General features: G+C 63.1%; 115 protein-coding genes and 1 pseudogene (2 of these 116 cut by a window edge). 43 read left to right on the top strand and 73 right to left on the bottom strand.

Features of this window, described 5'->3' with window-relative positions; genetic code table 11:
- From QQL28_RS09355 to QQL28_RS09385, 7 genes are all read right to left on the bottom strand, one after another.
- A protein-coding gene (locus QQL28_RS09355) for a lipase family protein (RefSeq protein ID WP_284263973.1) crosses the window boundary here: on the bottom strand, nt 1–290 show its start. Its footprint begins 616 nt before the window's first position; the window shows 290 of its 906 coding nt (coding positions 1–290); it begins with the start codon at nt 288–290; the stop codon falls past the left edge of the window.
- Between the two features lie 139 nt (nt 291–429).
- On the bottom strand, nt 430–1620 hold the full coding sequence (uxuA, locus tag QQL28_RS09360) for a mannonate dehydratase (RefSeq protein ID WP_284263976.1): 1191 nt from the start codon (nt 1618–1620) through the stop codon (nt 430–432).
- A gap of 15 nt (nt 1621–1635) precedes the next feature.
- Nucleotides 1636–2685 (bottom strand): L-idonate 5-dehydrogenase, encoded by a 1050-nt coding sequence (locus QQL28_RS09365; protein WP_284263978.1) that lies wholly within the window; start codon nt 2683–2685, stop codon nt 1636–1638.
- Nucleotides 2682–4088: a TRAP transporter large permease gene (locus QQL28_RS09370; RefSeq protein WP_284263979.1), complete on the bottom strand. Its 1407-nt coding sequence runs from the start codon at nt 4086–4088 to the stop codon at nt 2682–2684. Before QQL28_RS09370 ends, QQL28_RS09365 begins: the two co-directional genes overlap by 4 nt.
- A 4-nt stretch (nt 4089–4092) precedes the next feature.
- Nucleotides 4093–4671 (bottom strand): TRAP transporter small permease, encoded by a 579-nt coding sequence (locus QQL28_RS09375; protein ID WP_284263982.1) that lies wholly within the window; start codon nt 4669–4671, stop codon nt 4093–4095.
- Between the two features lie 160 nt (nt 4672–4831).
- A complete protein-coding gene (locus tag QQL28_RS09380) occupies nt 4832–5791 on the bottom strand; it encodes a sialic acid TRAP transporter substrate-binding protein SiaP (protein ID WP_284264353.1) in 960 nt (319 codons plus the stop codon).
- 84 nt (nt 5792–5875) lie between these two features.
- A complete protein-coding gene (locus QQL28_RS09385) occupies nt 5876–6688 on the bottom strand; it encodes a FadR/GntR family transcriptional regulator (protein WP_284263984.1) in 813 nt (270 codons plus the stop codon).
- A 143-nt stretch (nt 6689–6831) separates the two neighbouring features.
- Between QQL28_RS09385 and QQL28_RS09390 the strand changes: the two genes are divergently transcribed.
- Nucleotides 6832–8292, top strand: coding sequence for a mannitol dehydrogenase family protein (locus QQL28_RS09390; protein WP_284263986.1), 1461 nt, complete (start codon nt 6832–6834; stop codon nt 8290–8292).
- 17 nt (nt 8293–8309) lie between these two features.
- Here QQL28_RS09390 and QQL28_RS09395 read toward each other — a convergent pair whose 3' ends face one another.
- Nucleotides 8310–8513 (bottom strand): hypothetical protein, encoded by a 204-nt coding sequence (locus QQL28_RS09395; RefSeq protein ID WP_284263988.1) that lies wholly within the window; start codon nt 8511–8513, stop codon nt 8310–8312.
- 145 nt (nt 8514–8658) lie between these two features.
- Between QQL28_RS09395 and QQL28_RS09400 the strand changes: the two genes are divergently transcribed.
- Entirely contained in the window at nt 8659–9072 is a 414-nt protein-coding gene (locus QQL28_RS09400) for a nuclear transport factor 2 family protein (protein WP_284263990.1), read from the top strand.
- A 13-nt stretch (nt 9073–9085) separates the two neighbouring features.
- Here QQL28_RS09400 and QQL28_RS09405 read toward each other — a convergent pair whose 3' ends face one another.
- From QQL28_RS09405 to QQL28_RS09415, 3 genes are all read right to left on the bottom strand, one after another.
- A complete protein-coding gene (locus QQL28_RS09405) occupies nt 9086–9868 on the bottom strand; it encodes a MetQ/NlpA family ABC transporter substrate-binding protein (protein ID WP_284263992.1) in 783 nt (260 codons plus the stop codon).
- Nucleotides 9869–10169: 301 nt separating this feature from the next.
- Nucleotides 10170–11234, bottom strand: a complete 1065-nt coding sequence (locus QQL28_RS09410) for a ketopantoate reductase family protein (protein WP_284264355.1) — start codon at nt 11232–11234, stop codon at nt 10170–10172.
- 114 nt (nt 11235–11348) lie between these two features.
- The gene (locus tag QQL28_RS09415; protein ID WP_284263994.1) at nt 11349–11975 is read right to left on the bottom strand and encodes a TetR/AcrR family transcriptional regulator; all 627 of its coding nucleotides are present in this window, start codon (nt 11973–11975) and stop codon (nt 11349–11351) included.
- A 93-nt stretch (nt 11976–12068) separates the two neighbouring features.
- Here QQL28_RS09415 and QQL28_RS09420 point away from each other — a divergent pair, with 93 nt between their 5' ends.
- The 7 genes from QQL28_RS09420 (at nt 12069) to QQL28_RS09450 (ending at nt 17793) form a co-directional block, all read left to right on the top strand.
- Nucleotides 12069–13163 carry an enolase C-terminal domain-like protein gene (locus QQL28_RS09420; protein ID WP_284263997.1) on the top strand — a complete coding sequence of 365 codons (1095 nt, stop codon included), beginning with the start codon at nt 12069–12071 and terminating at the stop codon, nt 13161–13163.
- A gap of 364 nt (nt 13164–13527) precedes the next feature.
- Entirely contained in the window at nt 13528–14643 is a 1116-nt protein-coding gene (locus QQL28_RS09425) for a DUF2336 domain-containing protein (protein WP_284263999.1), read from the top strand.
- 137 nt (nt 14644–14780) lie between these two features.
- Nucleotides 14781–15140, top strand: coding sequence for an ArsR/SmtB family transcription factor (locus tag QQL28_RS09430; protein WP_284264001.1), 360 nt, complete (start codon nt 14781–14783; stop codon nt 15138–15140).
- Nucleotides 15137–15607, top strand: coding sequence for an ArsI/CadI family heavy metal resistance metalloenzyme (locus tag QQL28_RS09435; protein WP_284264003.1), 471 nt, complete (start codon nt 15137–15139; stop codon nt 15605–15607). Before QQL28_RS09430 ends, QQL28_RS09435 begins: the two co-directional genes overlap by 4 nt.
- Nucleotides 15608–15622: 15 nt before the next feature.
- Nucleotides 15623–16324: an aquaporin gene (locus QQL28_RS09440; protein ID WP_284264005.1), complete on the top strand. Its 702-nt coding sequence runs from the start codon at nt 15623–15625 to the stop codon at nt 16322–16324.
- Nucleotides 16321–16722, top strand: coding sequence for an arsenate reductase (glutaredoxin) (arsC, locus tag QQL28_RS09445; RefSeq protein ID WP_284264007.1), 402 nt, complete (start codon nt 16321–16323; stop codon nt 16720–16722). The genes QQL28_RS09440 and arsC overlap by 4 nt, the downstream gene beginning before the upstream one ends.
- 492 nt (nt 16723–17214) lie before the next feature.
- Nucleotides 17215–17793 (top strand): MarR family winged helix-turn-helix transcriptional regulator, encoded by a 579-nt coding sequence (locus tag QQL28_RS09450; protein WP_284264009.1) that lies wholly within the window; start codon nt 17215–17217, stop codon nt 17791–17793.
- A 6-nt stretch (nt 17794–17799) separates the two neighbouring features.
- On the opposite strand, the gene QQL28_RS09455 is transcribed toward QQL28_RS09450, so the two are convergent.
- The gene (locus tag QQL28_RS09455) at nt 17800–18759 is read right to left on the bottom strand and encodes a hypothetical protein (RefSeq protein ID WP_284264011.1); all 960 of its coding nucleotides are present in this window, start codon (nt 18757–18759) and stop codon (nt 17800–17802) included.
- 828 nt (nt 18760–19587) lie between these two features.
- Between QQL28_RS09455 and QQL28_RS09460 the strand changes: the two genes are divergently transcribed.
- Entirely contained in the window at nt 19588–20355 is a 768-nt protein-coding gene (locus QQL28_RS09460; RefSeq protein WP_284264014.1) for a response regulator transcription factor, read from the top strand.
- A gap of 116 nt (nt 20356–20471) precedes the next feature.
- Here the strand turns inward: QQL28_RS09460 and QQL28_RS09465 are convergent, their stop codons facing one another.
- From QQL28_RS09465 to motA, 37 genes are all read right to left on the bottom strand, one after another.
- Complete coding sequence (locus QQL28_RS09465) at nt 20472–20927, bottom strand: hypothetical protein (protein ID WP_284264016.1); 456 nt, start codon at nt 20925–20927, stop codon at nt 20472–20474.
- Nucleotides 20924–21418: a flagellar biosynthesis protein FlgN gene (locus QQL28_RS09470; RefSeq protein ID WP_284264018.1), complete on the bottom strand. Its 495-nt coding sequence runs from the start codon at nt 21416–21418 to the stop codon at nt 20924–20926. Before QQL28_RS09470 ends, QQL28_RS09465 begins: the two co-directional genes overlap by 4 nt.
- Nucleotides 21419–21456: 38 nt before the next feature.
- The gene (locus QQL28_RS09475) at nt 21457–21942 is read right to left on the bottom strand and encodes a rod-binding protein (protein ID WP_284264020.1); all 486 of its coding nucleotides are present in this window, start codon (nt 21940–21942) and stop codon (nt 21457–21459) included.
- A gap of 13 nt (nt 21943–21955) precedes the next feature.
- Nucleotides 21956–22360: a hypothetical protein gene (locus tag QQL28_RS09480; protein WP_284264022.1), complete on the bottom strand. Its 405-nt coding sequence runs from the start codon at nt 22358–22360 to the stop codon at nt 21956–21958.
- Between the two features lie 3 nt (nt 22361–22363).
- Nucleotides 22364–23116 (bottom strand): flagellar biosynthesis protein FliR, encoded by a 753-nt coding sequence (gene fliR / locus QQL28_RS09485; RefSeq protein WP_284264024.1) that lies wholly within the window; start codon nt 23114–23116, stop codon nt 22364–22366.
- Nucleotides 23113–25194: a flagellar biosynthesis protein FlhA gene (gene flhA / locus QQL28_RS09490; protein ID WP_284264026.1), complete on the bottom strand. Its 2082-nt coding sequence runs from the start codon at nt 25192–25194 to the stop codon at nt 23113–23115. The genes fliR and flhA overlap by 4 nt, the downstream gene beginning before the upstream one ends.
- 77 nt (nt 25195–25271) lie before the next feature.
- Nucleotides 25272–25538, bottom strand: coding sequence for a flagellar biosynthesis protein FliQ (gene fliQ, locus QQL28_RS09495; RefSeq protein ID WP_284264028.1), 267 nt, complete (start codon nt 25536–25538; stop codon nt 25272–25274).
- 3 nt (nt 25539–25541) lie between these two features.
- Entirely contained in the window at nt 25542–25955 is a 414-nt protein-coding gene (flgD, locus tag QQL28_RS09500; RefSeq protein WP_284264030.1) for a flagellar hook assembly protein FlgD, read from the bottom strand.
- A 14-nt stretch (nt 25956–25969) separates the two neighbouring features.
- Nucleotides 25970–26380 carry a flagellar biosynthesis repressor FlbT gene (gene flbT, locus QQL28_RS09505; RefSeq protein WP_284264032.1) on the bottom strand — a complete coding sequence of 137 codons (411 nt, stop codon included), beginning with the start codon at nt 26378–26380 and terminating at the stop codon, nt 25970–25972.
- Nucleotides 26380–26724 (bottom strand): flagellar biosynthesis regulator FlaF, encoded by a 345-nt coding sequence (flaF, locus tag QQL28_RS09510; protein ID WP_284264034.1) that lies wholly within the window; start codon nt 26722–26724, stop codon nt 26380–26382. Before flaF ends, flbT begins: the two co-directional genes overlap by 1 nt.
- Nucleotides 26725–26778: 54 nt before the next feature.
- Nucleotides 26779–27837 (bottom strand): flagellar hook-associated family protein, encoded by a 1059-nt coding sequence (locus QQL28_RS09515; protein ID WP_284264037.1) that lies wholly within the window; start codon nt 27835–27837, stop codon nt 26779–26781.
- Complete coding sequence (flgK, locus tag QQL28_RS09520; protein ID WP_284264039.1) at nt 27834–29312, bottom strand: flagellar hook-associated protein FlgK; 1479 nt, start codon at nt 29310–29312, stop codon at nt 27834–27836. The genes QQL28_RS09515 and flgK overlap by 4 nt, the downstream gene beginning before the upstream one ends.
- A 43-nt stretch (nt 29313–29355) precedes the next feature.
- Nucleotides 29356–30582: a flagellar hook protein FlgE gene (locus QQL28_RS09525; protein ID WP_284264041.1), complete on the bottom strand. Its 1227-nt coding sequence runs from the start codon at nt 30580–30582 to the stop codon at nt 29356–29358.
- An 82-nt stretch (nt 30583–30664) separates the two neighbouring features.
- Nucleotides 30665–31246, bottom strand: coding sequence for a lytic transglycosylase domain-containing protein (locus QQL28_RS09530; protein ID WP_284264043.1), 582 nt, complete (start codon nt 31244–31246; stop codon nt 30665–30667).
- Nucleotides 31197–32486 (bottom strand): flagellar hook-length control protein FliK, encoded by a 1290-nt coding sequence (locus QQL28_RS09535; RefSeq protein ID WP_284264045.1) that lies wholly within the window; start codon nt 32484–32486, stop codon nt 31197–31199. Before QQL28_RS09535 ends, QQL28_RS09530 begins: the two co-directional genes overlap by 50 nt.
- Nucleotides 32483–33670, bottom strand: coding sequence for a chemotaxis protein (locus QQL28_RS09540; protein ID WP_284264047.1), 1188 nt, complete (start codon nt 33668–33670; stop codon nt 32483–32485). The genes QQL28_RS09535 and QQL28_RS09540 overlap by 4 nt, the downstream gene beginning before the upstream one ends.
- Entirely contained in the window at nt 33667–34956 is a 1290-nt protein-coding gene (locus QQL28_RS09545) for a MotB family protein (protein WP_284264049.1), read from the bottom strand. The genes QQL28_RS09540 and QQL28_RS09545 overlap by 4 nt, the downstream gene beginning before the upstream one ends.
- Before the next feature lie 6 nt (nt 34957–34962).
- On the bottom strand, nt 34963–35631 hold the full coding sequence (locus tag QQL28_RS09550; RefSeq protein ID WP_284264052.1) for a hypothetical protein: 669 nt from the start codon (nt 35629–35631) through the stop codon (nt 34963–34965).
- On the bottom strand, nt 35628–37253 hold the full coding sequence (gene fliF, locus QQL28_RS09555; protein ID WP_284264053.1) for a flagellar basal-body MS-ring/collar protein FliF: 1626 nt from the start codon (nt 37251–37253) through the stop codon (nt 35628–35630). The genes QQL28_RS09550 and fliF overlap by 4 nt, the downstream gene beginning before the upstream one ends.
- Before the next feature lie 253 nt (nt 37254–37506).
- Nucleotides 37507–38424 (bottom strand): flagellin N-terminal helical domain-containing protein, encoded by a 918-nt coding sequence (locus QQL28_RS09560; RefSeq protein WP_284264054.1) that lies wholly within the window; start codon nt 38422–38424, stop codon nt 37507–37509.
- A gap of 512 nt (nt 38425–38936) precedes the next feature.
- On the bottom strand, nt 38937–39845 hold the full coding sequence (locus tag QQL28_RS09565; protein WP_284264055.1) for a flagellin N-terminal helical domain-containing protein: 909 nt from the start codon (nt 39843–39845) through the stop codon (nt 38937–38939).
- Between the two features lie 245 nt (nt 39846–40090).
- Nucleotides 40091–40831 (bottom strand): flagellar type III secretion system pore protein FliP, encoded by a 741-nt coding sequence (fliP, locus tag QQL28_RS09570; protein ID WP_284264056.1) that lies wholly within the window; start codon nt 40829–40831, stop codon nt 40091–40093.
- On the bottom strand, nt 40828–41271 hold the full coding sequence (locus QQL28_RS09575) for a flagellar basal body-associated FliL family protein (RefSeq protein WP_284264057.1): 444 nt from the start codon (nt 41269–41271) through the stop codon (nt 40828–40830). Before QQL28_RS09575 ends, fliP begins: the two co-directional genes overlap by 4 nt.
- Nucleotides 41272–41313: 42 nt before the next feature.
- Nucleotides 41314–42009: a flagellar basal body L-ring protein FlgH gene (gene flgH / locus QQL28_RS09580; RefSeq protein ID WP_284264058.1), complete on the bottom strand. Its 696-nt coding sequence runs from the start codon at nt 42007–42009 to the stop codon at nt 41314–41316.
- Complete coding sequence (locus QQL28_RS09585) at nt 42010–42756, bottom strand: MotE family protein (RefSeq protein ID WP_284264059.1); 747 nt, start codon at nt 42754–42756, stop codon at nt 42010–42012.
- A 67-nt stretch (nt 42757–42823) separates the two neighbouring features.
- Nucleotides 42824–43954, bottom strand: a complete 1131-nt coding sequence (gene flgI / locus QQL28_RS09590) for a flagellar basal body P-ring protein FlgI (RefSeq protein WP_284264357.1) — start codon at nt 43952–43954, stop codon at nt 42824–42826.
- The gene (gene flgA, locus QQL28_RS09595) at nt 43954–44424 is read right to left on the bottom strand and encodes a flagellar basal body P-ring formation chaperone FlgA (protein WP_284264060.1); all 471 of its coding nucleotides are present in this window, start codon (nt 44422–44424) and stop codon (nt 43954–43956) included. The genes flgI and flgA overlap by 1 nt, the downstream gene beginning before the upstream one ends.
- Before the next feature lie 13 nt (nt 44425–44437).
- A complete protein-coding gene (gene flgG, locus QQL28_RS09600) occupies nt 44438–45226 on the bottom strand; it encodes a flagellar basal-body rod protein FlgG (RefSeq protein ID WP_284264061.1) in 789 nt (262 codons plus the stop codon).
- A gap of 17 nt (nt 45227–45243) precedes the next feature.
- On the bottom strand, nt 45244–45570 hold the full coding sequence (gene fliE / locus QQL28_RS09605) for a flagellar hook-basal body complex protein FliE (protein WP_284264062.1): 327 nt from the start codon (nt 45568–45570) through the stop codon (nt 45244–45246).
- A gap of 2 nt (nt 45571–45572) precedes the next feature.
- Nucleotides 45573–45989 carry a flagellar basal body rod protein FlgC gene (gene flgC / locus QQL28_RS09610; protein ID WP_284264063.1) on the bottom strand — a complete coding sequence of 139 codons (417 nt, stop codon included), beginning with the start codon at nt 45987–45989 and terminating at the stop codon, nt 45573–45575.
- Between the two features lie 11 nt (nt 45990–46000).
- The gene (gene flgB / locus QQL28_RS09615; RefSeq protein WP_284264359.1) at nt 46001–46381 is read right to left on the bottom strand and encodes a flagellar basal body rod protein FlgB; all 381 of its coding nucleotides are present in this window, start codon (nt 46379–46381) and stop codon (nt 46001–46003) included.
- Between the two features lie 75 nt (nt 46382–46456).
- Entirely contained in the window at nt 46457–47542 is a 1086-nt protein-coding gene (flhB, locus tag QQL28_RS09620) for a flagellar biosynthesis protein FlhB (protein WP_284264064.1), read from the bottom strand.
- 12 nt (nt 47543–47554) lie between these two features.
- On the bottom strand, nt 47555–48598 hold the full coding sequence (locus tag QQL28_RS09625) for a flagellar motor switch protein FliG (protein WP_284264065.1): 1044 nt from the start codon (nt 48596–48598) through the stop codon (nt 47555–47557).
- A gap of 2 nt (nt 48599–48600) precedes the next feature.
- Complete coding sequence (fliN, locus tag QQL28_RS09630) at nt 48601–48996, bottom strand: flagellar motor switch protein FliN (RefSeq protein ID WP_254098080.1); 396 nt, start codon at nt 48994–48996, stop codon at nt 48601–48603.
- Between the two features lie 84 nt (nt 48997–49080).
- Nucleotides 49081–49383: a hypothetical protein gene (locus tag QQL28_RS09635; RefSeq protein WP_284264066.1), complete on the bottom strand. Its 303-nt coding sequence runs from the start codon at nt 49381–49383 to the stop codon at nt 49081–49083.
- Nucleotides 49364–50305 (bottom strand): flagellar motor switch protein FliM, encoded by a 942-nt coding sequence (locus QQL28_RS09640; RefSeq protein ID WP_284264067.1) that lies wholly within the window; start codon nt 50303–50305, stop codon nt 49364–49366. The genes QQL28_RS09635 and QQL28_RS09640 overlap by 20 nt, the downstream gene beginning before the upstream one ends.
- Nucleotides 50302–51198, bottom strand: coding sequence for a flagellar motor stator protein MotA (gene motA / locus QQL28_RS09645; protein WP_284264068.1), 897 nt, complete (start codon nt 51196–51198; stop codon nt 50302–50304). The genes QQL28_RS09640 and motA overlap by 4 nt, the downstream gene beginning before the upstream one ends.
- A gap of 141 nt (nt 51199–51339) precedes the next feature.
- On the opposite strand from motA, the gene QQL28_RS09650 reads away from it, so the two are divergent.
- From QQL28_RS09650 to QQL28_RS09685, 8 genes are all read left to right on the top strand, one after another.
- Nucleotides 51340–52140 carry a DUF1217 domain-containing protein gene (locus QQL28_RS09650; RefSeq protein WP_284264069.1) on the top strand — a complete coding sequence of 267 codons (801 nt, stop codon included), beginning with the start codon at nt 51340–51342 and terminating at the stop codon, nt 52138–52140.
- A gap of 3 nt (nt 52141–52143) precedes the next feature.
- Nucleotides 52144–52872: a flagellar basal-body rod protein FlgF gene (flgF, locus tag QQL28_RS09655; RefSeq protein ID WP_284264070.1), complete on the top strand. Its 729-nt coding sequence runs from the start codon at nt 52144–52146 to the stop codon at nt 52870–52872.
- A 21-nt stretch (nt 52873–52893) separates the two neighbouring features.
- Nucleotides 52894–54219: a flagellar protein export ATPase FliI gene (fliI, locus tag QQL28_RS09660; RefSeq protein WP_284264071.1), complete on the top strand. Its 1326-nt coding sequence runs from the start codon at nt 52894–52896 to the stop codon at nt 54217–54219.
- A gap of 670 nt (nt 54220–54889) precedes the next feature.
- A complete protein-coding gene (locus tag QQL28_RS09665) occupies nt 54890–55516 on the top strand; it encodes a MarR family winged helix-turn-helix transcriptional regulator (protein ID WP_284264073.1) in 627 nt (208 codons plus the stop codon).
- A gap of 174 nt (nt 55517–55690) precedes the next feature.
- On the top strand, nt 55691–56800 hold the full coding sequence (locus tag QQL28_RS09670; RefSeq protein WP_284264075.1) for an ABC transporter ATP-binding protein: 1110 nt from the start codon (nt 55691–55693) through the stop codon (nt 56798–56800).
- Nucleotides 56801–56880: 80 nt separating this feature from the next.
- Nucleotides 56881–57930, top strand: coding sequence for an ABC transporter substrate-binding protein (locus QQL28_RS09675; protein WP_284264078.1), 1050 nt, complete (start codon nt 56881–56883; stop codon nt 57928–57930).
- 21 nt (nt 57931–57951) lie between these two features.
- Nucleotides 57952–59214, top strand: coding sequence for an ABC transporter permease (locus QQL28_RS09680; protein ID WP_284264080.1), 1263 nt, complete (start codon nt 57952–57954; stop codon nt 59212–59214).
- Nucleotides 59211–60041, top strand: coding sequence for an ABC transporter permease (locus QQL28_RS09685; RefSeq protein ID WP_284264082.1), 831 nt, complete (start codon nt 59211–59213; stop codon nt 60039–60041). The genes QQL28_RS09680 and QQL28_RS09685 overlap by 4 nt, the downstream gene beginning before the upstream one ends.
- A 30-nt stretch (nt 60042–60071) precedes the next feature.
- Here QQL28_RS09685 and QQL28_RS09690 read toward each other — a convergent pair whose 3' ends face one another.
- Nucleotides 60072–61271: an adenylate/guanylate cyclase domain-containing protein gene (locus QQL28_RS09690; protein WP_284264083.1), complete on the bottom strand. Its 1200-nt coding sequence runs from the start codon at nt 61269–61271 to the stop codon at nt 60072–60074.
- A 255-nt stretch (nt 61272–61526) separates the two neighbouring features.
- Between QQL28_RS09690 and QQL28_RS09695 the strand changes: the two genes are divergently transcribed.
- The 9 genes from QQL28_RS09695 to QQL28_RS09735 are packed head-to-tail and all read left to right on the top strand — an operon-like array spanning nt 61527 to nt 70350.
- Nucleotides 61527–62522, top strand: a complete 996-nt coding sequence (locus QQL28_RS09695; protein ID WP_284264085.1) for an ABC transporter ATP-binding protein — start codon at nt 61527–61529, stop codon at nt 62520–62522.
- Complete coding sequence (locus QQL28_RS09700; protein WP_284264087.1) at nt 62515–63210, top strand: SDR family NAD(P)-dependent oxidoreductase; 696 nt, start codon at nt 62515–62517, stop codon at nt 63208–63210. The genes QQL28_RS09695 and QQL28_RS09700 overlap by 8 nt, the downstream gene beginning before the upstream one ends.
- Nucleotides 63207–63491, top strand: coding sequence for a (2Fe-2S)-binding protein (locus QQL28_RS09705; protein ID WP_284264089.1), 285 nt, complete (start codon nt 63207–63209; stop codon nt 63489–63491). Before QQL28_RS09700 ends, QQL28_RS09705 begins: the two co-directional genes overlap by 4 nt.
- Entirely contained in the window at nt 63488–64858 is a 1371-nt protein-coding gene (locus QQL28_RS09710; RefSeq protein ID WP_284264091.1) for an FAD/NAD(P)-dependent oxidoreductase, read from the top strand. Before QQL28_RS09705 ends, QQL28_RS09710 begins: the two co-directional genes overlap by 4 nt.
- Nucleotides 64855–66015 (top strand): NAD(P)/FAD-dependent oxidoreductase, encoded by a 1161-nt coding sequence (locus QQL28_RS09715; protein ID WP_284264093.1) that lies wholly within the window; start codon nt 64855–64857, stop codon nt 66013–66015. Before QQL28_RS09710 ends, QQL28_RS09715 begins: the two co-directional genes overlap by 4 nt.
- A complete protein-coding gene (locus QQL28_RS09720) occupies nt 65993–67543 on the top strand; it encodes an ABC transporter substrate-binding protein (RefSeq protein WP_284264095.1) in 1551 nt (516 codons plus the stop codon). Before QQL28_RS09715 ends, QQL28_RS09720 begins: the two co-directional genes overlap by 23 nt.
- Before the next feature lie 31 nt (nt 67544–67574).
- Nucleotides 67575–68513: an ABC transporter permease gene (locus tag QQL28_RS09725; protein WP_284264097.1), complete on the top strand. Its 939-nt coding sequence runs from the start codon at nt 67575–67577 to the stop codon at nt 68511–68513.
- The gene (locus QQL28_RS09730) at nt 68510–69379 is read left to right on the top strand and encodes an ABC transporter permease (protein WP_284264099.1); all 870 of its coding nucleotides are present in this window, start codon (nt 68510–68512) and stop codon (nt 69377–69379) included. Before QQL28_RS09725 ends, QQL28_RS09730 begins: the two co-directional genes overlap by 4 nt.
- Entirely contained in the window at nt 69376–70350 is a 975-nt protein-coding gene (locus QQL28_RS09735; RefSeq protein WP_284264101.1) for an ABC transporter ATP-binding protein, read from the top strand. Before QQL28_RS09730 ends, QQL28_RS09735 begins: the two co-directional genes overlap by 4 nt.
- Before the next feature lie 67 nt (nt 70351–70417).
- Here the strand turns inward: QQL28_RS09735 and QQL28_RS09740 are convergent, their stop codons facing one another.
- The 5 genes from QQL28_RS09740 to QQL28_RS09760 all read right to left on the bottom strand — a co-directional run bounded on the left by QQL28_RS09740 (nt 70418) and on the right by QQL28_RS09760 (nt 78085).
- Entirely contained in the window at nt 70418–73522 is a 3105-nt protein-coding gene (locus QQL28_RS09740; RefSeq protein WP_284264103.1) for a DEAD/DEAH box helicase, read from the bottom strand.
- Between the two features lie 300 nt (nt 73523–73822).
- Entirely contained in the window at nt 73823–74326 is a 504-nt protein-coding gene (locus QQL28_RS09745) for a hypothetical protein (RefSeq protein WP_284264105.1), read from the bottom strand.
- 110 nt (nt 74327–74436) lie between these two features.
- On the bottom strand, nt 74437–75969 hold the full coding sequence (locus tag QQL28_RS09750; RefSeq protein ID WP_284264107.1) for an AMP-binding protein: 1533 nt from the start codon (nt 75967–75969) through the stop codon (nt 74437–74439).
- A 55-nt stretch (nt 75970–76024) separates the two neighbouring features.
- Nucleotides 76025–77146 carry a DUF5938 domain-containing protein gene (locus QQL28_RS09755; protein ID WP_284264109.1) on the bottom strand — a complete coding sequence of 374 codons (1122 nt, stop codon included), beginning with the start codon at nt 77144–77146 and terminating at the stop codon, nt 76025–76027.
- Between the two features lie 135 nt (nt 77147–77281).
- Complete coding sequence (locus QQL28_RS09760) at nt 77282–78085, bottom strand: SDR family NAD(P)-dependent oxidoreductase (protein WP_284264111.1); 804 nt, start codon at nt 78083–78085, stop codon at nt 77282–77284.
- A gap of 320 nt (nt 78086–78405) precedes the next feature.
- Between QQL28_RS09760 and QQL28_RS09765 the strand changes: the two genes are divergently transcribed.
- A complete protein-coding gene (locus QQL28_RS09765) occupies nt 78406–79044 on the top strand; it encodes a TetR/AcrR family transcriptional regulator (RefSeq protein WP_284264113.1) in 639 nt (212 codons plus the stop codon).
- Nucleotides 79045–79074: 30 nt separating this feature from the next.
- Here QQL28_RS09765 and QQL28_RS09770 read toward each other — a convergent pair whose 3' ends face one another.
- From QQL28_RS09770 to QQL28_RS09795, 6 genes are all read right to left on the bottom strand, one after another.
- Nucleotides 79075–80136 (bottom strand): ABC transporter ATP-binding protein, encoded by a 1062-nt coding sequence (locus QQL28_RS09770; protein WP_284264115.1) that lies wholly within the window; start codon nt 80134–80136, stop codon nt 79075–79077.
- A gap of 13 nt (nt 80137–80149) precedes the next feature.
- On the bottom strand, nt 80150–81193 hold the full coding sequence (locus QQL28_RS09775; RefSeq protein WP_284264117.1) for an NAD(P)-dependent alcohol dehydrogenase: 1044 nt from the start codon (nt 81191–81193) through the stop codon (nt 80150–80152).
- Between the two features lie 3 nt (nt 81194–81196).
- Nucleotides 81197–81394 carry a DUF2160 family membrane protein gene (locus QQL28_RS09780; RefSeq protein WP_431309589.1) on the bottom strand — a complete coding sequence of 66 codons (198 nt, stop codon included), beginning with the start codon at nt 81392–81394 and terminating at the stop codon, nt 81197–81199.
- A 70-nt stretch (nt 81395–81464) separates the two neighbouring features.
- Complete coding sequence (locus QQL28_RS09785) at nt 81465–82319, bottom strand: carbohydrate ABC transporter permease (protein WP_431309584.1); 855 nt, start codon at nt 82317–82319, stop codon at nt 81465–81467.
- Nucleotides 82316–83197 carry a carbohydrate ABC transporter permease gene (locus QQL28_RS09790; protein WP_284264121.1) on the bottom strand — a complete coding sequence of 294 codons (882 nt, stop codon included), beginning with the start codon at nt 83195–83197 and terminating at the stop codon, nt 82316–82318. The genes QQL28_RS09785 and QQL28_RS09790 overlap by 4 nt, the downstream gene beginning before the upstream one ends.
- A gap of 82 nt (nt 83198–83279) precedes the next feature.
- Nucleotides 83280–84734 (bottom strand): ABC transporter substrate-binding protein, encoded by a 1455-nt coding sequence (locus QQL28_RS09795; RefSeq protein ID WP_284264123.1) that lies wholly within the window; start codon nt 84732–84734, stop codon nt 83280–83282.
- Between the two features lie 295 nt (nt 84735–85029).
- On the opposite strand from QQL28_RS09795, the gene QQL28_RS09800 reads away from it, so the two are divergent.
- The 7 genes from QQL28_RS09800 (at nt 85030) to QQL28_RS09830 (ending at nt 91755) form a co-directional block, all read left to right on the top strand.
- Nucleotides 85030–85914 carry a sugar phosphate isomerase/epimerase family protein gene (locus QQL28_RS09800; protein ID WP_284264125.1) on the top strand — a complete coding sequence of 295 codons (885 nt, stop codon included), beginning with the start codon at nt 85030–85032 and terminating at the stop codon, nt 85912–85914.
- Between the two features lie 55 nt (nt 85915–85969).
- A complete protein-coding gene (locus QQL28_RS09805) occupies nt 85970–87187 on the top strand; it encodes an ROK family transcriptional regulator (protein WP_284264127.1) in 1218 nt (405 codons plus the stop codon).
- Between the two features lie 119 nt (nt 87188–87306).
- Nucleotides 87307–88284: a tagatose kinase gene (locus QQL28_RS09810; RefSeq protein WP_284264129.1), complete on the top strand. Its 978-nt coding sequence runs from the start codon at nt 87307–87309 to the stop codon at nt 88282–88284.
- The gene (locus QQL28_RS09815; RefSeq protein ID WP_284264132.1) at nt 88281–89561 is read left to right on the top strand and encodes a D-tagatose-bisphosphate aldolase, class II, non-catalytic subunit; all 1281 of its coding nucleotides are present in this window, start codon (nt 88281–88283) and stop codon (nt 89559–89561) included. The genes QQL28_RS09810 and QQL28_RS09815 overlap by 4 nt, the downstream gene beginning before the upstream one ends.
- A gap of 81 nt (nt 89562–89642) precedes the next feature.
- On the top strand, nt 89643–90371 hold the full coding sequence (locus QQL28_RS09820; protein WP_284264135.1) for an SDR family oxidoreductase: 729 nt from the start codon (nt 89643–89645) through the stop codon (nt 90369–90371).
- A 28-nt stretch (nt 90372–90399) separates the two neighbouring features.
- Complete coding sequence (locus QQL28_RS09825; RefSeq protein WP_284264137.1) at nt 90400–91131, top strand: GolD/DthD family dehydrogenase; 732 nt, start codon at nt 90400–90402, stop codon at nt 91129–91131.
- 60 nt (nt 91132–91191) lie between these two features.
- A complete protein-coding gene (locus QQL28_RS09830) occupies nt 91192–91755 on the top strand; it encodes an SIS domain-containing protein (protein ID WP_284264138.1) in 564 nt (187 codons plus the stop codon).
- Between the two features lie 43 nt (nt 91756–91798).
- On the opposite strand, the gene QQL28_RS09835 is transcribed toward QQL28_RS09830, so the two are convergent.
- The gene (locus QQL28_RS09835) at nt 91799–92953 is read right to left on the bottom strand and encodes a sensor histidine kinase (RefSeq protein WP_284264140.1); all 1155 of its coding nucleotides are present in this window, start codon (nt 92951–92953) and stop codon (nt 91799–91801) included.
- 348 nt (nt 92954–93301) lie between these two features.
- On the opposite strand from QQL28_RS09835, the pseudogene QQL28_RS09840 reads away from it, so the two are divergent.
- Nucleotides 93302–93466, top strand: a pseudogene (locus QQL28_RS09840) (helix-turn-helix domain-containing protein); the annotation flags it as partial.
- A gap of 28 nt (nt 93467–93494) precedes the next feature.
- Here the strand turns inward: QQL28_RS09840 and hemA are convergent.
- The 7 genes from hemA to QQL28_RS09875 all read right to left on the bottom strand — a co-directional run bounded on the left by hemA (nt 93495) and on the right by QQL28_RS09875 (nt 100597).
- Entirely contained in the window at nt 93495–94724 is a 1230-nt protein-coding gene (gene hemA / locus QQL28_RS09845) for a 5-aminolevulinate synthase (RefSeq protein WP_284264142.1), read from the bottom strand.
- A 107-nt stretch (nt 94725–94831) separates the two neighbouring features.
- On the bottom strand, nt 94832–95272 hold the full coding sequence (locus QQL28_RS09850; RefSeq protein ID WP_284264144.1) for a GlcG/HbpS family heme-binding protein: 441 nt from the start codon (nt 95270–95272) through the stop codon (nt 94832–94834).
- A gap of 97 nt (nt 95273–95369) precedes the next feature.
- The gene (locus QQL28_RS09855; RefSeq protein ID WP_284264147.1) at nt 95370–96692 is read right to left on the bottom strand and encodes a cytochrome c; all 1323 of its coding nucleotides are present in this window, start codon (nt 96690–96692) and stop codon (nt 95370–95372) included.
- An 11-nt stretch (nt 96693–96703) separates the two neighbouring features.
- On the bottom strand, nt 96704–98875 hold the full coding sequence (locus QQL28_RS09860; RefSeq protein ID WP_284264149.1) for a xanthine dehydrogenase family protein molybdopterin-binding subunit: 2172 nt from the start codon (nt 98873–98875) through the stop codon (nt 96704–96706).
- Between the two features lie 8 nt (nt 98876–98883).
- Nucleotides 98884–99348: a (2Fe-2S)-binding protein gene (locus QQL28_RS09865; RefSeq protein WP_284264151.1), complete on the bottom strand. Its 465-nt coding sequence runs from the start codon at nt 99346–99348 to the stop codon at nt 98884–98886.
- 69 nt (nt 99349–99417) lie between these two features.
- Nucleotides 99418–99717 carry a putative quinol monooxygenase gene (locus QQL28_RS09870; protein WP_284264153.1) on the bottom strand — a complete coding sequence of 100 codons (300 nt, stop codon included), beginning with the start codon at nt 99715–99717 and terminating at the stop codon, nt 99418–99420.
- Nucleotides 99718–99772: 55 nt separating this feature from the next.
- On the bottom strand, nt 99773–100597 hold the full coding sequence (locus QQL28_RS09875; protein ID WP_284264155.1) for a type 1 glutamine amidotransferase domain-containing protein: 825 nt from the start codon (nt 100595–100597) through the stop codon (nt 99773–99775).
- Nucleotides 100598–100981: 384 nt separating this feature from the next.
- Here QQL28_RS09875 and QQL28_RS09880 point away from each other — a divergent pair, with 384 nt between their 5' ends.
- Nucleotides 100982–101992: an aldo/keto reductase gene (locus QQL28_RS09880; RefSeq protein ID WP_284264157.1), complete on the top strand. Its 1011-nt coding sequence runs from the start codon at nt 100982–100984 to the stop codon at nt 101990–101992.
- A gap of 27 nt (nt 101993–102019) precedes the next feature.
- Here QQL28_RS09880 and QQL28_RS09885 read toward each other — a convergent pair whose 3' ends face one another.
- From QQL28_RS09885 to QQL28_RS09900, 4 genes are all read right to left on the bottom strand, one after another.
- On the bottom strand, nt 102020–102766 hold the full coding sequence (locus QQL28_RS09885; RefSeq protein WP_284264160.1) for an alpha/beta fold hydrolase: 747 nt from the start codon (nt 102764–102766) through the stop codon (nt 102020–102022).
- A 25-nt stretch (nt 102767–102791) separates the two neighbouring features.
- The gene (locus QQL28_RS09890; RefSeq protein ID WP_284264161.1) at nt 102792–103550 is read right to left on the bottom strand and encodes an alpha/beta fold hydrolase; all 759 of its coding nucleotides are present in this window, start codon (nt 103548–103550) and stop codon (nt 102792–102794) included.
- Between the two features lie 251 nt (nt 103551–103801).
- A complete protein-coding gene (locus tag QQL28_RS09895; protein ID WP_431309585.1) occupies nt 103802–105253 on the bottom strand; it encodes an NAD-dependent succinate-semialdehyde dehydrogenase in 1452 nt (483 codons plus the stop codon).
- Nucleotides 105254–105367: 114 nt separating this feature from the next.
- Nucleotides 105368–106033: a sensor histidine kinase gene (locus tag QQL28_RS09900; protein ID WP_284264165.1), complete on the bottom strand. Its 666-nt coding sequence runs from the start codon at nt 106031–106033 to the stop codon at nt 105368–105370.
- 229 nt (nt 106034–106262) lie between these two features.
- Between QQL28_RS09900 and QQL28_RS09905 the strand changes: the two genes are divergently transcribed.
- From QQL28_RS09905 to QQL28_RS09930, 6 genes are all read left to right on the top strand, one after another.
- Complete coding sequence (locus QQL28_RS09905) at nt 106263–106889, top strand: helix-turn-helix domain-containing protein (RefSeq protein ID WP_284264171.1); 627 nt, start codon at nt 106263–106265, stop codon at nt 106887–106889.
- Nucleotides 106890–106945: 56 nt separating this feature from the next.
- Complete coding sequence (locus tag QQL28_RS09910; protein WP_284264173.1) at nt 106946–108070, top strand: HlyD family secretion protein; 1125 nt, start codon at nt 106946–106948, stop codon at nt 108068–108070.
- Nucleotides 108067–109704 carry an MFS transporter gene (locus QQL28_RS09915; protein WP_284264175.1) on the top strand — a complete coding sequence of 546 codons (1638 nt, stop codon included), beginning with the start codon at nt 108067–108069 and terminating at the stop codon, nt 109702–109704. Before QQL28_RS09910 ends, QQL28_RS09915 begins: the two co-directional genes overlap by 4 nt.
- 169 nt (nt 109705–109873) lie before the next feature.
- Nucleotides 109874–111262 carry a cytochrome ubiquinol oxidase subunit I gene (locus QQL28_RS09920; protein WP_284264177.1) on the top strand — a complete coding sequence of 463 codons (1389 nt, stop codon included), beginning with the start codon at nt 109874–109876 and terminating at the stop codon, nt 111260–111262.
- Entirely contained in the window at nt 111259–112266 is a 1008-nt protein-coding gene (locus tag QQL28_RS09925; protein ID WP_284264363.1) for a cytochrome d ubiquinol oxidase subunit II, read from the top strand. The genes QQL28_RS09920 and QQL28_RS09925 overlap by 4 nt, the downstream gene beginning before the upstream one ends.
- An 80-nt stretch (nt 112267–112346) precedes the next feature.
- Nucleotides 112347–112842: the 5' end (the start) of an NADH:flavin oxidoreductase/NADH oxidase gene (locus QQL28_RS09930; RefSeq protein ID WP_284264180.1), read on the top strand. 659 nt of this gene lie beyond the right edge of the window; only the first 496 of its 1155 coding nucleotides appear in the window; the start codon lies at nt 112347–112349; its stop codon lies off the right edge, out of view.

Raw genomic sequence — 112842 nt, forward strand, 5'->3', positions numbered from 1 at the left:
TCAGTACCCGCAAAGGCCACGATGGTCGCATCGCCCTTCCTGACGATGACGCCTCGCGTGTCCGTCATCGGCAGCGATGATTTGGCGGGCTTGCTCAGCACCCGGACCTCGGAGAGCTGCAACAGCTTGGAAACGGCGTCGATGGTTGCGGGTACGTGCGTCTCGTAGGCGAGCTGCGACATCCACATCATCGCGCGCGCGTTACCGAGGTTGAAAGTGCTGGATGTATTGAAGCCGGAGAAGGCGGCCCGATCATATTGTTCGGGCGGACGCTCGACCAGGAAGCTCATGTTCAGCTCCTTTAAATGGCCTGTGGCTGCAATGCGTCAGTCAAAATGCAATGCAGCCACTCTGGCACACACAGGAACCAAAGACAATCTCTGCGGGCAATGGCACGGGCGCTCTCCAACTTAGGGAGGCCCTGCTGCCCTAACGATGCGAGATCGCGCGGATCGCGCCGCGTAGCTCGGCGAGGCCGCGCAGGCGGCCGATCGCGGTATAACCTGGATTGGTGCGCTTGGTCGCGGCGAGATCATCGAGCATGCGATGGCCGTGGTCGGGGCGGAAGACGATCTGCTTGTCCGGCGTGCGCCGCGCGTTCTCCTTGAGCAACGCCTTCAGCACGGCGATCATGTCGACGTCACCGTCGAGATGATCGGACTCGTAGAACGACAGACCGTCGGCCTCGCGCTTGGTCGCACGCAGATGCGCGAACGCAATGCGCGGGCCGAAGCGCTCCGCCATTGCCGGCAGGTTGTTGTCGGCGCGCACGCCGAGCGAGCCCGTGCACAGGCAGATGCCGTTGGCCTCCGAGGGCACGGCGTCGAACAGCGCCTGATAGTCGTCGGCCGTCGACGCGACGCGCGGCAGGCCGAACAACGGACGCGGCGGATCATCGGGGTGCAGCGTCAGCGACACGCCGAGCTGCTCGGCCACGGGCGCGACACGCGCGAGGAACTCGGCGAGATGCTGTCGCAGGATCTTTGGTGTGATGTCGCGGTACTGCTCGAGTCGGTCGCGGAATTGCGGAAGGGTCATCGGCTCGGTGGTCGAGCCGGGCAAGGCGCTGGCGATCACCATGACGAGATAGTCGATGTCAGCCTGGCTCATCTGCTCGAAGAGTTTCTTCGCGCGCGCCTGCTGCTCAGGTGAGTACTCCTGGAGTGCGGCTGGCCTCTTCAAAATGTGCAGCTCGAACGCGGCAAAGCGATCCTGATCGAAGCGCATGGCGCGGGCGCCGTTCGGCAACTCCCATTCGAGATCCGTGCGGCACCAGTCGACCACCGGCATGAAATTGTAGCAGATGATCTTGATGCCGGCGGCAGCGACCGCCTCCAGGCTCGCGATCCATGCCTCGATCGAGCGGGTTGCCTTAGCCCCGACCCGCTTGACGTCGTCGGGGATCGGGATCGACTCCACGACCGACCAGGTCAGTTGCGAGCGGCCCGGTTGGCCCTTCTCGATGAAGTTCTTGCGTTCCTCGACGTCCCCACGCGTCCAGGCCTCGCCGATCGGGACCTGATGGAGCGCCGAGACGATGTCCGTCGCGCCGGCCTGCCTGACATCGTCGAGCGAGACGGGATCGTCGGGCCCGTACCAGCGCCATCCCTGTAGCATCATGACAATTCTCCCGGATCAGTTCGCGGTCAGCACGACCTTGACGCTCTGCGAGCGGTCGAGCGCCAGCCTGAGCGCATCGGGCGCAGTCGACAAGGGACGCTCGGCCGTGACCAGCGACAGCACATCGACGCTGCCGCTGGCGATCAGTTCCACCGCGGTTGCGAATTCGAAGCCGAAGCGGAACGAGCCGCGCAGGTCGATCTCCTTGGCCATCACCGCATTTGCCGGCGTCGGAATCTGGCCGCCCGGCAGATTGCCGATCTGCACGACCGTACCACCCCGCCGCACAATGCCGATCGCGCTGGCAAGGCCTGCGGCCGTGCCGGAGACCTCAAAGGCGACGTCATAGGGACGCGCCGCTGCCTGCGCCTTCAGGCCCTCCTCGCCCCCCGAGACGTTCTCGACGTGGGAGGCACCGAGCCGGGTCGCAAACGCGAGCGGCGCGGGTGCGATGTCGGCGACCGTGACGTCGGCCATGCCAGCGCGACGCGCGGCGAGCATGGTGAGGAGCCCGATCGGGCCAGCACCGAAGATGATACCGCGTTTGCCCTTGACGTCACCGGCGCGCGCGACGGCGTGGAGGCAGACCGCGAGCGGTTCGGCGAGCGCCGCTGCCTGATATGAGACGTGATCCGGAATCTTCACGCACTGTGCCGGGATCGCATCAAAATAGTTGGCGAAGCCGCCTTGCATGTGCGGGGTTTTCGACGCCGAGCCCATGAAGAAGATGTTTTCACAGAGGTTCGGTCGGCCCTCGCGGCAGGCGACGCAATGGCCGCACCAGCGCGACGGATTGACGGCGACGCGGTCGCCGACCTTCAGGTTCGGCGCGGCTCCAGCGATCTCGACGACCTCGCCGGAGATCTCATGTCCCAGCACCAGGGGCGACTTCACGACGAAATCGCCGGTGCGCGCGTGGCGGAAGTAGTGCATGTCCGAACCGCAGATGCCGCCGGCACCGAAGCGGATGCGCACCATGCCCTGCGCGAGTTTCTCGAGCGGATGCTCGACCATTCGCAGGTCTTCCGGGCCGAACAGGGTTGCAGCGAGAGCGACTGAGGTCATTTGGAGAGTCCCATATATTTAGGCAGCCAGAGCGTCAGCTCAGGAATGTAGGTGATGGCAATGAGCGCCAGGAGCAGCGGCACCAGCCAGGGCAGGATCGCGATGGTCGTCCGCTCGACGGAGAGTTTTGCCACCCGGGCCAGCACGAACAGCACCATGCCGAGCGGCGGATGCAACAGGCCGATCATCAGGTTCAGCGTCATGATCAAACCGAAATGGATCGGATCGATGCCGAGCTTGAGCACGATCGGCAAGAGGATCGGCACCAGAATCGTGATCGCCGCGATGGTGTCGATGAAGCAGCCGACGAACAGGATCAGGATGTTGGCCAGCAGCAGAAACACCCATTTGTTGTGGGTGACGCTGAGCATCCAGTCGGAGAGCGTCTGCGCTGCCTGCGACACGGTGAGCAACCAGGCGAAGATCGAGGCCGCGGTGACGATGAACAGCACCGAGGCCGTGGTCTCGATGGTGTCGAAGGTCGCCTTCGCCACTGTCTTGAACGTCATGGTGCGGTAGCGCACGAGGCCAAGGAACAGCGACCAGATCACCGCTGCGACCGCCGCTTCCGTCGGCGTGAACCAGCCGAGCGTCATGCCGCCGATCAGGATCACCGGCGCCATCAGCGCCATCACGGCCGAGAAGTCGAAGTACCAGTCGACGGCGAGTAGCGCGCCGAGGCCGATGACGACCGCCATGTTGGTCGAGACGCCGGCGAGCGTCATCAGCCAGATCGCGAGCGGGAAGCTGAAGACGATGATGACCTCGAGTCCGGCCGAGCCGAGTTGCGGCCAGGAGAAGGGCGTGTCGCTGCCCCAACGATTCTTGTGGGCGAAATAGGCGACGGTCGCCATCATGAACAGCGTCATCACCACGCCCGGGATGACGCCGCCCAGGAACAGCGCGCCGATCGAGACATTGGCCATCATGCCGTAGATCACAAACGGCAGCGACGGCGGAATGATCGGGCCGAGCGTGGCAGACGCGGCCGTGACACCGACGGAGAATTCCGTGGTGTAGCCGTGGTCCTTCATCGCCTTGATCTCGATGGTGCCGAGACCGGCGGCATCCGCGATCGCGGTGCCGGACATGCCGGAGAAGATCACCGATCCGATGATGTTGACGTGGCCGAGGCCGCCGCGCATCCAGCCGACCAGCGCCACCGCAAACTTGTAGATGCGGCCCGTCACGCCGGCGATGTTCATGAGATTGCCGGCGAGGATGAAGAAGGGCACGGCGAGCAGCGGAAAGCTCTCGACGCCCGCGATCATGCGCTGCGCGAGCGTGACGTCGGGTGTGATGCCGCTGACCAGGATATAGAGCAGCGAGGACACCGCCATGGCAAGCGCCACGGGCAGGCCAAGCAGCATCAGGATGAGAAAGCCTCCAAGCAACAGCAGCATGGCATCACCCTTCCGTTCCGTCGTAGGCGCCGGGGCGTTCGAGGATCGAGTAGCCCTGCCGCCAGTTTTCCAACGCCACCTGCACGGACCGACCGAACATCAGCGCGAAGCCGAGCAGCGCGAGGTAGTAGACGTAGTTCTTGGGAAAATTGATCGTGGTCATCGGCTCGTCGCCGATGACCTGGATGTAGATCCAGACCAGGCGGATGGCGTAGCCGAAGAACGCGATGCGGATCAGGTCGATCACGGTCGACAGCACGCGCGCCGCGAGGTGCGGCAGATAGCGGTAGATGAGATCGACCTGGATGTGCCGCGACAGCCGCACGCACATGGACGAGCCGATGAAGACCACGCCGATCAGGCAGTAGGTCGCGATCTCCTCGGTCCAGGCATAGCTGTCGTTGAGCACGTAGCGCGTGAAGAACTGGAGGAAGACGCAGAGCGCCATCATCCAGAAGATCGCGAGCGCCAGCCAGTCCTCGAAGGCATAGTGGCCGAGATCGACCTTCGGCGTCGCCTCCTCCTCGAAGGTGTGGGCGATCTCGTCCGCGGTGATCTGCCGGTGCAATTCGGCGGTCGACATGTGTTTACTCCCCAAACTGTCCAGAACTCACGTCAAACTCAGAACTCTCGTCATTCCGGGGCTCGCGAAGCGAGAACCCGGAATCTCGAGGTTCCACAATGCGCAATTGCGCATTGGGGTTCGATGCTTGGCATCGCCCCAGAACGACGGTTGGTGTCGGCTATTTGACCGCCTGGATGCGCTCCCAGTCGGCCTTGCGATAGCCGAAGCTCTCGAAGGAGACGTTCTTCATCACGGTGTCGCGGAACTCGTTCTTGTCGACCTCGGTCACCGTCAGGCCCTTGTCCTTGAAGAAGCCGATCAGCTTGGCTTCGTTCTGCTTGATCTCCTCGGTCGCCTTCGCGGCCGCTTCCTGGGCGACGTCGGTGAAGATCTTCTTGTCCTCGTCGCTCAGCTTCTTCCAGAGCGCGCCCGACACCACCGTGTTGAGGTGGTCGACGATATGGCCGGTCAGAACGATGTGCTTCTGCACCTCGTAGAACTTCTTGGCCTCGATCGTGGTCAGCGGGTTCTCCTGCGCCTCGACGGTGCCGTTCTGGAGCGCGAGATAGACCTCGGCGAACGCGATCGGCGCGGTGTTGGCGCCGCAGGCGCGCGGCATCGCCAGATAGGCCGGCACGTCCGGCACGCGCATCTTCAGGCCCTTCAAATCGGCGCAGGCCTTGATCGGCTTGTTCGACGAGGTCTGGCGCACGCCGTAATAGGTCACCGCGATGATGTGGTGGCCGCTCTTGTCCTCATAGCCCTTGGCGAGCTCCTTGAAGATGTCGCTCTTGGTGTAGGCCAGGAGATGATCGGCGTCGCGGAAAGTGTAGGGATAGTAGGTCACGCCAATCGGCGGAAAGCTTTTTGCGGCGAAGCTCGATCCGGAAATGATCATATCGACCGAGCCGAGCGAGAGGCCCTGGTTGAGGTCCGTCTCCTTGCCGAGCTGGGAAGCCGGATAGACGTCGATCTGGTAACGCCCGTTGGTGCGTTTGCCGATCTCCTGTGCTGCCCAGACGGAGGCCGTATGGAACGGCTCCGAGGTCTCGTAGACATGGGCCCATTTGAGCTTGGTCTGCGCCATGCCGGCATTGGTGGCAGCCAGCATTGCCGCGGCCGATACGGCCAGCACCATCGTCATCTTCTTGAACACTGATTTTTCCTCCATTGTCTAAGTCTGCTTCTTGTTTGCCGGCCCGATGGTCCGGGCCGCCCAACGTCATCGCCGCCGCGGGCCGCTGCCCGTGGCCTGCTTTTTCGGCGGTCGTTTTGGCTTTGAAGGAGTCGCCGCCGATCGTGCCGCCCGGCTACGGGCGGGTGTCGGTGACGCGCCGGCCTCGGCGCCAAAATTTCGTGCAAAGCGCTCCTGCGAGCGCGCCAGATGATCGCGCATCGCGTTACGGGCAGCCTCGGGATCGCGCTCCGCGATGGCGTCGCGCACGACGCGATGCTCATCGAGCGCGGTGCGCCAGGTGCGCGGGCTTTCGAAGTAATGGGCAAGCTGCGAGAAGTAGGGATTGAGGCGCTGGTCGAAGAGCTCACCGACCACGCGCACCAGAACGGCATTGCCGAGACTGCCTGCAATCGCGACGTGAAAGGCGCGATCGTGGACCATCGAGGCTTCGCCGGGATGCTCGACGTTCTCCATCGCGATCAGGGAGGCGTCGATGCGCGCGAGATCGTCCTTCGTCGCCACGCGCGCAGCCTGCTCGGCGATGGCGCCTTCGAGGAATTCGCGGGCGCGCAATAGCTCGAACGGGCCTTCGATCAGGGTTGCGGGAACGGATGCTGCGGAGCCTGCGGGCTCGATCACGTAAATACCGGAGCCGACGCGGATGCGGACGCGACCTTCGACCTCGAGCGCGATCAGGGCTTCGCGCACCGTCGGCCGCGAGACCTTGAGCTGCTCGGCGAGCTCGCGCTCGGTCGGCAGCCGGCTTCCAACGGCGTACTCGCCGCTGTCGATCAGAGCCCGCAATTGATCGGCGACCTGGCGATAAAGCCGTCTCGCCTCCACAGCTTCCAGCGGCACGCTGGCCTCCCTGAGAGGGCCTGTCCGGGCGACGTTCCCCGGCGGCCCGCCAATTTTGGAAAATTGGTCTTACCAATTGACCAGAGCATTGACCGAGGAAGGCCGGCATGTCAAGCAGCGGAAAAGCAAAGGGGGAGACGACCATGCGGCTTAGCCGCGCCAATCTCGACCGGCTGCCGTCCGGCATCCGCCGCCCGGCCTATGACCGTTCCCGCGTCACGCCCGGCATCGTGCATCTGGGCCTGGGCGCCTTTCATCGCGCCCATCAGGCCGTCGTCATCGACGATTGCCTCGCCGCCGGCGCGCCCGCCTGGGGCATCATCGGCGCGAGCCTGCGCAGCCCCGACACCCGCGATGCGCTCTTCCCGCAGGATCATCTCTACACGGTCGCGGTGCGCTCGGCCGAAGGCACTGACCATCGCGTGATCGGCGCACTCGTCGGCAGCGAGGTCGCGCGCGAAGACCCCGCGCGGCTGATCGCGAAAATGGCCGATCCCGCCATCCGCATCGTCTCGCTCACGGTCACCGAGAAGGGCTATTGCCACACGCCTCAGACCGGCGATCTCGACGAGCGGCATCCGGACGTCGTGCATGACCTCAATAATTTCGACGCGCCGCGCTCGGCGCCCGGTTTCATCGTCGCCGCCTTGGCGCGGCGGAGGACACAGGGGCATGCGCCCTTCACCGTGCTCTCTTGCGACAACCTCGCCGCCAACGGCCATACCGTGCAACGGATCGTGACGCAGTTTGCCGCGCTGCGGTCGAAGGATCTCGGCAAGTGGATCTGCGAGAACGTCGCCTTCCCCTGCACCATGGTCGACCGCATCGTGCCGGAAACGACCGATGCCGATCGCGCGGCTGTCTCAACCACGCTCGGGATGCATGATGCATGGCCGGTGATGACCGAGCCGTTCACGCAATGGGTGGTCGAGGACCGCTTCTCCGCGGGCCGTCCCGATCTTGCCGCCGCGGGCGTCGAGCTCGTCACCGACGTCAAGCCGTTCGAGCTGATGAAGCTGCGGCTACTCAACGCCAGCCATTCGGCGCTGGCCTATCTCGGCTATCTCGCGGGCTACGAGACCATTGCCGACACCATGCGTGATCCGAACTTTGCGCGGCTTGCCGCAAGCGTAATGGAAGATGCCGCGGTGACGCTGACGATGCCGGCAGGCACCGATCTGTCCGCCTATCGCGCCTCGTTGTTGAAGCGCTTTGCCAATCCGGCGCTGCATCACCGCACCTGGCAGATCGCCATGGACGGCTCGCAAAAACTGCCGCAGCGGCTGCTCGGTACGATCCAGGACCGGTTGCGCCGGGAGCTGCCGATCGAAACGCACGCGCTCGCGGTCGCAGGCTGGATGCGTTACGTCACGGGAAGCGACGAGCAGGGCCGCGCGATCGACGTACGCGACCCGCTTGCGCGCGAATTCGCGGGGCTCGCGCGCGAGCGGGGTCCGGTTGCGGAGCGTCTCGCGCCGGCGTTGCTTGGCATCGGCAAGGTGTTCGGCCCGCTCGGCGCTGACGCTCGCCTGCGCGAGGCCGTGACCAACGCGCTCGGCAAGCTCTATGCGCAGGGCGCGCGGCGGACGGTGGAGAGCTGTTAGCTCATGAAACCTTGTGGTCAAACTCCAAGCGCGGCTTCGCCCGGCTCACGCCCGGGGACGCTCAGATGAACCTCGTGCCCCTGGCGAATGGCGAGCGAGGCGGCTGCGGCGGCCGACTCGAAGGCCGATTCCTTGGTCTCGTACTTGCCGTTGATGTTGCCGTCATGCAGCACGCCCCATTGGTCGCGCACCGGCACGATCGCGTATTGAGCAAGTCCCATAGTCCCTCTCCCGGCTCGATTCTGTAGCGTTCAGCGATACAACGCCAACGAGGAGGCCGCTGTTCCGCCGGCCGCACCGCAGCACCGCCGGCAATCGACGGAAGTTGCTCTTGATTTTTGCCCCCGGTTGGCCCACCCGGAGTATATGAGCAAAAGCGCGATCATCGCCGCCAACGCAGCCTTTTATGCCGCCTTCGCGTCCGGCGACGTCGCAGCCATGGAACGGCTATGGGCGGACGAGGACGGCATCTCCTGCGTCCATCCCGGCTGGCCCGGCATCATCGGCCGCGCCACGGTGATCGGGAGCTGGCGCGACATCCTGCAAAACCCGAGCCGGCCGCAGATCGCCTGCGCGGAGCCGCATGCAATTGTCGAAGGCGACAGCGGACGGGTGCTGTGCATCGAGATCGTCGACGGCACCGCGCTTGCCGCCACCAATCATTTCCGGCGCATCGGCAATGCCTGGCTGCTCGTCCATCACCAGTCCAGCCCGATCGCACAGATCGTCGAACAGACGCACGACGATCCGTCGTCCGGCCCGAGCCGCAGCTTCCACTAGCCGCGGGCGCCGATCACCAGCTCGGCAGCACCGCACCCTTGAACTTGGTCAGGACGAATTCCTTGACCTCGGGCGTGTGGTAGCTGTCGACGAGGATCTTGACCCACGGCTTGTCCTTGTCGGCGGCGCGGACGGCGATCAGGTTGACGTAGGGCCCCTTGGGATCCTCGCGCAGGATCGGGTCCTTCACCGGATCAAGTCCGGCCTGCGTCGTGTAGTTGGTGTTGATCGCCGCGGCATCGACGTCGTCGAGGGCACGCGGCGCCTGCGCCGCGTCGACCTCGATGAATTTCAGCTTCTTGGGATTGTCGGTGATGTCGAGCACCGTCGGCTTGAAGCCGACGCCGTCCTTCAGCTTGATCACACCCTTGTCGCGCAACAGCAGCAGAACGCGTCCACCATTGGTCGGATCGTTCGGGATCGAGACCTTGCCGCCGTCGGGAATGTCGGCCCAATTCTTGTGTTTCTTTGAATAGACCCCGATCGGGAAATTGACGGTCAACCCCACCGCCTCGATCTTGTAGCCGCGATCGGCCTTCTGGTTGTCCAGGTAAGGCTGATTCTGAAACGAGTTGGCCTGGATGTCGCCGGCATCGAGCGCGGCGTTGGGCACGACGTAGTCGGAAAACTCGACGAGCTGGATATCGAGCCCGCTCTTCGCCGCGATCGGCTTCACCGCCTCGAGGATCTGCGCGTGCGGCCCCGGGGTCACGCCAATCTTGATGGCCTCCGCCGAAGCCGCCGCCGACCAGGCGGCGAGCACGGTCGAAAGAATGAGAACGGAACGAAACGACATTCTTGGTCTCCAACGGAATTCATAGTCACTGGTCCCGTCATCTCTCGCTTGGCCGGCGAAATCAATGAAATGGAAATTCAAATTTGCCGTCGCAATAGGGCGGCGCTTCTCCGCATGGAGCCCAAAAGGAAATGGGGGCAACGCCACAACCGTGGTTATTCCTCATCCTGAGGAGCCGCGTAAGCGGCGTCTCGAAGGATGAAGGCCCGAAAGCGGCCCCTCGCCCTTCGAGACGTGCGCACGAGCGCGCTCCTCAGGGTGAGGGATCGACACCGTCATCGGCCGCCGGCGATGATCCGTGTCACGATGCGCCGGAGCCGCCCTGCACGATCTTCTCGTTCAGCTTCTGGTCGACGGTTTCGACCGTGCGGTCGATCTCGGCATTGGGCACGCCGAGCTGATGCGAGATCAGCTTCACCAGAAGATCGACCCGCTCGATGAACGGCGCGCCGGCGGCAACCGCGCGTGCGGCAGACGATGGCTTGAGCAGGCTCTCCGCAGCCTTGGCGTATTTCTCGAACGGCACCTGATCCTTCGGGTCGGCGCCGAGACGCCGCGCGAGCGCATCGACGTGATCGTAGATCGATTGCGAGCGCTTCAGATCAGAGTGCACGGCGTCGCGGATTGATTGCGGCTCGTGCGGCGTGATGCAGCGGTAATTGCCGGTGAGCAGCATCGACCATTTCGCGAGCGGCACGAACAGCGAATCGAACACCTTCAGCTTCACCGGGACGTCGTGGCCGTCGAGCGTCACCGCGTCGATATCGGCCTCGAGCTCGCGCAGGACCTTGTTGTGCTTCTCGTCCTCGAACACCGACGCCTTGAAGTTGGTGGGCAGGCCGACATGCAGCACGTTCGCCGCCTCTTCCGGCGGACGGAAGGCTTGCGGATCCGGCGAGCAGAGCGTCACCAGCCCAGGCTTGAACCGCTCCCACACCTGCGCATTGGTATAGGCTTCCTCGAGGTCCATGCCTGACAGCGCCGGGATGCGCTTCAGGTAGGGCAAGGGCGGCATGTTCATGATCGACAGGCAGGGTAACCCCGCTTCCGCGATCTTGATCATGAGCACGCGCACGGTGTGATTGGTGTATTGCGGCTCCTGCATCGCAAGGCCGACCATGTCATAGCGGGAGACGTCGACATTGGCCGGCGTCACCGCATCGAGCTTGCCGGGCAGGTCGCGCGAGAAGATCGCGCGGTGCACCGCCTCGTCGCGCAGCTTGATACGCACCTCGGTACCGTCGCGATTGATCAGCTCGGCCGTCTTTGCGCGGCACACCAGGGTCACGTTGTGACCCGCCATCAAAAGTTTGGTCCCCAGCAGGGAGCCGTAGGAAGCCCCAAGGATCAAAATGTTGCGCGCCATGCTCTCTCTTTCACAAACGAAGCCGGAGGTTGTGGGGCGAGCGACCAGCCGAACCGCTTCGGACATTCCGCCATCCCTCCAGGTATTTGGTATGCCAGCAATGCCTAGCGGTGTCTATCGCCAATTGACGGACCCATTGCCCGCGGCGCGCACGGCTTTCTGGTGCTTGTCGAGATGAGAGCGGACCAGTGTCATCGCGGCGTTCGCAGCGGCGGCCGAATAGCCCTGATCACCGTGAACCAGGATCAGCGAGATGGCGCCCTCCGAGAGCAGCCAGATCGCGCGCGCAAGCTCGCCTGCGCGCCGCACCCCTGATCGTTCCAGCAGCTCGCCGAGACAACGCTCCAGCCGAGCCTTGTGGCGGCGCGCGATGAGGCGGGCCGGATGCCCGGGCAGATCGGCGAGTTCAATCACGAGACGCGTAAAGCCGGATCCCGCCCAGCGTGGCCTGTCAGCCCAGACCGCAAGCTCGCGAAACATTCCTTCAACGATAGCTTCAGGCGAACCGGAAAGCCGATCGCCGAAGGTCTTGAAGGCCTGGAGAGCCAGTTCTTGCTGGCATGCGAGGACGTCCGCAAGCAATTGATCCTTGCTCTTGAAGTGATGATAGAGCGTGCGCTTGGTAAAGCTGGCTTTGGCGGCGATATCGTCCATGCTCACCCGGCTGTAACCATGCCGGCGGAACAGCGTGTAGGCTCCATCGAGAATCCGCTTTCGTGTCTGTTCGGCGGAACGCGGCATCGCACCCTCCGTCAAAGTATACTCATTAGTGAATTTACAGGGAGTTGAGCCGGCGTGAAATGGCCCCTCGCAGTCCTCAAAGCGAGCCACGCCATGTCGACCATTTCCTTGACCGTCAGGCACATCTCCGCACGAGCCGTCGTCCTCAGGTTGAAGCGGCCCATCGTCGCCAGGATCGCCACCATCGCCGAGTGGCCGATCGTTCTTGTCGATCTATTGACGGAAGAAGGCATCGTCGGGCGCAGCTATCTGGAGCCTTACATCGTCCGATCGATGCGCTATCTCGTTCCAGCGCTCAATGATTTCGGAGCAATGTTAAGGGGTCGCCGTGTTGCACCGGTCGAGCTCTTTGATGCGGCGAGAAAATCGTTGCACTTCGTTGGCTATGAGGGCCTTTCGATGATCGCCGCTTCCGGGCTTGATATGGCGGCCTGGGATGCGCTGGCGAAAGCGGCAAATTTGCCGCTTTGCGTGCTGCTGGGCGGCTCGGTCGGTCCGGTCAAGTCGTACAACAGCAACGGGCTCTGGTTGAAGGAGCCGGCTGCACTGGCCGATGAAGCGATGGAATTGCGGGACGAAGGCGGCTTTACGGGCCTCAAGCTCCGATTGGGACGGGAGCGCGCATCCGATGACATTGCTTCGCTGGATGCGGTCCGCAACGCGCTCGGCGAAAACATCCAGCTGATGGTGGATTTCAATCAGGGTCTCGATTTCGCCGAGGCCCTCCAGCGGTGTCACATGATCGACGACTACGGACTCGCCTGGATCGAGGAGCCGATCGTCTATGATAATCTTGATGGCTCCGCAAAGCTCGCGTCGCAGCTGCGCACGCCAATACAGCTCGGGGAGAACTTCTACGGACCGCGAGAGATGCATAAGGCCATCCAGAAGAACGCGTCCGACCTGGTTATGCCTGACTTCATGCGGATCGGCGGCGTAACCGGCTGGTTGCGGGCCGCCGCGATAGCTGGTGCCGCGGGAATACCCGTATCAACTCATCTCTATCCGGAAATCGCTGCTCACATGATGCGCGTCACGGAAACGGCACATTGGCTCGAGTGGCAAGATTGGATACACCCCATTCTCAAGGCGCCATATCAGCTCAGTGATGGACAGCTGCATATACCTGACGTGCCGGGCATTGGACTTGAATGGGACGAGCACGCCGTCGAGCGCCACCTCGTTTAGGTCGGTCCCCTTTTCGTTCCCCCTGAGTCGTGCGGTCGTCCGAATGTCGGCTTTGCCGGCGAGCAGGCACAGGCGAAATCCTTCCTGCTCGCCCAGGCCCGCCTAAAGCGCGATGAGATAGGGATGAATCGTCATCGCGCTTTAGGTTATTGTTTGAGCATGATCTTTCGGAAAACCGCTTCACACTTTTCCGGATCATGCTCTAGAACAAGCTCAAATTTGAGCATTTCCGTTGCACCGACGTTAAGTCAGCTGCAAGGCGCCGGCGTGTGCTTTACCGCTCGTTCAACCCTCTGATGGCCAAGTGGCGCTGTTTCTTTGAATTGCTTTTGCTTTGAACATTTTCAAGCTGCGAGCCACACTCATGGTCGAAACCACATCGTTCCTGCTCGATCTGGAAGAGACGGTTGCAAAAGGAAATCCCGAGAGCTGTCTGCGGGCGATGTGGCACGCGACCGATCTCTTGATCGCTGGGACCTATTCCGAGGACCAGATCTGGACGTTCGGCGAGATCATCGGCCGCCTTGCCCAGGAGATCGAAACGACGTCACGTGCGCGGCTGGCGGGAAAGCTCGCGTCCAGCAACAATGCGCCCTACAAGCTGACGAGCCAGCTCGCCACCGATGACTGCATCGACGTGGCCTGGCCCATCCTCAAGCAATCGCAGCGCCTGGACTCCGAAACTTTGATTGCTTGTGCCAGGAACAAGAGCCAGCAGCATCTACTCGCGATCTCCCAGCGACAGTCCGTTCCGGAGGCCGTGACTGACGTCCTCGTGGTCCGCGGCGGCAACGAGGTCGTCAACTCGGTGGCGGCAAACAACGGCGCGAGCTTTTCGAATTCCGGCTTCCTGCATCTGGTGCGGCGTTCCGAAGGAGACTCGATCCTCGCCGAATCCGTCGGGCTGCGAAAGGACATTCCCCGGCATATCTTCCATCAGCTGATCGCCAAAGCCTCCGCAGAAGTGCGCCAGAAGCTCGAGCGCGAACGGCCCGATATCGGGCCGCAGATTCACCGGGTCGTGGTCGACGTCACCGGCGCGGTGCACGCGAGGTTCGGTCCGGCCTCCAAGGATTATTTCATCGCCAAGCGGACGGTCGCAAAGCTGCATGAGCGGGGCGAGCTAACCGAAGACAAGGTCTTCGAGTTCGCCCATTCGCTCAAGTTCAACGAAACGGCGGTCGCACTCTCCTTGCTGTGTCCGTTGCCTGTCGACGTGGTCGAACGCGCATTGATCGAAAGGGATCGCGAGCCTGCACTGATCCTGGCCAAATCACTGAACTATTGCTGGCCGACCACCATGGCACTTTTGTTCCTCGGGGCACCCAACTATCGCATCACCGCAGGCGAGCTCGAACGGTTGAAGCTCGATTTTCATCGGCTCGATGTGAAAGCCTGCCGCGGCGTCATCGCCGTGTACCGCTCCCGCAGGGACGAAGTCGGAAGCGGCCCCTTCCTGCGCCCGCGGAATGCAGTCTAGCAGCCGCCCCGCGTCGCCTTGAATGTCGATGCGGTGACGTCCCGCAGCAGGCGCGAAGTAGCGGCAAGGATCACGGCTAGGCGTAGCGACCGAGAACTCGGTTGACTCGCGGACATTATTTCGATAATCGTTGAAATATGGAAAAGACGGATGCCGTCGCGGCCCTTGCCGCGCTTGCCCAGGACAATCGCCTCGACGTCTTCCGCCTGCTGGTGCAGGCCGGCCCGGACGGCATGACCGCCGGCGCAATCGCTGACGCGCTGGATCTCGCACCGAACACGCTGACTTTTCATTTCGACCGGCTGCGGATGGCCGGGCTGGCGACCGTGCGGCGCGAGGGACGCTCGATGATCTACGCAGCGCAGTTCGAGACCATGAACGCGCTGCTCGGATTCCTGACCGAAAACTGCTGCGGCGGGGCGCCGTGCGCCCCGGACGCGACCTGCAAACCCGCGCGAAAACGCACCAAGGTGCCAGCCAGAGAGGATCGACCATGAAGCGCCTGCACGTTCATGTCTCCGTCGAGAATCTTCCGCACTCCATCGGATTCTACTCGGCGCTGTTCGCGGCCCAGCCTTCCGTCGTGAAGTCCGACTATGCGAAGTGGATGCTCGAAGACCCGCGCGTGAATTTCGCGATCTCGACGCGCGGGCGCGAGCCCGGCCTCGACCATCTCGGTATCCAGGTCGAAACCACCGACGAGTTGAACGAGGTTTATGCGCGTCTGCGCGAGGCCGGCGGCAATGTCATCGAACAGGGCCAGACGACTTGCTGCTACGCCAGCTCCGAGAAGGCCTGGATCGACGATCCCGCTGGCATTGCCTGGGAGACCTTCCACACGACCGGGGAGAGCACCGTCTATGGTGACGGCACCGGCGAAAACGGGGCACGCGTAGCACGTGAGAAGCAGTCCGCCTGCTGTGCGCCCTCCTCGGCCCCAAAGCAATCCTCGGCTTGCTGCTGATTGGGCGGCCGGCTGATGGACGCGTTCGACCTTCCACGGCGCCTTGCAGCGGAAGCGCTCGGCACTGCCATCCTCGTCGCGACCGTCGTCGGTTCCGGCATCATGGCGGAAACGCTGACCAGGGACGTCGCGCTTGCGCTCCTGTGCAACACGCTGCCGACCGGCGCGATCCTGGTCGTGCTGATCACGGTCCTCGGACCGATCTCGGGCGCGCATTTCAATCCGGCCGTCACGCTGGTTTTCGCGCTGAGGCGCGAGCTGCCGGCGAACGAGGCTGCGTTTTACGTGATCGCCCAGATCGCCGGCGGCGTCGCCGGCACCATGATGGCGCACCTGATGTTCGCGCTTCCGCTGATCGACCTTTCATTGAAAGTGCGCACCGGCGGATCACAGTGGTTCGCCGAGGCGGTTGCAGCCTTCGGTCTGGTCGCGACGATCCTGGCAGGCATCCGTTTCCAGCGCGGCGCCGTGCCGTGGCTGGTTGGCCTCTACATCACGGCTGCCTACTGGTTCACCGCCTCGACCTCGTTCGCCAATCCGGCGGTCGCGATCGCGCGCTCGCTGACGAACACGTTTTCCGGTATTCGTCCGGCAGACCTGCCTGGGTTCATCCTTGCGGAGCTATGCGGCGCGATTGCCGGAATGCTGCTGATGAACTGGCTGCTCGGGCGTACGCCGGCGCGCGGCCCCGTCGCAATCGCGGAGACATCACGATGACCGTCACCATCTACCACAACCCGGCTTGCGGCACCTCGCGCAACACGCTCGCGATGATCCGGCAGAGCGGCGTCGAGCCCGTCGTCATCGAATATCTCAAGACACCGCCGTCGCGCGAGCGGCTCGGGGAGTTGGTCGCAGCGATGGAAATTTCGGTCCGCGCCCTCCTGCGCGAAAAGGGCACGCCCTATCGGGAGCTTGGCCTCGACGACCCGAAATGGTCCGACGACCAATTGCTCGATTTCATGATGGCGCATCCCATTCTCATCAACCGTCCGATCGTCGTGACGCCGAACGGCGCGCGACTGTGCCGGCCCTCGGAGGCCGTGATCGATCTCCTGGACAATCCCGTCGGACGTTTCGTGAAGGAAGACGGCGAGGTGGTCGAGCCGCGCTAAAGCATGATCCGGAAAAGTGTGAAACGGTTTTCCGAAAAGATCATGCGCAAACAACAACCTAAAGCGCGATGATGATTCATCCTAATCTCATCGCGCTTAGGCTTCGATGGCATCGCGAAAGACGGCCGCGTCACGTTTGCAGGAGCGTGACGCTGCATGGCCACGCGCCTGAACGATCCGCGCCCCTCGCATTTGTCGTAAATTTTCTAAAGACTTTAGTCGGCCAATTTACTCGAATTTTCGTCCTGATGCCCTAGGTCCCTGCCGGGTTCCATCCGGTTCCGCAAAGCAACGTTGCGGCAACGTGTGGGCAATTCACGAGCGGCCTCGCCAACGCATCGATCTCGCGGCGAGCGGCTCCAATAACATCCGGTCTGACTTAGCAAGTCGACTTGGAAGTCGACTTGGAAGTCGGCTTGGAAGTCGGCTTGGCGAGCCAGCTTCGCAAGTCAGTCGGGCAAGACGAACTTTGAATGACGATTTGGAATGACAATGAATTCGGCACGCGAGTCGATCGAGCTTTTGGGGCAGCTCGCGCGGATTTTCCTGTTTGAAGAGGTCAAGCACGGCTTGCGCGATCGGGAATGGATGGCACTGCGCTTCCTTGCCCGCGCGAACAGATTTTCGCGGACGCCTTCGGCGCTGGCGAGCCATGTCGGCACGACCCGCGGTACGGCGTCCTACATCATCCAGGAGCTGGAGCAAAAGGGATATCTGGAGAAGACGCGATCTGCCAAGGACAAGCGCTCAGTAACGCTGAGCGTGACGCAGCAGGGCAAGAAGTTTCTGGTGCGCGACCCCGTCAATGCCCTGGTGGATGCGATTGCATTGCTCGACGAGGAGCGCAAGACGAGCTTTCGCGATGCGCTCCGTCACGTGCTGGACCAGTCGGATACCGGCCAGCAGCGGCACCGCGCCGACATTTGCAGGGGCTGCATGTTCCTGAGGGAAACGCGCGGCAATCCCGAGAACGAAACGCCTGCCGAGTTCACCTGCCGCCTGTTCCGCGCTGCCATCACGGACGTCGAGACCGAGCTCCTGTGCACGAGCTTCGAGCAGCGCAGGCAATAGCGCGGATCAGGGCCCAGATTTGCGCGCCGGCAAAACCGCGCCGGCGCTGGTCAGCACGAGCAAGCGCCCATTGTCGCTTTTGATCTCCTCGATGCGACCAAGGCCCGGCACCTGTTGTCCGAGAATGGCCTCGACGACGCCGTTCGGCCCCTGGAGGATCGCGATGCCTTCATAGGCCTGACGAACCGACCAGCCCTTGACCACCTTTCTCGAAGGTGTCGCGTGCTCCGACGGCGATACCGAGCCGGTGATCTCGGTGCCAGCGCCTGCCGACACCACGACCGCAATAGGCTGGGCGGCAGACGTCGTCTGGGAGGCGACGGGAGCCGGCGCCGGCGTCTGCACCTGCGCGAGCTTCTCGAGCTTCGCTGTCGAAGCCGAGTTGACGCGCTCGATGCGGTCGAGATTCTCGGCGAAGCGACCGAAGCGATCGCTCGTCGTCTTGCTCGAGAGATCGACGGCGGTCCGCAAGCCGTCGAGATTCTCCGAGACACCGGAGACCTGACGGCGCAACTGCGCGACCGTCTCGCGCAGATTCCTGATCTCGGCGCTGGTCGCCGCGTTGGTCTGGCTCGGCTGCGTGGTCAGATAGGCGATGACGCCGGTGCAGGCGCTGACCACCAGACCAACCGCGACCGCCAGTGTCGCAAGCGGCACCACCCAGGAGGGACGCGGCGCCGGCGGCTTGGAGACGATCACCGCCGGCCGCAGCGCGACCGAAGCGGGCTTTGGTATCGCCATCTTGTCCAGCCGGGCTTTGGCGCGAATACGCTTGAGCCCTTCGAGTGCTTCCTTCGCAATCGCTTCATCCGCCGCGACAGCCGAGGCATTCTTGGTGCCTGCTTGAGGCGCGGCAGCGCGTGGCGAAGGGCCCTTGCCTTTCGAATCGTGCGCGTCACGGCGCAGCGTCGCTGCCCCCGACATGTCTGCCGGTCCATTCGGACGAGCCTGTCCATCGGACGACATTTCATAATGCTCCGTCTCGGTTCTTCTCACCTTGGCGAAGCTAGAGCGCCAAGCTTGTCCGAAACCGGCGCGCGGATGGTCGTTCGTCATGCGAGATGCGACACAACCGAGCGTCGTGCGCCGGCACGGATGCGCCACAGTGCGGCATCAAAGCAACAGAGCGATCGCGATTTGCATTTGTGGCGCTTATCTGGCGCAACCCGAGTCAAATTGGCGCACCCGCCTCGCAGGCTCAGGTGTCGATGCAGGAGTCAAACTCCGCTGCCGAGGCCCCTTTACGCATGCGCACAAAATGCCCGTGATTTCACGGTGTCGGCGACCGATCGAACCGGCGCACGACAGATCTAGTAAGGACACTTAATCAACTGTTACGTTCGGAAACATCAAGAAGCAACCAGCAAAAACAAACAGCATCAAACCCTCTTACCAAGAGGTTTGTTCCACGCGCTTGATCGGAATTCGGCAATTGTTACGGTCCTACTCAAGTGATTCTCGCCTGTTGGCGAGGAGAACGACACGGTTCAGCAGCGTTCAGACACAATCCGTAACTCGACGCAGCCGGACCAGGTCGTTTCTCGGTCTGCTCCGCGAAGCCATCGTAAGGCACTCGCCGAGCCTCACTTCGTAAGCGTTCAGTATCGAGTGGCGTAACAGGCCTGCAGACCGCAGGCGCTGAATGCGTAGGGCTGCCCGCGAACATCATCACCGAACCACAACAAGCGTTCGCGGGGGAATATCGTCAAACGGCATGGCTGTTCGTTCGGCCGGGGCATCACAAAAATCTTCCCGGCAGGATCTCGGCGAGTGCGAAACAGGGGCGAAAGACTGATGTATATAATCGTTGATGATCGCGAAAGCGTCGCGAACAGCTACATTGCAGGGCTCGTTCGTGAAGGCGTTTCGTCGATCGGCTTCTCCTCCGGAGAATTCTGGGACTGGTTGCAATCCGCAAGCGAAGCGGATCTCGAGGCCGTCGACGCCTTCCTCTTGGGAGACGTCGATGCGCGCGGAAGCCTTCCGCGCGCAGTACGCAAGCGATCTTCGGCACCGATCATCGCCTTGAGCGGACTGAAGATGCTCAAGAACACGCTGGAGCTGTTCGAGGCGGGCGTCGACGACGTCGTGCACGTTCCCATCCACCTGCGCGAAATCCTCGCCAGGACCGCGGCGATCGCGCGCCGCCGGATCGGCGACAGCCCGCGGCCCTGCGAGACTAGGATCCAGGTCTTCTTCAACGGTCGCGATCCGGAAATCGGCGGGCATGCCCTGACGCTCCCCCGCCGCGAGCTGCGCATCCTTGAATATATGGTCGGCAACCACGGCAAATGGATCACGAAGACGCAGATCTTCAATGCGGTCTACGGCATCTTCGAGTCGGCTTATGACGAGAGCGTGATCGAGAGCCATGTCAGCAAGCTGCGCAGGAAGCTGCGCGATCGCCTCGGCTTCGATGCCATCGTCGCGCGGCGCTATGTCGGCTACCGGCTCGACATCCCCGTGAACGAAACCATCGACGAGTCGATTGGGGAGCTCGAGGATGTCGGCATCCTCCTCAACCGGCCGCATACCAGCCCGGCCGCATACCCGGCGGGCTAGCGGCTCAAAGCAGACGAGGTCCCTGCGCACAAGGTGCGCGGGGGCAATAGCCGGAGCAATGACGAGGAAACATTCCTGCCCGCTTGCCAGCAGCTTTGCTGCAAGATTCTTTCAGGCTACGGCTTGGGCTGGAATTCTTCGCGCGAAACGTAGTTGAAATCCTCGACCAGGACGTCCTGAATGACGTCGGCCTGCATACGCTCGTTGACGCGCTGCTTGATGGCGGCCGTCAGGATGGACAGGTCGTAACGGGCGAGCTTCCTGAAATCCAGGCGATCATCCGCGTAGATCTTGCGGAAGGCTTCATCGACGACGAACGGATCCGGCGGAACGGTGAGCTGATGCATCGTCCGCGCCTCGACCGTGTAGACGAACCGCGCGACGATGTAGCCCTGCACGCTGCCGTTCTCGACCATCGGCACGCTGAGCGCCCGCGTCTTCTGGTACTGGAGGCCGTCGAGATATTCGTCCTTGTGGATCAGGCCACCATTCTCCTTCCAATACGCCACCGCGTAGCTTCCGCCCGCGGTGAGAATGCACACCCAGAGTCCGGTCAAGAGCAGCCTGATCATTTGCCCTCCTGCGAGGTCCTGCCGCTATAGGTGCCGTCCGACTCGGCCTCCCTGATCGCCCGCACGATGATCTCGGCCACCTCGCGCACCGCGTCGTAGTGCATCTCGAGGACCGCGCGGTTCTTCTCGAGCTTGCGCCGCAGGTTCTGAATTTCGTCGGTGACCTCGGCTTCCGCGCCGAGATGGAGCTGCGCGCGCATCAGGCGGACGAATTCCAGCATGCTGCGGCTCTTGCGCGTGCTGAAATCGTCGAAGTCGATCTTCTTGCCCGCCCGGAGTGCCAGCGTCTCCTCGTCGATGACGCTCTCGAGCCGCCGGATGGCCGCGAGCAGGCCACGCACCTCGTCGGACATAGACGGATCGACCGGCACGGGCGCGACCTCGACGCGCACATCCGGCAGATGCACGGGTAACGCCGCTTCGCCTGGCCCCTCAGTCTTCGTGTCCCACTGCTCCGCCGCCATGCTCGTTGCGCCTTCTTCCGCCTGCATCTCAGATCACCTCCCCGCTAGTCTCAAGCCCGCACGGATCATCCGGCTTTTTCCGACTTGCCGTCGGCAGATGCCGGATGCGCAGCCGCAAGCTGCTTCGCAATGCCGATTCCCTTGCCCTGCGCGAGCTGATTGCCGAGCTGCTCTGCCAGCATCGAGCGCCAGATGCCGCCCGCAGTGCCCTTGCCGAACAGGTCCTGCGCGTTCTGCGGCAACATCGTCTCGACGAAGACCTGGAGAACGAAGGCCTCGAACTTGCGGTAGACGTCACCCGAGGACGGCGCCTTGATCACCCGCACTGGCGCGGCCGCATTCGAGGAGTCGAGCGAGGCGGCCTGCGTCTTTGCCGCCTGTTGATCGCCGGCGACGCTCGCGGCCCTCGTAGCCTCGGTCTGCATCGTTGCGGCAAAATCGGCGTCCGACGGCTTCAGCGCATCGAGCTTCGCGGTGGCCGCACGCTGCGCCGCCGGGTCAGCAGCCTCCAGGACGTCGAGGACAACATCGGGCGTCGGTGTGACGATCATGTATCGGCTCCGGCTAGCTGCTTATGGACGTCCAGTCGCGCACACCGGAGTGCGCGCCGGTGATCTCCTCGAGGAAGCGCATCTCCGCCTCGCGCTGCTTGCCCGCGATCACGCCTTTTGCGACCTGCTCGAGATGTTTCACGCGTCGGCTTTGCGCATGGACCTGGCCGAGCTGCTGCTTGGCTTCGGCCTGGAGCGCGCGGGCGCCGACGCTGGTTGCCGCAAGACGCCGCGAGATCGAATAGCTCGAGGAGCCGACCGGCAGCTCCGCGCCATTGAGAGTGCCGACCAGATAGATCTCCTCGTCCTGCAAGTGCTGCTCCCGTTGCCTGAGCTGCACGAGCTGCCATTCTGAGAGCCGGAGCTGCAGCTTCATCAGCGAGACCATGCGCGTGAGCCTTTCCGCACGTGACGTCATCGATCATTCCGCGAGAAACGACGTCACGCCGATCATGAACTGCGTCAGGAGCTCATCGCTGGTCAGATAGAGCAGCAAGAGCCCGCCGAGCAGGACGAACGGCACCGAGATGAAATAGACCGGGATGGACGGTGTCAGCTTGTTGACGAGGCCGACGGCCAGATTGACGATGACGGAGTAGACGATGAAGGGGCTGGTGATCCGCAGCGTCAGCACGAAGGCTTCGGAGAGACGGCTCACGAGCTGCGAAAGCGCGACATCGCCGCCGAGCCTGTCGCCGGGATGCCAGACGTCGTAGGAGTTCATGAGTCCCCTCAGCACCTGCCAGTGCTGGTCGGTCATGAAGAGCAGCGTGGTCACGGCCGCCATGATCAGCGGGACCAGCGCCGGAGCCGGATCGGTATCGCCGACCGGCGTTCCCGGAATGTTGGAAAGCCCGATCGCGCCCGCCATCGCGGTCGCCATGGTCTGAAGCGCGAGGAAGAACACGCGGCCGGCGATGCCGATGATGCTGCCGGTGAACAGCTCCGAGCCGATCAGCGAGGCCAGCGTGAGCGGCTGCGCGTCTGTCAGGAGCGGTTTCAGCGTCGCAACCAGGATCGGCGCCAGCGCGAAGGTCGTGACGATTGCGACGAACAGGCGGATCTGAACGGGAATGTTGACGCTGGAGAACCCGGGCACCAGCATCAGGCAGGCGCCGATGCGACAGAACACGATGAAGGTGGCCAGAACGCTGTCCGCAAGACCGCTGATCACGACACCGCTCCAAGCGCCCTGATCTCGGCGCTGCGCGCCACCTCGACATGCGACAGGATCGGCAGGGTCGGGAACACCCGCTCCAGGATCATGCGGACATAGGGACGGGCTTCCGGGGTCACCGCCAGCACCACGTTCGTGCCCGTCTCGGTGATCTTTCTGACGGCCGCACTCGCCTCGGTCGCGAATTGCTCGATCACGCGCGGATCGGCGTCGAACTCGACCACGTCGCCCTTGGCGTCGCGCTTCAGGCTCTGGTGAAATGCGAGGTCCCAGCGATTGCCGAGGCGCAGCACGTTGAGCACGCCGTTGTCGGAGAGATCGCCGCAGATCTGCTGGGCAAGCCGCATCCGCACGTGCTCGGCGACCTGCTCGGAGCGCCGAACATGCGGCGCGATCTCGGCGATCGCCTCAAGGATAAGATGGAGATTCCTGATCGAGACGCGCTCGGCGAGCAGGATCTTCAGGATCGCCAGCAGTCCCGAATAGGAGATCTGCGACGGACAGAGATCGTCGACCAGGCGCTTGTACTCGGGGTCGAGCCGGTCGAGCAGGCCGCGCATGTCCTTGTAGGACAGGAGCTGGGCGAGGTTCGCCCTGATGACTTCGCTGAGATGCGTGAGCAGCACCGACAGATTGTCGACCGGCTTGCAGCCCTGCCGCTTGACTTCCTCCGTGAAGGCCTCGGTCACCCACAGCGCCTTCATGCCGAACGCCGGCTCGATCACCTCATCGCCGGGAACGTCGGGCTTGCCGTCCTTGTCCACCAGCACCATCACCTCGCCGAGCCGCAGCTCGCCATGGGCGATCCGCGTGTCGTGGATGCGGATCTGGTAGCCCTTGGGATCGATCGACAAATTGTCGGTAAGCTTGATCTCCGGAATCACGAAGCCATACTGCTTGGCGAACTTCTTGCGGATCTTGGCGACGCGATGGGCGAGCTCGCTGCGCGAGCCGAGCAGGTGAACCGAAAGCTGGCTTCCCAGCGACAGCTCGATCTCCGCCGTCCTCAGCGATTCCTTGACGGATTCCTTGGCCTCGGTCTGGGCCCGCTCGTCGGCCTTGCGCGCCTCCTCCTTGCGCTGCGCGGCCGCCTGACGCCTGGGCAGCGAGTAGCCGACGAAGGCCATGACCGAGCCGAGCAGCACGAAGGGCAGCATAGGCAGCCCCGGCATCAGTGCCAGCACACCCATCATGAGCGCGGCGGCCGATACGGCGCGCGGATAGCCGCCGAGCTGGCGCAGCACGGCCTGCTCCGCCGAGCCCCTGGTCCCGCCCTTGGAGACGAGCAAGCCGGCCGACAGCGAGACGATCAGCGCCGGCATCTGCGACACCAGGCCGTCGCCGACCGACAGCTTGGTGTAGACGTCGGCGGCGCGCGCAAGCGTCAGGCCATGATGCGTTACGCCGATGACGATGCCGCCGAAGATGTTGATCGCAGTGATGATCAGACCCGCAATGGCATCGCCCCGCACGAATTTCGAGGCACCATCCATCGCACCGAAGAACGCGCTCTCTTCCTCGAGCTCGCGGCGCCGACGCTGCGCCTCCTTGTCGTCGATCAGGCCGGCGGACAAATCGGCGTCGATCGCCATCTGCTTGCCGGGGATGGCGTCCAGGGTGAAACGGGCGCCGACCTCGGCGATGCGGGTCGCGCCCTTGGTGATCACGACGAAGTTCACCGTGACCAGGATCGCGAAGATGATCAGGCCGATCACGAAATCGCCGCCCATGACGAACTTTGAGAATCCGGCAACGACGTAGCCGGCCGCCTGCTCGCCCTCCCCGCCCCGCGACAGGATCAGGCGGGTGGTCGCGATGTTCAGCGCCAGTCGCAGGATCGTCGCGATCAGGAGCACGGTCGGGAACGCCGAGAAATCGAGCGGACGCTGGATCCACAACGCGACCATCAGGATGAGCGCAGAGAGCGCGATCGAGACCGCAAGGCCGAGATCGATCAGCATGGGCGGGATCGGCAGGAACAGGATCGTGAGCATGCCCACGATGCCGCCCGCGAAGAAGACGTCCGCGCCAAGTCGTCGCGGGGTCGGCAGGCTCGCAGTCAACGTATCGGCCATGGGTCACCGGCAGGAAAATTCTGCCGTGCAATCTGCCGCGCAAAGCTTACGCGAGGATGGCGGCGGCGCGCCGCGGATCAGAAACCATGCTCGATCCGCGAGTACACCATCTCGGTGAAGGTGGAAAGATGCGCCCCGATGAAGGAACCCGAGACGGCCACGACGAGCAGAATGACGATGATCTTCGGAACGAAGGTCAGCGTCACCTCCTGCACCTGCGTCAGGGCCTGGATGAGCGCGATGATCGTGCCGACCAGCATCGCCGCGCCGACCGCGGGACCCGAGGCGATGATGATCGTCCAGATCGCCTGCTGGACGATATCGAGGGCGTCCCTCTCGTTCATGGCCTAGCTGATGGTGAGCCCGGCGCCGACGGGGATCCGTGTGCCGTTCTCGAGCATGGCGACGGCACCGTCGGTGTTGATGGAGACGGAAGCGATCTTGCCGCTCACGGTCGCCCCCGTGCTGTCGGTATAACTCGCCGTGTGTCCGATCAGGCCATCGGCCTGCGAAAGCGCCGAGGACGAGAGCAGCGCGTCGAGCTTCGAATTGGTCTGCATGGCCTGCTCGACCGTCGAGAGCTGCGCGAACTGGCTCATATATTGCGAAGTGTCCATCGGATTGGTCGGATCCTGGTTCTTCATCTCGGCGATGAGGAGCTGGAGGAAGGTGTTGTAGTCGACCGTGTTGGTCGCCGTCGTCGTGGATCCGGTCGAGGTCGACTGCGTGCTGGTCGCGTCGGTCGCGCTGGTGACGTTCATGTGTCTCTCCGCTGTCAGGCCGCCTCGAAGGGGACGTTGGTCGCAGTGCCGGCCAGGATCGCCTGCTCCACCGGGAACAGCGCCCGTATCCGCTTCAAGGCCTCGTAGTAACGGCTCGCTCCGACCATCTCGTCGATCGCGGTGAGGCCCTCCAGCATCTGCTGATTCTCGCAGACCGCTTGCAGGGCGGCGTGATGCCGCCCGTAAAGCGCCGCGGCATCGGCGATGTCGGTCGGGTTCATCAGCATGTGCTGGACGATGAAATAGAGCTGGCGCAGCGCTGTCGTCGCGTCAGCCGCTTGCATGACCTGGCCTTCCAGTAGGAACATCACGTCATTGACGAGCTCGAGCGAGACCTTGCGGTCCACGCGCAGCACCGCTCCGTTCACGTAGATCCGCTCGCCCGCCCGCAAGGATATCTTCATCAGAGCGCATCTCGGATCACGCGGTTGATCTCGACGAGCTGCACCACGTCGTTCGATTTCTCCGCGCGCAGGCGATCGGCCTCCTTGATGACCCACAGGCCGATCGAGATGATGTCGGCGCGGAGTTGCTCGGGCAAACCGTTCTCCGGATGCGAGAGATCCTCGATGAAGATCGCCCACAGGCGGCGGACATAAAGCAGGGTTTCGACCAGGTCCTCGGCACTGAACGAGCCCTTGCCGAGCCGCTCCAGCCGGTCGATGCCGAGCGTCAAGGCCATCCGCTCGCGGCCCCGCGCCTCGAGGCTGCTGTCTTCCACGACCGCTTCATAAGCTTCAAACGTCATCTGGACCACTCTGCGCAGGAAACCGAACGACAGGGCAACGGCCGACACTCCGGCTCAGAGATAGTTGATGAGGCTGATCTTCTGCATCCGCGAGGTAAGCGCGAGTGCCGTCTCGATCTGGTTCTGCAACGTGTTGACGCGAACCGAGGCTTCGGTCGGATCGACCTTCTCCATGTCGACGACCTGCTGGTTGAGAATGTCGTGCTGGATCTTCAGCTTGTCGGTCGCGTTCGAAACTTGCTGCTGGATCGACCCGACGCTGCCGCCGAGCACCGCGAGGTTGTCGATCGCACCGCTGACGAGGCTGATGGCCTTGTCCACGACGGTCTGGAACGTCGCCTGGCTCAGGTTCGTGTTGCCGAGATCGCTGAGCATGGTGTAGGCCTCGGCGAGCTGGCGGAAGCCCGGTTGATTGGCGCTGACGGACGTATCGACGACCTGGGTCGTTGAAATGCGACTACTCAGCGGCTGGTTCGTGGCCGAGGACCAGTTCGTGTTCCAGGCTGGGCTGGCGAACTCCGCATCGAAAGTCGTGTTGAGGAAGTTCTGCATCTGGGCCGGGGTGATCGTGCTCACACTCGCGGAGGACTGCGAGAAGCCGAAGCCCGTGGGTGGTGCTGCCAGGAAATCCGCGTCGACCTGATTCTTACTGGTCGAGCCGGCCGCGTAGTTCGTGATCGGAGCGTTCTGCGTGTTCAGGCCGCCGAACAGATACGAACCATTGTAGGAGGCGTTGAGCGCGCCGATGAGGTCCTGCAGATTGGCGGACGCACTCGGCAGGATCATGCTGGCGCCATTGTTGGCATCGCGCGCGGCGATCAGGTTCTTGAGGAAGTCCTGAGCGGTCGAGCCGAGCTGGGTGATCCGGTTCTGGGTCACGTCGAGGCGGCCCGAGACCAGCCCGTTGGTGTCCACGATCTGGTCGATGAAGTTCATGTCCGCCCGCAGCGCGACGTCGCGCCCGGTGGAGACGCCGAGCTGGAGACCGACATCGGCAAACCGGCCGGTGGTGGCCTCCTTGGTGGCCTTGCTCAGCGAGCTCTGATTGTTCGTGATCGAGTACCTCAGTGCCGAGGAGAGCATGTAGGTCGAGATGTAGTTCGCGCTCATCATGATGTCCCCACGGCGGCTAGCAGGCTGTCCAACATGTTGTCGACGGTCGAGATCAGCTTCGACGACGCCGAATAGGTACGTTCGACCTGGAGCATCAACGACATCTCGTCGTCCATGTTGACGCCGTTGACGTTCGAGAGCGCCGAGTTGCTGCGGTCGAGCAGCGTGTTCTGGTACTGGACGCCGTCGTCGGCAGTCTTGCGCTGATTTTCGATCCAGCTTGCGGACGACGAGGCAAAATCGATCACGCCGCCGCTCGGCTTGCCCTGGGCGGCGGGGTCGAACGGCTGCGGCGCATCCATGTCATCGATGAGCTGCTGAAGCCGGGTCGAGAAGCCGGCATTGCCGGCCGTGTTGTAATCGTAAGCGGCATTGCCGCTGATCGAGCCGTCGCGTAGCAAATTGGGATTGCCGCCCGAGGCCGGATCGACGGAAGCGGCAATCGTGATCGTGCCGGCAAGGCCGACCGACACGGTAGCGCTCGCGGGCATCGCCGGTGCGCCGGGATAGGTGAAGAGGCCAGGCACGTTCGGCAACGCGGCGGCGGTCTGGTCGCTCTCCTGGAAGGCGCTGATCAGGCCGCGCGCGATTTCGTCGAGCTGGCTCTGGTAGGTGACCGTCGCATTGTCGCGAAGGTCGGCGAGGCCCGCGATCTTGCCGGATTTGAGCGGCATCACGGAATTGGCGCCGGTCACCGGCACACCATCTATGAAGACCGCATTGCCTGTGGTCCCGGGCGTGTAGGCGTTGGTCGTCGCAAAACTGACCGTCCGCGCGGTCTTGTCGTACAGCACGACGCCGCTGTCGGTGTAGAGCGCCGCATCGCCATTGGCGCGGATCGACATGGAAACGCCGACCTCCTGCGACAGTTTCGAGACGATAGCGTCGCGCTGGTCGAGATAGTCGGTCACGTCGTCGCCGGCGATCGTGCCTTTCACGATCGCGGTGTTGACCGTGCCGAACTGGGTGAGGAGCTGGTTGATGTTGGCGACCGAGGTCGCGATGTCGGCATCGGCGCCCTCGCGGACCGACTGCACGGTGTTCGTCGCCTCGTTGAGCGAGGTCGCCATCTCCTTGGCGGCCGACACCGCAGCTTGCGCCAGCGTCGCGTTGTCGGGGGCGTTAGCGTATTGCTGGAGCGCCTGCTTCAGCTTGTTGAGCTCCGCCGTCGGCGACTGATCGAGCTCCGGATCGTCCACCGTGGAGGCAGCGATCTTCTGAAGACCGTCATAGATCGCACTTTGCCTCGCGGATGCCGATGTCGCAGTCAGGACGTTGGTGAACAGGCCGGCGCTCGCGGCGCGCTGGATCGCCGCGACATAGACGCCAGCGCCGGGGAATGTGTCCAGCACGGCGGTCTTGCGCGAATAGCCGGCCTGGCTGGCGGCGGCGATATTGCGCGAGATGACCGACGACTGGATGCCCGTCGCCATGAGCGAGGAGCGGGCATTGTCGAGAGCGGCAGTGAGGGACATGGGGTGCTCTTTGGCGTGCTCTTTGGCTGGTTCTCGGCCGGTATCAACGCTTCAGGTTGACGACGACGTCGAGCAGGTCCGCGCCGGTCTGGAACGACTTCGAGTTCGCGGTGAAGCCGCGCTGCGCCTCGATCATCGAGGTCAACTCGTCGGCGAGATCGACGTTGGAATCCTCGAGCGCGCCGGACTGGATGGTGCCGAGGCCGCCGGTGCCGGCATTGCCGATCTGGAGGTTTCCGGAGTTGAGGCTGACCGAATAGACGTTGCCGACTTCGGGCGTGAGATTGTCGGGGCTCGGGACATCGGCGAGCGCCACCGTGGAGATTGGTATCTGCGTTCCATTCTGAAGGATCGCATTCACCACGCCCTTGTCGTCGATATCCACCTTCTCGACGGACGACGGAGCATTGCCGTTGACGGTGGCCTTGAAGCTGAAGCTCGAGGCCACCTGCGTCATGGCCGACAGGTCCATCGTCACGGCGGCACCGTTGGGCACGTTCACCGAAAGTGTCGACGGACCGGTCAGCGCGCCCTTGCCGACCGCGGTCGTGTCGAAGTTGAAGGTGCCGGACGCACCCGCAATCGCGGTTCCCGTCGCGGAATCGTAGACCTGGACCTGCCAGGTATCCTGGGTGGCGGTCGTCGCGGTCCTCGACATATAGACGTCGAGCGTCACGGCCCTGCCGATATTGTCGTAGGCCACGATCGAGCTCTTCGATGAGTATGACGCCGGAGTGGGCGGACCGGCGATGACGGCCGCGCTCGGATCCAGATTGCCGGTGACGGTCGCCGTGGTCGAAGGCGTGGCCTGAAGCTTTGCCTGATTGACGTTGACGATCTGCATTCCGGCGGTGCTGTTCGAGGAGATGTTGGAGACGGCACCGGGGTAACCCATGAGATAGTAGCCGGCCGCATTGACCAAATTGCCCTGGCTGTCGGGTACGAACGAGCCGGCCCGCGTCAGGAACTGCTTCGTGCCGGTGGCGTCCGACACGACGAAGAAGCCGTTGCCCTGAACGGCAAGGTCAGTCGTCGACGTCGTGAACTGCATATGTCCGGCATCGGTGATCGCGTAGCGGACGTCCGTCTCGACCGCGCCGGAGTCGTAATTGCCCGAACCGCTCTTCAGGATCAGCGAGGAGAATTCGGTCGAAGCCCGCTTGTAGCCGGTGGTGTTGACGTTCGCGATATTGTCCGAGACCGTCGACAGCTTGTTGGACTGCGCGCTCATGCCGGACACGCCGGTGCGCATTACGCCATACAGGCTCATGGATTGGGCTCCTTTGGTAGATTGGGCTCACAATGACCGCACTTGCTTGCGCGGGGCTGGCCGTGACGTGCGCACATCATCGTCACGCCGCCTCCTTCTGACAGAAGGCGCGCGCCTTGTCGGTCCAGGCACCGAACCCGCTCGAGACGAGATGATCGACGATGTGGCAGATGTAGCGCTTCTGCGCGGGCCGATTGTCGGGTCCCGCATTGTAGCGGGCGACCGCCATGGTCCAGCTTCCCTCGCGCTGCTTCAGCTCCTTCAGGAAGCGAGCGGCGTAGTCGACGTTGCTGGCGGGATCGAACATCGCGCGCACGGAACCAAACTTGTCGCCGTGATAGTAATGATTGATCTGCATGCAGCCGAGATCGATCAGCTTGACGCCTCGATGCCGCATCGCCTCGAAATTCGCCATCGCATCGTCGATATCCCTTGCAAACACCGTCTGGCCTTCGGCGCCGAGCGCATAAGGATAGAGCGCACCGCGACGGCCGGTTTCGGTGAGACCGACCGCATAGAGGATGCCGAGCGGAATGCCGTGCGCGTGCGCCGCGCGCGCCATCTCGCGCTCGCAGGAGCGCATGCTGTCCGTGCCCGCCTCGACGGCGGTTGTACTAAAGATAAACAGGGCCGCGACGAGTGCGCTGGGCCACGTCCTGCTCATGACGCGTCTCCTGGTTTGGCTGCCCCTCATCCCTCGCCTGCCTCGCTCCGCCGTCGGACTGGCCGGACGATGCGCTCGAGCCATCGAACGCGCCTTGCGCGCTCTGCGATTGCGGCTGGCCGGAGAGCGAGGGCTGCGGCTGGCCTGCACCCGACTGAAATCCATCCAGCGCGCCATGCTGGACCGGCGCGACCTCGGCGACGTAGCCCGCCGACTGCATCACTTCGCGGATCGAATCGCGCTGCTGGTCGAGCATCTGGCTGGTGTCCTTGCGGTCGGCTGCAAGATGAACGGAGACGGCCTCGCCGACCAGGCGAAGCCGCACGGTGACATTGCCGAGCGCGGGCGGCTCGAGGTTGATGGTCAGGACCTTCAGCGGCTGATCGGGTGCATTGCCCTGCGCCGAGGCGAGGTCGGGTGCAGCGGATGATTTCGGCGCCGCGGAGCTCTCCAATTCAGTGACGACGGCGTTCGCCACCTGCTGAGGTGCGGTGAATTGCGCAACGGGTGGAAGATGAGTCTCCTGCTGCACGACGGTGACCTTGGTCGCTTCAGGCAACGCATCGCGCGCGGACGCCTTCGCTGCGCGCTCGATAGTCGCCGTGACGGCTTCGAAACCAGACGCTCCGGGCATGGCCTTTGCCGCTGATGCATTGTCTTGCGGCACCGTCGCGGCCTGCGGCGCGGCGACATGGGTCCGCGTTCCGGCTTGGGCGATGTCAGCCGTTTGCGCCTTGGCAACGCTTGCAGCCGACAGCTCGCGTCCGCCAGGGGAACGTTCGGATCGCGCGGGCGCATCCTTCTTCTCACCCGAGAGCGGTTGCGCCTGAGGCCTGATGACCGGCACGATGGCGAACTCCTGCCCGACCGTCGTGGGAAGGGTCAAGCGGCTCTGGACCTCCGCCTTCGGTGCGAGATCGAGCGGATCGTGCTTGACGGAGGCTTGCGGCCGTTCGGTTGAATCGGCCCGATCGTCGACCGTCTCGTCCTTCGGCTCGTCGCGCTCGGTCAATTGTGCCAGGTGCGCGCGCAGTGTCCCCGACTTCACGGCCGCTTCGTTTCCGGATTCATTCAGGGCCCGTTTCGCAAGGTTCGAGACCGTGTGGAGCAGATCATGAAACCCGGGGTCCGCGCTGCCTTGTCCGGTCGTGCTCTTTCCGGAGCGCACCGTTCCGCGCGCATTGATGCTGTCGGCGATACCTGCGAAGAGCTGTCCGGAAGTGCCGTTGAGCTTGGTCATGGGCGGCGGTCCTTGGTCAGAAGCTCCAGCTCCTCGAGCTGCTTTTGCGCGCGCGCAAGGATCGCCGCCGACGACGCCAGATCAAGACGCGCCGGCGTGGGCGGCGGCTTGTCGGCGGCGACGCTGGACGGCGGGCCGGAGATCGGCCTGCGGACGTCGAGGGCGAGCTGGATGTTGGCGTTGAGAAGAGACGCCTCGCGCTCCGGCAGCTTCGACCTATCGACCGCCTTCAGTTCGGTGAGGCCGCCTTCATAGTCGTCGGTGAGCACCCGGGCGCTTCCGCGGAACAGATGCGCCCGCTCGCGATCGACGCTCCCGTCGGCGGTCAGCGACAGCGCCTGCTCGCCTGCAAGCCGCACCACGGCAAGCCGTCCGTGGACCAGCGCGCTTTTCGCGATCATCAGATAGAGCTTGAGACGGTTCGCGCGGTCGATCTGGTCGAGCAACGTCGCGATCCGTGAAAAGCGATGCTCGTCGAGCGCGAGGCTCGAACGCGTCAAGGCCGAGGAAAACCGTTGCCAGAAGTCGCCGGCATAGACCGAGTTGCGATAATGCCGGAGATAAGCCTGCGTCAGGAACTCGAACTTGTCGAAATCCTCCGCCTGCCCGACCAGCAGAACTTCACGCCGCAGCGCCGCCTCTTCCACCAGGGTGCCCGGCAAAAGCAGGCGCGCATCGTCCAGCCGCTCGATCGCGCCCGGTGCATCGGAGCTTGCGAGCAGCGCGCCCTGCACCAGCGCGATCTGTCCGCTCATGCTCGAGGGAATCGTGCGCGGCTTGACGTCCTTCAGAAGCTCCCGCGCCTCGTCCTGGCGGCCCTCGACATAGGCGAGCGCACCGTTGAACAGCCGCTCGTCGACGTTGATGCGCTCGCGCGGAAGCTTGTGCACGATCTGTGGCGCGCCGCCGCTCAGCAGGTAGACGACGATGGCCTGGCCGTTCTGCGGATTGCTCCACACGCCTGGATCGGCGGCAAGGAATTTCTCGCCGACCTGCCGGATCAGCGTGAGATGGCTGCCATGGGCAGCGGCATCACCATTGGCGATGCCGTCCTGCACCGCCTGTAGCGAACGCACCAGCGCGTACGGCTCATCGGACGACGGCGCAGGCTCCGGCGTTGCGGCGAGTGCGCTCGCCGCAGCGAACGGCAGCAAAAGCAGGGCGACAACTCTCGGGCCGATCACGGGCGCTTCTCCCGGATCAGAATCTCGATCCGGCGATTTTGTGCCGCTGCCGGATCGTTCGTGAGCTTTGGACGACGGTCGGCATAGCCCTCGACATGCTCGATCCGCTGCGCATCGACGCCGGAACGGACCAGCATGTAATAGGCCATCTGGGCACGCGCGGTCGAAAGCCGCCAGTTGTCGTAGGTGTCCGACCGGTACGGCCGGTTATCGGTGTGGCCGCGGACGATGATCGTGCCCGGACGCTTGGCCAGCAGCGGACCGATCCTGTCGATGACGCGGATCAGTTCGGGGCGCGGCTCGGCGGAGCCGACCGCGAACATGCCAAAGCTTGCATCGTCGGTCAGGCTGACGAGCAGGCCTTCCTCGACCTGGCGCACCTCCGCGACCGGACCTGCGCCGGCCTTGATGTCCGAGAGCGCATCGGTGATCGCGGCTTGCAGTTGCTTCACCGTCGGCTGCTGGGCCTGCGCCGTATCGCGCGGCTCGGCGTCCTTTGCAGCAGAACTCGCCTGCGCGTTGGCCTGGGAATTGGTTTGCGTCTTGGCGTCGCGACCGGTCTGCGGAGGCGCAGGAGCCGGCGGCAACAGAGGCGACATACTAGCGGACGGCGCTTGCGCGTCCGCCGCGGCGCCTGCGTCGTCAGCCTTGCCCCGACGCGCAGGCTCGCCCTGGTCCGCGGCGGCTGGATTGGCGCGCGCGGCGGGATTTGGGGTGGGCTCGGTCTCGCTCGCCCGTCCATCCTTCGCGGTTTGCGGAGCAAGCTTCCAGAAGCCGGGATCGAAGGGGTCGCGATAGGCCTCGCCGCCTTTCAGGCCCTCTTCCTCCGCGGAGGCGAGCGCCCCGACGCGCCGCTGCCCCGCCGCCTGGCTCGAACCGGCCGCGATTTCCGCGAGGGTCGCGTAAGGGTCGCGAAACAGCACCTTCTCCTCGTAGAATGGCGGCTTCTCGGCGGTGGGCGAGTCGCCGCGGCGCTCCTCGCTCGGGCCCGCCGGCATGCGCTTGCCGTCCTGGCCCTCGGACGCGGCAGGGTCTTTCTTGACGGGATCCTTCAAACCCTTCGGCGCCGGCGCGTTCTCCGCGAGCTTGATCGGGTTGAAGTAGCTCGCCACGATCTGGCGCTGATCCTGATTGAGCGCGTTGAGCAGCCACATCACCAGGAAGAACGCCATCATCGCGGTCATGAAGTCCGCATAGGCGATTTTCCAGACCCCACCTTTGGCCGGCGCATCGTCGAAGGCGCTGCGCCGGCGGATGATCACGAGTTCTGGCTTGACGTCGCTCATGGCAGATTACCGTCGCGCGTCCTTCAATCGCTCGATCCACGGCGTGATCTGCGTCTCGATCACGGTCTGATCGGCAACGACGCGGATTTCGAAGCTATCAGCGACCTGGTATTCGATGCCGGTCCGCCGCGCCGCGTCGAGTTGCGCCTTCACCGTCTCGAGCAGATCGCTCGGCCCCGTGATCTTGAACACCGGCACGGGCGACTGGCAGGTCAGCGTCGATATCTGCGTAACCAGAGCCGCGACGGCCTTGTCGCGAACCGCATCGGCGAGGAAGGGTTGCAGGATGCGGGCGACCGCACTGGCGATGTTCGTTTCGAGCTCGCGGCAGGCCGCACCAAATCCGTTCACGATCGCGACCGCCTGCTGATCGGACCATTTGGCCCGCTCTTCGCCGAGCCTGATTGCGCCGCGCACGCGCTCTTCCGCAAGCTTGGCATCGCCTTCCGCAACGCCCGCGGCGTAGCCGCGCCGATAGGCATCGTCCAGGAGAGTGACCGGCGGCGCTTCAATCTTCGGCACGACGGGTTGAGGCTGAGCTTGAAGCTGAGGCGGCGGATCGCGCCTGACCTCCTTCGGCTTTGCCACCGGCTCCGGCAGCTTCGGCTTCTCGGCCGGCTTGGCCCGGCCGTTGGCGTCGAACTGCGTGAGTAGCTTTCCGATTGCCGCGTTCATGCCGCCTCCTCCCGACGCATCCACTCCTTGAGGATCGCCGCCGCCTGCATCTGGTCGAGGCGCACGATCTGCTCCAGCCGCTTCTGCGGCGTGCGCTGCATCTTGCCTTCGAGGTCTTCGACGAGATTAAGCTCCGCCTCCTCCTGTTCCGGCAGCGCGAGCGCCGCGGCTTCAAGCTGGGCCGCAACATCGGCGGCTTCGACCTGCTCCTGCTGCGCGCGGTGGGTCAGGATGCCGTTCACCGCAGGACGAAGGCCGAACCAGACCAGCATCGCGGCGACGGCCAGGATCGTGACCGCGTTGATGAAGCTTCCCATCTGCCGGTTCAGCATCTCGACGAAACCGATCGGCGGCACCGGCGCCAGCTCGCGCGAGCCCTCGACGAAATCGACGGCCGTCACCTGGATCTGGTCGCCGCGCTGCTTGTCCAGTCCGCCGGCGGTGGCCGCGAGCTGGCTGATCTCGGCGATCTTGCTGTCGACGATGGCCTGGTTGGTCTTGTCGCCGAGATCGGCGACCAGCCGCGCGCGGTTGATCAGCACGGCGATGAAGAGCTTTTTCACCGAATAGCCGTCGCTGACCGTCGTCGTCGTCTTGGACGACACCTCGAAATTGGTGACGTCTTCGCGGCGGTTCTTCTCCTCATTGGAATTCTTGGTCCCGCCCGCATTGACCTGCTGATCCGGGAGATTCTGCTGCACCGTGGTCGGCGTCGAGCGATCCGCGTCCTGCGACGTCTCCTTCTCGCGGACGTTTCGCACCGAGCGCTCGGCACGCGCTTCCGGATCATAGACGGTCTCGTTGATCTGCCGCTTGTCGGTCGAGAGCTGCGGCGCGACGCTGACCTCGAAATTGTCGAGGCCCAGATACGGCGTCAGCGCCTTGCGGATGTTCTCCTGCACCATCTGGCCGACCATCTTCTGGAGGCTCGCCATCTTGGTCGGCGCCGCACTGGCCTCATCCTCCTCGGCGAGCAGCATCGAGCCGTCGGCATCCAGCACCGTCACCTTGTCGCGCGTCATGCCGGGAATGGCGGCGGCGACGAGATGGCGGATCGATTGCGCGGTGCGCGCCTCGATCGCGCCGTCGGTGCGCAGCACGACGGACGCGGACGGCGGCTGCTGCGTGGCGCGGAACGAGCCGCGCACGGGCATCACGATGTGGACCCGCGCCGCCTTCACGCCCTTCATGAGCTGAACGGTGCGCGCGATCTCGCCTTCGAGCGCGCGCAGTTTCGTGACCTCCTGCATGAAGGAGGTCAGGCCCAGCGATCCGATCTTGTCGAACAGCTCGTAGCCGGAATTCGCGCTGGTCGGCAGCCCCTTCTCGGCCAGCAGCATGCGCGCCTGCATGGTCTGGCTCGGGCGGACCGAGATCGCATCGCCAGCCGCATTGACGTCGAAGGCGATGTTCTGCTCGCGCAGCGCTGCGCCGATGCGCGTCACGTCCTCGCGCGTCAGGCCGGTGTAGAGGGTCTCGAATTCGGGCCGGCTCAGATAATAGGCGCCGCCCACGACGGTGACGAGAACTGCGAAGCCGATCAGCCCCAATGCCATCAGGCGTCGCGGGCCAAGCTCCAGCAGATTGTTGAGCAGCTGCTGCACCTGCGCGCGACTGAGCATATGACCTCGTTACCTGAGCGAACGCAAAGGACACTCCGCTGCCAACCTTGTCTGAAGGTTGCGCGTGACGTGAAGCGCGTCAGTTCGCCGTACAGGCGTTGCAATTTTGCAAGAGGGGTCTGGATCCGGTGACGCCGATGCGACGCGGCGCGCCCGCCGGAGAGAACCTCTGTCGGAGGTCGCGTCATTACGTCCGTCATTCACGGCGGGGACCGTGCTCCCGAGGGAGCACGGTCGTCGTCGAAGCCGAAGCTTACTTGAACAGCGACAGGATGCTCTGGCTGTTCTGGTTGGCGATCGAGAGCGCCTGCACGCCGAGTTGCTGCTGGACCTGGAGGGCCTGGAGGCGGGTCGATTCCGCGTTCATGTCGGCGTCGACGAGCTGGCCGATACCGCGGGTCACCGAGTCCATCAAGGACTTCACGAAGTCCGTGTTGTTCGAGATGCGGTTCTTGATGGCACCGAGGTCGGCGGCGGACTGGCTGACCGTGTTGATGGCACCGGTGACCTGCGCGATATAGCCGTCGAGCGTGGCCTGGTCGGTTGCCGAGTCCGTCAGCGCGCTGATGTTCATGGTATCGACAGACACCGAGGTCGTGGCGCTCACCGTATCCAGGAAGCCGGCCTGCGTGCTGGTGTAGAGCGAGTAGTTGGCAACGGTCACGCCGATCGTGTTGATGGTGGGCGTGCCGCCGACGCGCGAGAACGACGACACCAGGTTGACGTTGGTCGGCGTGGTCGCGTTGGTGCTCAGCCAGTTCACCCCGTTGAACGTCGCCGAGTTGGCGGTGTTCTTCATGTCCTGCTGGATCTGGGTGATTTCCGACTGGATCTTCTTGCGGTCGATGCCGGCGGTCTTTGCTTCGACGAGCAGCGCCTCGAGCTTGTTCAGGCCGGAGTTGCCGTCGCTGCCGAGAACCGAGGTCAGAGCGGTATATTCGGTGTCGACCGTCGCCGCCGACAGGCCAAGCGAGTCGGAGACTGCGGACAGCGCGGCGTTGTCCGCACGCATCGAGGTGGCGATCGACCAGTAGGCCGAGTTGTCCGACGCGGTCGCGACGCGCTGACCGGTCGAGATTCGGTTTTCGGTCGTCTGCATGTTCGAGCTGACCGACCGCAGGGTCTGCAGTGCGGTCATCGCGGCCGAGTTGGTAAGCAGGCTGGAAGCCATCGTTAATGTCCCTTTGAAAGTGGAATTGAGCTTTTGGCTGGGGACATACCGGACTCTCACCGGTACGACAGGGCGACGTCATGCCTTTGGGCGTCCCGAACCCTGTCGAGACCCAACCTGTCGTAGCGGCGAGGATAGCGGTCGAAGCTTGTGCGAGGCTTGCGGCGGGCAGCCGGGAGCCCGAGGCAAGACAAAATCTGAAAAACAACCCCATGCAAAGGAGTCGAGGGCTGCCGGCACGACGCAATACGGATTTTACGAAATCATTTGACACGTCGGGCAAATCACTGGCATTATGCCATCATCGAGATGCGCCGGATGGGGAGAGCTGAACGTCCCCGTCGATCGCCCAGCAGCAACACTCCTGACACGCTCCTGCCAGCAGGCAGCGATGAGTTGCGCAGGCGTTCACCCATCATGCGGGCTTCATTTTCGGTCAGACGCCGAGGATCGCGACGAAAAGAAAGGCCGCGCTCGCGGGAGCGCGGCCTTTCCGCCTGGATAGAGGAGGCTTAGCGGAACAGCGACAGGAGGCTCTGGCTGTTCTGGTTGGCGATCGACAGCGCCTGGACGCCGAGCTGCTGCTGGGTCTGGAGCGCCGCCAGGCGAGTGGACTCCGCGTTCATGTCGGCGTCGACAAGCTGGCCGATACCGCGGGTCACCGAGTCCATCAAGGACTTCACGAAGTCCGTGTTGTTCGAGATGCGGTTCTTGATAGCGCCAAGATTGGCGGCGGCCGAGCTGACCGAGTTGATCGCACCGGTGACCTGCGCGATGTAGCCGTCGAGCGTGGCCTGGTCGGCCGTCGAGTCGGTCAGTGCGCTGATGTTGATCGTGTCAACCGACGCACCGCCACTCACCGTGTCCAGGAAACCCGTCTGTGTGCTGGTGTAGAGCGAGTAGTTGGCGACCGTCACAGCGATCGAATTGGTGGTGGGCGTCGCGGCGACGCGCGAGTAGGACGACACGAGGTTCACCGTGGCCGGCGTCGTGGCGGTCGTGCTCAACCAGTTCACCCCGTTGAAGGTCGCCGAGCTGGCGGTGTTCTTCATATCCTGCTGAATCTGGGTGACTTCCGACTGGATCTTGGTCCGGTCGATACCCGCGGTCTTGGCTTCGACCAGCAGCGACTGGAGCTTGGTGAGGCCGGAGTTGCCATCGCTGCCCAGAACCGTGTTGAGAGCGGTGTACTGCGTGTCGACGGTCGCAGCCGACAGACCGAGCGAGTCGGACACGGCGGAGAGCGCGGCATTGTCGGCGCGCATCGAGGTCGCGATCGACCAATAGGCCGCGTTGTCGGACGCGGTCGCCACGCGCTGGCCGGTGGAGATCCGGTTCTGCGTCGTGGAAAGGCTCGAGCTGATGGACCGCAGGGTCTGGAGCGCGGTCATGGCGGACGAGTTCGTGAGCAGGCTTGACATGTGGAATGTCCCTTTATGTACGCGTTACATTTTCATGAGGGGACATACCGGGCTTTCACCGGTACGGCAGGGCGGCATCATGCCTTTGGACTGGATGTGGGGTGGGGGTCCAACCTGCCGTGCCCCCGTAACTAGCAGCCGAACGTTATTTGTAGCTTAAGAGGCGCGCGAATTTCGCCGCAATAACAAGGGCGTGCGTTTGCGTTTCGGTAACCATGCCGCCCCGGCCGGACCGCTTCTCCGGCTTACGAGAACGAGCGGACCAAGCCCGAGGCGAGCAGATTCCAGCCGTCGATCAGCACGAAGAACAGCATTTTGAACGGCAGCGCGATCACCGTGGGCGGCATCATCATCATGCCCATCGACATCGTCAGCGTCGCCACGATCATGTCGATCACCAGGAACGGCAGGATGATGAGGAAGCCGATCTCGAAGGAGCGTCGAAGCTCGGAGATCATGAAGGCCGGAATGATGACGCGCATGTCGATGCGCTTGTCGTCGAACTTCTTGCGAAAACTCTCCGCAGCGAGCGCCTCGAAGGTCTGCAGATCCTTCTCGCGGACATGGGCCAGCATGAACTCGCGGAACGGATCGGTGATCCGCAAATAGGCCTCCTCCTCCGAGATCTCGTTCTTCATGAGCGGCTGAACGCCGGTCTCCCAGGCCCGATCGAAGGTCGGCGCCATGACGTAGAACGTCATGAACAACGCGAGGCTGATCAGGACGAGATTGGCCGGCGTAGTCTGCAGGCCGAGGCCGGCCCTGAGGAACGACAGCGCGACCGCAAATCGCGTGAAGCTCGTCACCATGATGAGCAGGCCCGGCGCCACCGACAGCACCGTGATCAGCGCCATGAGCTGGACGATCCGGCCGCTGGTCGAGCCGTTGCCCGGAGGCAGCAGCGAGTTGAGGTCCGGGATCTGGGCGGACGCCGCCTCCGGCAGCAGGATCAGCAGCAACGCAAGCAGCAGGACTCTCGTTCTCACTGGATCACCAACGTCTCGATAATCAATTCGCGGACCTTGCCCGAGGAGCGGACATGGGCGCGCTCGGACAAGTCATCGCGCAGATGCTGGAGCCCGCGCGCGCCTTCGAACTGGGCAGCCGTCGCCGACCTGAGATAGGCAACGATGTCCTCGCTGATGTGAGCGGCCAGAATGCCCGCCTCCTCGTCGTTCATGCTGTCGGTGACCATGGAGGCCTCGATGCGTGCCCAGTTGTTGGCGGGCGCCGCAAGATTGGTGACGACCGGCGACAGCTTCCGCAACCGCGCCGTGCCGGTGTAGGTCGACGCAACGGGTGGCGGGGTCACGTTCTTCCTGGCATCGACGACGCGCTCGGCCGTCACCAGCAGGTGATAGCCCGTGACGGCGCCGGCGCCGGCCGCGATCAGCGTCAGGATCACGATGGCCGCGATCAGGCGCATGGCGTCCCGCGGCTCCGCGATCCCGCGCGCTTGCCTTGCAAATCAGAACGGCGCCACGGTGTCATAGATCCGATGTCCCCATCCCGGCTGCTGCACGTCAGACAGATTTCCGCGACCGCCATAGGACACGCGTGCCTCGGCGATCTTCTCATAAGAGATCGTGTTTCCCCGCGAAATGTCTCGCGGACGCACGATGCCCCCGACGTTCAGCACGCGCATCTCTGTGTTGACGCGAAATTCCTGCGATCCGCTGATCATGATGTTGCCGTTCGGCAGCACGTCGGTCACGATCGCGGCGATCGACAGCTTGATGTCCTCCGCGCGGTCGATCTGGCCGTTGCCCTTGATCTGGGTGTTGGTGCCGAGGTTGGCGGTGGTCTGGCCGGTATCCTGCCATCCGGCGACATTCATGAGCCAGTCGAGCCCGAACTTGATCTGGGAGTCGCGCGAGCGATCCGTCTTGTTGTCGAGCTTCGCCTTGTCCTGCATCGAGATGATCACCGTCACGACGTCACCGACGCGCCGCGCGCGCGGGTCGCGGTAGAGATCGGTGCCGTCGTCCCAGGTCGAACGGTAGCTGACCGGCGTGCGGACGCGCGGCGTCACCGGAATCGGATAGGCCTGCGTCCTCAAGCCGTCGCCCACGGGAGACAATTGCGGCCCGCGCAGGATCTCGGACGGGTCCTGGGCGCAACCGCTCAGGAACACCAGCGACAGGATGAGCATCGGCTTCTTCATCTACTTGGTCTTTCCGTCGTCCACGCGACGCATTCCGCCGAGCAGATCGGCCAGATGCGCCGCGCGTGCCGTATCCATCTCATTGAAGATCGCGCTCGAGCTCCTGGGGCTCAGCTTTGCCAGCACGGCCGCGGCGGTCTCGTCCGCCATGCTGGCGATCTGGGTTGCGGCAGACTCCGGCTTCATGCGCGAATAGATCTCGACCACGCTCGCTTCGGCCTTCTTCAGGAACTCGTCACGAAGCGCCATCCATTTCTCGTATTCGACCCGCTTGGCTTCGACCTCCGCGATCCGCTCGCGCAGTAGATTTTCGGCCTTCTCCAGCTCCTTCAGCTGCCAGGCCAGCCGGGCATCGACCGCAGGGTCGGCGACGCTGCTACAGAACTGCGCGACGTCGTTCTCGGACGCCGCAGCCGCAGCGGGTGGCGCGGGCTTCGGCGGTACGTTGCCCGTCCTGGCCGGGCGCGCGACAGGCGGCGTCTCGGGGGCCGGCACCGCGCCGGTGACCAGGGGCGCGGTATCCTCCGCGGCCCAGGCCGTCGCCCTCACGGGGCTCGTGTCATTAGAGAGCGGCGTGACAGATGCACGGGACTTCTGCGGGCCCGCCGCGCGCGATCGCGCGAAGGAGAGCAGATTGAGCGGCTTCGACGGCTTCGGCTCGTCCAGCGCCACAGCCGGCAATGCACTCGCCAGCACGGACGCCGCGACGAGGCAGAAGAGATGCGATTTGTAATCCAGCTTCAGCATCGGGCCGCGCGCGAATCTCGGTCGAGACCACAGACATGCGCGATCAGGCTTGCTTGGCGCTTGCGCGTCATTGGACGATCACGTCCGCCTGGAGCGCGCCGGCCGTCTTGATCGCCTGGAGGATCGCAATGATGCCCGATGGCTTCAGGCCGATCTGGTTGAGACCGCGCACCAGGCGCTGCAAATCGACGCCGCTGAGGATCGCCACTTGCGCCCCGGCCTCGTTGGCTTCGACCATGGTCTGCGGAACGACCACGGTCTGCCCCCGCGAGAACGGAGCGGGCTGCGACACGACGGGAAGCTCGGTCACGCGGACCGTCAGATTGCCGTGCGTCACAGCAACGGTCGAGATCCGCACATCGCGTCCGATGACCACCGTGCCGGTGCGCTCGTTGATCACCACCCGCGCCGGCGTATCCGGCTCGACGGTCAATTCACCGATCTCGGCGAGAAAGCGCACCGGGCCGATATAGCGCGGCTTGGACAGCACGATGGTCCGATAGTCGCGCTCGAAGGCGATCTGCGCCCGGTAGCGGCCCCCGGCGTAACGGTTGATGGCATCGAGGATTCGCGTCGCAGTGACGAAATCGGGGTTCTTCAGCTCGAGGACGAGGAACTCCATCTCGTGAAGGCTCCCCTGCACCTCCCGCTCGACCAGCGCGCCGTTCGGAATGCGACCGGCGGTCGGCGTGCCCTGGCTGACGTTCTGCGCCTGGCCTCCGACGCTGTAGCCGGCAACGGTGACGGCGCCTTGCGCCACGGCGTAGACCGCGCCGTCCGCCGCCCGCAGCGACGTCATCACGAGCGTGCCGCCGAGCAGCGAGGTGGCGTCGCCAAGCGAGGACACCGTCACATCCATGCGCTCGCCCGGCGAGATCGACGGCGGCAGATCCGCCGTCACCATAACGGCCGCGACGTTGCGCGTGCGCAGCGTGGTCGGCCGCGCCGTGTTGTTCGTGCTGGTGGTGTCGTTCCGGACATTGATGCCCATGTTCTCGAGCATCGACTGGAGCGACTGTTCCGTGAACGGCGCGTTGCGCAGCGTGTCGCCGGTACCGTTGAGACCGATGACGAGGCCGTAGCCGACGATCTGGTTTTCGCGCAGTCCCTTGATATCGGCGATGTCCTTGATGCGGACGGCAGCCTGTGCACTGCCGACGGAGAGGACGACGATCAGGGCAAGCAAGAGGCGGGTCATCATCCGTCAACGACCTTGATGGTGCCGTCCGGCTGGACGATGCCGCGGATGATCACGCCCGTGTCGGTGTTGCGCACCGGGATGAGGGCGCCGGCCGCGCCCGATTGCAATGCCGAACCGTAAGTCACGATCGACAAGCCGCTATCCTCGACGATGACCTTGACGATGGCGCCTCGGGCGACGGCCCAGGGATCCTCGACCGCGTTGGTCGGTATCGGCTGGCCCGGCAGCAGCGTGCGCCGCGCCATGCGCCCGACCAGGGTCGGACGCGTCTCGATGAACAGCGCGACGCCGAGGAGATTGGGCGCGAATGCGCGCTCGGTGACCATCTCGTCCTTGATCACCTCGCCCGGACGGATCGTCACGGCCGGCACCGGCAGCCGCCGCTCTTCGGCCGCGGCCGCGCCGGCGAAGCTGAGCACGAGCAGCGCGGCGAGCCCGCGCGCAATCAAGCCAAACCTGTTCAACATGGATACACCCGAGCTAGCGCATACCCTTCGAGACCGTCTGCGCCATCTCATCCGATGCCTGGATGACCTTGGCATTCATCTCATAGGCGCGCTGCGCGGAGATCAGCTCGGTGATTTCCTTGACGGGATCGACGTTCGAGGCTTCGAGATATTGCTGGTTGATCTTGCCGTAGCCGGAATCGCCCGGCAGTCCGACGACGGGCGTGCCGGAAGCCGTGGTCTCACGATAGAGATTGCTGCCCAGCGGTTCGAGGCCGGCTTCGTTGGCGAAGTTCGCGAGGTTGAGCTGGCCGATCTGGCGCGGATTGACCTCCGTGTCCAGCTTGGCAAACACCTGTCCGGTCTGGTTGACCGTAACCTGGACCGTTCCCTGCGGCACCGTGATCGCAGGATCCAGCAGATAGCCGTCCATCGTGACGAGCTGGCCGTTGGCATTGGTGTTGAACGAGCCCGCGCGGGTATACTGCACCTCGTTGTTCGGGCCCAACACCTGAAACCAGCCGCGGCCGTTGATCGCGAGATCGTAGGGATTGCCGGTCTGCGTGAGCGCACCCTGGATGTGCAGCTTGCGGATCGCCGCCGACCTGACGCCGAGACCGAGATTGGCGCCCTCGGGAATCGGCGAGGAGCCCGTCGCATTCGGAACGCCCTGCATCCGATCCATCTGGTAGAAGAGGTCGGTGAATTCGGCGCGCGCCCGCTTGAACGACGTCGTGTTGATGTTGGCAATGTTGTTCGCAATGACCTCGATATTGGTCTGCTGCGCGTTCATTCCGGTGGCCGCGATGGCGAGCGATTTCACAGCTTGATTCCTTCAGATCAGATCGACATGCGAACGACTTCTTGGTAGGCCTGCACGACCTTGTCGCGAACCGCGACCGCCGTTTGCAGCGCCTGCTCCGCCGACATCAGCGCTTCAACGACGCGCCGCGTCGATTCCTTGCCCTGGATCGCCGAGATCGACGCCGCCTCACCGGCCTTGAGCGTCCCGATCGCATCCGTCGTGACCTGCTTGAGCACGGAATCGAAGCCGACCTCCCCACCCGGCTGAACGGCGCCTGCTGCAGGCGCAGTTATTTGCGCCTCAATCGAGCGGGCCACTGCCTGGCCCGCGGAAATCGCCGTGGACGAAATCACCTCTAGCATCGTCAGCTCCTTAGGAGATCGATGGTCATCCCGACCATCGACCGCACCTGTTTCACGACCTGAAGATTGGCCTCATAGGATCGATTGACCTCGCGCATGTCGGCCATCTCGATCATCATGTTGACGTTGGGCAGCTTGACGTAGCCGGCCTTGTCGGCGGCCGGATGGCCCGGCTCGTATTCGACCCGGTATGGGCTGGTATCGAGCCCGACTTCCTTGACTTTGACGAGCTGGCCGCCCGCGGCGCGGTCCATCTCGGCATCGAAGGTCACGGTCTTGCGCTGATACGGATCGGCACCGGCGGTGCGCCCCGTCGAATTGGCGTTCGCCAGGTTTTCCGAGACGATGCGCATCCGGGTCGACTGCGCCTCGAGTCCGGAGCTCGCGACCGCGAGCGAAGCCTGCAAAGAATCCACCATGTCAGGTCACCTCAGGCTTTCACGCCGGATAACAGCATCCGGTGGAATGACCGCACAATCGCGGCATTCATCGAATAGTCGCGGTTCACCTCGCCACCCCTAAGCATCTCCTGCTCCAGGCTGACGGAGTTGCCGGAATGCACGACGTCCCAGCTGTCCTTCTTGGCGTTGGTTCGCGTGTCGGTCTCGGCCGCGCTCAACTGCATGTGCGACGGCGACGTCGTCGCGAGCCTGACCGGCGTGGCATCGAGGACCTTGTTGAACGGCTCGACGTCTCGCGCCTTGAAGCCGGGCGTGTTGACGTTGGCAACGTTCGCCGCGATCGTCGACTGGCGCAGCTCCAGCCAGCGGGCCTGCGAGGAAGCAAGTTCAAACAGATAAAGCGGTCCCACGGCAGCTCCCGATCTCGGCTTTGCAAGCGAAAGATAGGAGCTCAAGCTTTTCTCAAGCTGTCGTCGCGAAGTGCGTCATTGAACCTTTTCGCTTCGCGGCGCCTTCTGCGATTGCAGGAAATAGATGATCTCGGCGACGGGCCGGAAGAATTCCGGCGGGATCAGCTGATCGACCTGCACCGCCTCATAGAGCGCGCGTGCCAAGGCCTTGTTCTCGATCACCGGAATCCTGTTCTCTTCAGCCACCGCGCGGATCTTGAGCGCGATCGCGTCCATGCCCTTGGCGAGGACCATCGGCGCCGGATTCTCGTCGCGCTGATAGCGCAGCGCCACCGCAAAGTGGGTCGGGTTCGCAATCACCAGCGAGGCACGCGATGCAGCCGCGATCATTCGCTGGCGCGAGCGGTCGCGCGCCAGCGACCGCAGCCGCGCCTTGATCAGCGGATCCCCTTCGGCCTGCTTGTGCTCGTCCTTGAGCTCCTGTCTCGTCATGCGCAACTCACGTCGCCAGTGGAAGCGCGCCCAGGCGAGGTCGATCGCCACCAGCACGATGGTCGCGATGCAGATCGCCGAGACGATCCGCATGGCGATGGTCAGGATCATCTCCGGCAGCGCCACCGGATCGGTGTACATCGCCTCGAATGCCCTCGCCTCGGAGGATCGCAGCACGAAGCCGACGACAAGGCTCACCGAAACGAGCTTGAAGATGGACTTCGCGAATTCGACGAGCCCCTGCGTCCCGAAGATCCGGCTCCAGCCCTGCGCGGGCGATATCCGCGAAAAATCCGGCTGGATGCGCTCGAGCGCCAGCCGCGGCGCGTTCTGGAGCAGCGAGGCGGCCAGCCCGAACACCGCGAGAATGAGAACCGGTGGAAGCAGGAAGCGCAGCGCTTCCAGGCCGACGACCGACAGCAGGTCTTTCGCGTCCGCGGCGGTCCGCAGGCGAAAGCCGTCGGGATCATCGAGCAGAGCTTTCAAGGTCGGAACGAGCTGCTGGACGCCCTGCCCGATCAGGAACGCCTGGATCACCATCAGCGCCGCCATCGAGGCGAAGATGGAAGCCTCCCGAGACACCGGAATCCTGCCCTGCTCGAGGGCATCGCGGATCTTCTTCTCGGTAGGCTCTTCTGTTTTGCTCTCCTGATCGGATGTCTCTGCCATGCTGTTCAGCGGTCAGCGAAAGACCAGCTCATCCTCCTGGTCGGGGTTGAGCTCGATCTCGCCCTTCTCCGCCAGATCGAGCGCAAGGTCGGTGATGACGCGCCGCGCCTCCAGCACGTCGCGCTGGTTCGACGGCTCGCCGATCGCCAGCTCGTGCTCGACGACGCGCCTGACGCGCGAGGCGACGGAGGACAGGATCAGCTCGCGGAAATTCTTGTCCGTGCCCTTCAGCGCGACGACGATGCGATCGGTCGGCACCTGGTCGAAGATCATGGTACGCGCCTTCGGCGTCAGGTTGACCACGTCGTCGAAGGTGAACAGCAGCTCTTTCAGCACCTCCGCCGATTTGGGGCGCTTCTCCGACAGGCTCTTCAGCATGTCCTCGATATGACCGCGCTCCATCTTGTTGATGATGTCGGCCACCCGCGCGTAGGTGTCGGCACCGAGGTTCCGGGCGAAGTTCAGCGTCAGGTCCTCATGCAGCGTCTTCTCGACGATGCGAATGGCATCGTCGACGATCGGCTTGAGGCTCAGCACCCGCCGCATCAGCTCGTTGCGCAGGCTCGAGGGAAGCTGACTCATGACCTTGGCGGCGCAGGCGGGCTTGACCTTGGACAAGATCACCGCCGCGGTTTGCGGGTGCTCCTTGGACAGGTAGCTCGCCAGCGAGTTCTCCGAGACCGACGACACCCGGTCCCAGACCGACCGCGAGGAATTGCCGAGCAAATCCGACATGATCTGGGAAACCTGCTCGGCCGGCAGGACGTCGCCGAGCACGGCCTCCAGGCCCCCGAGCGTGCCGAGAATATTGGCGCCCATGGAAAACTGCTGGGCGAATTCCTCGACGATCCCTTCCAGCTCCTGCGCGGTGATCGGGCGCAGCTCGGCTGCAGCCTTCGTGACGATGCGGATCTCCTGCGGCTCGAACTGCTGCAGGACGCTTGCGGCCGCCTGCCGGCCCATCGCGAGCAGGAGTGCTGCGACCTTCTCCGTCCCTCCCAGCGTGGCAACGCCTCGCTGCTTGACGGCGGTTGCGATGCCCATCGGTTCCGCCACGATCAGGCTTCACCGTGACCGCCGAGCGGCCCGACGATCTCCGTGAGCGATACGCCGAAACGCGAATTGTCTTCCTCGACGACCACGACTTCGCCGCGCGCGACGATCCGGCCGTTGACCACGACGTCGACGGGTTCGCCGACCCTGTGATCGAGCGGGACCACGGCGCCGCGGCCGAGCTTCATGAGGTTGGCCACCGGCATGGTCGCGGCGCCCAGCACCACCTGCACGGTGACGGGAATGCGCAGGATCGCGTCGACATTGGCGAACTTGCCGGATTCCTCGGCCGTCCGCGCCGCGATCTCCGCCAGCCGCTCCAGCGGCGAGGTGTCGATTTGCGCCTCACCGGACGCCGCCGCCCGGGTGGCAGATGACTCATAATCGAAAGTTTGCGCCATTTGGTCTTGCCTCTTGAAAACGTCCTCCCAGAGTTCTGCTCCGGGACGATCCCCCTGCCTGCGCGCCGACGTCAGGCTGCCGTCCTACGGCTGCTCCGCATCGCCGCCCCTGCCAGCCTGCGACCGCCGCGCGTCCAGCGCCGTGATCGCCTCGTGAGCCTGATCGATCTTGCCGCTGAGCACGTTGGCCAGCCGACCGAGATTGGCGGTCGAGTCATGGGCGGCCTTGATGACGGTATCGAAGGCGCCCGCCGTCTCCTGCACGATCGTCGAGAACTCGCCCTGGTAGCTGCGCAGCCGCGCCAGCTCACGATGCATCCGCGTCACCCGCATGCTGGTGAAGGCGAGCGCAATGAGCAGAACCGCATCAACGAGATAGGATATCATCGACAAACTCCCGCTTCTGATCGACGGGATCCGCTACCTGCATGGCGTAATAGCCATCGAGCTGGCCGATCTGACACCAGAACAGCACCTGGTTGTTGTTCTCGAGCCTGGCGAGCGTGCGCGGCGTGGCGTTGAGCTCGATGACCTGCCCGACCTTGAACTGCGCGACCTCGCCGAGGGAAAGCACGCACTCGTCCAGCACCGCGCTCAACGAGACCTCGGTGCGCTGCACCTCGCTCTCCATCTGGCCGCGCCAGTTCGGATCGGAGGCGCGGCCGTCGGAGACGACGACATGGGCGAGCTTCTGCCTGAGCGGATTGAGCGCCGAATGCGGGATGATCAGGAACATCTGCCCGCCGCGAAAGAGCGCCTGGAGCATGATGTTGGCGCAGATCGACATGTTGCTGCTGCGCCCGATCGCGAGCGAGGCCATCGCGGTCTCGACCCGCTCGAGGCGGAAGGTGACGTCCGAGGTCGCGGCGAAGGCGGACTGCAGCGACTTGGCGAAGCGCTCGAACAGCGCCTGCACCACGCGGAGCTCGATGTTGGAGAAGGACCGCTCGACGTCGATCGGCGGCTCCGCACCGTCGGAGCCGAACAGCGCCTCCACCATCGTGAACACGAAATCGCGGTCGAGCACGATGAGGACCCTGGTGTCCCACTGCTCGGCATAGAGTACCGCGGCGACCGCGTTGCCCTCGTAGTCCTTGACGATGTCGCCGACGCGCCCGTTGCTGATGCCGTTGACCGAAAAGTAGCACGGTGTCCCGGCCATCGGCTGGAGACTGTCCGTGCAGGATGCCGCCATGCGATCGAAGATCACATTGAGCATCGGCATGCGGTCGATGGAGATGCCCGCCGCATCGAGCAAATAGTTCGGCAGCCGCTTCTGCTGCTCGACGTCGATCCCGTCCATCATCATGCTCTGGCAGCCTTCGGTTCGGCGTCGGTCACGACGGCTTTCGGTCCGGCGATCGTCTCGTTCTCGACCACGTCGATCGACGGACGCTCGGTACTGGCGATCATCTTGCGGCCGTGCTCGACCGCGATCTGCGGCATGGCGCCGTTCATGAAGGCGAGCAGCGTCTGCTTGACGATGATGTAGGGCCGGCAGCGCTTCTCGCGGGTCATCTTTATCTTCAGGGCGAACGGCGAGATGATGCCGTAGGAGAGGAAGATGCCGGCAAACGTGCCGACCAGCGCCGCACCGATGAAACCGCCGAGAAGCTTCGGCGACTGGTCGAGCGCGCCCATGGCCTTGATGACGCCGAGCACGGCGGCGACGATGCCGAGCGCCGGCAACGCCTCCGACACCACGACGAGGGCATTGTAGGGCGTGAGCTTGCTCTTCACGATGGTATGGATCTCCTCGTCCATCAGCGCCTCGATCTCGTGCGTGCGGGCGTTGCCCATGATGATCAGGCGCACGTAGTCGCAGATGAACTGCAGGAGCGCGGTATCCGCCAGCACGCTCGGGAACGTCTTGAAGATTTCGGACGATGAGGGATCGTCGATATGCGCCTCGACCTCGTTGCGGCCCTTGCCGCGCAGCTCGCGCATCAAGGCGTGAAGGGCACCCAGGAGGTCGAGATAATAGCGTTCACCCGGCACTGCGCCGGTAACCGCCTGCACACAGGCCAGCCCGGTATCCACGACCGTTTTCCACGGATTGGCCACGATGAAGGTGCCGGCCGCGGTACCCATGATGATGACGAATTCCCACGGCTGCATGAGCACGGCCAGATGCCCGCCCATGGCGGCAAATCCGCCGAGCAAGGCGGCCACCGTGATGATGATCCCCACGAAACTGCCCAACGCGCCGCTCCATCGCCAATCCCGTCGGCCATGTCTATGCGGCGACGCTTGCGCGAAGCTGGCTTCCCCCTGGCCAGCCCCGCGCAAGCTATTCGCGGCAGCTTGGGGCGATGTCGCAACGGCCGCAAGGGGACGCGTGTCATGCTATCCACGATCGCGGACTACACGAGAATAACCAAGGACATGGGCAAGTCGCTGACGCTCGTCGCGAAGCAGCCCGATGTCAGCCGCGAGACCGACTATTTCCTCGCCAACATCGGCAAGGTGAAGAGCATCGACGACTTCCTGAAGGACTATCGCCTCTACTCCTACGCGATGAAGGCCTATGGCCTCAGCGACATGATCTACGCCAAGGCTTTCATCCGCAAGGTGCTGACCGAGGGTGTCGCGACCACGAATACTTTCGCCAACAAGCTCTCCGACACCCGTTACCGTGAGTTCGCCACGGCCTTCAATTTTGCCGCACTCGGCAGCAACGCGACCCAGACCACCCAGGCCACGACCGGCACAGCCACCCAGTATGTCACGCAGACGATGGAGCAGAACGCCGGCGACCAGAACGAGGGCCTGCGGCTGGCGCTCTATTTCACGCGCAAGGCCTCCTCGATCAAGAATGCCTACCAGATCCTCGCCGACAAGGCGCTGACGCAAGTGGCGCAGACGGCGCTCGGCCTGTCGGCGACCGTCAGCTCGGCCGACATCGACAGCCAGGCCGCGATGCTGACGAAGATGATCAAACTCACCGATTTCCAGGATCCGGCCAAGGTCACCAAATTCGTGCAGCGCTTCGCGGCGATGTGGGATGCGAGCCAGGCCTCCAGCGACATCAGCAACGGCAGCTCGACCAATCCCGCGCTGATCCTGATTGGCGGCGCGTCGACGACTGCCAGCATGGATACCGACATTCTCTCGAAACTTCAGTCCATCCGGCTCGGAAAGTAAGTCATGCAATCGGCTCTTTATGTGGGATTGTCGGCCCAGGTCGCGCTCGAGAAGCGCCTTCAGACGATCGCCAACAACGTTGCCAACGTCAACACGGCGGCGTTCCGCACCGACGTGGTGAAATTCGAAACCGTGCTGTCGCGCGCGGGAGCGAATCCGGTGGCGTTTTCCTCGCCGGGCGACAACATCATCTCGCGCGAGGCCGGCAATCTCTCCGAGACCGGCAACCCGCTGGATGTCGCGGTGGTGGGCCAGGGCTGGCTGGCGTTCGCCGGCCCCAACGGCACGGTCTATACGCGCGACGGCCGCCTCCAGATTGCTCCCAATGGCGATCTTCAGACGCTGACCGGCTTTCCCGTCATCGATTCGGGCGGGGCACAGATCACCGTCGACCCGAACGGCGGACCGCTCGCCATCGCACGCAGCGGCGCGATCACCCAGGACGGCAACGAGATCGGCACGCTCGGCCTGTTCAACATTCCGGCCGATGCCAACCTCGATCGCTACGGCACGTCGGGCATCGTGCCCGATCGTCCGGCCGCTGCCATAAGCGATTTCACCAAAGACGGATTTCGGCAGAGCTATGTCGAGGGATCGGGCGCCAATCCGATGCTCGAGCTGACACGGCTGATGTCGGCCTCGCGCGCCTTCGACGGCACCAACTCGCTCGTCGAGGGCACTGAAAGCTCGCTCCAGAACGCGATCCGCACCCTGGGCGAACCCGCCAAATAGCCTTCTCTCCGAGGACTTCCCTTGAACGCTCTCCGGCAAATCGAGTGGGCGCTGCAGGAGCTGCAGCAGAGCACTCCCATTGCAAGCACCAGCGGCGCCATTTCGGAGATCGCGCCGACGCATTTTCGCGTGTCCGGCCTGTCGCGTTTCGTCAAGCTCGGCGAGCTCATCGGGGTGACGACAGGTGGCCGGCCCCAGATCGGGGAAGTGGTCCGCATCGACAGCGACGGCATCATCGCAAAACCGTTCGACCGGCAATTCGCAGGCGGGCTCGGCTCGGTCGCATTCCGAATGCCTCCGCTGTCGCTTGCACCCGATGCGAGCTGGAAAGGGCGTGTCATCAACGCGCTCGGCGTGCCGCTCGACGGCATGGGCGCGCTGATTCCGGGATCGCGCGCGGTCTCGGTCGAGGCGGAAGCGCCTTCGGCCATGAAGCGGGCGCGCGTCCACAAGCCGCTGCGCACCGGCGTGCGCGTGATCGATCTGTTCGCGCCGATCTGCGCCGGCCAGCGGGTTGGCATCTTTGCCGGCTCAGGCGTCGGCAAGTCGACGCTGCTCGCGATGCTGGCGCGCAGCACCGGTTTTGACACCGTCGTCCTGGCCCTGGTGGGCGAGCGCGGCCGCGAGGTACGCGAATTCGTCGAGGATGTGCTCGGCCACGGCCGCGACCGCGCCATCACGATCGTGTCGACGGGCGACGAGAGCCCGATGATGCGACGGCTGGCGCCGAAAACCGCGATGGCGATCGCCGAATATTTTCGCGACCGCGGCGAATCGGTCCTGCTGGTGGTCGATTCGATCACCCGGTTTGCCCACGCCTCCCGCGAAGTCGCGCTAGCCGCCGGCGAGCCTGCGGTCGCGCGCGGCTACGCGCCGACGGTCTTCACCGATCTGCCACGCCTGCTCGAGCGGGCCGGGCCCGGAGAGGAAGGCACCGGCACGATCACCGGGATCTTTTCCGTGCTGGTCGACGGCGATGATCACAACGAGCCGATTGCCGACACCATTCGCAGCACGCTCGACGGACACATCGTGCTCAGCCGGCACATTGCCGACCAGGCGCGTTACCCCGCCGTGGACATTCTCGCCTCCGTCTCGCGCCTTGCACATTGCGTCTGGGATCCCGAGGAGCGCGAGCTCGTCAGCAAGCTGCGATCCATGATCGCCAAATATGAAGACACGCTCGACCTTCGCCTGATGGGCGGATATCAATCGGGGCGTGATTCGGGGCTCGACCATGCCCTCGACATGGTGCCGAAGATCTATGGCGCGATGCGCCAGGATGCTTCGGCCTCGCCCAGCGCTGATGCGTTTCGCGAGCTGAGAGACATGCTGAAGGCCGGTTAGCGCTATCGTGCGGCGAATGGGCCTTCGCGTTAAACGCATGACTCAGCACCCACGCGCGATCGTCGAAGCGGAGCGTCAGCACAGCGACGACCAGAATCGCCGTGCACTGCGGGCATAGCTCGTTGCACACGATCGGCGCATGATGAGGCCGGCAGGCATTCAACTCCTGAGCGCGATGTTGCATATCGCCTCCCGAATTCCGGCAAGTGACGCCGCAAGCCGGCTAACGCGTATGCATGTCGTCATACTCATGCATAAGCTCTCATCACGCTGCCTCACCGGCGAACAATATGTTCGTTTTCACACAACTGTCGCATCGACCATGCTCGTCGCGTGGCGCATGAGGTGATTCACGCTGGTGAATTTTCGAGGGTTCGCCGGTCAAAGTTGTACACTGTGGAGAACTCGCGCACGGGAGCCGCTCTGGACGAAACACAGAGATCTTCAAGAGCGTCTCTACTTGCTTTTCATGACAAGGTCAGTCATCGTTTTTGCGCTGGATAAGAAACGTGGGCTGACTGACTTTGGAATGCAGGGGCTTCGGTTGAGCAAATTCGACCCATCGTCCGACGCTGATGGCGACAGCGACTTCCGTTCAACACTGCCACATCCGACATGCCATCGACGGCGCGGTCCGCGGCGAGCCGCATCGCGACGGTCGGGGTAGGTCATGCCCCTTGCACGCGAAGCAGTCGAGCTGCTGATCCAGGCGGCGAGAGCCTGGTATTTCGAAGGCGACCGACACGGATTGCGCGATCGGGAATGGATGGCCCTGCGCTTTCTCGGGCGCGCCAACAGGTTCTCGCGGACACCGTCCGCACTGGCTGGCTTCATCGGCGCAACGAGAGCCACGGCTTCACAGATCGTGAAGACGCTCGAGACCAAGTCATACATCATCCGCAAGCCTTCGCACGAGGACAAGCGTTCGGTGGTGCTCTGCGTCACCGCTCAGGGTGAAAAGTGCCTCGCACAGCACGACCCGATCAATCCCGTGCTGAACGCCGTCACCGCGCTCGACTCGGAGGAACGCATCCGGCTGCGTGATTCCTTGCGGGAGATCCTCAACCAGCTCGACGCGACACATCAGCGCCTCAACGCCAGCATCTGCCGGGACTGCATGTTTCTGGCCGAGCGCAGCGCGCCCAAGGGGCGCGCGGGCACCGAGTATACCTGCCGGCTCTATCGCGCTCCGATTTCGCCCGACGAGATCGAGCTCCTCTGCGCAAGCTTCGAGCGCGCAAACGACCGGCTGAGGGTCGACGAGCCCGCTGACAGGATGCGCGTCGCGAGCGTGTAAACCCCGTGCGGTATTTTCCGCGTGGGCCGACCGGCTGGCGCCATTGCAGGCGCAAGCCGGCGCCTTCCGCCGCTGGTATTCTTATTGCAGGATGCTAAGCTCGCCGGCTACCTTGGACGAGGTGCCGGCCGATGACAGTCCCGATCTGCTGTCATCAATGGCACCGGAGGAGGGATGGAAGGCAGCATGGTCACGCCCGCGCCGGCTCTGGTACGCTTTTCCGGCATTCAGAAGACCTACGACGGCGAACACCTCGTGGTGAAGAACCTCGACCTCGACATCAGGAAAGGCGAGTTCATCACCTTGCTCGGCCCCTCCGGCTCGGGCAAGACGACCACGCTGATGATGCTGGCGGGCTTCGAGGTTCCGACCCATGGCGAGATCTACCTCGCCGACCGGCCGATCAAGAACATGCCGCCGCACAAGCGCGACATCGGCATGGTATTCCAGAACTACGCGCTGTTTCCGCACCTGACGATCGAGGAGAATGTCGCCTTCCCGCTGTCCGTCCGCAAGGTCAACAAGGCGGAGACGCAGGAGCGCGTGCGGGCGGCGCTGCGCATGATCGAGATGGAGGCCCTGGCGCAGCGGCGGCCGGGACAATTGTCCGGCGGCCAGCAGCAGCGCGTGGCGCTCGCCCGCGCGCTGGTCTTCAATCCCCAGATCGTGCTGATGGACGAGCCGCTCGGCGCCCTGGACAAGCGCCTGCGGGAGCAGATGCAACTGGAGATCAAGCAACTGCACGAGACGATGGGCATCACCGTCGTCTACGTCACGCACGACCAGAGCGAGGCGCTCACCATGTCGGACCGCATCGCCGTGTTCAACGACGGCATCGTGCAGCAGATCGACAGGCCCGACGCACTGTACGAGCATCCCGTGAACAGCTTCGTCGCCCACTTCGTCGGCGAGAACAACGTGCTGGCCGGCACCGTCGAGACGATCGAGCAGGGATATTGCCGCGTCGCGCTCGCCTCCGGCGGTTCCGTCATGGCCCGGGCAGTCAACGTGGCGAGCAATGGCGCCGCCACCTCGCTGTCGGTGCGACCGGAGCGGATCTCCATTATAATGGACGGGGCGACCAGCGAGGGACCGAACCGTCTGCCGGCCACGGTGCAGAGCACCATCTATCTCGGCGACCACACGCTGGCCGTGCTCGAGGTCGGCGGCAACGAGGAGTTCATGGTCAAGCTCCAGCCGGGCGGACATAACGGCTTGAGGCAGGGCGAAAACGTGTCCATCACGTTCCGCCCCGAGGACTGTCTGGCCCTCGATCCCGTGTAATCGAAACTTTTCCTCCACGCGATCGGGCCGGAGCACATCACTTCCAGGACGCAACTCACAACAAGAAGGGAACGAAGACGATGCTGAAGCTCAAGATGGCACTTGGATTCGCCGCGACGCTGACCGCCGGCGTCGCTCTGGCCACGGTCGCGCAGGCGCGCGACCTCACCGTCGTGTCGTGGGGCGGGGCGTATCAGGACGCCCAGAAGAAGGTTTATTTCGAGCCGTTCAAGAAGGCGGCCAGCGTCCCCATGAACGACGAATCCTGGGACGGCGGCATCGGCGTGCTGCGCGCCAAGGTGCAGGGCGGCGCCGCGACCTGGGACGTCGTCCAGGTCGAGAGCGAGGAGCTTGCGGTCGGCTGCGACGAGGGCCTGTTCGAGAAGATCGACTACACGAAGATCGGCGGCGAGGCCGCCTATCTGCCGCCGTCGGTCAATCCCTGCGGCATCGGCGCGATCGTGTACGATTTCGTTCTCGGCTACGACAAGGACAAGCTGAAGGACGCGCCGAAGGGCTGGGCGGACTTCTTCGACACCAAGAAATATCCGGGCAAGCGCAGCCTGCGCCAGGGTCCGAAGACCACGCTGGAGATCGCCCTCATCGCCGACGGCGTGCCGCCGGCGGACGTCTACAAGGTGCTGGCGACCGACGAGGGCGTCGATCGCGCCTTCAAGAAGCTCGACACCATCAAGGGCGACCTCGTCTGGTGGAAGGCGGGCGCCCAGCCGCCGCAACTGCTCGCCTCCGGTGAAGTGGCGATGACCTCGGTCTATAACGGCCGCATCGACACCGCGAACAAGAACGAGAAGAAGAACTTCGGCATGGTGTGGGACGGCGCGCTCTACACGCTCGACAGCTGGGTCATCCTGAAGGGCAGCCCGAACAAGGACGCCGCCTACAAGTTCCTCGACTTCGCCGGCAAGGCCGAGAACCAGGCCAAGCTGTCGGAGAACATCGCCTACGGCACCTCGAACAAGAACGCCGCGGGGCTCATCCAGCCGGCCGTTCTGAAGGACCTGCCGACGGCGCCGGACAACATGAAGAACGCGGTGGAGATCAACGTCGCGTTCTGGCTCGAGAACATCGACCGCCTGACCGAGCGCTTCAACAAGTGGGCGGCCAAATAGCGCCCCGCAAGGCTTAAAGCGATGACGGAAGCGTTCCTGACCCGCGCCGATGCGCCGACCGACGTCCCGCTCAAGCGCCGCCTCAAGCGGGCGGAGCGCGCGCGCCAGTTCAAGGCATTGTCGCTGGTCCTGCCGCTTCTGGCATTCCTGCTCTTCACCTTCTTAGGGCCCATCGCCGGCATGCTCTGGCATGCCGTCGACGACTGGGAGGTGCGTCAGGTCCTGCCGCACACCGTGGCTGCGCTGGCCGCGTGGGACGGCAAGGATCTGCCGGACGAAAAGGCTTATGCAGCGCTGGCGGACGATATCCTGGCGGCGCGCGCCGCCGGGACGCTCGCGATCGCTGCCAAGCGGCTCAACTACGCGGTCAATGGCTTCCGCACCATCCTCACCAGCACGGCGCGCAATCTGAAGGCTCAGCCTGAACCCGGCACGGCGAAGGAAACGCTCGGCAAGATCAATCCGGCCTGGCGCGACCGTGCGACCTGGGCGGCGATCAAGGGCGCCAGCGGCCCGGTGACAAGCTTCTATTTGCTGGCGGCGCTCGACCTGACGCGAAACGTGGACGGCGCGATCGTCGCAGCGCCGCCCGATCAGGCCATCTACCGCGACGTCTTCGTCCGCACCTTCACCATCGGCCTCAGTGTCACGGTGCTGTGCCTGATCCTGGGCTTCCCGGTCGCCTATCTGCTGGCGACGCTGCCGGCCGGCCCGTCGAATCTTCTCATGATCTTCGTGCTGCTGCCGTTCTGGACCTCGCTTCTGGTGCGCACCTGCGCCTGGATCGTGCTGTTGCAGAGCAACGGCGTGGTGAACGACTCCCTGCGCTTTCTCGGCCTCATCGATGCGCCGATGCGCCTGATCTACAACCGCTTCGGCGTCTATGTGGCGATGACCCACGTGCTACTGCCCTTCATGATCCTGCCGCTCTACAGCAGCATGAAGGCGATCTCGCCCGCGTACATGCGTGCCGCCGCCTCGCTCGGCGCGCCGCCGCTCGCCGCCTTCCTGCGGATCTACCTGCCCCAGACCCTGCCCGGCATCGCAGCAGGAAGCCTGCTCGTCTTCATCCTGGCGCTCGGCTACTACATCACGCCGGCCCTCGTCGGCGGCGGCGCCGATCAGATGATGAGCTACTTCATCGCCCTCTACACCACCGAAACCGCCAACTGGGGCCTCGCATCGGCCCTGGGCGCGCTGCTGCTGGCCGCAACGCTGCTGCTCGGCGTCGTCTATGGAAAGCTGGTGCAGGGACAGCAGGTCACGGGAGGAATGAAGAATTGAGCGGCGATGCTTCCCTCCGCACGGCCAGCCAGCGCATCGCATGGCGTGCGACGATCATCCTGTCCACGCTGGTCTTCATCTTCCTGATGGCGCCGATCCTGGCAATCATGCCGCTGTCCTTCAGCTCCGGCTCCTATCTGACCTATCCGCTGCCCGGCTTCTCACTGCGCTGGTACGACGAGTTCATCCATTCGGCACGCTGGATGGCGTCGGTGAAGAACAGCATGATCATCGGCGTTGCCTCGACGGTGCTGTCGGTCGTGCTCGGCACGCTGGCCGCGCTGGGGCTGGCGCAGTGGAAGAGCCGGTTCAAGCCGCTGGTGCTGGCGATCGTGCTGTCGCCGGTCGTGGTGCCCGGCGTCATTACCGCGGTCGGCCTCTACTTCTTCTTCGCGCCGATCGGACTGACCGGCAGCTACTCCGGCCTGATCCTGGCCCACACCGCGCTGGCGACGCCGTTCGTGGTGATCACGGTCGGCGCGACGCTGCAAAGCTTCGACATGAACCTGGCGCGCGCCGCAGCGTCGCTCGGCGCGCCGCCGTTCTACGCCTTCCGCCGCGTGATCCTGCCGCTGATCCTGCCGGGTCTGGCATCTGGCGCGCTGTTCGCCTTCGCCACCAGCTTCGACGAGGTGGTGATCGTGCTGTTCATGGCCGGCCCCGAGCAGCGTACCCTGCCCCGCGAAATGTTCAGCGGCATCCGCGAGAACATCAGCCCGACCATCACGGCGGCGGCGGTGATCCTGACCACCGTCTCCGTCATCCTGCTCGCCACTATGGAAGGCCTGCGCCGGCGCAATGAACGACTGAAGGGCAACAGCGGCTGATGGCACAGCGCAGGAGTCGTCGCCCCGACTTCAGCCGTGATACGCGAACAGCTCGACAGGCTCGTTGAAGCCGCGCACCGGATGCTCGCCGACGCGCTCCAGCTCGAAGTCGTTCTTCACGAGGTCGGCGAAGGCGCGCGAGAGCAGCACGGTTCGCCCCAACTGCTTTGTGAGGGTTTCGAGCCGCGAGGCCATGTTGACGGCAGGGCCAATGACGGTGAAGTCAAGCCGGGTGCGCGAGCCGATATTGCCGTACATGACGTCGCCGACATGGGCGCCGATCCCGTAATGCAGCGGCGCGCGGCCGGTGACGCTGTTGTTCTCGTTCAGCACCGCCATGGCCTGACGGGCCTCGCTCACGGCCCGCAGCAGGTTTGCGCAAGCCGAGGGCTGGCTGAGCGGAAAGATCGCGAGCAGGCCGTCGCCGATGAACTTCAGGATCTCTCCGCCATGCCGCACGATCGGCTCGGACATCGCGTCAAAATAGTCGTTGAGGAGATCGATGACGTCGTCGCGCGGCCAGTTGTCGGAGATGCGCGTGAAATCGCGCAAATCGCAGATCAGGATCGCGGCGCGCACCGTCGTGCCGCTGCCGCGCCTGGTGGCACCGGCAAGAATGAGCTCGCCGGCATGCGTCCCGACATAGGTTTCGAGCAAGGTGCGCGCCAGGCGGTTCTTCATGCGGATTTCGCTAACCAGCGCCAGGACCGGGAGCAGTTTCAACAGCCCGGCGACATGCGCGTCCTCGAAACCACCAGGCCGATCGGTTGCAAAGGTCACCATGTGCCGCTTGCCGAGCGTATGGTGCAGAGGCCACGCCACATAATCCGTCAAGCCCTTGGCCCGCATCTCATCATAGACGGCATGCTTGCGGCCCAGCGACGGATCGCGTTCGAGGTTTTCGTGGACCTCGGTAGCACCGTCGTACATTTCGTTTGCCGGACTGCCAATGTATTCGGATCGTCCCCTGACATCGTAATCGACCCTCGCAATCTCAGCCTCGTGCATTCCGTCGGCCCACATGATCCGCGCGCCGAGCCATTGCGGATGGTGGATCAGAAGATGAAGCGTCGCCCGCTTGACCGGAATGCCCGCCTGCTGGAGCCGGATGCACATCTCGGCAAAGATGTTGTCGATGAAGCGCTGATCGCGGGTGTCGTTGGTCAGCCAGTGCAAGACGTCGCTGCCCGGAAGCGCAGCGGCAGGATCGATGTTTTGCAGCGCATTCATGGGGTGCTCCTGGGCCGGAACTGGGTCGGGTGCAGGATATGTCGTGTCTCGGGCCGGCGGCGTCAATGGCGGCGACCGGTCCGCAGGATGGGTCGAACGAAGCGAAACCCATCGAGGTCCTAAGCGACCGGAGCGGATTACACGGAGCGAGAAGGGCGGGAGAGCTCTTTGCGTATATTGGAATAGGGCATTGACACGACGCATTTCACAGACCTGAATAGAAGGTGACGTCCTTGCTCTGGTAGTCCCCGCTCCATGCGTGAACCGGTCTTGCGTGTTGAAGATCTTCGAGCCGAATTTCGGATTCGCGCGGAGTGGTATCCGGCCGTCGACGGCGTCTCCTTCACTCTCGACCGCAATGAGACGCTGGCCTTGGTCGGCGAGTCCGGCTGCGGAAAATCGGTCACCGCCCTCTCCATTATGGGCCTGGTACCGCATCCCCACGGTCGCCTGACGGCGGGCCGCATCCTGCTCGACGGAACCAATCTGCGAACGCTTGATGAGGCGGGTTTCGAAGCTCTGCGCGGCGACCGGATGGCGATGATCTTCCAGGAGCCAATGACGAGCCTCAATCCCGTGATGAGTATCGGGGCACAGGTTGCCGAATCGCTGCGCATCCATCGCGGCCTGTCGCGAGCGGACGCGGACGCGAAGGCGCTCGCCGTTCTCGAAGAGGTGAAAATTCCGTCCGCCAGGCAGCGCTTCCACGACTATCCGCATCAATTTTCAGGCGGCATGCGCCAGCGCGTGATGATCGCGATGGCGCTTGCCTGCGAGCCGACGCTCTTGCTTGCCGACGAGCCGACGACAGCCCTCGACGTGACCATCCAGGCGCAGGTGCTTGGGCTCCTCGCCGACCTGAAGGCGCGGCACGGCATGGCGATGCTGTTCATCACGCATAATCTCGGTGTCGTTGCCCAGATCGCCGATCGCGTTGCCGTCATGTATGCGGGCCAGATCGTCGAGGAAGCGCCTGTGCGCGAGATTTTCACGCAGCCAGCCCATCCATATACGCGCGCGCTGTTCTCGGCGATCCCGCGCATGGATCGCGCCGAGCAGACGCTCGCCGCCATTCCGGGCCGCGTGCCACCCTTGAACGACATGCCGAAGGGGTGCCGCTTCGCGCCGCGATGCCCGTTGCGCCGCGCCGGGTGCGAGACGCCGCAAGTTCTGGCCGCCGCTGGCCCACATCATCTTGCGCGGTGCCACATCGCGACCAACACTCTTGCCAAGGAGCTCGCCCGTGCTTGAAACGGATGGCCGGGTCGTCATGGTCTCCGGCGCCTCGCGCGGAATCGGCCGCGCCGTGGTCGAGCGCCTGATCGCGGGCGGCTATTGCGTCTCGGCCGGCGTGCGCGACGCCCGGGGACTGACCGGATCGGATCGGCTGATGCTGCAGCGTTACGACGCCGAGCAGCTGTCCTCCGCGGAGGCATGGGTTGCGGCGACGATCGATCGTTTCGGCCGGCTCGATAGCCTCATCAACGCGGCCGGAATCAATCCGGAAGCTGATCTCACCGATCCCGACGAGACGGCGCTCGACGCCATGATGCTGATCAACGTCAAGGCCCCGATGCGGCTCATTCGCCTCGCGCTCACGCATCTTGCGAAGAGCGGCGAAGGACGCGTGATCAACGTCGCCTCTATGTCCGGCAAGCGCGTCCGCAATCCCAACGCCGGTTACGCGATGAGCAAGTTTGCGCTCCTCGCACTCACCCATGCCGTGCGGCAATACGGCTGGGACCACGGCATTCGCGCAACCGCAATCTGCCCGAGCTTTGTTGCGACCGACATGACCGCGCATGTCACCAAATGGCCGCGCGAAAAAACGAGCGATCCGCGCGATATCGCCGAGCTGATCGCGACGGTCCTGCGCCTGCCCAACACGGCGACCATCGCCGAGCTGCTGGTCAATTGCCGGCTGGAGGACATGCTATGAGATTGCAACGCCTGGCGGAGACGGATCGGCCGGCCCTGTCATTCATGCTCGACGGCGCGCCCGCCGCCGCACTCGAAGGCGATACCCTGCTCACCGCTATTCTCGCGCAGGACGGCCATTTGCGCGCGAGCGAATTCGGCGATGGTCTCCGAGCCGGCTTCTGCCTGATGGGGGCATGCCAGGATTGCTGGGTGAACGTCGAGGGTCTCGGCCGCGTGCGCGCCTGCACCACCGAGATCACCGAGGGCCTGCGCGTGTCGCGCAGGATGGTGCAGCCATGAGCGTCGTCATCGTCGGCGCCGGACCGGCCGGCACGCGCGCGGCCGAGGTTCTTGCCGGCGCAGGCTTGCGCCCCATCGTGATCGACGAAGCGCCGGACAGCGGCGGGCGCATCTATCAACGCCAGCCCGCCGGATTCCACCGTACGGCGCGGGACCTCTACGGCTTCGAGGCGGCAAAGGCGCAGGCCGTACACGACGTCTTCGACCACCTGCGGCCCTCGATCGACTTCCGTCCGCGAACGCTTGCATGGAATTTGCGGTCCGGTGTGATCGACACGATCTGCGACGGAAAGGCGAGCGCAGTGCCTTTCGAGCAGACAATCCTCTGCACCGGCGCGATGGACCGGGTGATCCCGCTTCCGGGCTGGACATTGCCTGGCGTCTTCACTCTGGGCGGATCGCAGATTTCCTTGAAGGCGCAGGGCTGCGCCATCGGCGCGCGCGTCGCCTTTCTCGGGACGGGTCCCCTGCTTTATCTCGTCGCCTATCAATATGCCCGCGCCGGCGCGCAAGTCGTAGCCGTGCTCGACACGACACCTTTCGCCACCAAGGCGAGGCAGGCGTTCGGTCTGATGCGTGGCAGGGCAACCTTCGCCAAGGGTCTCTATTACATCGCCCGGCTGCGCGCGCACGGCATCCCCATCGCGGAGGGCGTAACCCCGCTCATGATCGCGGGCAGCGGCCGGGTCGAATCCCTGAGCTGGCATGACGCACGCGGCGCCAGGCACGAGGCGGCTGTCGATGCCGTCGCGCTCGGCTGGGGGCTGAAGCCGGAGGCGCAGCTCGCCGATCTCGCCGGCGTGCCGTTCGACTTCGATTCCGTGCAGCACAATTGGGTGCCGCGCCAGGATGCCACCGGCCGGACATCCGTCGAAGGCGTGTTCCTTGCCGGCGACGGCAGCGGCATTCGCGGTGCGGATCTCGCCGAGGCGGCCGGCGCACGCGCTGCCTGGGCCGTGCTGGCGGCGCGCGGCTTGGCGGTCGATACGCATGCTGTCGCGCGCCTCGATGCGACGCTGGCAGCCGGCGCCACCTTCCGCGCCGCACTGGAGCGGGCATTTCCATTTCCGGCAAAGCTCGCGGCTGATATGGCCGACGATACGATCCTGTGCCGGTGCGAAGCGATCACGGCCGGCGAAGTGCGCGCGGCTGCGAACGAGGCATCGGCGACGCTTCCGCCGCCGGAAGTCAATCGGGCAAAGGCCCTGACGCGTGTCGGCATGGGACGTTGCCAGGGGCGCGTCTGCGGCGCGGCAGCGGCCGAGGTGCTGGCGTCAATGCTTTCCTGCCCAGTGGAGCAAGTTGGACGGCTGCGCGGACAGCCACCCGTCAAGCCGATTCCGATCCTTCCCGCGGAGGCCGCATGAGCGCGACGCGGACCGATGTGCTGGTCGTGGGCGGCGGCGGCGCCGGCTGCTCCACGGCCTTGCATCTCGCAAGCCGCGGCGTGCGATGCATTCTGCTCGAACGCGGCCAGATCGGCGGGCAGGCCAGCGGCGTCAATTACGGCGGCGTGCGCCAGCAGGGACGGCACGCGGCCGAATTGCCGCTTGCCCGCCGCTCCCGCGAAATCTGGGCAAGGCTGCCCGAGCTCGTCGGCACCGACTGCGAATTCGAGGTGACCGGCCACCTGAAGCTCGCACGCAACGAAGCCGAGGAAGCCGATCTCGTCGCCTATCTTGATGTTGCCAAGACCAACGGACTTCCGCTGATCATGATCGGGGGCAACGCCATCCATCAGCAATATCCCTGGCTCGGCCCCGACGTCGCTGCCGGTTCGTTCGCACCTGATGACGGCGCCGCCAACCCGCGCCTGCTCAGCCCTGCGCTCGCGCGAGCCGCGCGCGACAAGGGCGCCGATGTCCGGGAATTCTCGCCGGTCAGCAATCTGGCCCACGACGGCACAGAGTTCATCGTGCAGTCGGGCGAGCATGAATTTCGGGCCCGATATCTCGTCAACACGGCCGGCTATTGGGGCGCCGCGATCGCCAAGGCATTCGGCGAAGTTGTTCCCATCTCGCCGCTCAACCCGAACATGCTGGTGACCGAGCCCCTGCCCTACTTCATCACGCCCAATCTGGGCGTCGTCGGCGGCGACGTCTATTTGCGTCAGATCCGCCGCGGTAACGTAATCTTCGGCGGTGGCCGCGGCGAATCCGATCCGGATGTTCCGCGTTCGCGGCCATTGCCCGAACCAAGCTATGCAGTCATGGCGAAGGCGCTCCAGCTCGTGCCGCAGCTCGCGGGCGTACAGGTGATCCGCAGCTGGACCGGCATCGACGGCGAAACACCGGACGACATTCCAGTCATCGGCCCGAGCCGCACGACGCCTGGCCTGTTTCATGCTTTCGGGTTTTCAGGTCATGGCTTCCAGCTCGGCCCCGTCATCGGGGCCATCATGAGCGAGCTCATCCTCGACGGACGCACGGACGTTCCACTCGAGCCGTTCCGTATCGATCGTTTCGCACAGGACGCTTTAATCAACCAACAGGGACAGAGACATGAAGCTTCGCGTCACGCTTAGTGCGGCACTCGCAGCCGCCACCCTCGTTGCGGTGCCTGCTTCGGCGGCGCCAAAGACGGATCTGAGAGTCGGAATGGCCGCTCAGGATGTAGGCCAGCTCGATCCGCATCGCGCGGTCTCCACGATCGACCGTACGGTGGTTGCCTGGATCTATAACGGCCTCGTTCGCTTCAAGCCGGGAACGATGGACCCCACGCAGATCGAGCCGGATCTCGCGGAAAAATGGGAATCGAGTGCCGACAAGCTCGACTGGACGTTCCATCTGCGTCATGGCGTCAAGTTTCACGGCGACTTCGGCGAACTGACCGCCGATGACGTCGTCTTCAGCCTCAAGAAAGCTGGCGACGCCAAGACGTCGGCCTTCTCCGCCGACTTCGCCGCTTTCAAGACCATCGAGGCGACGGATCCCAACACGGTCCACATCATGCTGGCGCGGCAGGTGCCGAGTCTGCTCGGCCTGCTCACCAACTATTCCGGCGGCTATATCGTCAGCCGCAAGGCGGTCGAGAAATATGGCGCGGACTTCACCCGCAATCCGGTTGGCACGGGCCCCTTCGCCTTCGTTTCCGACACGCCAAACCAGTCCCTCGAACTCGCGGCTTTCGACGGTTATTTCCGCGGCAAGCCGAAGCTGCAGCACGTGAGCTACCGCTACATTCCCTCCGACTCCTCGCGTGACCTCGCCTTCCAGAACGGCGAAATCGACCTCATCTACGGCAAGCAGGATCAGGCCTGGATCAACCGCGTCCGCGCACTGCCGAATTCGATCGTCGACGTGTTCGAGCCCGGCGAGCTCGCCAATCTCAATCTCAACATCACGGCGAAGCCGCTCGACGACATTCGCGTGCGGCAGGCGATCGCCTACGCCGTCAACCGGCCGGAACTCGTCAAGTGGCAGGGCGCCGACACCGCACGGCCGGGCCAGAGCGTGATCCCGGCCGGCTATCTCGGATTCTCGAAGGATGTCGGCCTCGTCAACACCGACGTCGCCAAAGCCAAGGCGTTGCTCAAGGAAGCGGGCTATCCGGACGGCCTGACGATCAAGGTGATCCACACGCAGTTGCCGCAGATGCTGGGTAGCATGCAGGTCGTGCAGGCGCAGCTGAAGAAGGCAGGCATCAATCTCGACATCGAGGTGGTCGATCATGCCACGTTCCACCAGCAGATCCGCAAGGATCTGAGCCCGATCGTCTATTATGCCGCGGCGCGATTCCCCGTGGCGGACATCTATCTGACCCAGTTCTTCCACACGGCGAGCATCGTCGGGAAACCGACGGCGGTTACCAATTTCAGCCACTGCGACGTGGCGGACAAGGAAATCGACGCCGCCAAGACCGAGCTCGACACCGAAAAGCAGGTTGCCCTCTGGGTCGAGGCCCAGAAGAAGGTCGTCGCAGCCGTCTGCGCCGTGCCGCTCGCCGAAGCCCTGCAAATCTGGGCACATCGCACCGATCTCGACTACGGCTACGATTTGAAGGCGTCGCTGTCGCTTGGTCCGCTCTTGACCGAAGCCACGCACTTCAAGTGAAGGCAACGAGATCGAGCCAGAGGATCGCCCGGTGATTAGCTTCATCATCCGCAGGCTGCTCGCCTCGATACCGACGCTGCTCGCGGTATTGACGCTCGTCTTCCTGCTGGTGCGTGTGGTCCCTGGCGATCCCGCCATTGCAATCCTGGGCGATCGGGCGACCCCGGACGCCCTCGCCGCCCTGCGCGCCGAACTCGGTCTCGATCGCTGGATCGGCGCGCAGTATGTCGACTTCCTCGGCCATGCCCTGCGCGGCGATCTCGGCACCAGCATGGTCACGCACCGTCAGGTCTGGGCCGAAATTGCCGACGCATTGCCGCACACGATCGTTTTGACGCTGGCGGCCATGGTGATCGGTTGCCTGATCGGCATCCCCGCCGGCATCTGGGCAGCACTCCATCGCAACGGCACGATCGACGTGCTGATACGGCTGTTTTCATTGCTCGGACTGTCTTTCCCCGTCTTCGTTTCGGGTATCTTCCTCCTGATCGTCTTCGCGCTGCAACTGCACCTCTTTCCGGTGATCGGCAATCCGCGGCCCGGCGACTGGATCGACGGCCTGCACAAGCTCGTCCTGCCCGCAATCACGCTCGGCATCGTGATGGCTGCCTATGTCGTGCGCGTGACGCGCAGTTCGATGCTGCAGGTTCTGGGCGAGGACTACATCCGCACCGCGCGCGCCAAGGGCGTGCCGCGGCGCGCCATCATCTGGCGCCATGGTTTCTCCAATGCCTTGATTCCGGTTGTCACCGTGGTCGGCCTCTATGTCGGCATCCTCATCGGCAATTCGGTGCTCACCGAAATCGTCTTCAACCGGCCCGGCCTCGGCAAGGTGATCGTCAGCGCGCTGACCCAGCGCGACTACACCATGTTGCAGGGCATGATGGTGATCTATTGTTTCCTGATCGTCGTCGTGAACCTGATCACCGACCTCAGCTATGGCCTCATCGATCCAAGGGTTAAGCAATGACCGATGTGGCCCTCTCCGCACCACGGTCGCCATGGCGTGTGATGGCCGGCCGGATCTTGACCAACCCCACGACACTCGCCGGCGTCATCCTCTGCACGATCATCGTGCTAGGCGCGCTGCTGGCGCCGTGGCTCGCCCCTCGCGATCCCCTCGAGCAGAACATCATCGATCGCCTGGCGGGACCCGGTTCGGAGTATCTGCTCGGCACCGACCAGTTCGGCCGTGACGTGCTGTCGCGACTGCTGTGGGGCGCGCGGGTGTCCCTGCTGGTGTCCTTTCTTTCCATCGCCGGCGCCATCGTCATCGGCGGGGCGATCGGTATGATCAGCGCCTATGTCGGCGGCCGCTTCGATCTCGTCACCATGCAGGTGATGGATGTGCTCCTGTCGTTCCCGAGCCTGATCCTCGGCATGATCATGGTGGCCCTGCTTGGGTCGAGCGTCACCAATCTCATCATTGCGATTGCGCTGACCGCGATAGCCCCGTTCGCGCGGATTGCGCGCGCACCCGTCCTGGTGCTCAAGGAGCGCGCCTTCATCGAGGCCGGCCGCGCGCTCGGCTTCTCGCATCTGCGCATCCTGCTCGTGCACGTGCTGCCCAACATCGTCAACGACCTCCTGGTCATGGGCACGCTCTGGATGGCGACGGCAGTGCGCACGGAAGCCTCGCTCTCCTTCATCGGGCTCGGCGTCAAGCCGCCGACGCCGACCTGGGGCGGCATGATGCGGGACGGATTCGAGAACATTCTCGATTCGGCGTGGCTGTGCATATGGCCGGGGCTGGCCATTCTTGCACTGGTCCTGGGACTGAACCTCGTCGGTGACGGCCTTTACGACGCGACCGATCCGAAAGCGAACGCCCAATGACCGCGTCCCAGGCCCTGCTCGAGGTCTGCGACCTCGCGAAGCATTTCACGGTTACCAAGGGCTTCCCTCGCCCGGTCACAACCACAGTCCGCGCCGTCGACGGCGTCAGCTTCGCCGTGACGCGCGGCGAGGCGTTCGGCCTGGTCGGCGAATCCGGCTGCGGCAAGTCGACCGCTGCGCGCGCCGTGCTGCGCCTCATTCCGCCCGATGCCGGCCGCGTTCGCTTCGCTGACATCGACGTGACCGGCGCCGATGGATCCATGCTGCAACGGCTACGCCGCCGCATGCAGATCGTCTTCCAGGACCCCTATTCGTCGCTCAATCCACGACGCACGATCGGTCAGGCCTTGACGGAGCCGCTTGCCGTGCACGGTCTCGCGCGCGGTCGCGCCGCGCGCGAACGCGCAATCGCGTTGCTGGAGGAAGTCGGCCTGCCACCGTCGGCCTACGACCGCCACCCGCACGAGTTTTCCGGCGGCCAGCGTCAGCGTGTCGGGATCGCGCGTGCGCTGTCTGTCGAACCCGAACTGATCGTTGCCGACGAGCCGGTTTCCGCACTCGACGTCTCCGTTCAGGCCCAGGTGCTCCTATTGCTGAAGGACCTGCAGGCACGGCGCGGCCTGACCTTCGTGTTCGTCAGTCACGATCTGGGCGTCGTGCGGTGGTTCTGCTCGCGCGTCGCGGTGATGTATCTCGGACGCATCGTGGAGAGCGGCCCGGTTGCGCGCGTGTTCGGCGCACCGCGCCATCCCTATACGCGCATGCTGCGCGATGCTTCGCCCATCCCCGACCCGGAGATACGAGGCCAGATGCCGCGCATTCTCGGCGAAATCCCCTCCGCCGCCAATCCGCCGCCAGGATGTCACTTTCACCCTCGTTGCCCCCGCGCCTCGGACCTGTGCCGCACCGTGTATCCGGAATGGCGGGATGATGGTGATGGTGGTGTAGCCTGTCACCATCCAGAAGACTGATTGGTCGCAGTTACCGCTGGCGGACTTTCACGCAATCTCACTCGCCTGCGAGGTAACGACGCCTCGGTCACTCATCCAGCGCGTCGAGAAACTCTTCGACCTTTCTCAACGCCCCCTCGCGATCCCTGCTTACATAGACAACCCGATCGCCGTCGCGTTGCAGCGATCGCCCCTTGGACTTGCGCAGTCGTCCCGGCAGGAACGTCGCGGCTACCGCCTCCGCTCCGACGTCCAGTCTTACGATCCCTCGTCGCCTGCAGTCGATCCTGAGCTTTGCAGCGGCAAAGAAATCGCGGGCTGCCGGCGGCAGCTTGCCGAAGCGACGCAGGGTTTCGTCCTCCAGATCATCCAGCTCGTCCTCACTTCGGCACCTGGCGGCGCGCGCGTAGATTTCCAGACGAACCGCCTCCGATTGTACGTAGCCTGGCGGCAACATGTCGACGACCGGAAGATTCAGGTCAGGCACCCACAGATCGGCAGCCCTGTCGTCGGCTTTCTCCGAGGCTAATTTGAGAAGGTGGCTGTAGAGCACGGGTCCGAACACCTGCAAATGGCCCGACTGCCGCTCCGAAAGCAGGTCGCCCGCCCCTCTCAGGTCGAGATCGCGCGCGCTGATTGCAAAGCCCGCTCCAGGTCTGCTGAACTCCTCGAGAACGGCCAACCGCTTCTCGGATCGCTCCGCGTCTGAATCCGTCAGCAAATAGGCAAACGCACGTATCCCGCTGCGCCCCACCCTTCCTCTGAGCTGATGAAGCTGTGCCAGGCCGAACCGTTCAGGCCAGCAGACCACGATCGTGTTGGCCCGCGGGATATCGAGACCGCTTTCGACAATGTTGGTCGCCAACAAAACGTCCGCTTCGCCCTCGACGAAGCTCATCATCCGGTCGTCCATTTGCTCGGCGGACAGCTTGCCATGAAGGCAGACGATGCGCAGATCCGGAGCCATCGAATGCACCCGTGCCAGCATCGGATCCAGATCCTGGATGCGCGGACAGATCAAGAAGCTTTGCCCATGGCGCCTCTGCTCGCGCAACAGCGCCGCGACAATTGCAGCGTCGGAAAGCGGAGCGATCTTCGTGACGACCGGAAGTCGATGAACGGGCGGAGAGGCAATGACGCTGAGATCCCTGAAGCCCGCCAAACCTGCCGCGAGCGTCCGCGGTATCGGCGTGGCGCTCATCCAAAGAGTATGGACGCCCTTGGTCAGCGTCGAGAGCTTCGCCTTCTCTGCTGCGCCAAAATGCTGTTCTTCGTCGATGATGACCAAGCCAAGGTCGGAAAACCTCACATCCTTCGAGGTGAGAGCCTGCGTTCCGATTACGATTTTCAGTCTTCCGCGCTTGAGATCCTCCTTCGCTGCCTTTGCCTCGGAGGTCGACGTGCCTCGGGACAGGCTTCCGACCTCGATATCGAACGGAGCGAAACGCTTGCGAAAGGTCGCGACATGCTGTCTTGCCAGGACGGTCGTCGGTACGGCGATCGCCACCTGCTTGCCGGACAGCACGACGGCAGCCGCCGCTCGCAAAGCCACCTCGGTCTTGCCGAATCCGACGTCACCGCAAATCACGCGGTCCATCGGGTGACCCGAGGCAAGATCATCCAGGACGTCCCGAATGGCTTTCGACTGGTCGACCGTCGTGAAATAGGGAAAACGCGCGACGAACCTCTCGTAGATCGAACCCGGCGGTACGAGTTTCGCGGCGCTCCGGCGGCGGCGCTGGCTGATGTGTTTCGCAAGCTGCTTGCCGGCAAGCTGAAGCTCCTGCTCCGCCTCGGTGCGCCGCGCCCACCAGGTACTTCCGTCGGCCTTGTCCAGAGTCAACTCCCCGAGCTCCGACGCGTAGGGCCAGATCTGGGTCAGATCGGCTGGCTGAACGAGAGCGGCATCATCTCCTGCAAATGCGAGCCTGATCATCTCGCGCGACGATACACCCCCGGTTGCTACCGTCTGCAAGCCCTCGAGCAAGGCCAGTCCTCGCTGCAGATGAACGACGACCGAGCCCACCTCCGGCACATCGGCGTGGTCGAAGGCAGCATTCCAGGCTCTGGCCATCGGTTGCGGATGATGGGCCCTGCTGCCGAGCACATCGGACGCCGTCACGACGACAAGAGGTTTCCGGCCAGGTTCGACAAATCCCGTATCGAAGTCGGCGAGCAGCGCCACTGCGCGATTGCATCCGGCCGTAGCCTTGCTCCAGTCAGAAAAGCGCTCGGCTTTGACCCCGCTCATCCGCTCCAGGATGCGCAGGTCCTCATCCATCGCTGCAACGAACATGAGCTGCGAACCAGCGCGTCGCGTCTCGTCGACGAATGTTCGCAGAGCTTTCCTCGGCGAGGCGACTTTCGAAAAGTCTGGCGTGGGCGTGAAGGGTGCCTTTTGGGACAGCACCTGCATACGCCTGGTCGCCTGTTTCCAGTCACGCCGTCCAAGGTATTCGCGCTCCCGGTCCGCGCGGCCGGCCGCTTCCTCGATCGTGCTCAACCAGCCGTCGGCGTGCGCCGGAACCATAGCATCCGCGATCCACTTGGCTCGCCCGCAATAGTCGAACAGATTGGAGCGTCTGCTGCGCTTATTCCCGTGCGCAAGGCGCTCCGACATGGGATCGATGATCAGCTCCTTCGCTTCGAACAGGACCTCTTGCTCTATCGGATTGAACGCCGAAATCCGGCGTATGACATGGCCGGAATGCTCCATTCGGAATGGACCAAGTGCCCCGGCGGGAAAGATCTCGAATGTCTTCCCGTGAAACAGTGCGCCGCCCGGATAGTCCGCCTCGTCATCGAGGTCGTAACCGAGAGCCTCAAGCCGCGACCGGAGATGCTGTTCGGAAAAGGTGGTGCCGACCTTCAGACGCTCGACCAGGCGGGACCAACTCGCCGGCATCGGCAGGCGCTCCATCACGGCCTCTGCCGTGGACACCAGCAGGATCGGCTTCTCGGGCTTCGCAAGGCGTCTCAAGACCGAGCTGCGTCTGCCTGCGATCTCGTGCGATGGCTCCAACTGGTCGAACGGCAGCGTATTCAGCCGCGGGAAAACGAGCACGTCGCATGCGGAATCGATTGCATGAATAATGGCACCCAGCCGCTCGGCCCTATTCTCGTTCTCGGCGAGAAAGACGAGACCATTTCGCCCGGACTTCCTCCATTGCGCGAGCAGATGGAGAGCCAACATGCCGAGCGGGGACGAAGACGAGATCGCAGTCCGCGGCGCAGACTTTTTTCGCTTTTTTGCGCGGCTGGCGACACCCGCTTTACTGGAACGACCCACGTTGATCCCATCGTTGATACGCAATCAGATTAGGCCAATGGCCACGACTTTTCGATCGACCACACCCGAAATGGTCGCCGATGCTTTGCGCCCGCTCCGAGACGCAAGTTCCGTCACGTGCGCACAGCTCCCCGATCGGCCCCTCGAGCACTGATCCGAGCGAGCAGACGTCGTGGGCAGAAGCTCCCTCAGATTTGTCGGACCTTACGAACTGAATCCTGCATGACGATCTTTGGAGGACTCGTTCAGAAGGCCAGCAAGCCGGAGACCCTCCAAAATGCCTTCCAGCCGCTGCTCCCGGATCAACGCGGCAAGCATTGAAACGGCGTCCCTCTGATGGACGGTGAAGTGAACGGCAGGCGATCGCTCAGAAAGGAGATCCAGGAGAGTCGGCACATCCGCCACGTGATGGCGCAAAGTGGAAACCGTGTCCTCTGCAAGGTAGGCAGCCAGATCTCCACTTGGTGGCGGATCAAATTCGAAGTCGGACTGAGCGCGTTCATTGATCGATCGTCGTATCAGCCCAGCTTGCTGTTTTGCCACCATCGAGAGCATAAAGACCGTATCGACGAGCTTCTCCCGCGGCACGTTTCTCAATTGAGCAATGCGCGCCTGGATGTCCTTGCCGGAACTATCGTCTCGGTCGTTTCGTTGCTGCGCGGGCCGCACATCATGCGCGCGCGAGCTTTTCTTCCGCCTTCGAAACATTGTCATGCTCTCCGGCGACGATATATCCCGGAGAAACGGTCAAATGAAAGCGCAAAATTGCGCGCCACAGAATCCCGGAGGTCGTGCCGGTCTGACAGCGCGAGCGCAGGTCATCCCGGGCCTTGCAGCAGCCTGGCGCGGACATCGGCCTTCATCACCTTGCCAACCTTGGAACGTGGCAGGTCGCTCCAGATCTCGATCTGCTTCGGCGCCTTGACGCTGCCGATGCGGGCCTTGACGAAGGCGGTAACGGCAGCCGCATCGACACTTTGGCCCGGTCTCGGCTGAACCACCGCAACCACGCGCTCGCCCCATTTGGGGTCGGGTAGACCTACGACGGCGCAATCCTGGATCGTCTCGACCGCGCGCAGCGCGTTTTCGACCTCGACGGAATAGACGTTGAAGCCGCCGGTGATGATCATGTCCTTGGCGCGGTCGACGATATAGAGGAAGTTGTCGGCATCGAGGTAGCCGACATCGCCGGTGTGATGCCAGCCATGGACCGAGGCCTCCGCGGTGGCCTCGGGGTTCTTGTAGTACCCGTCCATCACCAGCGACCCCCGCACCACGATCTCGCCGCGCTGACCGCTCGGCAGGAGATTGCCGTCGGTGTCCATGATGCCGAGCTGGACGAGCGGGCTCACACGGCCCGCAGACGACAGCCGCTCGATGGCAATCGAACCGTCTGCATTGAAATGCTCGTCCGGGGCCATGGTCGAGATCATCATCGGTGCTTCGGTCTGCCCGAACAGCTGCGCCATCGGCCCGATGCGCTCGAGCGCTTCCGCCAGCCGTGTCGCCGAGATTGGCGCCGCGCCGTACCAGAAGCATTGCAGCGAGCCGAGGTCGGCACTGTCGAGCTGGGGATGATCGAGCAGCATGTAGATCACGGTGGGCGGCAGAAACGTGTGGGTGACGCGATATCTCCCGATCAGGGCGAGGAATTCGCCGATATCGGGATGATGCATGATGACGACCCGCCCGCCGAGTGCCATCACGGGGAAGCACAATACCCCCGCGGCATGCGTCAGCGGCGCCAGCGCGAGGTAGGTCGGACGCCCCTTGAACGGATAGCTCATCAACGTGAGCGCGGTCATCGTCTCGATGTTCCGACCCGACAGCATCACCCCCTTGGGCTTTCCGGTGGTGCCGCCGGTGCCTGGCAACATGACGAGGTCATCGACCGGTTCGCGCTGAAAATATCCGACGTCATCGGACAGCCAGGCATCGAACGACGGCGCGAACGGCAATGCAGCGTCGAGGCACACCAGCGCCCGCAGCTTGGGCAGGTTGGCACGGATCTTCTCCACCATCCCGGCGAAGCTGGAATGAAACAGCAGCAAGCTACAATCGAAGTCATCGAGGATGACCTGATTCTCCGCCGCCTCGTTTCGCGGATTGACCGGACACCATACCGCACCCGCGCGCGAAATTCCGAACACGCACGCAAACGCAATCGGATCGTTGCCCGACAGGACAGCAACCTTGTCGCCGGGGGCGATGGCGGATCGTTCAAAACTGCGAGCGATCCGGTAGCTCAGCCGCTGCACGTCGGCGTAGCAGAGGTCGCGGCCATCCATGGTCAGGCACGGCGCGTCCGCGCCCAGCGAAGCACCTTTGTCGAGATAGTCGATCAGCCGCATGGCCGCCTCCGCGCGGAGAGAGGCCGGCGCGGACTTTGCCGCGCCGGCCGAACCGTCAATTGTGGATGGTCAGGATCGGGTTCATCACCAGGCCGAAGCTGCGCAGCTGGCCGAGCAATTCGCGATGGCCGAACGCCTGGCAACCCGACGCGAAGCCGACCTTCTTCGGCGGCGTCTGCAGCAGTGAGAACGCCGCATAGGCCTGCAGCATTCCGGTCTGCTTGTAGTTGCAGTTGCCGTGGATCACACAGTGCGCGCGGCCAAGCGGCCCGGAGGCATAGACCGAGTCGATCGAGGTGTTGATGCGCGGATTCTCCCGTGGCGGCATTGCCGCCTGAATGGTCGCGGCGATGTCGGCGAGGGCCTTCTCCTGCTGGTCAGGCGGCAGCGGCTTGATTTTCTCTTTCACCATTTGAGTGGTCTGAACCACCCCCTCCATGACGGCGCGCGCGAGAACGCCGCCGAGCACACGACAATTCGAGACGCGCGGATCGTTCCTGAACCAGACCGGATGCGCGGTGCCGCCCCACGGCACCGCAATGGCGGTTTCGTGCTGGCCCGGGACCACGACATCGGCGCGTGCGGTAACATCCCATTCGACGAACTTGTTTTGCTCGAGATAGTACCAGTTCGCCTTCAGGATCGTGAAGATCGTCTGGGTCGAGGCGTAGGTCGGAAGGCCTTTCCAGAAAACCAGGATATCAAGCGTGTCGAGGCCCGGGTGTTCGAGACAGAGATTGGCAGCGATTTCACCGGTCGTATACATCTGCGCGATGTTCGGTGCGAGCAGCAGGTTTCTCGCCGCAAATTTATCGCCCCAGGTCTCCTGACATTTCAGCACCCAGTCCTGTTCGCCAGTCGTATCGCTGTAATGACAGCCGGCATTCAGGCAGGCTTCCACGACTTCGTTGCCGTATTTGATGAACGGGCCAACCATGTTGCTCACCACCTTGGCGCCCCTGAACAGCTTGGTCAGCGCTTCGACGCTGTGCTCGACCGCAACGACTTCGTAGTCGGCGGTCTCGATGCCGGGGATCTTCTCGACCACGGCCTTGACCTTGGCGGCATCGCGGCCGGCGGCGATGAAGGGAATGTTGTATTCCCGCAGATATTCGCACACCAGACGCCCGGTGTAGCCGGACACGCCATAGACGACGACGGGGCGCTTCTCACTCATGTCGAATCCTCCTGATGACTTCGCATTTTGATCCGGATCGCAGTTCGACCGGCCGTTCCGAGCTGGCCATGCGTCTCCGTTCCGAGAGGCGACTGCACCTCCCCGGCAACGTTGGTCAGGACGAAACGAGCGGCACTACATGCCCATGCCGCCGTCGACCGGCAGCCCCGCTCCAGTGATGAAGCGCGCCTCGTTGGAGCAGAGGAAGACCGCGGCGTCGGCGATGTCGCCGACCTCGCCGAGCCGGCCGAGCGGCGTCTGCTCGATGACCGATGCGACCGCGGCATTGGGATCGGGTGCGAGCCCCACCTTCACGATGTCGCCGGCGAGCTGCATGCCCATGTCGGTCGGCACCAGGCCTGGATAGAGGCAGTTGACCCTCACGCCGTAGCCGAGCTTGCCGGCCTCCATGGCCGCGACCCGCGTCATGCGATCCACCGCCGACTTGGTGCCCGAGTACCCGGCGATGGCCGGAAAAGCGATGGTCGCGGCGACAGAGGCGATGTTGACGATCGCGCCGCCTGCCCCAGCAGCGCCGCCGGGGCGCATTGCGCGGAACGCGTGCTTCATGCCGAGCCCGACCCCGACGATGTTCACGTCGCACATGCGACGCAGATCCTCGGCCCGCACGTCGATGACGAGCGACGTGATCTCGACCCCGGCATTGTTGATGAGGATGTCATAGCCGCCGAGCGTGGAGACAGTGCTTGCGACCGCCCTTTCCCATTGCTGGTCGTCGGTGACGTCGAGCTTCACGAATCCGGTCTTCGCGCCTGATTTCGCGATCGTCGCCGCCGTGTCCCTGCCGACGTCCTCGAGGATATCGGCGATCATGATTGCAGCACCCGCATCTGCCAGGGCCTGTGCAATCGCCGCGCCGATACCCCGCGCGCCACCGGTCACCAGGGCTCTCTTGCCCGCAAGGGTCTTCGCACTCATGACGTCTCCTCCGTTGCGTTTTTTTGATCGATGACGGCGGATCGCCGCGACGTTCTGCACGACGCTTTGGCGCGCCGGTTCGGGGCAGCATAATCCACGAGGCGGCCTGCTTCCGCTCTCTTCTCCTCCGCTTACGTCTTTTCGGCCTTTCTTTGCGGCCGATCTGTTTTGACAAGTGTGCAGTCTTGTCTTTACAGTTGTCAAGACAATGCTTGACAATTGTCAAACATTTTTGGCGCAGCTAAACTCAGGCGATTTGGAAGGAGGCGCGAATCGTCTTCGCTTCCGGGGACGGCAGAGCTGACGAGGAACGGACGTCGATGGCGCAGCAGGTGGCGAGTGCGAGGAAGCGGGTTTTGGACGCGACCGAAGCGCTCAAAGAGGAGAAGTTCAATGCGCGCCGGCTCGAACTCGCCGAAGCCGCGCTCGAGACGCTTGGCGAGCTTGGCTACGCTCGCACCTCGTTGCGTGAGATCGCGCAGAATTCAGAGTTTACGCATGGGGTCTTTCACTACTACTTCCGTGACAAGACAGATCTGATCTGCTGCTGCGTCAGCCACTACAAGGCCAAGTGCGTGACCCGCTACGATCAGGTCACTGCCAGTGCGCAGAGTCGCGAGGAGCTCATGGAGGGCTTTCTCGCCAAGCTCGCCGAAACCCTCCGCAAGGAGGCGCGCATGCACCGCCTCTGGTACGATCTGCGCGCGCAGGCGCTGTTCGAGGACGCCTTCCGCAAGGACGTCATCGAAATCGACAAGAGCCTCGAAAACATGATCTGGCGGATCGCCTCGCGTTATGCCGAACTCGGCGGCAAGCGCCCGGCGGTCTCTGCCGGCGTGCTCTACGCGCTGTTCGACGGGCTGTTTCAGAATGCCCTGCTCAAGTTCTTATCGAACGACGACGACGCGGTCCCCGAATTGCTGGAAGAGGTCCGGCGGCTACTGCCCACCATCTGCTGAACGGCTTTGAACAGCGCGATGTAGGCGATGCTACATTCTTTGTGAGGTCTTCCGATCGAATATGTGAGCGTTCGCGGGGTCGATGAGGAACGGAACTTCGTCACCAGGTTTCAGGGAGAGTCGTTCCTTGACAACGGCGTCTATCAGATCGTCATCTGCTTTCGCGAAGATCTGGGTCTCCGCACCGGTCGGCTCGAGCACCGACACGCGCACAGGCAATCCACCCTCGCCGATCGTGATATGCTCGGGACGAATCCCGTAGATCGCCGGCTGCCCATCCTCCGCCTTCAAAGGGCGCATCGGCAGGATCGAGCCGCTGTCGGAGACGAATTGCTGCCCGCCATTTTCCTTGGCGATCCGGCCCTTGATGAAGTTCATGGCCGGTGAGCCAATGAACCCTGCGACGAACACGTTTGCCGGGTTGTCATAGAGATCCAGCGGCGCACCGATCTGCTCGACCCGTCCGTCGCGCAGAACGACGATCTTGTCAGCCATGGTCATGGCCTCGATCTGATCGTGGGTGACGTAGACGATCGTGGTCTTCAGCCGCTGATGCAGCTCCTTGATCTCGACCCGCATCGCGACGCGCAGTTTCGCGTCGAGATTGGAGAGCGGCTCGTCGAACAGGAAGACCGAGGGCTCGCGAACGATGGCGCGGCCCATCGCGACACGCTGGCGCTGACCGCCCGATAGCTGCTTGGGAAACCGATCGAGAAGGCGCGACAGATCCAGAATATCCGCCGCCCTCCTGACCCTGGCATCGATCTCGGCCTTCGGCATCTTCTTGATCTTCAGCGCGAAGCCCATGTTGTCGGCGACCGTCCGGTGCGGATAGAGCGCGTAGTTCTGGAACACCATGGCGATGTCGCGATCCTTCGGCAGGAGGTCGTTGACGACCCGTCCGCCGATGCTGATCTCGCCTTCGCTGACCGCTTCAAGTCCCGCAATCATTCGCAGCAGGGTGGACTTGCCGCAGCCGGACGGGCCGACGAGCACGACGAACTCGCCGTCCTCGATGTCGACGCTCACGCCATGCATCACCTGGACCGTGCCGAACCGCTTGATGACGTTCTTGACTCTAACTCCTGCCAATGTCGGCTCTCCCCTACTGCGGCATCGCGATCTGCATCTTCACATCGCCTTTCGGCGCGGAGGCAGCGATTTCAAACGCACGAACGCTATCGTCGAATGCAAACGTGCGGGTGATCAGCGGTTTCACGTCGATCGAACCTGACGACAGCATGGCAACGCATCGCGGAAAGACGTGGGCATAGCGGAAGATGTTCTCGACCCTCGCCTCGCGCACCATGGCAGCGCCCGCATCATAGGCAATCGGCTGCGATTGCCCGCCGATGAGGACGACCCGGCCTCCGGGGCACAACGGTTCGAAGATGCTAGCAGCCGCCTTGGGACTGCCGGTCGCCTCGAAGACGATCTCTGCGCCCCAGCCATCGGTGGCGGCGAGAATCTCCTTTGCCGGGTTCTGTTTCGTCACATTGATCGGCGTGATGGGGCCGAGGCGCGCTGCGATCTCGAGCTTGGCGTCGTCGAGATCCGATACGAAGACACGCGAACATCCCGCGGCAAGCGCCGCAAGCGCTGTGACGAGCCCGATCGGTCCCGCCCCCATCACGAACGCCACATCTCCCGGTCTGATCTGTGCCTTGGTTGCCGCGTGCACACCGACGGCCAGAGGCTCGACCATGGCGGCCTCCGCGAAGGACACATTGTCCGGCAATTTGAACGTGAAGGTCTCGGGGTGGACGACAGTCGGACGAAGGATTCCATGGACCGGCGGCGTCGCCCAGAAACGGACCGCGGGGTCGATATTGTACATGCCGAGCCGCGTGGCGCGGCTGTTCGGATCCGGGATGCCGGGCTCCATGCAGACGCGGTCCCCCACCTTCAGTGCCGCGACCTGCGATCCCACCTCGATCACGATACCGGAGGCCTCGTGCCCCAGGATCATCGGCCTCTCGACCTTGAACGGGCCGATCTGTCCATGCGTGTAATAGTGCACGTCGGAGCCGCAGATGCCCACCGTGTGCAGTTTGATGCGGACATCACGCGAGCCCATCGCCTCCTCCCGTTCAATGGGGAAGTCTCTAAGCGACAGGCTGTGCTTCTCTTCCAGGACCAGCGATTTCATTGATCAGCCCTTTCGGATGATGAGGATGGCGAGGGCAAGCGCGATCACGTTGGCGATCCAGAGCGGCAGGCTCTGTTCGAGAAAACGCATCCAGAGCAGCGCCAGAGCGATCCAGACCACGATGCTGATGAAGAACCTGTCGAACAAATTGGTTTGAATGGGCAGGAAGCCGCTGCGTTCCGACTTCGCGTCCACCCGCAGGGCCTCTTCGTCAGCCTCGAGAATGTCGATCGACGCATCGAGATCGCGCCCGGTTCCGTTCTTCATGGCGTCACTCCTTCACGGCACCGAAGGTCAGGCCTGCAACGATGTGCTGCTGAACCAGGCCGAGGAAGACGAGCGCCGGCACCAGCGTCAACGTCGCGGTCGCCGCCATCTGCCCCCAATTGGTGCCGGTCACGGTGACGAACTCCGCAAGGCCGGTCGTGATCGTGCGGGCATTGACGCTCGTTAGCGTGGCCGCGAAGAGATATTCGTTCCAGGCGAACACCCAGGTGAGGATGGCGGTCACCGCAAGGCCCGGCTTGGCGAGCGGGAAGATGACTCCGGTCAGGACCTGCCAGGTGTTGCAGCCGTCGACCATGGCCTGTTCGTCGAGCTCCCTCGGAATGGCATCGATGATCCCGCGCAGCGTCCAGATCGCGAAGGGAAGATTGAAAACGCAGTAGAGCAGCACGAGCCCGATGCGGGTGTCGTACAGGCTGAAGGAGCCGATCGTGAAGGTCTGGGTGAACAGCAAAAAGAGCGGCAGGAGGAACACCGCGGGCGGCGCCATGCGGTTGGTGATGGTCCAGAAGAAGATGTTTTCCTTGCCCACCAGGCGGTATCGCGACAACGCATAGGTTGCGAGCAGCGCCAGCGTGGTGACTAGCAGCGCATTCGATGTCGCGACGATGATCGAATTGAGCATGTAGCGCTGGAAGGTCGGATTGCTCAGCGTAGCCGTATAATTCTCCACGAAGAAGCTGCGGATGATGAAGTTCGGCGCGCCGAACAGCTCGACCCGGCTCTTCGCCGAGACGACGAACATCCAGTAAATCGGGAACAGCGTGATCAGGCTCGCGACGATCCAGAAGGCAAGGGAGAGCCAGCCTCTCCCGGGCTTGAGCGGAGAACGTCCCATCATTCGGACCTCGGCAGTTCGCGCCGCGCCACCAGCGCCACATACATGAGCCAGCAAAGCACGATCGTGACATAGAGAGTGAGCAGCGACATCGCCGCGCCGTAGCCATAGTCGGTCTTGGGGAAGACCACCCGCCAGATATGGAGACCGACGTAGCGGGTCGCTGCGGCCGGACCGCCACCGGTCAGCATCCACACCTCATCGACGGTGCGAAGCGCGTCCATCACCCGGATGAAGACCGTGGCAAGGATCGCCGGTTTCAGCAGCGGAAGGGTTACGTACCAAAACACCTGAGCCCGGTTTGCACCATCGATCTGCGCCTGCTCGAAAGGCTCCTTCGGCAGCGACGAGATCGCCGCAAGCAAGGTCAGGGTCACGAGCGGCGTCCAGTGCCAGACGTCCATGATGACAGTGGCTATGAACGCCTGGTCGGCGAAGGTTCCGATCCGCAAGTCGATGCCGAGCCATCGATCAAGATAATAAGGCAATGGCCCAAGCCCCGGCACGGTCAGGAGCCGCCACGTTGCGCCGACCGCGATCGGCGCAACCATCAGCGGCAGCGTGTGGATGGTGCGGAAGAATCCCTTGAAAGGGAGGTCGCGCATCAAGAGCTGAGCGAGAAAATAGCCGAGCACGATCTCGCTCAGGACCGCAAAGAAGGTGAAGCCGAATGTCAGCCAGAGCGAGTGCAGGAACGGATCGTCGAAAACGAGACGACGGAAATTCTGGACGCCGGCGAAATGCGCCGTCGGATCGGCGGCAAAGCTGTTCCAGTTGGTGAAGCCAACGACCAGAACGTAGATGAAGGGCCCCAGCCCGAACACCAAGAGAATGACAAGGGTCGGCGCCAGGAGAAGCCAGCCTGTAGTCTGTGATCGCATCGGACCTCAGCCGGTCGGGTTCGAGGGATTCTGGATCGACCGGAAGAGCCGGGGCACACCGCCCCGGCTCCTCGCTAGGCGATCACTTGCGATAGCCAAGCTGGGTGAGTTCCGCCTCGGCCGCATCTGCCATCTTATCGAGAGCTTGCTGCGGCGTAAGCTCGCCAGTGATGGCACGGTAGAAGATCGGGGCGACCGCTTCACGGACCTGGGCGTGGAACGGATAGGTCGGAGCTCCGGCAAAGAGCTTCCCCTTCTCCTTCATCAGCGTGTAGTAGTGGTCCGTCTTCTCGTCCTGCGCCTTGACCTTCGGATCATCATAGGTCGACTTGAGCGTGATGCGCGAGCCGGCGACCGCCCAATCGGCCTGCACGGAAGGCTGCCCGATGAACTCGAGGAAGAGAAGCGCGGCTTCCTTGTTCTTCGACGACGTCGGGATCGCGAAGGCGCCACCATCGAAATAGCCGATATAGCCCTTGCCGGATTCGGCATCCTCCAGGACTCCCGGCTCGAGCGGCGGCAGCGCGACACCGACCTTGCCGACGACTTTCGATTTCGAGTCGTTGGTCGCAATCCAGGCGGCGTTTTCGCCGTAGACCAGGCCCTGCGCGGCGCGGCCGGCCGCGAACGTCGCCGCGATCTCGTCCCAGGTGCTCTGGGTGGATTCGGGCGGCGCATATTTCAGATTGTTCAGGAACCAGGTGAGAGCAGCGACCGCCTGCGGGCCGTTCATGGAGCCGCCGTTCTTCACGCTCGCAGCGTAGTTCTTCTGCGCGTTGATGCCCCAGTTGTAGACGCCGAAGGTGGGCTCCACACTTTCCACGAACTCATACCAGGAGGCGGGATGGCCGGTGTGGGCCTGCACCGTGCTCCCCCACAGCTGCATGTCGTGGCTCTTGCCCCACTGCGTGAAGAACTCCGCAATGTCGGTGTACTGCTTGTGATCCTTGGGCGGCGCGAGATCGTAGCCGTATTTCGCCTTGAACGCCTTCTGCACCTCCGCGTCGCCGAACAGGTCCTTCCGGTAGAGATAGGTCTTGATGAACGACTCCATCGGCACGGCGAAGAGGTCGTTGCCCTTGGTGGGATCCTTGAAATAGTCGATGAAGGTCGTGAAGTTCGCGGGATCGAATTCCGGCGCTTTCAGCTTGGCATTGTCTGCCATAGACTTCGTGAGGTCGACCAGGAAGCCGCGCGCCAGATAGCTGTAGATGATGTCCTGCTCGATATAGACGACGTCATAGAGGCCGGTCTTGGCCTCCATATCCTTGATCTCCTTGTCGAACATCTGATCCCAGGACGTCGTTTCGAATTCGACCTTGATTCCGGTCGCCTTGGTGAACGCCGGAGCGAGCACGTCCTTCACGTAGTTGGACGGCGGCGTGCTCTCGGTGACGCCGCGGATGGTCGTTCCCTTCAAATCCTTTGCGGCATCCGACCAGAAGTCGGCCCAAGCCGGCATTGCGCTCGACATAAGCCCGATCGCCAGCGCGACTGCACTGACCGTCGTTCTCAGCTTCATCTGCACTCCTCCCATTTTTGCGTTTTGCGGCGTCAGCCGGCGATCGCGGGTTCTATACGAGAAACGCAGGACAGGCAAATGTTTGTTGCATAAAGATACAAATTGCAATGACGAAGACAACATTTTCATGCAGCGCAACACCCAGCCAAACTATTCAATATACAAAATATTTTCTCATGCCGAAGTGACAAGGAAGATGATCGCTACCGAAACGCGCTGCACCGCAACTCCTGATACAGACATTCTTGGGATTTTTGTTGTGTAAGGATACAAAGATGGCTAATCGTGGCAAAACAGAGGGAGATAGCCCATGCGCCGCTTAGGAATTCACTCGTTCGTTTGGACCGGCGGTCAAACACAGGACGGCCTGGAAATGGCGCTGGAGAAGTCAGCGGCCTGCGGCTATCGGACGATTGAATTCGCCTATCTGCGACCCGAGAAGTTCGACCTGGATCGATTGGCCCGAAGGGCCCGATCGCTGGACGTCGAGATCGGAGTCACGATGGGCCTGCCGCGTGAAGCCGATATTTCCAGCCAGGACGAGACCCTCGTTCGCCGTGGTGAAGAGCTGCTCGCGAACGCCGTCAAGGCGGTCCGCGACATCGGAGGCAACAAGCTCGGCGGCATCCTTTATTCGGCCCACACGAAATACAATTCGATGCCGACAGAACGGGGCTGGAAGAACAGCGTCGCGGCGATTGCCAAGACCGCGGAGGTCGCCAAGAGCGCCGGCGTTGATCTCGTCCTGGAGGTCGTGAACCGCTTCGAAACCAACCTGCTCAACACCACGGCGCAGGGACTGAAATTCATCGAGGAGACCGGGTCGGATCACGTCCTGCTTCACCTCGATACGTTCCACATGAACATCGAGGAGGCCAGTCCTGCCGCCGCGATCAGGCTTGCCGGGGACAAGCTCGGCTACTTCCATATCGGCGAGAGCAACCGTGGATATCTCGGCGACGGCGTCATCGATTTCGATCTGATTTTTGACGCTCTTCTCGATATCAACTATCAACGTGATATTGTGTTCGAAAGCTTCTCCAGTGCGGTCGTCGATGAAGGGCTGTCCCTTGCCTGCGCGATCTGGCGGGACACCTGGACCGACAATCAGCCATTGGCGGTGCACGCAAAACAGTTCATCGAGCTGAAATACGTCGAAGCTCAACGCCGGCGCGCGACGTGCGCGCGCCCCTGACAGGGCCGAGATCGACAAGATCGCCTCGAGCTTCGCGAGGGCCGAGGATCAGATTGTGAATGAATTGACCTCACTGGCGCGCTCACCACGTCGGATACGCCAAAGCAATGCGATCGCCGCGCTTCAGGCGCTGCATCGATTGGGACGGCTCAGTCGTGCCGAGCTTGCCAGGATGATGGGACTGAACCGGTCGTCTTCCGGCAACATCATCGCCGAGCTGACGGCTGCGGGATTTGTGCGGGAAGTCCAGGATGACGCGACAAAACAGTCCGGCTATACGCGCGCGGGACGTCCCGGAATTCTGCTCGAATTGTCCGCGGAAGCGGCCTTTTTTCTCGGCGCCGAAGTCGGCGTTGAACACATCACCACCGTCGAAATCGATCTCGCTGCGAACATCGTGCGCAGCACGATCGAGCCGTTCGACGCACGCTCGGTCCCGGTCGAAGAGGCGATCAGGCGCGCCGTGGCACAGGCGTTCCGCGACGTCCCCCAGCACAAGCTTGGCCTCTGCGAGGGGTTCGGTCTCTCGGCGCCGGCCCAGATGGACGGCAATGGCCACGTGTCGATCGGCCCCATCCTTGGCTGGCGAGACGTCGATCTGAACGAGCTGACCAGGGCCGCCTTGCCGATCGATGTTCCTGTGCTGGCGGAGAACGACGCCAACGCATTTGCGATCGGCGCGACCTACACCCAAGCCGACGCACGATCGGGCGTCACCATGTTCATGGTGATCGAGAGCGGCGTCGGCGGCGGTATTGCCATCGACGGGAAGCTGTTTCGCGGCGGCCGCGGACTGGCCGGAGAAGTCGGACACCTGAAGGTGCCTGACCGCGAAGAACGAAACCTCGAACAGGCGATCGGTCTCGGCCGTATCATGGACAAATACCGATCCAGCACTGGGCGAGCGGACGTCAGGCTTGTCGATTTTCTCGGCGATGTTCGCGACCGCGTGCCCGCCGCGATCGTGATCGCCGAAGATTGGGCGCGAATGTTGGCTTTCGCGATCGTCCAGGTGTCGCGTCTCATCGACCCGGATCGCATCGTGCTGGGCGGATCCTTGGCCGAGCTTTATCCGCTGGTCGCTGCGCGCGTGGCGGCCCATATCAGGGAATTGCAGGCCCCCACTTTTCCCATTCCCGATATCGTCCTGAACGAGAGCGCCGCCTACGGCTCTGCTTTGGGGGCCGCCTGCATGATGCACCAGCGCTTTCTGTCGTTGAACAACGAGCGCTTTGCGGATGATCCCTCCGAAGGCAACGCCTCCACTTCGTGATCGCTCGTTTCGCACCGTTCAACAATATGTTGCTTTAAGATACAAATTAGGTTAGACCCCTCCTAAACAGCGCGCCTCAGGTCAGTGCGCGCTCAGGCGTCCGGGAGGCCTAGCCGTAGATGACAAAGCTCGCCCCTGACGCTTTGGGACCGACGATCACTGTTGGCGAGATCCTCGTTGAAATCGTCGCAACCACCGAAGGCGAGGGATTTCTCGAACCGCTCGACCTCATCGGCCCCTTCCCCAGCGGGGCTCCCGCGATCTTCATCGACCAGTGCGCGAGGATTGGCGGATCGGCAGCCATGGTCGGCGCCGTCGGCGACGACGATTTTGGCCAGGTCAACATCAGACGACTGCAACGGGACGGCGTCGACGTTTCAGCCGTTTCAGTCAGCACCGATCATCCGACCGGCAGCGCTTTCGTCCGCTACCGTCCGGACGGAACGCGTGATTTCGTCTTCAACATTGCGAAATCGGCCGCAGCGCTGCTCGAGTGGACGACGCAACTCGAGATGCTGGTCAGCCGCGCCGGCCATCTGCACATCATGGGTACCGTGCTTGCCATGCCTTCGGCATGGGAGATTACCAAGCGGGCCGCCGACATTATCAGGGCGCGGGGAGGCAGCCTCTCGCTCGATCCCAATTTGCGCAAAGAACTCATAGACCATGGTCAGGTACGCGAGCAGTTCAAGCAGCTCGTTGAAATGGCAGACCTCATCTTGCCTTCGGGCGAGGAATTGGTGCTCGCGGCAGGCGTTCAGGACGAGCGGGCAGCCGTGCAGTCGCTCTTCCAACGTGGCGCTAACGAGATTGTCATCAAGCGAGGCCGCGCGGGCTCAACCTATTACGACAGGCACGGCGCGCGGATCGATTGTCCCGCTTTCCTCGTCGACGAGCTGGATCCAACCGGTGCAGGGGACTGCTTTGGCGGCGCCTATGTCGGTTGCCGCCGGCTCGGCATGGCGCCGGCACAGGCGCTGAACTACGCCAACGCAGCGGGCGCTCGCAACGTGACCGTGCGAGGGCCGATGGAAGGTGCGGGGACACGCGCCGAGCTCGACGATTTCATGGCGCGAACCGCGAGGGCTTCCTCGTGACGGCGGCACTCGGCTATTTGGCGGCGGCCCGGCGGAGCGGCCAACCGGAGGGAATAGCCTCGGTGTGCTCTGCCCATCCACTCGTTCTGCGCGCTGCGCTCAGGCATGGGCGCGAGCATGACTCAAAGGTCTTGATCGAGGCGACCTGCAACCAGGTGAACCATCTGGGCGGCTACACGGGAATGCAGCCCGCTGACTTCGCCGCTCTCGTCGCGAAGATCGCCGGCGAGGAGGGCTTTCCTGCTGACCGCATCATTCTCGGCGGCGACCATCTGGGGCCCAATCCCTGGCGCCATCGCCCGGCCGAGGATGCGATGAAGGAAGCTGAAAGGATGGTAGCCGCCTTCATCAAAGCCGGCTTTCGCAAGATCCATCTCGACGCCTCGATGGGTTGCAAAGGCGAGCCAGCCGGGCTCGACGATCAAACGACGGCTGAACGCGCCCTTCGGCTCGCAACTGTCGCCGAGGACATCGCCAAAACGATCGGCGCCGAAATGCCGTTCTACATTATCGGGACCGAGGTCCCGCCCCCCGGTGGCGCGGATCATATATTGACGACACTCGAGCCCACCTCCCGGGCGGCTGCACGACAGACAATCAATGTTCATCGGGATCTCTTCAAGAAGGCAGCTCGAGACGACGCCTTTTCCCGCGTGATCGGTCTCGTCGTTCAGCCCGGAGTGGAGTTCGGCAATCACAACGTCATTCAATATGACCGCGACAAGGCGAAGGATCTTGTCGGCCTTCTCGATGATGAACCGCAGTTTGTCTTTGAGGCACATTCGACCGACTACCAGGGTCGGCGTCCCCTGCGCGAACTGGTCGATGACGGTTGCGGCATTCTCAAGGTCGGGCCGGAGCTCACTTTCGTGCTCCGGGAGACGCTCTATGCGCTGGATCTGATTGCTTCCGATCTCCTGCCCGACTATGGCGAGCGCCCGCTCTACGCGGCGATGGAAGGGCTGATGTCCGCGCAGCCGAATTACTGGAAGGGGCACTACGGCGGAGATGAGCCAGAGCGCCGGCTACTCAGGCACTATTCATTCTCCGATCGCATCAGGTACTATTGGGTCGCCCCGCAAGCGAGCGCAGCGGTCGAGCGCCTTCTGGGTACTCTGGCAGGCGCACGCGTTCCAATCCCCCTCCTCCGTCAACATCTCCCCGCCGGCGAACAATTCGCCTCCGCGCCGCTCGATCCGCAAGAGGTCTTGATGTGGCGCGTGATGCGAAGCCTCGATGACTATCACGCCGCATGTCGCGGCAGTGCCGCCGGGTGAAATGCGCCGGATATCAAGGCACCGCCGCTGTGAAGGCGTTCTTCACCGAGACGGCTTCAAATCAAGCAAGGGAGAACGTCCATGGCGAAGACTCTGCAGGGTAAGATTGCCGCCGTTACCGGCGCGGCATCGGGCATCGGCCTGGCCAGCGCCGAAGCAATGATCACTGCAGGAGCCCGTGTTGTTCTCATCGATCGGGATGAGAGGGCGCTCCGGGAGATATGCAACAGGCACAAGGACTCCGCGGTCCCGCTGATCGTTGATCTTCTCGATCCGGAACAATGCGCGTCGCTGCTTGACGGCGTTCTCGCCAAGACAGGCCAACTCGACGTCCTCCATGCCAACGCAGGATCCTACATCGGCGGCGATCTGATCGATGCCGATCCAAGCGCCATCGACCGAATGATCAACCTCAACGTCAACGTGGTGATGAAGAACGTCCGAACGGTGATCCCACATATGATCGAGCGCGGACAGGGTGACATCATCGTCACCAGCTCGGTCGCGGGTCATTATCCGGTGCCATGGGAGCCGGTCTATTCCGCCTCCAAATGGGCGATGACGTGCTTCGTGCAGACGATGCGTCGTCAGCTCAATAAGCATGGGATACGTATAGGCTCGGTTTCGCCGGGCCCCGTCGCAACCGCGCTGCTCGCCGATTGGCCGGAAGAAAACCTGAAGAAGGCGAAGGAATCAGGCAGCATCATCGAGCCGGCCGAAGTCGCCGACGCCGTCATCTATATGCTGACGCGGCCGCGCAACGTGACCATTCGCGACATGGTCGTCCTGCCTACGAATTTCGATATCTAAGGGAGCCTCGACTATCGAGGAGGTCCAAGTGGCCGATTTTTCCGGATTGACGACACTCATCACCGGCGCCGCGGGTGGCATTGGAGTGGAGATGGCCAAGGCGTTCGCTGCCGCCGGCGCCAGGTTGGTGCTTGTCGATGTCGTCGATGCCACCGAACTCGCAAACAAGCTTGGCGGCAGCCACCGCGCGTATAGCCTCGACCTCCAGAATCCCCGGGCAATAGCGGACCTTGTGCCAGCATTGGGGAAAGAGTCCGGCATAGACGTCCTGATCAACAACGCGGGATTGGGAGTCGTTGCGCCGGCCGAAAAACAATCGGTCGAGGAATGGGACCGAACCCAGGCGATCAATCTCAGAGCACCGTGGCTGATGGCCGTCGCAGCGTTGCCTTATCTGAAACGCTCGGGGCGAGGACGAATCATCAACATCGCCTCGCAAGCGGCTATTGTCGCCATCGCCGAGCATGCCGCATACGCGGCGAGCAAGGCTGGCCTCGTTGGTCTCACGAAAGTGCTTGCGCTTGAATGGGCGCAATATGGGATCACAGTCAACGCGATCTCGCCGACGGTCGTGGAAACGCCGATGGCGATGGTCGGCTGGTCCGGTGAGAAGGGCGAGAAGGCCCGGAAGGAAATCCCCGTCGGGCGCTTTGCCCAGCCCGGCGAGATCGCTTCTGCCGCCGTCTATCTGGCATCGAAAGAGGCTGGCATCATAACCGGCGAGAACCTGATCATGGACGGCGGGTACACCATACGCTGAGACTTGCTGCGAATCGCGCGCATGGCGGGCCGCAATGAAGAGCGATGACGGGAGAACGCTGTGACCGAAACATTGGCGGAGCTGTCTCGGAAGGCCCTCCGGGAACTATCGGATGTTTTCGCGCGGATGCCGAACGATTGCGCGGACGAATTGATCGAAGCAATCGTTGCGGCGCGCAAACTCGTGCTGTTCGGTTGCGGATGTGAAGGATTGAAGATGCGAGGATTCGCAATGCGCCTGTTTCATCTCGGCCGCGACGTTACGGTTTGGGGCGACATGTCCATGCCGCCGGTGGGCCCCGACGATCTACTCATCGTCTCCGCGGGCCCGGGAGACCTGACGACAGCGCGCGTCCTGGTTCTCAGGGCCCGGGAGGCCGGAGCGCGCACGGCACTGATTACGGCTCAACCCAGCGCGCCGTTGGCCGATCAAGTCGACGTGGTGACCGTCATTCCGGCCCAGACCATGGCGGATGACACCGCTTCCCATGCGTCAATATTGCCGATGGGTTCGCTGTTCGAAGCGGCGCAGATGCTGTTCTTCGAACTGGTGGTCCTAAAGCTTCGCCCCCTGCTCCACGAGACGGTTGAGACGATGCGCGCGCGTCACACCAACTTGGAATGATCCCGATATCGAGGCTCCAGACAACGAGGGCTTCGGATCACCCCTATTCCCGACGCAGATTGAACCGAAATACGGCGCCCCGGGGTTGGTTCGCACCGGCCCAAAGTCGTCCTCCGTGCGCTTCGATGATGGATTGGCAGATAGACAGGCCCATGCCGATCCCTCCCGCCTTGGTCGTGTAGAACGGCTCGAACAGGCGGTCGACCATTGCCGCATCAAATCCGGGACCGTTGTCCCGCACGGCAACAACGACCCCATTTGACCCGTCTGCGGCCGTGCTGATCCACAGCTCCCGTTCCCGCGCGTCGAGGCTATTCATGGCTTCGATCGCATTGAGGATCAGATTGAGAACGACTTGTTGCAGCTGGACGCGATAGCCATCGACAAGCGGCAAATCCGAAGCGAGATCTGTTTGGAGCAAGACCCGATGCCTGAGCAGTTCGCTGCGGGCAATGGTGATGACGTCCAGGATGGCGCCATTGACATCGACGCCCTCTTTCCGCGCCGGAGCTCTCTTGATCAGGGAACGGATCCAACCGATGATTTCACCGCCTCGCCTGGCGTCCGCGACAATGGATGCGAGCGCTCGCCGGGCCTGCTCGACGTTCGGAGATTGCGATCCCAGCCAATTCAATGCCGCTTCGGCGTTGCAAAGCACCGCGGTCATCGGTTGGCTCAGCTCGTGTGTGACCGAAGCCGTAACCTGTCCCATTGCTGCCGCGCGATTGGCGTGTGTCAGTTCCGCCTGCATCTCGCGCAGCGCCTGTTCGGCGCGCCTGCGCTCCGTGATGTGGCGCCCGACTCCGCGGTAGCCCATGAAGCGCCCTGTCTCGTCAAAGATGGGCAGCCCCGAACTGGACACGTAACGCCTGCCGCCGTCGGGCGTTGGCCTGGCGAGCTCGAAATCACGGAACGGAAGGTGGGCATCCAGCGTCTCGCGGTGCTTGCGCCAACCCTCTGCATCAGGCTCCAGGTAAGGCACCTCCCACCGCGTCTTGCCAATCTCGGAGACCGGCGGCGCGGGAATCGCCTCCGAGAACTCCTGGCGGATGAAGCGATGTTGCGCGTCAGTTTCCCAGTACACGTCGAAGGAGAATTGCACCAAGGTGCGAAAGCGCTCTTCGCTCTCACGCAGCGCCGCCTCGGGGCACTTTCGCTCGAATGTACCGACCGACGATAGTTGAACCCCATCTTGCATGGTCGACCTTGCTGAATAGCGATGGATCAAATCGTTTCGCTTCCGACGCGAGTAACAGGAGTGTCCCTCCTGGCGTCGCAGATGGCCGGGCGGGCTCTGACAACGCACCGCCGGCAAGCCCAGCCTCGCCATGATCGATCAGGAATATGTCTTGTGGCGACTATACTTGTGTATACGTGAGCTTCTCGACCACCATATTGAGGTTGACGACTCGGCTCGGGGGCATAGTAGCGGGGGAGGAACTTCCTACTCCGACCCGAAATTCTAGAGCGAAATCAAGGAAATCAGGTGCACACGACGCTACCGTGTCTTGTGCTGGTGATACTAGGTGTCGGGCCCGGCCCCAAGCTTCTCAGCAGGGGCAGGGCGGCCAAGCAATTGATGACCGTCCGAGACCTGCCGTTGGTCGAGATCGCGATATCGGCCGGGTTTGCCAATCAAAGCCATTTTACACGCGTGTTTTCGGGACTTGTTGGTGTCAGTCCGGGAGTATGGCGCCGCGAAGCACTTGGCCAATTTACAACACTCAACGCGGTGCCTGTCACTCTGCCGCGAGCGCGTGGTGTCGCAGCGGCAAGCCAAGGCGGCCCCATACATCGACCAGCGCTTCAGCGAGCGCGTCGATCAGGACATCATCATGGCAGGGCGTCGGCGTGATGCGCAGCCGTTCGGTGCCGCGTGGCACGGTCGGATAGTTGATTGGCTGGACATAGATGCCGTGTTCGTTGAGAAGCAAGTCGCTCGCCTTCTTGCACTTCTCCGGATCTGCTACCATCACCGGGACGATGTGCGTCTCGCTGGGCATGACGGGCAGGCCAGCAGCGTCGAGCACGGACTTGACCCGCGCCGCGCGCTCCTGATGGCGATCGCGCTCCCATTGCGACGTCTTGAGGTGCCGGACCGCTGCAGTAGCGGCGGCGCAGACCGCGGGCGGCAACGCAGTGGTGAAAATGAATCCCGGCGCGTAAGAGCGCACCGCATCGATGATGTCGGCACTCGCCGCAATGTAGCCGCCAAGGCAGCCGAACGCCTTCGCCAAGGTACCCTCGACCACGTCTATGCGATGCAGGACGCCTTCACGCGCGGCGATGCCGGCCCCGCCCGGTCCGTACATACCGGCCGAATGGACCTCGTCGATGTAGGTCATCGCACCATAGCGCTCCGCGAGATCGCAGATACGCTTCACCGGCGCGACATCACCGTCCATCGAGTAGATCGACTCGAACACGACCAGCTTCGGTCGCTCAGGCGGCTCCGCCGCAAGTAATTCTTCGAGATGGCTGACGTCGTTGTGGAGCCATCTTCTTCTTTCCACGCCGGCACGCCGCACACCCTCGATCATGGAATTGTGGTTCCAGGCGTCGGACAGGATCAAGCAATCCGGCAGGAGCCTTGCGATGGTCGCGATGCCGGTCTCGTTGGACACGTAGCCCGAGGTGAAGACCAGCGCCGCGTCCTTGCCGTGCAGGTCGGCGAGCTCACGCTCGAGCTCGACCAGCGGATGGTTGGTGCCGGAGATGTTTCGGGTGCCGCCCGCGCCGGTGCCCATGCGAGCGGCCGTTTCGACCATGGCGCCGATCACCTTCGGATGCTGGCCCATGCCAAGGTAGTCGTTCGAGCACCAGATCACGACCGGGCGCGGGCCGTCCGGGGCATACCATATCGCGTGCGGGAAGCGCCCGGCGATCCGTTCCAGATCGGCAAACACGCGGTAGCGCCGTTCCTCGCGCAGGCGCGCAAGCGCTGCGGAAAAGAAATGATCGTAGGTCATTGGGCAAACCCTCCGTTCGGTTTGTGCTCAACCTTTGGGACTTCGGCGATCCAGGAGCCTCCAACGACCGTCTCAGGAGGATAAGAAGCCGCCATTGGCGTTCGAGGCTATCGCCTCGATGATCGGCCTCCGTTGCCAAGCGCCGATATCGCCGCCTCGGCAACCGCAACGTCCTGCTCGACGGTGCCTGCGCTTGCGCCCACGGCGCCGACAACATGCCCATCAACCACGACAGGAATTCCTCCACCGAAGATCACGACCTTGCCGGCGTTGCTCTCCTGGATGCCGAACAGCGGCCTTCCCGACTGCGCGAGTTGCGCAAGGTCCGACGTTGCCTTGTCGAATAGTCGCGCTGTCACCGCCTTATCGATCGCAAGATCAATACTCCCGATCAGCGCGCCGTCCTGGCGCAGGAACGCCAGGAGATGACCGCCGGAATCAACCACGGCCATGTTGTAGGCGATGCCAAGGCTCTCTGCCTTGGCTTCCGCGGCAGACAGCATTTGCTTCGCATCTTCAAGCGTCAGGCATTCGTATGAGCGCGGCATGACAGGATCCTATGTATTCGGCCGGCGCGATCCTTCGGCCGGTATTGCCCGAGGCAAGGATTGCGAGGCCGAGTTTCGACGCGCTGACGACCCGGGCCTAGTTCTGTGCCCGCAGGTCGGCAATATCGCGCGCCGTGAGCGACGAGCCCTTGGCTCCGAAGCGGGCGGTGACGTAGTTGACGACCGCGGCGATCTCATCGTCGGAGAACGCGTGACCGAAAGACGGCATCGACAGCGCGCTACTCGGCGTCAGGCGTCTCGTACCGCTGATAACGATCTGCACCACGTTCACAGCGCTTGGGTCGTTGACGGCGGAACTCCCGGTCAGCGTCGCAAACTTGGAGACCGCGCTCTCGCCGCTCCAGCCATGGCAGCTCACGCAAGCGCCCTCGAAGACCTTCTTGCCGAGCAGGCTCGCGGTCGCGCCGTCCGTGTGAGACAGAGGCGCAGGCGCCGACTTCAAGGAAGGACCGGATGACGTAGCAGGGGGAACGCTGCGCAGGAAAGTGACCATCGCATCGATATCGGTCTTCGTCATCTTGCTGAAGGAGTGATCGACGGCCTCGCCCATCGGTCCCGACGCAGTGCCGCGACCTGACACATGTCCGACCGAAAGATAAGAAGCGATGTCATCATCGGTCCAGCCGCCGAGGCCGGTGGTCCTATCGGAAGAGATGTCAGACGCATGCCAGCCTGCCACCGGAGCGCCGGCGAATTTCTTCCGGTTATCTAGCGCAAAGCCGATGTTACGCGGCGTGTGGCATTCGCCGCAATGCGCCAGCGCTTCGGCCAGGTAGGCACCGCGATTCCATTTCAGGCTCTGCGAAGTATCGGGCCGGAAGCGCGTATCGGGATTGAACACCACCGACCAGAACGCCATGGCCCAGCGCTGGTTGAACGGAAACATCAAGCTGTTCGCCGGCGGCACGGCGCGCACCGGCACCAGGCTGAAGAGGTAGGCCTTGATCGCAAGCGCGTCGGCGTCAGTGACAAACGTGTAGGACGTGTAGGGCATTGCCGGATAAAGTCGCGCGCCATCGCGGCGGACGCCCCGATGCATCGCATCCAGGAACTCCTGGTCGGTGTACTTTCCGATGCCCGTTTCCGAATCGGGCGTGATGTTGGTCGAGTACATGGTTCCGAACGGAAGCTTGAACGCAAAGCCACCCGCGTATTTCCTGCCGCCTGGCGCCGTATGACAGACCACGCAGTCCGCCGCCTCCGCAAGATATTTACCGCGTTCGAGGAGGCTGGCCTGCCTCATGTCGGCAGGCACACCCGTCGGATCGCCTTCCTTGTAGTCCGCCACTGCGACATTCTTGCCACCGGTAAACGCCAAAGGACCGGGCCCGCGTACGTACCAAACCGCGCCCAGCGCAACGACGGCGCCGGCAATGGCGGCCCCGATCACGGATCTCACAACCACGGCTCTCACAACCACGACTTCTTCTCCGCGATCAACTGCCGGTCGATCGGAAGCCGGCGCAATGCAATGCCCGTCGCCGCATAGATGGCGTTACGCAACGCAGGAGGGCCTCCAACCACGCTGGCCTCACCGATCCCGCCCGGCGCCTCTCCGCTTTTCACGAGGTGGACATCGATCTTCGGGACCTGGTCGATGCGCAGCATGCGATAGTCATGGAAATTCGACTGCTGGATGCGGCCCTTCTCCAACGTGATTTCGCCATACAACGCAGCGGTCAGACCGAAGATCATGCCGCCCTCGACCTGCGCAACGACGGTGTCCGGATTGACGGTAAAGCCGCAATCCACGGCGAGCGTCACCCGACGAAGGTAGACGTCGCCGCCGGCGTCAACTTCCGCTTCGACGACGGTGGCGATCGAACTATTGAAAGTCGGTTGCACGCTGACGCCGCGGCCGACGCGCGGCGGCAAGGGCTGGCCCCAGTTCGATTTCTCCGCCGCGAGATCCAGCACGTGCCGGATCCGCGGCGTCTTCCCGAGCATGTCACGTCGAAACGCAATCGGATCCTTGTTCGCTTTGCGTGCCAGCTCGTCGATGAAACATTCGATGGCGAATACATTGTTGTTCGGACCGACGCCGCGCCAAAAGCCGGTCGGAACGGCGGGTGGCTCGACACGGATATAGTCCACCTGAAAATTCGGAATGTCGTAGGGCATGTCGACGGCGCTATCGACGGCGTCGATATCGATGCCTTTCGTGAAAGCGGGCGGCAACCAACGCGCGATCACCGACGAGCCAGCCACGCGGTACTTGAGGGCGATCACCTTGTCGCCGGACAACCTCGCCGAAATGCTGTCGCGATAGATCGGACGATAGATGTCATGTTGTATGTCCTCTTCGCGCGTCCAGACGATCTTGACAGGCCCTTCGACCATGCTGCCAATCCGCACGGCGGCGGCGATCATGTCGACCTCGAGCCTGCGTCCGAACCCGCCACCCAGAAGATGCTGGTGGATCGTCACCTTGTCTTCCGGAAGGCCGGCTACTTTTGCCGCGACCGACTGCGCGCGTGCAATGATCTGCGTTCCCACCCAGACATCGCACGAATTCGGCGTAACATGGACGGTGCAGTTCAAGGGCTCCATCGTCGCGTGCGCAAGGAACGGCATTTCGTACGACGCATCATACGTCTCGCCGAAATTGAGCACCTTGGCGACATCCCCGACGGATTTTGCGACGACGCCCGCGCCTTCGCTCGCCGCGCGAAGATGGTCCCAGATGTCCTTGGAACTGACTTTGGCGTTCTTGCCCTCGTCCCAGGTGATCTCAATTGCATCGAGCCCGCACTTCGCGGCCCACATATGATCCCCGACAACGGCCACGAGGTCGTCCAACGCTATGATCTGCCGCACACCGGAGATCTTCCTTGCGGCCTCGTCGTCGATCTTAGCGACTTTGCCGCCAAAAACCGGGCATTGCGCCAGTGTCGCAAACTTCAGGTCGGCCATCATGGTGTCGATGCCGTAGATCACCTTGCCGTTGACCTTGTCCGGTGTATCGAGCCGCTTCAACGGCTTTCCGATCAGGACGAAGTCCTTGGGATCCTTCAACGCAACGTCGCGCGGCGGCGACACCTTCCCGGCAGCCTCCACAAGCTCGCCATAGCCAAGCTTGCGGCCGCTTTCATTGTGAGCCACCGTGCCCTGGGTCGTGCTGCAACTCCCCGGCGTGACTTGCCACTGCTCGGCGGCGGCCTTGATAAGCATTGCCCGCGCAGTGGCGCCCGCTTGCCGCAACGGGGTCCAGAATGCGCGAACCGAGGTCGATCCGCCGGTGGCCTGAACGCCCAGCAACGGATTGGCATAGAGCTGTTCATTCGGCGGTGCGTGCTCGAGTGCGACCTTGGCCAGGTCAGCGTCGAGTTCTTCGGCAAGGAGCGTGGCAACGGCCGTGTAGATGCCTTGTCCCATTTCCACCTGCGGCATCACCAGGGTAACCTGACCGGCTCCGTCGATCCGGATATAGGCGTTCGGCGCAAACCTCTCTCCGGCTGAATCCTTCTGCACGGGCCCGGCGGCGCCGACCGGAAGATGGAAGGCGAACACAAAGCCCGTTGCCAATGCGCCGCCGAGAATGCGGCGACGGGAGATACCCGGCAATTCGGCCACGACAGTCATGACATCACCTACGCCTTCTGAGCGGCCGCCGCCTGCTTGATGGCAGCCCGGATGCGCACATAAGTACCGCAGCGGCAGATGTTGCCCGCCATAGCTGCGTCGATATCGGAGTCGTCAGGATCCGGCGTCGACACAAGCAGCGCCGCTGCCGACATGACCTGACCGGACTGGCAATAGCCGCATTGCACGACCTCGAGATCGAGCCATGCCTTCTGCACCCTGGCCCCGACCGGCGTCGCGGCAATGCCCTCGATGGTGGTTATGCTGCGGCTTTGAAGGTTTCCGACGGGAAGCACACAAGAGCGCACCGGCTTGCCATCGACATGCACCGTACAGGCGCCACACTGCGCCATGCCACAGCCGAATTTCGTGCCGGTGAACCCGAGAATGTCGCGCAATACCCACAGCAAGGGCATTTCGTGAGGCGCTTCGAAGGACCTTTCCTGACCGTTGATATTCAGTGTCGTTGCCATATGAACTCCTGCAATCTGCTCGGGTCAGCTCAGAGCGACGTGGATGCGCGACACGGGTTTTCGCCAGCCTTATGAGACGACGTCCACAGGATGCGACGTAACCGCCGTCCGGGTCGCGAGCTCGTTGATCCGGGATGCATAGTTCCGGAAGTGCGGCGTTGCCCGATGGGCCTCTACCGAATCGGCATCCTTATAGAGCTCGTCGATGATGAACGTCGTCTCGTCATGCTGATCCTGCCAAAGATCCCATCGAAGGTTGCCCGGCTCGGACCGGCTATCGCTCGCCAACCCGCGTAGCAGGGCAACCAATTCGCCAGTCTTGCCGGGCCGGGCCTTCAGCAGCGCCGTTGTTTTCATGTGAGTGGCCACTGATCTCTCCTCGTGGGTCGGCTCAATCGTCGCGGTCCACCCGCCGTTCCGCCGATCAGGCGGAAGCGGCTGCGCCAGGCTGGCGTTGAGCGATTGCCCTGTCGAGCGCCTTGACCAGCGCCTCACCGACCGAGTGATCGGAGCGCGGGTTCTGGCCCGTGATGAGCTCGCGATCAACAATCACATGAGGCTCGAAATCGACCTTCGTCGTCACCACGTCGCCTCCCGCCGCACTGAGCGCCTGGGGCATGGTGAAATACATCTTCCCGTGCAGGATTTCCTTTTCGACCCATATCTCTTCCGATGCGGAAAAGATCGTCATTCGATAGCCCGCATACGGCCAACCCTTGGCCAACTGCTTCGCGCCCGCCTCATCGCCGGCCATCAAGGCCGCGCGGAATTCGCGCGCACGCGGCATCGCCGAGGCGAGCGCAATCGGGCCATGGCAGAGCAGAGCCGTCGGTTTTGCACGATCGTGGAAATGGCGAAGGACCTCCCCCATTTGTGGGTCCTGCATCAGATCGACAACCGGCGCCTGGCCACCCGGCACAAAGACCCCGGCGTAACCGTCCAATCCCTTCTCAATCACCGCGCCCAGGGGCTGAATTTGGTTCATCGCCGAAGCATCGGTCCAGAAGGCTCTGGCGCGGGTATAGGCGGCCGTGTCGCCGCCAAAGTGCACGGCCGAGTCCGAGGCCTTGTCCATGTGGGGCTTGGTGCCGTCTGGCGTGGCGAGCTGAACGTCGTAGCCGGCTCCGATCAGCCCCATGATCGGAACGACGGTCTCATTGAGATAGTTTCCAGTCGGCCCCCATTTGCCACCCTGGACTTCGATCTGGGTCGCGTTCGATCCGACGACAAGCACCTTTGCCTTGCTCATGATATACGCCTTCCGTTCATTGCTGGATGTGCCGCAACAGCTCCACGCCGAGGGGCTAAAGACCCGCCGCCGGCCGATGCCCGGTTGCGGATGAGCTCGACCACGCGGTCACCATTGTCGCCGCCACACATAGTCGGAAGCGGGAATAGACGCCCGTAAAGAGATGTAAAACGTCGGACAGCGCGAGTGTCCCATCAGCACTCCACGTCAAGGCCTCGCGCAGCGTTCGCGACGAGCGATTTTCCTCGATTTACAAATCGCTATTCGTCAACCGCGAATCCGCACCCTACACTCAGGATGTGGCGCTCTTGCCGTCAGGAGATAGACGCGCGTGATTCCGCGCTACATCGGCAACGCTCCAACATCATCGCACCGGAGGTTCGCATGAAGATCAGGGAAGCACTACTGGCAGGACCACTCGGGTTTGGCACGGCGCCGCTCGGCAACATGTATCGGGACATTCCCGAGGATGAGGCGCTTGCGACGGTCGATGCGGCCTGGGACGCGGGCACGCGCTTTTTCGATACCGCTCCTTTCTATGGAGCCGGGCTCGCGGAAATCCGCCTTGGCAAAGCACTCTCGAAGCGACCTCGCAGCGACTATGTTCTCAGCTCAAAGGTCGGCCGGCTGATCCTCGACGAAGTCGAAGATCCGAGCGGCCGCGACCACGGCGAGAAGGGCGAGATCTTCAAACATGGCCGACCGAACAAGATCGTCCCCGATTATTCGGCCGATGGCACCATGAAATCGATCGAGGACAGCCTAAGGCGCATGAGGGTCGACCATATCGACTTCGTGTGGGTCCACGATATCGCCCAGGACTTTTATGGCGACCGCTGGCTCGCAATGTTTGAAACCGCTCGAACAGGGGCTTTCCGGGCACTGTCGAAACTACGCGACGAGGGCGTGATCAAAGGCTGGGGCCTCGGCGTCAACAAGGTCGAACCTGTGGAGCTTCTTCTCGGGCTCGCCGAGGCGGATCCGGACGGCACCTTGCTCGCGGGCCGGTACACGCTCCTCGATCACGAGATGGCACTCCAGCGACTGATGCCCGCCGCACAGCGCAGGAAAGTCGATATCGTGATCGGCGGCCCCTACAGCTCCGGTGTGCTCGCAGGCGGGCGTCACTTCGAATACGGGGCGGTGCCACCGGTGATTGCCGCCAAGGTGGAGAGGATCTCAGCTCTCTGCGTGGAATACAACATAGCCATCAAGGCCGCGGCGCTGCACTTCTCTCTGGCGCACCCGGCTTCAGCCGCTGTCATTCCCGGAGCCAGCAAACCCGGGCGCATCCTCGAGGATCACGCGGCGCTCAAGACCAAGATCCCCGCCGAATTTTGGCACGAGTTGCGAAAGAGAGGGCTTGTGGCCGCAGAGGCGCCTCTGCCGATTTAGTCCCGAGGCTCGCCGATACTCTTGAGTCTAGAGAGACGACGCCGCCTTTGCGATGAATTCCGCAACGGCATCGGGCTGAGAAAGCATCGGCACATGCGAGCTTTCCAGCACGAGAGTCTCGGCATTCATTCGCTTGGCGGAATCGCGTTCGACAGCGGGAGGAATGGTCTGGTCTTGCGCTGCGACGATGTACCAGTTTGGTTTGGAGCGCCATGCCGCTGCCGTGATCTTGTCGCCGAAGCACTTCACTGCCAGCGGACCTTGCGTCGCATACACGATATCGGCCTCGTCCGACGGGATGTCCTGCACGAAGTGCTTGCGGACCCCCTCGGGGGTCAACGCCACATAGCCCTCGCCATATTGCTTGATTTCGGTCGCGCCCGGCGCGGGCGTATAGTCCTTCCACCAGTCTGCGAAAGACTGACCGCTATCCGGCGCGCCAGCCGCGACATAGACGAGACCCTTCACCTGAGGATGGTTGCCGGCTTCCGTAATGACGGCGCCACCCCAGGAGTGACCGACCAGGAGAACCAGACCTTCCTGCATGCCGATGACCCGGTGAGCCGCTGTAACATCGTCCGCCAGGGAGCTGAGAGGATTTTGAACGGCGATTGCCTTCAGCCCGCGCTTCGTAAGCAACGGAATGACCTTTGCCCAGCAAGAACCGTCGGCAAAGGCGCCATGCACAAGAACGATGGTTCTGATTGCCATGATGCTGCTCCTCTTTGTTGACCGTTGTTCCAAGGCATGCCGACCAAAGTGGCGGTCGTGCATGCCAGCACCGTCTCTTGCGGCAGCGTTACTCCGCCGCCTTGATGATCAGCTCGGCGACTTCTTTCGGGAACGCCAGCATCGCCACGTGGCTCGAGGGCACCTCGACTGCCGTCGCCTTGGCCGCCTTCACCTGGTCACGCTCCATTTGCGGCGGAATGATCGCATCTTTCGTCGCGACGACCATGAAGGTCGGCTTCTCCCGCCACGCGGCCTGGCTGATCGGAGCGGCAAGGGTCCGGATGTGGAAGGGTCCCTGCGTCGCCGCTACGACGGCCTGCTCCTTGGGTGAAAGGTCGGCCGCGAAATATTTCTTGATACCCTCCTCGCTGATCGTGAGATAGCCGTCCGGGTCCTTGACGAATGTTTTCAGGCTCTCCGGATCCGGGTATTTCGAAGTGGCACTCTTCACCGACTCGCCCTTATCCGGCGCGTACGCCGCCACATACACGAGCGATTTGACCTTATCGTCGTTGCCTGCCTCGGTGATGACGGCACCAGCCCACGAATGGCCGACGAGGACAACGGGACCTTCCGCGTTCCGGATTGCCCTCTTGGTCGCGGCAACGTCGTTGTCCAGCGAGTCGAGCGGGTTCTGGACTGCAACGACCTTGAGCCCGGCCTTCTCGAGATACGGAATGACTTTCTCCCAGCTCGACCCGTCCGCGAATGCGCCATGGACGAGGACTGCGGTCTTGGCTTTCGGTTCGGCAGCCAACGCCGGCTGGCCGATCGCAACCATCGCGGTCAGGAGGCTCAAGCCCATGATGCTTTTGTACGATTTCATGGCTACATTCCTTTCATTTGCTAGGGATCTTGGTATTGCCGTCTTCACAATCGACACGAGGTAATCGAACGCTACGGGCAGCCGCACAGCCATCAACTCGCGACCGCATCACCGCGGCCCTTGAGCAGGGGCGCAAGCCTGAACCCGGTCTCTCCAGAAATGCCAACAATGAAGATCTTCACGTTCGTCCTCGTCAGAGCGGTGCGTCTGTGCGTCGGGCTCCGGGGCGCGCCGACTGAATTCCGGAGCTCCTACAGCTTCTCGATGAAGACCGTCTTGATGTTGCAAAACTCCCGGATGCCGAACTCCGACACCTCCCTCCCGTAACCACTGTTCTTGACCCCGCCGAATGGCAATCGAGGGTCGGACCGAACGTTCTGATTGACGAAAGCTGCTCCCGCATCCAACTCCTCGGCCGCGATGCGCTCGCCCCGCGCGGTATCAGCGGTTATCACCGCCGATCCCAAGCCGAACTCGCTCGCATTCACGATACGGATCGCGTCCTGCTCGTCTTTGGCGGATATCACCGCAGCGACGGGCCCGAACAGTTCTTCGTCATGCGCCGCCTGGCCTGGCAACACGTTCGACAGGATCGTCGCCGGAAACCATGCACCGGCACGTTTCGGGGCCTCGCCGCCCAACAGCAATTGAGCGCCATTTCTGAGGCTTTGCTTGACCTGACTTGCGATCTGATCCCGCGAATGCACGCTTTCCATCGGCCCCAGAAGGGTTTTCGGATCGTTGGGATCTCCCATCTCGAAGCGCTTCATCTCCTCGACCAACGCGCCCTCGAAAGCCTGCCTTACGCTCTCGACCACGACAAAGCGCTTGGCAGCGATGCAGCTCTGGCCGCCGTTCACCATGCGCCCGCGCGCGCAGATCCTGGCGGCTGCGACCGGATCGGCATCCTCAAGCACGATATAACCGTCCGAACCGCCGAGCTCGTAAACGCCCTTCTTCATGACTGCGCCCGCGATTGCGGCAACAGACTTCCCGGCGGCAACGCTGCCGGTCAACGTGACCGCGGCGATGTGCGGGTCTTCGATCAGCGGCCTCAAATCCTTCGACGACAGGAGCACCGTTCGAAAGAGGTCGACTGGGAACCCCGCCAGCCCAAAGATTTCCTCCAGAGCCAACGCGCATCCCGGCACGTTGGACGCATGCTTCAAGACACCACCGTTCCCGGCCATCAGATGCGGCGCAGCGAACCGGATGACCTGCCAAAAGGGAAAATTCCACGGCATGACCGCAAGGATGACGCCGAGGGGGTTGAACGTCGCAAACGCTTTGGGCGGCGCGCCGGGTCCCGCATAACCAATGCTCACATCGAGAGGTTTCGGCTTCAGAAACCCTTCCGACGCCTCGGCAAAATACTCGCAACACGAGGCACATTTCTCGAGCTCGGCGAGGCCGTCGGTAACCGGCTTGCCCATTTCCTCCGTCATGAGCTTGGCGTATCGCGAGCTGTTGTCGCGAATGACCTTGGCGGCGTTCTTCATCAAAGGAGCGCGCTCCTTGACTCCCATCCGGCGCCACGCGGCTTGCGAACGATGAACATCGGCAGCAATCGACAATGCTTGGTCCACGCCGTGCCCTTGATAGGCGGTCCCTTTCTCACCGGTCGTCGGATTGACCGTCTGAAAGAGATTCGGTGTGGCCTCTGCAAATGCTCTTGCTTCTGCCATCTCTCGCCCTCCTGCCATTGAGTGGGACTTCTCGCTTCGCCAACAATTGCCAGCGCCTCGTCGATGAGCAAGTAAAGAGAGGTAAAGGTGACGCTTTGCAAAGCGCAGCCGGCCTTACCAAACGGCGACTTATCAGTGGAGGCCGTCGAGGGCTCCGCTGTTGGGCATCGAGATCAGAGTGATTGCGCCGCGTTCTCCGAAGCCATAATCGAGCGTACCTCCGACGCTTTGCACGAGGGATTGCATGAGCCTCAACCCCTGGCCCATCGGCCGTTTGCCTTGATTTCGACCATTGTCGCAAACGCAGCATGTCACCATTGGACCGTCTTTCGACAATTCGATCCGGATAATGCCGCCGACCCGGCTAAATGCGTGCCGGCACGAATTTGTAATGAGCTCCGAGACGGCGAGCCCGAGCCTCCAGCAAGTTTCGGCCGAAAGAAATTGCGGCTCGGATTCGACCAGTAGCAGCTTTATGTTGCGATCCCTGAGCCGCGCAGCACTCACCGCACCACACAGCCTCTGGAGATAGGCGCAGACCTCAATCGGGTGCCGACCATCGGGAAACGTCAGCGCCCGATGGACATCCGACAACTGCATCAGGAGCGCTGCCACGTCGGACAACGCATTCCTGACTTCACGGCTCTGCGATTTCTGTGCTCGTAACCAGATTGTATTGATGACGCAGGCGTATTCGTTCTTGATACGGTGCGACATTTCCTTCAGCAGGACGTGGTCTTCGACGTCCGAAACCGGTGTGCCCTTGCCCGGTTCCGCGAACTCGAACACATTTCTCATTTTACGTGCTCCTGGCTCTCGGACTCCATCTGCGAACTTTTCTCCGCGAAGTGGATCCTAGCCGCCCGGCGCCGCCTGCATAGATCAGCACCGGCGAGACTTTCCCGTTTGTGCTGTAAAATCGAAGGCAAGCCCGGCAAGAGCCGCCTTTCTCTTTTTACAACCTTTAACTTTCGCTTGGCATGGCCGTCGCGCATGGTTCCAGCGCCAACTTCCTACCGGGTGAACCATGGATGGCTCTTACAATCTGTCCCACGGCGCAGAGGCGATGCCGGCGCATGTTGTCGGCAAAATGAGCGACGATACGCCGGCCGAACCGTCTTCTCTTGCTTCGGCGCATACGATGATAGAGCTGCTTCGGAGCGCGGATGCCGTTGTCGTCTCCGATCAAGCCCGCGCCAGGCAGCTCATCGACTGCGTGATGGACATTTTGCGCGCAACGCTGGACAAAAACGCGGATGTTCCGTCCGCAGGAACGGGTCGGCTGGCACCTTGGCAAGAGCGCCGTCTGAAAGACCACATCGAAACCAATCTGAGCGTCTCGCTGACAACAGCCGATCTTGCACGCGTGGTCAATCTCAGCCCCAGCTACTTTTCCCGAGCATTCAAGAAGAGCTTTGGTCAACCGCCTCACTCTTATTTGATGGCGAGGCGAACCATACGCGCCCAGGAGTTGATGCTCACGACCGACGAGCCGCTGAGTCAAATCGCGGTCGCCTGCGGCCTGGTCGATCAATCCGCTCTGTGCCGCCTGTTTCGCCGCACGGTGGGACGCAATCCACACGCATGGCGGCGAGCATTCAAGCAGGCCACTTCCGCGGGCGTTCAACCGCCCTTGCTCCACGCGCGGCCATAGCCTGGCAAGTCCGCGGGGAGCTCGCGCGCATCGAACCGACTGACCGGTGAGGGGCAATGCCTGTCGACTCAAAAGACGTGTTGATGCGCGAGGCCACGCCGGGGCTGCTTCGCGATCATCGCGTCATTTCGACCCTACGGTCCTGCCTGCGGTTCCTGCTGCCCTCCCTCGTTCTATTGGCGGCTATCGCGCTCATCACCTTGGCGGCGAACCGCTGGAACAGTTGGACCGGCCAAGCCGCCGTCCAATCGACTGATGACGCCTATGTGAGTGCGGACGTCACTCGGTTGAGTACGCGGATTTCCGGTCAGATCTCATCCGTCGCCGTCGACGATTTCCAGTCGGTCAAAGCGGGTGAGCTGCTCATTCAGATTGATCCCGCCGACTACCAGGATCAAGTGGATCTGGCGAACGCCACCCTGGCGGCAACGCGGGCGGCGCTGGACATTCTGGGCGATCAGATCGAGCGTCAATATGCAGTGATCGCGCAGGCCGAAGCGACGCTCCGATCGACAGAAGCCATTGAGATCGAGGCGCGAGAGGAGCAGGAAAGGCAGAACGCCCTGTCCCAGACTGACGCCGGCACGCGACAACGCCTCGAGCAGGCAACCGCCGCCTACAGCAAGGCACAGGCCGACGCGCGCGGCGGTCGCGCGGCTGTCGCCGAGCAGCGCCACCAGCTCGAGGTGCTCCAGGGGACGAAAAAGCAGCGTGCCGCGGACGTTGACGGGGCCAGAGCGACCCTAGCTGCAGCGAGCCTGAAATTGGGCTACACGCGCATTCTTGCGCCGTTTGATGGCGTGGTTAGCGAGCGTCAAGTTCAGCTCGGCGATTACGTCACTGTCGGACGGAACTTCATCAATATCGTGCCGCTTCCAAACGTCTACGTGATCGCGAACTACAAGGAAACGCAGCTTACACGTATCCGTTCTGGTCAGCTGGTCGATATCGCAGTTGACAGTTTCCCGGACCAGACCCTGCGTGGACATGTCGAGCGGATATCGCCAGCGTCCGGCTCTCAGTTCGCGCTGCTGCCACCGGACAACGCTACCGGTAATTTTACAAAGGTCGTCCAGCGAATTCCGGTGCGGATCGCCTTCGACAAGGATCAGCCGCTGCTGGCTCAGCTGTTGCCGGGCATGTCGGTCGTCACCCGTATTCATGTCGGCGGCGGCGGATGATGAGTAGCGACGATGATCGGCGTGGGCCCATTTCGCTCGGGGGCATCGCCCCGCAACCGCTGTTCGCGGTCGCCGCCGTGGTTCTTGGCTCTATCTTCACCAATTACGACACGCGATTGATCGGCTACGGTATCTCGGATCTGCGCGGCGCGTTCTCGCTCAGCTTCGACGAGGGAGCGTGGCTCTACACGGCCTCTGTCGGATCGCAGATCTTCGTCGCCCCGGCGGTCGTCTGGCTCGTCACAACCTTTGGACTGCGACGCATCCTTGCGGTCCCCAGCATGCTGTTTGCCGTCGTCTCCTATGCCATCCCGTTCGCCAAGAACTACGAAACGCTGATGGCATTGAGCATCGTCTATGGGCTGTTGCTGGGCACGTTTGTGCCGGCGACGTTCATGATCATCTTCCGGCACCTGCCGACGAAGTGGTGGCTCTGGGCAATCGCCCTTTATGCCGTGCGCGTCGGGCTGACCCAGGATGTCGGCCTGGCCGCCGTCGGGCTCTTTACCGCCGACATCGGATGGCAATGGCTATACTGGCAGGGCGTTGTGATTGCACCCCCGATGGCACTGCTCGTCTATTTGGGGACACCTCCATGCCGGATCAATCGCGACCTTTTGCATAACGCCGACTGGGGCGGCATGTTGTTGTTCGGCGCCTCGCTATCGATGCTCTACGCAGGGCTAGATCAGGGCAACCGGCTCGATTGGCTCGGGTCGGGCATCGTGGTCGGTCTGCTCGTCGGTGGCGGCACCCTCTTCATTGCCTTCCTTGTCAACGAAGTCTACGCCCGTCACCCCTGGGCCAACATCGACGTGTTGTTCAGGCGCAACATCGGATTCGGCCTTGCGGTCGCGCTCTTCTACACCCTGACCAGCCTGTCCAATTCGGTCCTCGTGCCCGGCTTTCTAGGCACCGTCACGCTGCTGCGTCCCGAACAGTATGGATCGCTGTTGCTGGCCTACGGCGCCTTGCCGATATTGACGTTGACGCCACTTTCGGTCGTCATCCTTCGTCACTTCGATGCCCGTTGGGTTGCCGCCTTCGGACTATCGACCTTCGCCGCGGCGGGCCTTCTTGGCATGCAATTGACCCATGATTGGGCGCCAGCGGACTTTCGCGCGATCGTCCTGCTGCTGTCGGTGGGCCAGGTCTTCACCTTGACGCCAACCATACTTACTCTGGTCGCAAACTCGGATTCGTCTCGCGCAACGGCATTCTCGGCGTATATCCAGGTCATCCGCGTGGTCGGCGCGGAGGTTGGCGTGGCCCTGATGACCACTTGGCTGCGTGTCCGCGAACAGATTCATTCGTACTATCTCGGACTTCATGTTGCAGAGGGCAACTCCGAGGTGGGACACCGGTTGGCCGCACTCGCCGGGCAACTCTCGGATCATGGCGCGGACGTTGCGTCGGCACGAGCGATCTCCGTCATTTCGGGAACAGTCGCGCGCGAGGCCAATGTCTTCGCATTCATCGACGGCTTCTCCCTCTGCTTTTGGCTGGCGATCGCCGGCCTATTCTGCGTGTGTTGGATCACGCGGGCGCCGCCAGGGCCATTTACGCCCGCTCCATTTGGCCTTGCCAAAGCGCTGCTGCGACGATGCGGTGTAAGGCTGGCGACGCACGTCTGACAGCAACCGCGCTCGACTGCCGCCGTCGGACCAATATCCGGCTCGACGCGGACAAATAGGGGCACGCTTTCACAATATTTGTTGGACTTGATACGGCACACTGACGGATGCGCGGGCCAACCCCTCCAACTCGTGGGAGCTGCCACGTGTCCGCGATGGGAGTACGCCGATGGATCCCGTGATACTTTCACGCCTGCAGTTCGCGTTCACGATTGGCTATCACATCCTGTGGCCGGCATTTTCCATCGGGATCGCGTGGTTCATCGTCACCTTGAACGCCCTGTGGCTCCGGACCGGAAAGCCCGCATACCATCAGCTCGCGACCTTCTGGACGAAGGTCTTTGCTCTCGCGTTCGGGATGGGCGTCGTGACCGGCGTAGTCATCTCGTACGAAATCGGACTGAACTGGTCCCGCTATGCGCGAGTCATGGCTGATGTCATCAGCCCGCTCCTGACGCTCGAAGTCCTGACGGCATTTTTCCTGGAAGCCGGCTTCATCGGGATCATGCTGTTCGGCGAGAAACGTGTCGGGAAACGGCTCCATTTCGCCGCGTCCGTGATCGTGGCGACAGGCACGGTCATCTCGGCTTTCTGGATCATCGCGGCGAACTCCTGGATGCAGACGCCGATGGATTTCACGACGACCGGCGATGGCCGGTTCGTCACTACGGATTTCTGGGGCGTGGTTTTCAATCCTTCGATGCCATACCGGCTCGCACATATGCTTCTGGCCAGCTTCATCACCGGAATCTTCGTCGTTGTCGGCGTGTCCGCGTTCTGGCTCCTGCGCGGCAGAACGAAGGAGCAGGCGCCCGCCCGCGCGGCATTCTCGCTCTGCCTTTGGCTGGCGACGATATTGGTACCGCTGCAAATCTTCGTTGGCGATCAACACGGGCTCAACACCCGAAAATTCCAACCCATGAAACTCGCAGCCATCGAAGCGCGATGGGAGACGGCGAGAGCGGTGCCGCTGACGGCCATCGCCTGGCCGGACGAGAAGGCGGAGCGCAACGACTACGCCGTCGAAATCCCCTGGCTGGGAAGCATCATTCTCACGCATTCGCTCCGTGGCGAAGTCAAGGGCCTGAAGGAAGTGCCCGCGAGCGAACGGCCGCCCGTCATTCCCGTATTCTTCGCCTTCCGGATCATGGTTGGCTGCGCAATGGCGTTGCTCGGCCTTGCGCTACTGTCCCTCTATCTTCGCTGGCGCCAAAAACTGTTCGACACCCGTTGGTATCTCTACGCGTGCCTGGCTGGCACGCCGCTTGGCTTTATCGCGACACTCGCGGGCTGGACGGTGACGGAGGTGGGACGGCAACCTTACGTCGTCTACGGGCAACTGCGGACCGCAGACGCCGTCTCCCCGATCGCCGGCGGGGCTGTTTTCGGATCGCTCGCAGTCGCGCTGGTGCTCTACAATCTCCTGCTGCTGGGCTTCTTCTTCTATGGCGGCCGACTGGTATGGCGCGGGTTCGAAGTCGAGACGCCAACAATTCCCGTTGGCCGCCCACTGGGTGCCATCCACGCAGCAATGGCAGCAAGGGAAGCAATCAAATGAGCACCTTGGGCAATCTCGATCTGCCGGTGGTGTTTGCAGTATCCGCGGCCTTCGTCATAGCGCTGTATGTCATCCTGGACGGTTTCGACCTCGGTGTCGGGATCCTCTTGCCGTTCGCATCGCATCCAACTGACCGCGACATCATGATCCGGACTTTGGCACCCAACTGGGATGGCAACGAGACCTGGCTCGTGCTCGGCGCGATGGTGCTATGGACCGCCTTTCCCGGGGCCTTCGCTATTCTCATCCCGGCGTACTACGTGCCCCTCGCCTTGATGCTGTTTGGGCTCGTTTTGCGAGGCGTTTCGTTCGGCTTCCGATCCCAGGGCGGCCCGTTGAGTGTCATATGGACGACGACCTTCACAGGCGGATCTGCGGTCGCAGCCTTCTGCCAGGGCGCCATCCTGGGATCATTCGTCGGCGGGACAATTCAAGTCGCCGACGGCCACTTTGCCGGCGGTCCGTTTGACTGGATCACGCCGTTTTCGGTCGCGACGGGCCTCGGACTCGCAGCCGGTTATGGACTGCTCGGCGCGTGCTGGTTGATATGGAAGACCGAAGGAACGACGCAGACCTCCAGCCGCAAGCTCGCCCTCGTAACGCTTTTTCTCACGGGCGCCGCAATCGCATTGATCAGCCTCTGGACTCCGTTGAGCGTTCCTGCGATCGCCGATCGTTGGTTCACGATCCCGCACCTGTTGTCGCTCGCGCCGCTTCCCCTCGTTGCCGCAGCAGCCTGGGCTGGCGCCCTGCGTTCATTGTCCGGACCGCGTGATTGGGTACCATTTCTTTGCGCGATTCTGCTGTTTCTCGCCTCGTTGGGCGGGCTTGGCGCGAGTGTCTGGCCGTACGCCATTCCAGGGGTGATGAACATTTGGGATGCAGCATCCGAACCGCGAACTCAAGCCATCTCGTTTTTCGCAATCGCTGGAATTGTTCCGATCATCCTGGCCTATGTTGGTTTCAGCTATTGGACGTTCCGAGGAAAGATTGGCGCGTCGTGAACGAACGAACACGGACCCGTCGCAGCGACCCGGCCCGACGGTTCTGACGCGAGACGATGGCACCACGGAGGAAGATCGCAATGACGCATCGGCCTGCCATCTTTGAACCCATTCGGGTCGGCTCGCTCGAATTGTCGAACCGGATCGTCATCGCGCCGATGTGCCAATATTCGGCAGAGAATGGCTGCATGAACGACTGGCACCTGATTCACTTGGGGCACCTTTCGCTCTCTGGCGCCGCCCTGCTCACGATCGAGGCTACGGCGGTACTCCCGGATGGTCGCATCACATGGGCGGATGTCGGCCTATATGACGACAAGACGGAAATGGCGATGAGCTCTACGCTCGATCGCATTCGACGCTGGTCGGGTATTCCCATCGGCATTCAATTGAACCACGCAGGCCGCAAAGCGTCCACGAACGTGCCCTGGGTCGGAGGAGCCCAGATCGCACCTGGCGCGCCAGGTGGCTGGCAGACGGATGCACCTTCAGCGATACCCTATGCCGAAGGCCAGATCGCGCCGCGGATGCTCGATCGCGATGGACTTCGAGACGTCCGCGATGCCTTCGTGGCAT

This window comes from Bradyrhizobium iriomotense (genome assembly GCF_030160715.1).
GTDB lineage: Bacteria > Pseudomonadota > Alphaproteobacteria > Rhizobiales > Xanthobacteraceae > Bradyrhizobium > Bradyrhizobium iriomotense.

Bases quoted from the DNA above. Each gene is read 5' to 3' on its own strand.
- fliQ (WP_284264028.1), bottom strand. From the start codon at position 25,538: ATGAACGAGAGGGACGCCCTCGATATCGTCCAGCAGGCGATCTGGACG.
- QQL28_RS09820 (WP_284264135.1), top strand. From the start codon at position 89,643: ATGGCGAAGACTCTGCAGGGTAAGATTGCCGCCGTTACCGGCGCGGCA.
- QQL28_RS09880 (WP_284264157.1), top strand. From the start codon at position 100,982: ATGAAGATCAGGGAAGCACTACTGGCAGGACCACTCGGGTTTGGCACG.
- QQL28_RS09680 (WP_284264080.1), top strand. From the start codon at position 57,952: ATGACGGAAGCGTTCCTGACCCGCGCCGATGCGCCGACCGACGTCCCG.
- QQL28_RS09460 (WP_284264014.1), top strand. From the start codon at position 19,588: ATGTATATAATCGTTGATGATCGCGAAAGCGTCGCGAACAGCTACATT.
- QQL28_RS09705 (WP_284264089.1), top strand. From the start codon at position 63,207: ATGAGATTGCAACGCCTGGCGGAGACGGATCGGCCGGCCCTGTCATTC.
- QQL28_RS09515 (WP_284264037.1), bottom strand. From the start codon at position 27,837: ATGATGAGCGCGAACTACATCTCGACCTACATGCTCTCCTCGGCACTG.
- QQL28_RS09920 (WP_284264177.1), top strand. From the start codon at position 109,874: ATGGATCCCGTGATACTTTCACGCCTGCAGTTCGCGTTCACGATTGGC.
- flbT (WP_284264032.1), bottom strand. From the start codon at position 26,380: ATGAAGATATCCTTGCGGGCGGGCGAGCGGATCTACGTGAACGGAGCG.
- QQL28_RS09695 (WP_284264085.1), top strand. From the start codon at position 61,527: ATGCGTGAACCGGTCTTGCGTGTTGAAGATCTTCGAGCCGAATTTCGG.
- flaF (WP_284264034.1), bottom strand. From the start codon at position 26,724: ATGACGTTTGAAGCTTATGAAGCGGTCGTGGAAGACAGCAGCCTCGAG.
- QQL28_RS09550 (WP_284264052.1), bottom strand. From the start codon at position 35,631: ATGAACGCGGCAATCGGAAAGCTACTCACGCAGTTCGACGCCAACGGC.
- QQL28_RS09465 (WP_284264016.1), bottom strand. From the start codon at position 20,927: ATGATCAGGCTGCTCTTGACCGGACTCTGGGTGTGCATTCTCACCGCG.
- QQL28_RS09440 (WP_284264005.1), top strand. From the start codon at position 15,623: ATGGACGCGTTCGACCTTCCACGGCGCCTTGCAGCGGAAGCGCTCGGC.
- QQL28_RS09530 (WP_284264043.1), bottom strand. From the start codon at position 31,246: ATGAGCAGGACGTGGCCCAGCGCACTCGTCGCGGCCCTGTTTATCTTT.
- QQL28_RS09790 (WP_284264121.1), bottom strand. From the start codon at position 83,197: ATGCGATCACAGACTACAGGCTGGCTTCTCCTGGCGCCGACCCTTGTC.
- QQL28_RS09785 (WP_431309584.1), bottom strand. From the start codon at position 82,319: ATGATGGGACGTTCTCCGCTCAAGCCCGGGAGAGGCTGGCTCTCCCTT.
- QQL28_RS09635 (WP_284264066.1), bottom strand. From the start codon at position 49,383: ATGATATCCTATCTCGTTGATGCGGTTCTGCTCATTGCGCTCGCCTTC.
- QQL28_RS09365 (WP_284263978.1), bottom strand. From the start codon at position 2,685: ATGACCTCAGTCGCTCTCGCTGCAACCCTGTTCGGCCCGGAAGACCTG.
- QQL28_RS09545 (WP_284264049.1), bottom strand. From the start codon at position 34,956: ATGAGCGACGTCAAGCCAGAACTCGTGATCATCCGCCGGCGCAGCGCC.
- QQL28_RS09535 (WP_284264045.1), bottom strand. From the start codon at position 32,486: ATGACCAAGCTCAACGGCACTTCCGGACAGCTCTTCGCAGGTATCGCC.
- fliF (WP_284264053.1), bottom strand. From the start codon at position 37,253: ATGCTCAGTCGCGCGCAGGTGCAGCAGCTGCTCAACAATCTGCTGGAG.
- QQL28_RS09710 (WP_284264091.1), top strand. From the start codon at position 63,488: ATGAGCGTCGTCATCGTCGGCGCCGGACCGGCCGGCACGCGCGCGGCC.
- QQL28_RS09420 (WP_284263997.1), top strand. From the start codon at position 12,069: ATGTCGACCATTTCCTTGACCGTCAGGCACATCTCCGCACGAGCCGTC.
- QQL28_RS09380 (WP_284264353.1), bottom strand. From the start codon at position 5,791: ATGGTGCTGGCCGTATCGGCCGCGGCAATGCTGGCTGCCACCAATGCC.
- QQL28_RS09755 (WP_284264109.1), bottom strand. From the start codon at position 77,146: ATGAGTGAGAAGCGCCCCGTCGTCGTCTATGGCGTGTCCGGCTACACC.
- QQL28_RS09875 (WP_284264155.1), bottom strand. From the start codon at position 100,597: ATGAGCAAGGCAAAGGTGCTTGTCGTCGGATCGAACGCGACCCAGATC.
- QQL28_RS09885 (WP_284264160.1), bottom strand. From the start codon at position 102,766: ATGCACGACCGCCACTTTGGTCGGCATGCCTTGGAACAACGGTCAACA.
- QQL28_RS09455 (WP_284264011.1), bottom strand. From the start codon at position 18,759: ATGTCGTCCGATGGACAGGCTCGTCCGAATGGACCGGCAGACATGTCG.
- flgC (WP_284264063.1), bottom strand. From the start codon at position 45,989: ATGGTGGATTCTTTGCAGGCTTCGCTCGCGGTCGCGAGCTCCGGACTC.
- flhB (WP_284264064.1), bottom strand. From the start codon at position 47,542: ATGGCAGAGACATCCGATCAGGAGAGCAAAACAGAAGAGCCTACCGAG.
- QQL28_RS09480 (WP_284264022.1), bottom strand. From the start codon at position 22,360: ATGACGTCACGTGCGGAAAGGCTCACGCGCATGGTCTCGCTGATGAAG.
- QQL28_RS09405 (WP_284263992.1), bottom strand. From the start codon at position 9,868: ATGTCGTTTCGTTCCGTTCTCATTCTTTCGACCGTGCTCGCCGCCTGG.
- QQL28_RS09750 (WP_284264107.1), bottom strand. From the start codon at position 75,969: ATGCGGCTGATCGACTATCTCGACAAAGGTGCTTCGCTGGGCGCGGAC.
- QQL28_RS09670 (WP_284264075.1), top strand. From the start codon at position 55,691: ATGGAAGGCAGCATGGTCACGCCCGCGCCGGCTCTGGTACGCTTTTCC.
- QQL28_RS09675 (WP_284264078.1), top strand. From the start codon at position 56,881: ATGCTGAAGCTCAAGATGGCACTTGGATTCGCCGCGACGCTGACCGCC.
- flgK (WP_284264039.1), bottom strand. From the start codon at position 29,312: ATGTCCCTCACTGCCGCTCTCGACAATGCCCGCTCCTCGCTCATGGCG.
- QQL28_RS09475 (WP_284264020.1), bottom strand. From the start codon at position 21,942: ATGATCGTCACACCGACGCCCGATGTTGTCCTCGACGTCCTGGAGGCT.
- QQL28_RS09450 (WP_284264009.1), top strand. From the start codon at position 17,215: ATGAATTCGGCACGCGAGTCGATCGAGCTTTTGGGGCAGCTCGCGCGG.
- QQL28_RS09745 (WP_284264105.1), bottom strand. From the start codon at position 74,326: ATGTTTCGAAGGCGGAAGAAAAGCTCGCGCGCGCATGATGTGCGGCCC.
- QQL28_RS09560 (WP_284264054.1), bottom strand. From the start codon at position 38,424: ATGGCTTCCAGCCTGCTTACCAACTCGGCCGCGATGACCGCACTGCAG.
- QQL28_RS09565 (WP_284264055.1), bottom strand. From the start codon at position 39,845: ATGTCAAGCCTGCTCACGAACTCGTCCGCCATGACCGCGCTCCAGACC.
- QQL28_RS09665 (WP_284264073.1), top strand. From the start codon at position 54,890: ATGCCCCTTGCACGCGAAGCAGTCGAGCTGCTGATCCAGGCGGCGAGA.
- QQL28_RS09430 (WP_284264001.1), top strand. From the start codon at position 14,781: ATGGAAAAGACGGATGCCGTCGCGGCCCTTGCCGCGCTTGCCCAGGAC.
- fliE (WP_284264062.1), bottom strand. From the start codon at position 45,570: ATGCTAGAGGTGATTTCGTCCACGGCGATTTCCGCGGGCCAGGCAGTG.
- QQL28_RS09775 (WP_284264117.1), bottom strand. From the start codon at position 81,193: ATGAAATCGCTGGTCCTGGAAGAGAAGCACAGCCTGTCGCTTAGAGAC.
- QQL28_RS09740 (WP_284264103.1), bottom strand. From the start codon at position 73,522: ATGTTGGCTCTCCATCTGCTCGCGCAATGGAGGAAGTCCGGGCGAAAT.
- QQL28_RS09890 (WP_284264161.1), bottom strand. From the start codon at position 103,550: ATGAAATCGTACAAAAGCATCATGGGCTTGAGCCTCCTGACCGCGATG.
- QQL28_RS09375 (WP_284263982.1), bottom strand. From the start codon at position 4,671: ATGTCGACCGCCGAATTGCACCGGCAGATCACCGCGGACGAGATCGCC.
- QQL28_RS09835 (WP_284264140.1), bottom strand. From the start codon at position 92,953: ATGCAAGATGGGGTTCAACTATCGTCGGTCGGTACATTCGAGCGAAAG.
- QQL28_RS09575 (WP_284264057.1), bottom strand. From the start codon at position 41,271: ATGCGCCTGATCGCGGCCATCGTGATCCTGACGCTGATCGCGGCCGGC.
- flgD (WP_284264030.1), bottom strand. From the start codon at position 25,955: ATGAACGTCACCAGCGCGACCGACGCGACCAGCACGCAGTCGACCTCG.
- QQL28_RS09690 (WP_284264083.1), bottom strand. From the start codon at position 61,271: ATGAATGCGCTGCAAAACATCGATCCTGCCGCTGCGCTTCCGGGCAGC.
- QQL28_RS09795 (WP_284264123.1), bottom strand. From the start codon at position 84,734: ATGGGAGGAGTGCAGATGAAGCTGAGAACGACGGTCAGTGCAGTCGCG.
- QQL28_RS09905 (WP_284264171.1), top strand. From the start codon at position 106,263: ATGGATGGCTCTTACAATCTGTCCCACGGCGCAGAGGCGATGCCGGCG.
- fliN (WP_254098080.1), bottom strand. From the start codon at position 48,996: ATGGCGCAAACTTTCGATTATGAGTCATCTGCCACCCGGGCGGCGGCG.
- hemA (WP_284264142.1), bottom strand. From the start codon at position 94,724: ATGACCTACGATCATTTCTTTTCCGCAGCGCTTGCGCGCCTGCGCGAG.
- QQL28_RS09395 (WP_284263988.1), bottom strand. From the start codon at position 8,513: ATGGGACTTGCTCAATACGCGATCGTGCCGGTGCGCGACCAATGGGGC.
- flgF (WP_284264070.1), top strand. From the start codon at position 52,144: ATGCAATCGGCTCTTTATGTGGGATTGTCGGCCCAGGTCGCGCTCGAG.
- QQL28_RS09470 (WP_284264018.1), bottom strand. From the start codon at position 21,418: ATGCAGGCGGAAGAAGGCGCAACGAGCATGGCGGCGGAGCAGTGGGAC.
- QQL28_RS09525 (WP_284264041.1), bottom strand. From the start codon at position 30,582: ATGAGCCTGTATGGCGTAATGCGCACCGGCGTGTCCGGCATGAGCGCG.
- QQL28_RS09925 (WP_284264363.1), top strand. From the start codon at position 111,259: ATGAGCACCTTGGGCAATCTCGATCTGCCGGTGGTGTTTGCAGTATCC.
- QQL28_RS09715 (WP_284264093.1), top strand. From the start codon at position 64,855: ATGAGCGCGACGCGGACCGATGTGCTGGTCGTGGGCGGCGGCGGCGCC.
- QQL28_RS09735 (WP_284264101.1), top strand. From the start codon at position 69,376: ATGACCGCGTCCCAGGCCCTGCTCGAGGTCTGCGACCTCGCGAAGCAT.
- QQL28_RS09730 (WP_284264099.1), top strand. From the start codon at position 68,510: ATGACCGATGTGGCCCTCTCCGCACCACGGTCGCCATGGCGTGTGATG.
- uxuA (WP_284263976.1), bottom strand. From the start codon at position 1,620: ATGATGCTACAGGGATGGCGCTGGTACGGGCCCGACGATCCCGTCTCG.
- QQL28_RS09810 (WP_284264129.1), top strand. From the start codon at position 87,307: ATGACAAAGCTCGCCCCTGACGCTTTGGGACCGACGATCACTGTTGGC.
- QQL28_RS09640 (WP_284264067.1), bottom strand. From the start codon at position 50,305: ATGATGATGGACGGGATCGACGTCGAGCAGCAGAAGCGGCTGCCGAAC.
- QQL28_RS09800 (WP_284264125.1), top strand. From the start codon at position 85,030: ATGCGCCGCTTAGGAATTCACTCGTTCGTTTGGACCGGCGGTCAAACA.
- QQL28_RS09435 (WP_284264003.1), top strand. From the start codon at position 15,137: ATGAAGCGCCTGCACGTTCATGTCTCCGTCGAGAATCTTCCGCACTCC.
- QQL28_RS09415 (WP_284263994.1), bottom strand. From the start codon at position 11,975: ATGCCGCGTTCCGCCGAACAGACACGAAAGCGGATTCTCGATGGAGCC.
- QQL28_RS09900 (WP_284264165.1), bottom strand. From the start codon at position 106,033: ATGAGAAATGTGTTCGAGTTCGCGGAACCGGGCAAGGGCACACCGGTT.
- QQL28_RS09895 (WP_431309585.1), bottom strand. From the start codon at position 105,253: ATGGCAGGAGGGCGAGAGATGGCAGAAGCAAGAGCATTTGCAGAGGCC.
- QQL28_RS09850 (WP_284264144.1), bottom strand. From the start codon at position 95,272: ATGCCGCGCTCATACGAATGCCTGACGCTTGAAGATGCGAAGCAAATG.
- QQL28_RS09760 (WP_284264111.1), bottom strand. From the start codon at position 78,085: ATGAGTGCGAAGACCCTTGCGGGCAAGAGAGCCCTGGTGACCGGTGGC.
- QQL28_RS09585 (WP_284264059.1), bottom strand. From the start codon at position 42,756: ATGCTGAAGCTGGATTACAAATCGCATCTCTTCTGCCTCGTCGCGGCG.
- QQL28_RS09425 (WP_284263999.1), top strand. From the start codon at position 13,528: ATGGTCGAAACCACATCGTTCCTGCTCGATCTGGAAGAGACGGTTGCA.
- flgA (WP_284264060.1), bottom strand. From the start codon at position 44,424: ATGTTGAACAGGTTTGGCTTGATTGCGCGCGGGCTCGCCGCGCTGCTC.
- flgI (WP_284264357.1), bottom strand. From the start codon at position 43,954: ATGACCCGCCTCTTGCTTGCCCTGATCGTCGTCCTCTCCGTCGGCAGT.
- QQL28_RS09860 (WP_284264149.1), bottom strand. From the start codon at position 98,875: ATGACTGTCGTGGCCGAATTGCCGGGTATCTCCCGTCGCCGCATTCTC.
- QQL28_RS09915 (WP_284264175.1), top strand. From the start codon at position 108,067: ATGATGAGTAGCGACGATGATCGGCGTGGGCCCATTTCGCTCGGGGGC.
- flgH (WP_284264058.1), bottom strand. From the start codon at position 42,009: ATGAAGAAGCCGATGCTCATCCTGTCGCTGGTGTTCCTGAGCGGTTGC.
- QQL28_RS09400 (WP_284263990.1), top strand. From the start codon at position 8,659: ATGAGCAAAAGCGCGATCATCGCCGCCAACGCAGCCTTTTATGCCGCC.
- QQL28_RS09410 (WP_284264355.1), bottom strand. From the start codon at position 11,234: ATGGCGCGCAACATTTTGATCCTTGGGGCTTCCTACGGCTCCCTGCTG.
- QQL28_RS09720 (WP_284264095.1), top strand. From the start codon at position 65,993: ATGAAGCTTCGCGTCACGCTTAGTGCGGCACTCGCAGCCGCCACCCTC.
- QQL28_RS09910 (WP_284264173.1), top strand. From the start codon at position 106,946: ATGCCTGTCGACTCAAAAGACGTGTTGATGCGCGAGGCCACGCCGGGG.
- QQL28_RS09765 (WP_284264113.1), top strand. From the start codon at position 78,406: ATGGCGCAGCAGGTGGCGAGTGCGAGGAAGCGGGTTTTGGACGCGACC.
- arsC (WP_284264007.1), top strand. From the start codon at position 16,321: ATGACCGTCACCATCTACCACAACCCGGCTTGCGGCACCTCGCGCAAC.
- QQL28_RS09390 (WP_284263986.1), top strand. From the start codon at position 6,832: ATGCGGCTTAGCCGCGCCAATCTCGACCGGCTGCCGTCCGGCATCCGC.
- QQL28_RS09865 (WP_284264151.1), bottom strand. From the start codon at position 99,348: ATGGCAACGACACTGAATATCAACGGTCAGGAAAGGTCCTTCGAAGCG.
- QQL28_RS09650 (WP_284264069.1), top strand. From the start codon at position 51,340: ATGCTATCCACGATCGCGGACTACACGAGAATAACCAAGGACATGGGC.
- QQL28_RS09370 (WP_284263979.1), bottom strand. From the start codon at position 4,088: ATGCTGCTGTTGCTTGGAGGCTTTCTCATCCTGATGCTGCTTGGCCTG.
- flhA (WP_284264026.1), bottom strand. From the start codon at position 25,194: ATGGCCGATACGTTGACTGCGAGCCTGCCGACCCCGCGACGACTTGGC.